The organism is Alcanivorax sp., assembly GCF_002733835.1.
Lineage (GTDB): Bacteria > Pseudomonadota > Gammaproteobacteria > Pseudomonadales > Alcanivoracaceae > Alcanivorax.
The window spans coordinates 1-99381 of record NZ_NVWY01000030.1 but is presented as its reverse complement, the minus strand read 5'-3'; the positions used below and the strand labels follow the sequence as shown (position 1 = coordinate 99381).

The 99381-nt window shown below is 59.0% G+C and carries 101 protein-coding genes and 1 riboswitch; of the genes, 34 read left to right on the top strand and 67 right to left on the bottom strand.

Annotated elements, in window-relative coordinates; all coding sequences use genetic code 11:
• Nucleotides 1–217: 217 nt before the first annotated feature.
• From lipA to COA55_RS11565, 14 genes are all read right to left on the bottom strand, one after another.
• Entirely contained in the window at nt 218–1195 is a 978-nt protein-coding gene (gene lipA / locus COA55_RS11630) for a lipoyl synthase (protein WP_290502317.1), read from the bottom strand.
• Between the two features lie 60 nt (nt 1196–1255).
• Complete coding sequence (gene lipB, locus COA55_RS11625) at nt 1256–1969, bottom strand: lipoyl(octanoyl) transferase LipB (RefSeq protein WP_290502316.1); 714 nt, start codon at nt 1967–1969, stop codon at nt 1256–1258.
• Between the two features lie 363 nt (nt 1970–2332).
• Nucleotides 2333–2644 (bottom strand): hypothetical protein, encoded by a 312-nt coding sequence (locus COA55_RS11620; RefSeq protein ID WP_290502315.1) that lies wholly within the window; start codon nt 2642–2644, stop codon nt 2333–2335.
• A 194-nt stretch (nt 2645–2838) separates the two neighbouring features.
• A complete protein-coding gene (locus COA55_RS11615; protein WP_063519111.1) occupies nt 2839–3108 on the bottom strand; it encodes a DUF493 domain-containing protein in 270 nt (89 codons plus the stop codon).
• Nucleotides 3109–3120: 12 nt separating this feature from the next.
• Complete coding sequence (gene dat / locus COA55_RS11610) at nt 3121–4005, bottom strand: D-amino-acid transaminase (RefSeq protein ID WP_063519112.1); 885 nt, start codon at nt 4003–4005, stop codon at nt 3121–3123.
• A 152-nt stretch (nt 4006–4157) separates the two neighbouring features.
• Nucleotides 4158–5318, bottom strand: a complete 1161-nt coding sequence (locus COA55_RS11605) for a D-alanyl-D-alanine carboxypeptidase family protein (protein WP_063519113.1) — start codon at nt 5316–5318, stop codon at nt 4158–4160.
• Nucleotides 5319–5554: 236 nt separating this feature from the next.
• The gene (locus COA55_RS11600; protein ID WP_290502314.1) at nt 5555–6484 is read right to left on the bottom strand and encodes a septal ring lytic transglycosylase RlpA family protein; all 930 of its coding nucleotides are present in this window, start codon (nt 6482–6484) and stop codon (nt 5555–5557) included.
• A complete protein-coding gene (mltB, locus tag COA55_RS11595) occupies nt 6481–7566 on the bottom strand; it encodes a lytic murein transglycosylase B (protein ID WP_231880515.1) in 1086 nt (361 codons plus the stop codon). The genes COA55_RS11600 and mltB overlap by 4 nt, the downstream gene beginning before the upstream one ends.
• 85 nt (nt 7567–7651) lie before the next feature.
• Nucleotides 7652–8797 carry a rod shape-determining protein RodA gene (rodA, locus tag COA55_RS11590; RefSeq protein WP_063519116.1) on the bottom strand — a complete coding sequence of 382 codons (1146 nt, stop codon included), beginning with the start codon at nt 8795–8797 and terminating at the stop codon, nt 7652–7654.
• Nucleotides 8794–10710, bottom strand: coding sequence for a penicillin-binding protein 2 (gene mrdA, locus COA55_RS11585; protein WP_290502313.1), 1917 nt, complete (start codon nt 10708–10710; stop codon nt 8794–8796). The genes rodA and mrdA overlap by 4 nt, the downstream gene beginning before the upstream one ends.
• 27 nt (nt 10711–10737) lie before the next feature.
• A complete protein-coding gene (rlmH, locus tag COA55_RS11580) occupies nt 10738–11208 on the bottom strand; it encodes a 23S rRNA (pseudouridine(1915)-N(3))-methyltransferase RlmH (protein WP_063519019.1) in 471 nt (156 codons plus the stop codon).
• A gap of 3 nt (nt 11209–11211) precedes the next feature.
• Nucleotides 11212–11574 carry a ribosome silencing factor gene (gene rsfS, locus COA55_RS11575; protein WP_063519020.1) on the bottom strand — a complete coding sequence of 121 codons (363 nt, stop codon included), beginning with the start codon at nt 11572–11574 and terminating at the stop codon, nt 11212–11214.
• A 6-nt stretch (nt 11575–11580) separates the two neighbouring features.
• On the bottom strand, nt 11581–12258 hold the full coding sequence (gene nadD, locus COA55_RS11570; protein WP_290502312.1) for a nicotinate-nucleotide adenylyltransferase: 678 nt from the start codon (nt 12256–12258) through the stop codon (nt 11581–11583).
• Between the two features lie 50 nt (nt 12259–12308).
• Nucleotides 12309–13580: a glutamate-5-semialdehyde dehydrogenase gene (locus tag COA55_RS11565; RefSeq protein WP_290502311.1), complete on the bottom strand. Its 1272-nt coding sequence runs from the start codon at nt 13578–13580 to the stop codon at nt 12309–12311.
• A gap of 398 nt (nt 13581–13978) precedes the next feature.
• Between COA55_RS11565 and COA55_RS11560 the strand changes: the two genes are divergently transcribed.
• Nucleotides 13979–15283 carry an alpha/beta hydrolase gene (locus COA55_RS11560; protein WP_290502310.1) on the top strand — a complete coding sequence of 435 codons (1305 nt, stop codon included), beginning with the start codon at nt 13979–13981 and terminating at the stop codon, nt 15281–15283.
• A gap of 81 nt (nt 15284–15364) precedes the next feature.
• Here COA55_RS11560 and COA55_RS11555 read toward each other — a convergent pair whose 3' ends face one another.
• The 4 genes from COA55_RS11555 to leuS form a co-directional block, all read right to left on the bottom strand.
• On the bottom strand, nt 15365–16216 hold the full coding sequence (locus COA55_RS11555; protein WP_290502309.1) for a class I SAM-dependent methyltransferase: 852 nt from the start codon (nt 16214–16216) through the stop codon (nt 15365–15367).
• A 412-nt stretch (nt 16217–16628) separates the two neighbouring features.
• Entirely contained in the window at nt 16629–17642 is a 1014-nt protein-coding gene (gene holA, locus COA55_RS11550) for a DNA polymerase III subunit delta (protein WP_290502308.1), read from the bottom strand.
• On the bottom strand, nt 17642–18139 hold the full coding sequence (lptE, locus tag COA55_RS11545; RefSeq protein WP_290502307.1) for an LPS assembly lipoprotein LptE: 498 nt from the start codon (nt 18137–18139) through the stop codon (nt 17642–17644). The genes holA and lptE overlap by 1 nt, the downstream gene beginning before the upstream one ends.
• 90 nt (nt 18140–18229) lie before the next feature.
• Nucleotides 18230–20677 carry a leucine--tRNA ligase gene (gene leuS, locus COA55_RS11540; protein WP_290502306.1) on the bottom strand — a complete coding sequence of 816 codons (2448 nt, stop codon included), beginning with the start codon at nt 20675–20677 and terminating at the stop codon, nt 18230–18232.
• Nucleotides 20678–20871: 194 nt separating this feature from the next.
• Here leuS and COA55_RS11535 point away from each other — a divergent pair, with 194 nt between their 5' ends.
• The gene (locus tag COA55_RS11535) at nt 20872–21486 is read left to right on the top strand and encodes a YdcF family protein (RefSeq protein WP_290502305.1); all 615 of its coding nucleotides are present in this window, start codon (nt 20872–20874) and stop codon (nt 21484–21486) included.
• A 102-nt stretch (nt 21487–21588) separates the two neighbouring features.
• On the opposite strand, the gene sulP is transcribed toward COA55_RS11535, so the two are convergent.
• From sulP to lnt, 4 genes are all read right to left on the bottom strand, one after another.
• A complete protein-coding gene (gene sulP, locus COA55_RS11530; RefSeq protein WP_290502304.1) occupies nt 21589–23325 on the bottom strand; it encodes a sulfate permease in 1737 nt (578 codons plus the stop codon).
• A gap of 1 nt (nt 23326) precedes the next feature.
• Complete coding sequence (locus COA55_RS11525; RefSeq protein WP_290502303.1) at nt 23327–23755, bottom strand: TIGR01244 family sulfur transferase; 429 nt, start codon at nt 23753–23755, stop codon at nt 23327–23329.
• Nucleotides 23756–23798: 43 nt separating this feature from the next.
• The gene (locus COA55_RS11520; protein WP_290502302.1) at nt 23799–24707 is read right to left on the bottom strand and encodes an MBL fold metallo-hydrolase; all 909 of its coding nucleotides are present in this window, start codon (nt 24705–24707) and stop codon (nt 23799–23801) included.
• A 101-nt stretch (nt 24708–24808) separates the two neighbouring features.
• Complete coding sequence (lnt, locus tag COA55_RS11515; protein WP_290502301.1) at nt 24809–26278, bottom strand: apolipoprotein N-acyltransferase; 1470 nt, start codon at nt 26276–26278, stop codon at nt 24809–24811.
• Nucleotides 26279–26406: 128 nt separating this feature from the next.
• On the opposite strand from lnt, the gene COA55_RS11510 reads away from it, so the two are divergent.
• Nucleotides 26407–27783: a B-box zinc finger protein gene (locus COA55_RS11510; protein WP_290502300.1), complete on the top strand. Its 1377-nt coding sequence runs from the start codon at nt 26407–26409 to the stop codon at nt 27781–27783.
• A 28-nt stretch (nt 27784–27811) separates the two neighbouring features.
• Here the strand turns inward: COA55_RS11510 and COA55_RS11505 are convergent, their stop codons facing one another.
• Genes COA55_RS11505 through COA55_RS11490 form a run of 4 tightly spaced genes read right to left on the bottom strand, consistent with a single transcriptional unit; the run spans nt 27812 to nt 31556 of the window.
• Nucleotides 27812–29200 (bottom strand): rhomboid family intramembrane serine protease, encoded by a 1389-nt coding sequence (locus COA55_RS11505; protein ID WP_290502299.1) that lies wholly within the window; start codon nt 29198–29200, stop codon nt 27812–27814.
• On the bottom strand, nt 29166–30053 hold the full coding sequence (locus COA55_RS11500) for a transporter associated domain-containing protein (protein ID WP_063518994.1): 888 nt from the start codon (nt 30051–30053) through the stop codon (nt 29166–29168). The genes COA55_RS11505 and COA55_RS11500 overlap by 35 nt, the downstream gene beginning before the upstream one ends.
• Nucleotides 30053–30580, bottom strand: coding sequence for an rRNA maturation RNase YbeY (gene ybeY, locus COA55_RS11495; protein ID WP_290502298.1), 528 nt, complete (start codon nt 30578–30580; stop codon nt 30053–30055). The genes COA55_RS11500 and ybeY overlap by 1 nt, the downstream gene beginning before the upstream one ends.
• A complete protein-coding gene (locus tag COA55_RS11490) occupies nt 30552–31556 on the bottom strand; it encodes a PhoH family protein (RefSeq protein ID WP_290502297.1) in 1005 nt (334 codons plus the stop codon). Before COA55_RS11490 ends, ybeY begins: the two co-directional genes overlap by 29 nt.
• A 298-nt stretch (nt 31557–31854) precedes the next feature.
• Between COA55_RS11490 and COA55_RS11485 the strand changes: the two genes are divergently transcribed.
• The 3 genes from COA55_RS11485 to COA55_RS11475 all read left to right on the top strand — a co-directional run bounded on the left by COA55_RS11485 (nt 31855) and on the right by COA55_RS11475 (nt 35165).
• Nucleotides 31855–33855 carry a hypothetical protein gene (locus COA55_RS11485; RefSeq protein WP_290502296.1) on the top strand — a complete coding sequence of 667 codons (2001 nt, stop codon included), beginning with the start codon at nt 31855–31857 and terminating at the stop codon, nt 33853–33855.
• A gap of 81 nt (nt 33856–33936) precedes the next feature.
• Nucleotides 33937–34491, top strand: a complete 555-nt coding sequence (locus COA55_RS11480) for a sigma-70 family RNA polymerase sigma factor (protein ID WP_063518999.1) — start codon at nt 33937–33939, stop codon at nt 34489–34491.
• Entirely contained in the window at nt 34488–35165 is a 678-nt protein-coding gene (locus tag COA55_RS11475) for an anti-sigma factor (RefSeq protein WP_290502295.1), read from the top strand. The genes COA55_RS11480 and COA55_RS11475 overlap by 4 nt, the downstream gene beginning before the upstream one ends.
• Before the next feature lie 14 nt (nt 35166–35179).
• Here the strand turns inward: COA55_RS11475 and COA55_RS11470 are convergent, their stop codons facing one another.
• The 5 genes from COA55_RS11470 to miaB all read right to left on the bottom strand — a co-directional run bounded on the left by COA55_RS11470 (nt 35180) and on the right by miaB (nt 40460).
• Nucleotides 35180–36274, bottom strand: a complete 1095-nt coding sequence (locus tag COA55_RS11470) for a TOBE-like domain-containing protein (protein ID WP_290502294.1) — start codon at nt 36272–36274, stop codon at nt 35180–35182.
• Nucleotides 36271–37125 carry a sulfate ABC transporter permease subunit CysW gene (cysW, locus tag COA55_RS11465; protein ID WP_290502293.1) on the bottom strand — a complete coding sequence of 285 codons (855 nt, stop codon included), beginning with the start codon at nt 37123–37125 and terminating at the stop codon, nt 36271–36273. Before cysW ends, COA55_RS11470 begins: the two co-directional genes overlap by 4 nt.
• Before the next feature lie 2 nt (nt 37126–37127).
• Nucleotides 37128–37955: a sulfate ABC transporter permease subunit CysT gene (gene cysT / locus COA55_RS11460; RefSeq protein ID WP_290502318.1), complete on the bottom strand. Its 828-nt coding sequence runs from the start codon at nt 37953–37955 to the stop codon at nt 37128–37130.
• A gap of 25 nt (nt 37956–37980) precedes the next feature.
• A complete protein-coding gene (gene cysP, locus COA55_RS11455; RefSeq protein WP_290502292.1) occupies nt 37981–38982 on the bottom strand; it encodes a thiosulfate ABC transporter substrate-binding protein CysP in 1002 nt (333 codons plus the stop codon).
• Nucleotides 38983–39122: 140 nt separating this feature from the next.
• A complete protein-coding gene (miaB, locus tag COA55_RS11450) occupies nt 39123–40460 on the bottom strand; it encodes a tRNA (N6-isopentenyl adenosine(37)-C2)-methylthiotransferase MiaB (RefSeq protein WP_063519282.1) in 1338 nt (445 codons plus the stop codon).
• A gap of 80 nt (nt 40461–40540) precedes the next feature.
• Between miaB and COA55_RS11445 the strand changes: the two genes are divergently transcribed.
• The 5 genes from COA55_RS11445 (at nt 40541) to COA55_RS11425 (ending at nt 44456) form a co-directional block, all read left to right on the top strand.
• Complete coding sequence (locus COA55_RS11445; protein ID WP_290502290.1) at nt 40541–41113, top strand: SCO family protein; 573 nt, start codon at nt 40541–40543, stop codon at nt 41111–41113.
• The gene (locus tag COA55_RS11440) at nt 41094–41549 is read left to right on the top strand and encodes a copper chaperone PCu(A)C (RefSeq protein ID WP_290502288.1); all 456 of its coding nucleotides are present in this window, start codon (nt 41094–41096) and stop codon (nt 41547–41549) included. The genes COA55_RS11445 and COA55_RS11440 overlap by 20 nt, the downstream gene beginning before the upstream one ends.
• 83 nt (nt 41550–41632) lie before the next feature.
• Nucleotides 41633–42868 (top strand): hypothetical protein, encoded by a 1236-nt coding sequence (locus tag COA55_RS11435; RefSeq protein ID WP_290502287.1) that lies wholly within the window; start codon nt 41633–41635, stop codon nt 42866–42868.
• A 12-nt stretch (nt 42869–42880) separates the two neighbouring features.
• Nucleotides 42881–43288 carry a hypothetical protein gene (locus COA55_RS11430; RefSeq protein WP_063519285.1) on the top strand — a complete coding sequence of 136 codons (408 nt, stop codon included), beginning with the start codon at nt 42881–42883 and terminating at the stop codon, nt 43286–43288.
• 235 nt (nt 43289–43523) lie between these two features.
• Complete coding sequence (locus COA55_RS11425; protein WP_290502285.1) at nt 43524–44456, top strand: endonuclease/exonuclease/phosphatase family protein; 933 nt, start codon at nt 43524–43526, stop codon at nt 44454–44456.
• Between the two features lie 203 nt (nt 44457–44659).
• Here the strand turns inward: COA55_RS11425 and COA55_RS11420 are convergent, their stop codons facing one another.
• The 3 genes from COA55_RS11420 to COA55_RS11410 form a co-directional block, all read right to left on the bottom strand.
• Nucleotides 44660–45373, bottom strand: a complete 714-nt coding sequence (locus COA55_RS11420) for a TorF family putative porin (protein WP_290502283.1) — start codon at nt 45371–45373, stop codon at nt 44660–44662.
• 214 nt (nt 45374–45587) lie between these two features.
• Entirely contained in the window at nt 45588–46070 is a 483-nt protein-coding gene (locus COA55_RS11415; RefSeq protein WP_290502281.1) for a hypothetical protein, read from the bottom strand.
• 104 nt (nt 46071–46174) lie between these two features.
• On the bottom strand, nt 46175–47221 hold the full coding sequence (locus tag COA55_RS11410) for a M14 family zinc carboxypeptidase (RefSeq protein ID WP_290502280.1): 1047 nt from the start codon (nt 47219–47221) through the stop codon (nt 46175–46177).
• Between the two features lie 226 nt (nt 47222–47447).
• Here COA55_RS11410 and COA55_RS11405 point away from each other — a divergent pair, with 226 nt between their 5' ends.
• Nucleotides 47448–48188 carry a YiiX/YebB-like N1pC/P60 family cysteine hydrolase gene (locus COA55_RS11405; RefSeq protein ID WP_290502278.1) on the top strand — a complete coding sequence of 247 codons (741 nt, stop codon included), beginning with the start codon at nt 47448–47450 and terminating at the stop codon, nt 48186–48188.
• Here the strand turns inward: COA55_RS11405 and COA55_RS11400 are convergent.
• Nucleotides 48088–48549, bottom strand: a complete 462-nt coding sequence (locus tag COA55_RS11400; RefSeq protein ID WP_231880549.1) for an isoprenylcysteine carboxylmethyltransferase family protein — start codon at nt 48547–48549, stop codon at nt 48088–48090. The genes COA55_RS11405 and COA55_RS11400 overlap by 101 nt on opposite strands.
• Before the next feature lie 390 nt (nt 48550–48939).
• Between COA55_RS11400 and COA55_RS11395 the strand changes: the two genes are divergently transcribed.
• Nucleotides 48940–50406, top strand: a complete 1467-nt coding sequence (locus COA55_RS11395; RefSeq protein ID WP_290502275.1) for a PhoH family protein — start codon at nt 48940–48942, stop codon at nt 50404–50406.
• Nucleotides 50407–50548: 142 nt separating this feature from the next.
• Here the strand turns inward: COA55_RS11395 and COA55_RS11390 are convergent, their stop codons facing one another.
• Nucleotides 50549–51553 carry a hypothetical protein gene (locus COA55_RS11390; RefSeq protein ID WP_290502273.1) on the bottom strand — a complete coding sequence of 335 codons (1005 nt, stop codon included), beginning with the start codon at nt 51551–51553 and terminating at the stop codon, nt 50549–50551.
• 602 nt (nt 51554–52155) lie between these two features.
• Here COA55_RS11390 and COA55_RS11385 point away from each other — a divergent pair.
• Complete coding sequence (locus COA55_RS11385) at nt 52156–52839, top strand: OmpW family outer membrane protein (RefSeq protein WP_063519153.1); 684 nt, start codon at nt 52156–52158, stop codon at nt 52837–52839.
• Between the two features lie 166 nt (nt 52840–53005).
• On the opposite strand, the gene glpE is transcribed toward COA55_RS11385, so the two are convergent.
• Both glpE and rhlB read right to left on the bottom strand, forming a co-directional pair.
• Nucleotides 53006–53326, bottom strand: a complete 321-nt coding sequence (glpE, locus tag COA55_RS11380) for a thiosulfate sulfurtransferase GlpE (protein WP_290502270.1) — start codon at nt 53324–53326, stop codon at nt 53006–53008.
• Nucleotides 53301–54644, bottom strand: coding sequence for an ATP-dependent RNA helicase RhlB (gene rhlB, locus COA55_RS11375; protein WP_231883998.1), 1344 nt, complete (start codon nt 54642–54644; stop codon nt 53301–53303). Before rhlB ends, glpE begins: the two co-directional genes overlap by 26 nt.
• A gap of 133 nt (nt 54645–54777) precedes the next feature.
• Here rhlB and COA55_RS11370 point away from each other — a divergent pair, with 133 nt between their 5' ends.
• Nucleotides 54778–55041 carry a DUF1145 domain-containing protein gene (locus tag COA55_RS11370; protein ID WP_039926305.1) on the top strand — a complete coding sequence of 88 codons (264 nt, stop codon included), beginning with the start codon at nt 54778–54780 and terminating at the stop codon, nt 55039–55041.
• Nucleotides 55042–55053: 12 nt separating this feature from the next.
• Here the strand turns inward: COA55_RS11370 and COA55_RS11365 are convergent, their stop codons facing one another.
• The 4 genes from COA55_RS11365 to COA55_RS11350 all read right to left on the bottom strand — a co-directional run bounded on the left by COA55_RS11365 (nt 55054) and on the right by COA55_RS11350 (nt 58447).
• Nucleotides 55054–55644 (bottom strand): DUF938 domain-containing protein, encoded by a 591-nt coding sequence (locus COA55_RS11365; protein WP_290502268.1) that lies wholly within the window; start codon nt 55642–55644, stop codon nt 55054–55056.
• Between the two features lie 77 nt (nt 55645–55721).
• Nucleotides 55722–56561, bottom strand: coding sequence for an SDR family NAD(P)-dependent oxidoreductase (locus COA55_RS11360; RefSeq protein WP_063519981.1), 840 nt, complete (start codon nt 56559–56561; stop codon nt 55722–55724).
• A 325-nt stretch (nt 56562–56886) separates the two neighbouring features.
• The gene (locus tag COA55_RS11355) at nt 56887–57633 is read right to left on the bottom strand and encodes a lysophospholipid acyltransferase family protein (protein ID WP_290502266.1); all 747 of its coding nucleotides are present in this window, start codon (nt 57631–57633) and stop codon (nt 56887–56889) included.
• Between the two features lie 106 nt (nt 57634–57739).
• Nucleotides 57740–58447: an START domain-containing protein gene (locus COA55_RS11350; RefSeq protein WP_290502264.1), complete on the bottom strand. Its 708-nt coding sequence runs from the start codon at nt 58445–58447 to the stop codon at nt 57740–57742.
• A gap of 319 nt (nt 58448–58766) precedes the next feature.
• Here COA55_RS11350 and COA55_RS11345 point away from each other — a divergent pair, with 319 nt between their 5' ends.
• Both COA55_RS11345 and COA55_RS11340 read left to right on the top strand, forming a co-directional pair.
• Nucleotides 58767–60068, top strand: coding sequence for a sialidase family protein (locus COA55_RS11345; protein WP_290502262.1), 1302 nt, complete (start codon nt 58767–58769; stop codon nt 60066–60068).
• Nucleotides 60068–60730 (top strand): hypothetical protein, encoded by a 663-nt coding sequence (locus COA55_RS11340; protein ID WP_063519984.1) that lies wholly within the window; start codon nt 60068–60070, stop codon nt 60728–60730. Before COA55_RS11345 ends, COA55_RS11340 begins: the two co-directional genes overlap by 1 nt.
• Here the strand turns inward: COA55_RS11340 and COA55_RS11335 are convergent.
• Nucleotides 60658–62211 carry a sodium:solute symporter gene (locus tag COA55_RS11335; protein ID WP_290502260.1) on the bottom strand — a complete coding sequence of 518 codons (1554 nt, stop codon included), beginning with the start codon at nt 62209–62211 and terminating at the stop codon, nt 60658–60660. The two genes, COA55_RS11340 and COA55_RS11335, sit on opposite strands and share 73 nt — an antisense overlap.
• Before the next feature lie 90 nt (nt 62212–62301).
• Complete coding sequence (locus COA55_RS11330; protein ID WP_290502258.1) at nt 62302–62910, bottom strand: cold shock domain-containing protein; 609 nt, start codon at nt 62908–62910, stop codon at nt 62302–62304.
• A 213-nt stretch (nt 62911–63123) separates the two neighbouring features.
• Here COA55_RS11330 and COA55_RS11325 point away from each other — a divergent pair, with 213 nt between their 5' ends.
• Entirely contained in the window at nt 63124–64173 is a 1050-nt protein-coding gene (locus COA55_RS11325; RefSeq protein WP_290502256.1) for a GNAT family N-acetyltransferase, read from the top strand.
• Between the two features lie 22 nt (nt 64174–64195).
• Here the strand turns inward: COA55_RS11325 and COA55_RS11320 are convergent, their stop codons facing one another.
• The 8 genes from COA55_RS11320 to COA55_RS11285 form a co-directional block, all read right to left on the bottom strand.
• The gene (locus COA55_RS11320; protein ID WP_063519987.1) at nt 64196–64561 is read right to left on the bottom strand and encodes a hypothetical protein; all 366 of its coding nucleotides are present in this window, start codon (nt 64559–64561) and stop codon (nt 64196–64198) included.
• Between the two features lie 284 nt (nt 64562–64845).
• On the bottom strand, nt 64846–66795 hold the full coding sequence (locus tag COA55_RS11315) for a M48 family metallopeptidase (RefSeq protein WP_290502253.1): 1950 nt from the start codon (nt 66793–66795) through the stop codon (nt 64846–64848).
• Between the two features lie 12 nt (nt 66796–66807).
• Nucleotides 66808–67395, bottom strand: a complete 588-nt coding sequence (locus COA55_RS11310) for a LemA family protein (protein ID WP_290502251.1) — start codon at nt 67393–67395, stop codon at nt 66808–66810.
• A gap of 258 nt (nt 67396–67653) precedes the next feature.
• Nucleotides 67654–68109 carry an Mpo1-like protein gene (locus COA55_RS11305; RefSeq protein ID WP_290502249.1) on the bottom strand — a complete coding sequence of 152 codons (456 nt, stop codon included), beginning with the start codon at nt 68107–68109 and terminating at the stop codon, nt 67654–67656.
• A gap of 104 nt (nt 68110–68213) precedes the next feature.
• Complete coding sequence (cyoE, locus tag COA55_RS11300) at nt 68214–69125, bottom strand: heme o synthase (protein ID WP_290502247.1); 912 nt, start codon at nt 69123–69125, stop codon at nt 68214–68216.
• Nucleotides 69122–70183 (bottom strand): COX15/CtaA family protein, encoded by a 1062-nt coding sequence (locus COA55_RS11295; RefSeq protein WP_063520106.1) that lies wholly within the window; start codon nt 70181–70183, stop codon nt 69122–69124. The genes cyoE and COA55_RS11295 overlap by 4 nt, the downstream gene beginning before the upstream one ends.
• 15 nt (nt 70184–70198) lie before the next feature.
• Nucleotides 70199–70813 (bottom strand): hypothetical protein, encoded by a 615-nt coding sequence (locus tag COA55_RS11290; RefSeq protein WP_290502245.1) that lies wholly within the window; start codon nt 70811–70813, stop codon nt 70199–70201.
• A complete protein-coding gene (locus COA55_RS11285) occupies nt 70813–71565 on the bottom strand; it encodes an SURF1 family protein (protein WP_290502243.1) in 753 nt (250 codons plus the stop codon). The genes COA55_RS11290 and COA55_RS11285 overlap by 1 nt, the downstream gene beginning before the upstream one ends.
• A gap of 235 nt (nt 71566–71800) precedes the next feature.
• Here COA55_RS11285 and COA55_RS11280 point away from each other — a divergent pair, with 235 nt between their 5' ends.
• Both COA55_RS11280 and COA55_RS11275 read left to right on the top strand, forming a co-directional pair.
• The gene (locus tag COA55_RS11280; protein WP_290502241.1) at nt 71801–72076 is read left to right on the top strand and encodes a twin transmembrane helix small protein; all 276 of its coding nucleotides are present in this window, start codon (nt 71801–71803) and stop codon (nt 72074–72076) included.
• A gap of 240 nt (nt 72077–72316) precedes the next feature.
• Nucleotides 72317–72469 carry a hypothetical protein gene (locus tag COA55_RS11275; protein ID WP_156496988.1) on the top strand — a complete coding sequence of 51 codons (153 nt, stop codon included), beginning with the start codon at nt 72317–72319 and terminating at the stop codon, nt 72467–72469.
• A 172-nt stretch (nt 72470–72641) separates the two neighbouring features.
• Here the strand turns inward: COA55_RS11275 and COA55_RS11270 are convergent, their stop codons facing one another.
• Nucleotides 72642–72977 carry a DUF1820 family protein gene (locus tag COA55_RS11270; protein ID WP_290502238.1) on the bottom strand — a complete coding sequence of 112 codons (336 nt, stop codon included), beginning with the start codon at nt 72975–72977 and terminating at the stop codon, nt 72642–72644.
• 397 nt (nt 72978–73374) lie between these two features.
• On the opposite strand from COA55_RS11270, the gene coxB reads away from it, so the two are divergent.
• From coxB to COA55_RS11250, 4 genes are read left to right on the top strand one after another with little or no spacing between them, the layout of a single operon-like run.
• On the top strand, nt 73375–74583 hold the full coding sequence (coxB, locus tag COA55_RS11265; RefSeq protein WP_290502236.1) for a cytochrome c oxidase subunit II: 1209 nt from the start codon (nt 73375–73377) through the stop codon (nt 74581–74583).
• 14 nt (nt 74584–74597) lie between these two features.
• Entirely contained in the window at nt 74598–76205 is a 1608-nt protein-coding gene (ctaD, locus tag COA55_RS11260; protein WP_290502235.1) for a cytochrome c oxidase subunit I, read from the top strand.
• 21 nt (nt 76206–76226) lie between these two features.
• Nucleotides 76227–76802: a cytochrome c oxidase assembly protein gene (locus COA55_RS11255; RefSeq protein ID WP_290502233.1), complete on the top strand. Its 576-nt coding sequence runs from the start codon at nt 76227–76229 to the stop codon at nt 76800–76802.
• Nucleotides 76803–76830: 28 nt separating this feature from the next.
• On the top strand, nt 76831–77712 hold the full coding sequence (locus tag COA55_RS11250) for a cytochrome c oxidase subunit 3 (RefSeq protein WP_063520100.1): 882 nt from the start codon (nt 76831–76833) through the stop codon (nt 77710–77712).
• A gap of 276 nt (nt 77713–77988) precedes the next feature.
• Here COA55_RS11250 and COA55_RS11245 read toward each other — a convergent pair whose 3' ends face one another.
• The 3 genes from COA55_RS11245 to COA55_RS11235 form a co-directional block, all read right to left on the bottom strand.
• The gene (locus tag COA55_RS11245; protein ID WP_290502230.1) at nt 77989–78654 is read right to left on the bottom strand and encodes a dienelactone hydrolase family protein; all 666 of its coding nucleotides are present in this window, start codon (nt 78652–78654) and stop codon (nt 77989–77991) included.
• 2 nt (nt 78655–78656) lie between these two features.
• On the bottom strand, nt 78657–81566 hold the full coding sequence (gene rapA / locus COA55_RS11240; protein ID WP_290502229.1) for an RNA polymerase-associated protein RapA: 2910 nt from the start codon (nt 81564–81566) through the stop codon (nt 78657–78659).
• A gap of 69 nt (nt 81567–81635) precedes the next feature.
• Nucleotides 81636–82460 carry a helix-turn-helix transcriptional regulator gene (locus tag COA55_RS11235; protein ID WP_290502228.1) on the bottom strand — a complete coding sequence of 275 codons (825 nt, stop codon included), beginning with the start codon at nt 82458–82460 and terminating at the stop codon, nt 81636–81638.
• A 127-nt stretch (nt 82461–82587) separates the two neighbouring features.
• Here COA55_RS11235 and COA55_RS11230 point away from each other — a divergent pair, with 127 nt between their 5' ends.
• The 6 genes from COA55_RS11230 (at nt 82588) to COA55_RS11205 (ending at nt 85607) form a co-directional block, all read left to right on the top strand.
• Nucleotides 82588–82998, top strand: coding sequence for a hypothetical protein (locus COA55_RS11230; RefSeq protein ID WP_290502226.1), 411 nt, complete (start codon nt 82588–82590; stop codon nt 82996–82998).
• Nucleotides 82991–83338 (top strand): DUF4345 domain-containing protein, encoded by a 348-nt coding sequence (locus tag COA55_RS11225; RefSeq protein ID WP_290502224.1) that lies wholly within the window; start codon nt 82991–82993, stop codon nt 83336–83338. The genes COA55_RS11230 and COA55_RS11225 overlap by 8 nt, the downstream gene beginning before the upstream one ends.
• A 152-nt stretch (nt 83339–83490) precedes the next feature.
• Nucleotides 83491–83745, top strand: a complete 255-nt coding sequence (locus COA55_RS11220; protein ID WP_290502223.1) for a hypothetical protein — start codon at nt 83491–83493, stop codon at nt 83743–83745.
• Nucleotides 83746–83758: 13 nt separating this feature from the next.
• Nucleotides 83759–83950, top strand: coding sequence for a DUF1272 domain-containing protein (locus COA55_RS11215; protein WP_039926291.1), 192 nt, complete (start codon nt 83759–83761; stop codon nt 83948–83950).
• The gene (locus COA55_RS11210) at nt 83937–84818 is read left to right on the top strand and encodes an alpha/beta fold hydrolase (RefSeq protein ID WP_290502220.1); all 882 of its coding nucleotides are present in this window, start codon (nt 83937–83939) and stop codon (nt 84816–84818) included. The genes COA55_RS11215 and COA55_RS11210 overlap by 14 nt, the downstream gene beginning before the upstream one ends.
• Nucleotides 84819–84875: 57 nt before the next feature.
• Complete coding sequence (locus tag COA55_RS11205) at nt 84876–85607, top strand: glutathione S-transferase family protein (RefSeq protein WP_290502218.1); 732 nt, start codon at nt 84876–84878, stop codon at nt 85605–85607.
• 60 nt (nt 85608–85667) lie between these two features.
• Here COA55_RS11205 and uca read toward each other — a convergent pair whose 3' ends face one another.
• The 11 genes from uca to COA55_RS11150 form a co-directional block, all read right to left on the bottom strand.
• Nucleotides 85668–89258 carry an urea carboxylase gene (gene uca / locus COA55_RS11200; protein WP_290502216.1) on the bottom strand — a complete coding sequence of 1197 codons (3591 nt, stop codon included), beginning with the start codon at nt 89256–89258 and terminating at the stop codon, nt 85668–85670.
• A gap of 77 nt (nt 89259–89335) precedes the next feature.
• The gene (locus COA55_RS11195; protein ID WP_063518973.1) at nt 89336–89977 is read right to left on the bottom strand and encodes an urea amidolyase associated protein UAAP2; all 642 of its coding nucleotides are present in this window, start codon (nt 89975–89977) and stop codon (nt 89336–89338) included.
• Between the two features lie 43 nt (nt 89978–90020).
• Nucleotides 90021–90755, bottom strand: coding sequence for an urea amidolyase associated protein UAAP1 (locus COA55_RS11190; protein WP_290502215.1), 735 nt, complete (start codon nt 90753–90755; stop codon nt 90021–90023).
• Nucleotides 90756–90765: 10 nt separating this feature from the next.
• Complete coding sequence (locus COA55_RS11185; RefSeq protein WP_063518975.1) at nt 90766–91554, bottom strand: ABC transporter ATP-binding protein; 789 nt, start codon at nt 91552–91554, stop codon at nt 90766–90768.
• The gene (locus tag COA55_RS11180) at nt 91554–92387 is read right to left on the bottom strand and encodes an ABC transporter permease subunit (RefSeq protein ID WP_290502213.1); all 834 of its coding nucleotides are present in this window, start codon (nt 92385–92387) and stop codon (nt 91554–91556) included. Before COA55_RS11180 ends, COA55_RS11185 begins: the two co-directional genes overlap by 1 nt.
• Before the next feature lie 92 nt (nt 92388–92479).
• On the bottom strand, nt 92480–93544 hold the full coding sequence (locus tag COA55_RS11175; RefSeq protein ID WP_290502212.1) for a putative urea ABC transporter substrate-binding protein: 1065 nt from the start codon (nt 93542–93544) through the stop codon (nt 92480–92482).
• A gap of 56 nt (nt 93545–93600) precedes the next feature.
• A riboswitch (guanidine-I (ykkC/yxkD leader) is annotated at nt 93601–93741 on the bottom strand.
• A 296-nt stretch (nt 93742–94037) separates the two neighbouring features.
• Nucleotides 94038–94814 (bottom strand): dienelactone hydrolase family protein, encoded by a 777-nt coding sequence (locus COA55_RS11170; RefSeq protein WP_290502210.1) that lies wholly within the window; start codon nt 94812–94814, stop codon nt 94038–94040.
• A 42-nt stretch (nt 94815–94856) separates the two neighbouring features.
• Entirely contained in the window at nt 94857–95183 is a 327-nt protein-coding gene (locus COA55_RS11165) for a hypothetical protein (protein WP_231880494.1), read from the bottom strand.
• Nucleotides 95184–95244: 61 nt separating this feature from the next.
• Nucleotides 95245–95826: a glutathione peroxidase gene (locus COA55_RS11160; RefSeq protein WP_063518980.1), complete on the bottom strand. Its 582-nt coding sequence runs from the start codon at nt 95824–95826 to the stop codon at nt 95245–95247.
• Between the two features lie 167 nt (nt 95827–95993).
• Nucleotides 95994–96356 carry a HopJ type III effector protein gene (locus COA55_RS11155; protein ID WP_063521480.1) on the bottom strand — a complete coding sequence of 121 codons (363 nt, stop codon included), beginning with the start codon at nt 96354–96356 and terminating at the stop codon, nt 95994–95996.
• Nucleotides 96357–96436: 80 nt separating this feature from the next.
• Nucleotides 96437–96832, bottom strand: coding sequence for a hypothetical protein (locus COA55_RS11150; protein ID WP_063521471.1), 396 nt, complete (start codon nt 96830–96832; stop codon nt 96437–96439).
• Between the two features lie 98 nt (nt 96833–96930).
• Between COA55_RS11150 and COA55_RS11145 the strand changes: the two genes are divergently transcribed.
• From COA55_RS11145 to COA55_RS11130, 4 genes are read left to right on the top strand one after another with little or no spacing between them, the layout of a single operon-like run.
• Complete coding sequence (locus COA55_RS11145) at nt 96931–97239, top strand: GIY-YIG nuclease family protein (protein WP_290502208.1); 309 nt, start codon at nt 96931–96933, stop codon at nt 97237–97239.
• A 40-nt stretch (nt 97240–97279) separates the two neighbouring features.
• Nucleotides 97280–97909: a LemA family protein gene (locus COA55_RS11140; protein WP_290502207.1), complete on the top strand. Its 630-nt coding sequence runs from the start codon at nt 97280–97282 to the stop codon at nt 97907–97909.
• An 11-nt stretch (nt 97910–97920) separates the two neighbouring features.
• Nucleotides 97921–98640, top strand: coding sequence for a TPM domain-containing protein (locus COA55_RS11135; RefSeq protein ID WP_290502205.1), 720 nt, complete (start codon nt 97921–97923; stop codon nt 98638–98640).
• A complete protein-coding gene (locus tag COA55_RS11130; protein ID WP_063538149.1) occupies nt 98640–99251 on the top strand; it encodes a TPM domain-containing protein in 612 nt (203 codons plus the stop codon). Before COA55_RS11135 ends, COA55_RS11130 begins: the two co-directional genes overlap by 1 nt.
• Nucleotides 99252–99381: the final 130 nt, after the last annotated feature.

The following is a 99381-nucleotide window of genomic DNA, read 5'->3' as shown; positions in this document are numbered from 1 at the left end:
GGATGGACATATCTCGATCCCAGTTAGGGGACACCTTCAAAAGCGCGCCCTCTGTGCCCCGAATGGGGTATAGATTGCGAACCAGCCTGAAAGACTGAGTACGCAAAGAGTTATTTAGAGGTTCCCTAGCGTAATGCAAAGCCGGGGCCGGGTCAGTGGGCCGCAAGTGTGGGAAATGTAAATTTAAGCGGCCGCCCCGGTGGGGACGGCCGGGGGATCAGGGCTTGTGCAGGCCCACATCGATGCCTTTGTGTTGTAAATCAGCATGATAGGAGCTGCGCACCATGGGGCCGGAGGCTACTGAGGTAAAACCCAGCTCGTTGGCGACGCGGGCGTACTCGCGGAACTCGTCCGGGTGCACGAAGCGTTCCACCGGGGCGTGATGCTTGCTCGGCTGCAGGTACTGGCCAATGGTGATCATGTTCACGTCGTGGGCGCGCAGATCCTTGATGGTATTGATGACCTGTTCGAAGGTCTCGCCCAGCCCCACCATGATGCCACTTTTGGTGCTCACATCCGGGCGCAGCGCCTTGTAGCGCTTGAGCAGATCCAGAGAGTGCTGGTACCGGGCACCCGGACGGATGTGCTTGTACAGTTCCGGGACGGTTTCAATATTGTGGTTGAACACGTCCGGTGCGGTCTCGCCGAGAATCTCCACGGCGGTATCCAGGCAGGGGCGGAAGTCCGGGGTGAGAATTTCGATGCGGGTATCTGGGGTGCGTGCGCGTACCTGGCGGATGCATTCGGCAAAATGCTCCGCGCCACCGTCAGCCAGATCGTCCCGGTCCACGGAGGTAATCACCACATAGTTCAGGCCCAGGTTTTCCACCGACTCTGCCAGGTGCAGGGGTTCTTCGCCATCCAGGGCGTTGGGCCGGCCAAACCCCACATCGCAAAATGCGCAGCGACGGGTGCAGATGTCCCCCATGATCATGAAGGTGGCGGTGCCGCCGCCGAAGCATTCGGGCAAATTGGGGCAGGCGGCTTCTTCGCAAACGGTGTGCAGTTTCTGTTTGCGCAGCAGCGACTTGATGCGCTGGATTTCTCCGTTGGCGGGAACCCGCACACGAATCCAGTCCGGCTTGCGTTGATAGCCGCTTTCTTCGTTGACCATGGGGATGGTGCGGACCTTGTCGGCGCCGCGCAGTTTGTCGCCGATTTGCACTTTGCGTTTGGCTTGGGCCTGTTCGCTCATGGGGTTTCCATTGCCGTCGGGTGCTGCCGAAAGGGTGGGGCAGGCATCTGTGTCTGTGGGTTACCGTCGTGGGGACGGTGCTGCCAGGGCACTGTCAGGATCGCTGTCAGTGATGGCGTTCTCCTGAAGTGCATTGTACCAGTCTGGTGGGGGCGCTGTCCGGGGCGTCAGGCCCAGACGTTTGGCTAATAATGTCACCAGTTGTTGTTCCATGGTGTGGCGGCCCAGATTGACGCCCTGCGCTTGCAGGGTGGTCATGGGCTGGCCCACGTGCCCGCAGGGGTTGATCCGCTGCCAGGGCGCCAGGTCCATGTCCCGGTTGATGGCGAGCCCGTGATAGGTTGCGCCACGGCGTATGCGCAGCCCCAGGGACGCGATCTTGGCCCCGTTCACATAGACCCCGGGGGCGTCATCCCGGTTCACGGCCTCAATACCCAGGCTGGCAAGAAAATCGATGATGCCTTCCTCGATAGCAGTCACCAGCCCGCGGCTTCCCAGCCCCAGCCGTTTGATATCCAGCATCAGGTAAATCACCGTCTGGCCGGGGCCGTGATAGGTGACCTGTCCGCCGCGATCGGTGTTCACCACCGGAATCTCTCCGGCATTGAGTACGTGCTCGGGCTTGCCCGCCTGGCCCAGGGTGAAGACCGGGGGGTGTTCCAGCACCCACAACTCGTCGTTCTGCTGCGCGTCGCGATGATCAGTGAGGTCACGCATGGCTTGCCAGCAGGGGGGGTAGTCAACCCGGGGGAAGTAGCGAATCAGTGCGTCCATGGGGAAAGTATAAGGCTTGCTACATGCCGCACACCAGAAGCGACGAGCTACGTTTGATGGAATTAAGACATCGACCGGTCTACGAAGACGCTGTAGGGGTTCCCTTCCAGGGGACGAACCGAACGAAGCGAGGATACGCACGTAGCCCCGTAGAGGCTGAAGTATGAGCGGAGCGATTAATGATCACCGGTTAAAAGGCGAATCGAGCGTTTTGCCGCTTTGCAGGGTGGTTCGTCCCCTGGAAGGAGACTCCTACTGCATTTGTGTTGCGGCCGCAAAGCGCCATAAAAAAGCCCGGCAAAGCGCCGGGCTGAAGGCAGACCCCTCACGGGGTAACAACAAATGAACCAGAAGTGTCCTTACTTAGATCAGACGATTACCTGTCCGCTGGTTAACAAGATGCAGATTCAGTTCCTGGACGCTGATGCCGAATTCGATGTCGTCATCATCGTTGAGATTGATGGTCTGGAAGGCGTCAAAATGTACCGGGGTGCCATGAACACTCTGCAGAATATCCGGGCTGCGTGGCATGGCAGGAATGATGTTTTCCGAGGCAGATATGGCGCTGGTCGCGGGGGAGCGGGCGCTGACGTGATCCGGGGAGGGGGACTGCACTTCAACAGCAGTGAGTACCAGCAGGCAGCTGCACAGACAAAGCAGTGACAGTATTTTCATGGTGGTGATCCCCGTGTTGTTGTTATGCGGTCAACATTACGGGGACGTTCGTTCCAAACCTATGGTGGCTTGGTGGGGCTTCGGTGTCGGGCTGTGACGGCGAGTAACGCAGTGTAATGCCAATATGCGAACCGGTGCACAGTGGTTGTGTGCACTGATGGCTTGCGGTTGTGGCGTTTAGCGAAAAGTCGACGCTACAGGGTTATTTTCACGTGGGGTGATTCGTCGAGTGCCTTGTAAATGGCTTCCACCTGCTCCCGGTTGCGCATGGTGACCTGCGCGGTAAAGGAGATGAAAGTGCCCTTGCTGCTGGGTTTGCTGCTCAGGTGTTTGTCAGCGTCAAAATCATCCAAATGAGTGGTCAGAATCTCGATCAGGGCGTCCTCGAGGGGGGCGTCAACGGCGCCCATGACCTTTAACTGCATGTCATGGGGAAATTCCCACAGGTGTTCCTGGATAGCCATGGGCTGCTCCTGTCAGTCTCGTGTTTCGGGGGTATCAAGCCCGCAAAGCCGGCGTTTATGCTGAACGTAGTGCCGGGCCAGGGTCTTCCATTGGGGGCCTGGCTGGCCGTTACCTATTATAGCGTCGTTAAGGTGGGTCACGGGTACCACTTCCCTGGTGGAGCTGGTGATCCAGATTTCATCCGCCTTGCGTAGCTGCATTTCGGTCACTTCCCGCTCTTGCAGCGCTAGCCCGTGTTGATGGCACAGCTCTACCACCAGGTCCCGGGTGATGCCGCCGAGAATGGCGTGGCTTTTCGGCGGGGTGGCAATGCTGCCGTCTTTGACCACAAAGACATTGCTGGCCGAGCCTTCGGTGACAAAGCCATCGCGCAGCAAAATGGCCTCGGCCGCGCCAGCGGCTACCGCTTGTTGGCGGAGCAGGCTGTTGGGTAACAGGGAGACGGATTTGATGTCGCACCGGGCCCAGCGAATATCGTCCAGTGTGATCGCTTTGGCGCCGATGGCGGTGTCCGGGCTGTTGGCGGCGGGCACGGCGATCGGGCTGGTCATCATGAAGACGGTGGGGGTGACGGCAGGAGAGGGAAACGCATGGTCGCGCTTTTCGGCGGCGCCGCGGGTGATTTGCAGGTAAACCGAGAGGTTGCCGTCGCCATTATGGCGCAGTAATTCCTCGCACAGGGCGCGCCATTGTGCGCGGCTATGGGGGTTGTGGATTTCCACTTCGGCCAGGGACCGCTCCAGACGAGCCAGGTGTTCTTCGAAGCGAAACAACACGCCGTTATAAGCAGGGATAACCTCGTAAATCCCGTCGGCAAACAGAAAGCCCCGGTCCATCGGGGAGATCTGAGCGTCTTCGGGGGCCATAAAGCGGCCGTTGAGATAAACCTGGGGCATGGTGAAAGGGCTCGACGTGAGAGTGACGGTACCAGTCTAGCGCACCTGCCTGGCCTGGATGCAAAACCGGCGCAGTGCCGGCTCGATAGGACGAGACGGACTGCGACGGTTTTCTATTGCATCAGGCGCCTGGCATCAAGCGTTCTGTGTTATCAGAACAGACCTTTGAAGAACAGCAGAATATGGTGCCAGAGCTTGGTGAAAATACCCGCTTCTTCGACCGGTTCCAGTGCGACCAGGGGCTTCTTGACCAGCACCTCGTTGTTCATGTTCACGGTCAGGGTGCCGTACTGCTGGCCTTCCAGGATAGGGGCTTTTAGTTGCGGGGTGACACTGATTTCCGCTTTCAGGTTTTCATGGCTTTCGCGGGGAATGGTCAGTACCAGGTCTTCCGCCAGGCCCAGACGCAGCTGATCCTGTTTACCCATCCACACATCCACGGTGTCTAGCACGTCACCGGCGCTATATGCCTTGTAGGTTTCGAAGAAGCGGAAACCGTAAGTCAGCAGTTTCTGGGATTCGCGGGCACGGGCGCTTTCGGAGGCGGTGCCCATGACCACAGCGATGAGTCGCATGTTGTCTTTCTTGGCGGAAGACACCAGGCAGTAACCGGCTTCGTCGGTGTGGCCGGTTTTCAGTCCGTCTACGGTGGGGTCACGCCATAGCAGCAGGTTACGGTTCTGCTGGGTGATACCGTTGTAGGTGAATTCCTTTTTGGCGTACAAGTCATAGTGGTCGGGGAAATCGCGCACGATAGCCCGGGCCAGAATCGCCATGTCCTTGGCGGTGGTGAAATGGTTTTCCGCCGGCCAGCCGGTGGCATTCATGAAGTGGCTGCTGTCCATGCCCAGACGGTTGGCGTGCTGATTCATGAGGTCGGCGAAGGCATCCTCGGAGCCGGCAATGTATTCGGCCATGGCCACACTGGCATCGTTACCGGACTGGATGATGATGCCGCGCAGCAGGTCCCCCACCGAGACACGGGTACCTTCGCGGACAAACATGCGCGAGCCGCCCATTTGCCAGGCTTGAACGCTGATCGGCGCCATGTCCTTTTCGGCGATGTTGCCTTTTTGCAGCTCTTCTTCGGCAATGTAGGCGGTCATCATTTTGGTCAAACTGGCGGGCGGCAGACGCTGCTCTGCATTATGTTCGACGATGATCTGGCCGCTGGCGGCATCCATCAGCAGGTAACCCTTGGCTTCGATCTGCGGCGCACGGGGGACCATTTGTGCCTGGGCTTGCAAGGAAAGGGCGGTGCCGAGCAAGGCACAGAGAGCAAAAACGGTAAAGCGGAAAAACTGGGGACGCATGGGTATCCTGCCTGTTGGTTGTCCTTGGATGGTCTCTCTTGGATGGTTCAGGGAATCAGTAATGCGCCGGTCGTGTCATGGCGCCGCCCGGGAAAGAGCCCGAAGGGGTAGTTGGACACGAAAAAGGCAAAAAATTCCATAAAGCCATCAAATTGCGTTATGCCATCACTTGATGGCTGCATTCTAGAGGACTGGGGATGGCCTGTTAACCGGGGAAACGGCTGATATGGGCGTTTTCAGGGGTTGACGGGCATGGGGCGGTCAAAACCGGCGTTGGCTACTGTCTCTCGCACTTGCTGGCGCTGCTGGTTGCTCTCGTAGGGGCCGATCCAGACCCGGAACAGGTCGCCGTCAGAGTGCTGTATCCGGGCGTCTACCCCCAGCTGGTTGACAAGTTCCTGTTGCAGTCGCTGTGCGCTGGTTCGGTCTGAGAAGGCGCCTGCTTGCAGGAACAGGCTACCGCCTTTGCTGGCGCCATTGTCGGCGGTGTCCGTTTTGGCGCTGGCGTTGTCGTTCGCTGCTGAAGGAGGTGGACTGTCCAGCGCAGCACGCACGGCCGTGGGCACGGTACTACTGGGGCCATCGGGTTGTTGCTGACTGCTGATTGCTTCGACCCGTACCCGCCCGGTGCCGGATTGCTCTATACCCAGGCGTACCGCAGCGGCCCAGGACAAATCGATGATGCGATCCTCGTGGAAGGGGCCGCGATCGTTGACGCGCACCACCAGGCTTTTGCCGTTATCCAGGTTGGTGACCCGGGCATAGGTGGGCAAGGGCAGGCTGCGATGGGCGGCCGTGAACTGGTACATATCGAACGGTTCACCACTGGAGGTGCGATGGCCATGGAATTTCTGGCCATACCAGGAGGCTTTGCCTTCTGCCACGTAGCCGTCCGCCTGGGGAAGCACCTGATAGGTCTTGCCCCACACACTGTAGGATTGCGGGTTGCCGTAGCGACTGCGGGGTTCCTTTTTGGGCACCGGTTCCGGCAGCCGGGAAACATCCCGGGGCTCTTCCGGCGCGGTGTCCTGCTGCAGGCTGTAGCGGTCCGAGCCTGGCGCATCGTTGTTGACGGCGGGTGGGGCACTGTCGCCAGCGGGCCCCGGAGCGGTGGCGCAGGCCCCGAGGAACGCGGAGGTGATCACGGCACAAGCCAGACGCTTCATTGACTATCCTCCAGTGCGGCCGCCAGTTGTCGTGATAGTTGTAGCACGGCCATGGCGTACAGGCGACTGTGATTGTAGCGGGTAATCACATAAAAATTGTCGGTGGCCAGCCAGAACTCCGCACCGTCGGTGCCTTCCAGATCAAGCAGGGCGACCCGGGTGCTGGCGGGCAGGTCGAAGCAGTATTCGCTGACCAGTCGATCATCGTTGCAGCTGAGCGCAGAGACGCCGGCGTTGTTGGCCTGTGCCAGGGTAAAGGATGGCTTGTACCCTTTTTTGGCCAGCGGCACGTAACCGGCGCCATCCAGGTGTGCTCTGGCGGCTACGGGCAACCCGGGTTTCCAGTTGTGCTCGCTGAAATAGTTGGCAACGGAACCGATGGCATCCACCGGGTTGTTGACCAGATCGGTGACACCGTCATTGTCGAAATCCACCGCATAAGCCTGGTAACTGGTGGGGATGAACTGGCCGTAGCCCATGGCGCCGGCGTAGGAGCCGGTGATGGTTTTGGCATCGATGTGGGCGTTATGCTCCAGTTCGAACAAGGCTTTGAGCTGCTTGCGGAAGAAGCTGCCCCGAGGCGGGTAGTCGTAGCCCAGGGTGGTCAGGGCATCGACCGCTCGGTAGGTGCCCATGTAGTCCCCGTAGCGGGTTTCCACTCCGATGATGGCGAGGATGATTTCCCGGGGGATGCCGTAGGTTTGTTCTGCACGGGTCAGGGTGTCGGCGTGGGTGTGAGCGAATTCCACGCCTTTCTGTACCCGGCTCTCCTGCAGGAAAATTTTCTGGTAGGTCGCCCAGGTATGGGTGTGTTCTGCCGGCCGCGCTATGGATTCGAGGATCTTGGGCTGGCATTGCGCACTGCCCAGGACGTCGCGCACCCGGTCTTCGTCCTGCCCCTGGGAAACCAGCTCGGCAATCAGGGTCTTGGCCTGTTCACGCTGCAGGTAGTCGTTGTTTTCCGGGCAGGTATGTTCGGCCTGGGCCGGCAGGGCCGTGAAGGTCAGGGCGGCGGCCACAAGTGTCGAGTAAAGAGTGCCGGAGCAAACAATGCCTGGCATGCATGAATAGAAACGACGCAAAGGGGAATCTCCTGTTTTCATTATTTCCATGGGCTGTGCTGTCGAGGTGAGACGCCCGAAAAACCGGGCGGTCCACTCCCCGCGTTCAGTAACTCATCAGCCGCCGGTGGGTGTGAATCGACATCAACATGCCGAAACTGGCCAGCAGTGTCACAACCGAGGTGCCGCCATAGCTGATCAGGGGCAAGGGAACACCTACGACAGGTAGGAGTCCTGACACCATCCCAATGTTCACGAAAACATAAATAAAAAATGTCATCACCAGGCTGGCGGCAAGAAGCCGGGCAAAGGTGTCCTGGGCCTGCCAGCTGATAAAGAAGCCGCGACCGACAATCACCAGGTACATCATCAACAGGATACTGACGCCAACCAGGCCAAATTCTTCACTGAGTACCGCGAGAATGAAGTCAGTGGACGATTCCGGCAGGAAGTCCAGCCGCGACTGGGTGCCGTCGAGCCAGCCCTTGCCATTGACGCCGCCGGAGCCGATGGCGGTTTTCGACTGGATGATATTCCAGCCGGTGCCACGGGGGTCGGCTTCCGGGTTGAGGAAGGTATCGACCCGGTTACGCTGGTAATCGTGCATCACGAAGAAATACATCAGCGGCGCGGCAGTGACCACAATGATGATCGCCACGGCGATCAGCCGCCAGGAGAGCCCGGCCATGAACAGCACCACCAGCCCGCTGGCCGCGATGAGAATGGCGGTGCCCAGGTCCGGTTGCAGCCCGATCAGCATGGCGGGCACCCCGAGCAACAGCAGGGCGGCAATGACGTCAGTGAGTTTGGGGGGCAGGGTGCGTTCCGTGAAATACCACGCGACCATGGCGGGCACGGCCAGTTTCATGACCTCCGCCGGCTGAAAGCGGCCCGCGCCGGGAATGGAAAGCCAGCGCTGGGCGCCCTTCGCCTCGGTGCCGATGACTAGCACCAGTATCAGCAGCACCAGGCCGATGGAGTAAATCACCGGGGCCCAGAACCGGTAACTGCGGGGTGGAATCTGGGCCAACAGGAATAGCACGGTAAGGCCGGCACCAAAACGAATGCACTGGCGCACCACCAGGTCCATGCTTTCGCCGCCGGCGCTGTAAAGAACGGTGAGCCCGCCGAACATGAGCAGCAACAGGCCGACCAGTAGCGGCGGGTCCAGGTGCAGGCGGACCGCCAGCCCCGGAGACAGGGTGGCCCCGGTCTGGCCGGGCATCTGGCGGATAAATTCGCGCTGGCTCATGGGCGATTCTCTTGATCCGAATCGTCGTCGGCAGTATTGGAGGGTGGGGTGGCCGGGGTGTTGGCGAATACCGGCGGCACCTTCAGTTCTCCCTCTTTATCGAGCAGCCAGGCGTCCATGACCTGGCGAGCCACTGGCCCGGCGGTAGAGCCGCCGTGGCGCCCATTTTCCACCAGCACGGCCACGGCAATGGCCGGCTTTTCCGCGGGTGCAAACGATACCAGCAAGGCGTGGTCCAGCAGGCGCTCTGCCAGCTCGTCCTCGTTATAGGTTTCGTCCTGACCTACCGAGAAGACCTGGGCGGTGCCGGATTTTGCCGCAATGTCGTATTTCGCCCCTGAGGCCATGGCACGTGCGGTGCCGCCGAGCTCGGTGACACCGACCATGGCTTCGGTCATTTTTTCCCAGTTGTCCTGATCATTCAGAACGATGTCGGTTCGTTCCACTGGCTGGTGGTCGCCTGCCAGGGTAGGAATGACCTGCTTGCCGTGGCTGGCCATGATCGCCGTGGCGTTGGCCAGTTGCAGCGGCGTCGCCAGGACAAACCCCTGACCGATACTGGCGTTGATGGTGTCGCCGTGGAACCAGGGACGGCCGCGGGCTGCCTTTTTCCATTGTTTGGAGGGCATGATGCCACTGGATTCGTTGTAGAGATCGATACCGGTGGGTTGGCCCAGGGAAAACTGGTTCATGTAACGGTGCATGCGCTCGATGCCCAGTTTGAACCCCATGTCGTAGAAGTAGGTATCACAGGATTGCACCACCGCCAGGCGCAGATCCACCCGGCCGTGGCCCCAGCGTTTCCAGTCACGGTAGCGGTGAGGATCGTTTTCCAGCTGATAGTAGCCGGGATCAAAAATAGTGCGTTCCCAGTTGGTCACCCCGGCATCCAACCCGGCGAGCCCGTACATGGGCTTGATGGTGGAGCCGGGGGGATAGCGCCCCTGCAAGGCCCGGTTGAACAGCGGGTTGTCATGGTCGTTGCGGTAGGCGGAGTAATCCTTGTAGGAAATCCCGGTGACGAACAGGTTGGGATTAAAGCCCGGGCGGCTGACGAACGCCAGCACGCTGCCGTCGCGGGGGTCAATGGCGACCACGGCGCCGCGACGCTCGCCGAGGGCATCGTAGGCGGCCTGCTGTACCCGCATGGAGAGGCGCAAGCGCAAAGGTTTGCCCGGCACCGGTGCCTGTTCTTCCAGCACGCGCAAAATTCGGCCACGGGCATTGGTTTCCACCTGCCGATAGCCCACCTCACCGTGCAGGGTGTCTTCGTAGAAGCGTTCGATGCCGCTGCGCCCGTAGAAATGCGTGCCGGCATAGTTACGTTGCTGGTCCAGCGTCATGGCGTCCAGGTCCTGGACGTTGATTCGGTTCACGTAGCCCAGCACGTGGGAAAACAGAATGCCGTGGGGATAGTGGCGAATCGGGTCAGCGGAGATGCGGATGCCCGCCAGCCGGTGCTGGTTGACCACCAGACGGGCAATTTCCTCTTCCGTGAGCCGGCCACGCAGCGGCACCGGTTCCCAGGGGCGGCGGGCGGTGCGGCGGCGCTTCTCGAAACGCTCCCGGTCGCCTTCATCCAGCTCAATCAGGTTGCCCAGCTCGATCAGCAGCTGATCCAGGTCTCCGGCCTGCTCAATGATGATTTCCAGGGAAAAGTCGGGACGGTTATCGGCAAGGATTTCCCCGTGGCGGTCGGTAATCAGCCCGCGGGGCGGGGCCACGGCCTGGGTTTGAACCCGGTTATTGTCACTGAGGGTGGTATAGCGGTTATGTTCGATGACCTGTAACCAGATCATGCGCCCAATCAGTATGCCAGTAAGCAGCAGCACCAGAAAAACGCCCACGACAAGGCGCACGCTGAAAATGCGCTGTTCGTGGTGATGGTCTTTCAGCGTTAATGGTCGGCGCATGTTGGCGTCTGTGTGAGGCGATAGCGATCAGCGATGATAGGGGTGCCCGGTCAGTAGCGTCCAGCCCCGGTACAGCTGTTCTGCCAGCAGCACGCGGACCAGAGGGTGTGGCAATGTCAGGTTCGAGAGGCTCCAGCACTCATGTGCGCTGGCTGACAGTTGCGGGCACAGGCCATCGGGGCCGCCTACCAGCAATACCAGATCCTGGCCCACGTCTTTCAACTCGCCCAGTTTACGGCTGAGTGCAGGGGTGTCCAGGGCTCGACCGTTGACTTCCAGTGCCACGATTTTTGCGCCGGGGTATTTCTCTACACGTTTACGCAGAACATCCGCTTCCGCGCGAATCTGGCTGCCGGCATCGCCTTTGCCGCGTTTGGGCATGGGGATCTCTTCCAGCGTCAGGCGCATGTCCGGGGGCATGCGCTTCTGGTATTCGTTGTAGCCTTCGGTCACCCAGGCAGGCATGCGGGTGCCGATGGCCAGCAGAACAATGCGCATGGATTACGAGTCTTGCTGTTGGTCGCGGTCCGGGTGGTGCTGGGGGTTCTTCCACAGCCGTTCCAGGTCATAGAACTCGCGGGTGGCGGGCAGCATCAGATGAACAATCACATCGCCCAGGTCCACCAGAATCCACTCGCCGGTGTTTTCCCCTTCGGTTCCAATGGGCGGGAAGCCGGCGTTCTTGGCCGCATCGGTCACGCTGTCGGCCAGGGCTTTCACATGGCGGTTGGAGGTGCCGCTGGCGATAACCATGTTGTCCGCGACACTGGTGATTTCACGCACATCCAGTGGAGTGATGTTTTGGGCTTTGACTTCTTCCAGGGCGTCGATGACCAGTTGCAGTAGCGGGGTGTCAGCGCTCATGGGGCCTCATGATTGATTAAAGGGAGTAAGTTTCGCCACATTATACAGGTCGTGGCGGTGAATATGCGTAATCACGGCGTCATCCAGTGCCGGGCAGCGCCCTTTTTCTGCCAGGGCCTGACGAATGGCGGTGGCAGAGACGTCCAGAAAGGGCCGTTTGAGCATGAGGCGCAGGCCGCAGGGCTGCTGTGCCAGGCCTTGGGCATCGGTTTCTGGAAACGCTTCCAGAACGGCATCGTCCGCCAGCGGGCTGTCCGGACGGGGGACCACGGCCAGGTGGCACAGGGCGGTGTAGTCGCGCCACTGGTGCCACTGGTGCAGGCTGGCAAAACTGTCGGCACCAATCATGAACACCAGTGGCCGGTTTGGGTGCTGATCCCGAAAATGCTGCAGGGTGGCCAAGCTGTAGCTGGGGCCCTGTTGAGCCAGCTCCCAGCCATCCGGATAAAGGTGCGGGTGGTCGGCACAGGCCAGCTCCACCATACGCAGACGCTGCTCGCCGCTGGCCAGGGGTTGCGGCCGGTGCGGCGGCACGGCATTGGGGAGCAGGTGCACAGGGGCACCATCAAGCACTCTGGAGACGGCTCGGGCGGCACTGATATGCGCCCGGTGAACCGGATCAAAGGTGCCGCCGAAGAGAACCAGAGGCCGGACGCCAGATGCCGGATGCCCGACGTTATGCAAAACACGCCTCCGTGTTTGATGTTAGGCGTCCGGCATCCGGCGTCTGGCGTTTACAACCGTATATGACCATCACCCAGCACCACCCATTTCTGGCTGGTCAGCCCTTCCAGGCCCACTGGGCCGCGGGCATGGATTTTGTCGGTGGAAATACCGATTTCCGCACCCAGGCCGTATTCGAAACCGTCGGCGAAGCGGGTGGACGCGTTCACCATCACCGAGCTGGAGTCCACCTCGGTGAGGAAGCGGCGGGCCAGGGTGTAGTTCTCGGTGATGATGGCTTCGGTATGGCCCGAGCTGTAGCGGTTGATGTGCTCGATGGCTTCATCAATGTCCTTGACGATTTTCACCGCCAGCACTGGTGCCAGGTATTCCTCTTCCCAGTCGGCTTCCGTGGCCACCTGGATATCGGTCACGCCCACGCTTTCCAGAAGATCACGGGTCTGCTCGCAACCACGGAGCTCCACGCCTGCCTGCCGGTATTGGGCGGCCAGCTCAGGGAGAACCTGCTGGGCGATGGCATTGGCCACCAGCAGGGTTTCGGTGGTGTTGCAGGTGCCGTAACGCTGGGTTTTGGCATTGAAGGCCACGCTGATCGCCTTGGCGATATCCGCCTGCTCATCAATGTAGGTGTGGCAGTTGCCATCCAGGTGCTTGATGACCGGCACGCGGGCGTCGTTGCTGATGCGCTCAATCAGGCCCTTGCCACCCCGGGGCACAATGACGTCCACATATTCGGGGTGGGTGATCAGCTCGCCAACGGCGGCGCGGTCGGTGGTCTCTACCACCTGAACCGCGGCTTCCGGCAGGCCGGCGGCGCGCAGGCCTTCGCGGATGCATTCAGCGATGGCCTGGTTGGCATTGATGGCTTCGGAGCCGCCACGCAGGATGGCTGCATTGCCGGATTTCAGGCACAGGGCGGCGGCATCGATGGTCACATTCGGGCGAGACTCGTAAATGATGCCGATGACACCCAGAGGTACACGCATTTTGCCGACTTGAATACCTGACGGGCGGTAGGCCAGGTCGGTGATCACACCGATCGGGTCAGCCAGGCCGATAATTTGTTCCAGGCCTTCCACCATGCCGTCAAAACGGTCTGCTGTCAGAGCCAGGCGGTCCAGCAGGGCGGCGTCCAGGCCGTTGCTGCGGCCGGCGTCCAGGTCTTTTTCGTTGGCGCGCAAAATGGCGTCGCGATGGTCGCGCAGCGCGTTGGCAATGGCGGCTAGCGCCTTGTCTTTGTCGCCGGAGCTGGCGCGGGCCATGGCACGGGAGGCCTGGCGGGCCTGCTCGCCCAGGCGTTGCATGTATTGCTGGATATCCATAATTTTCTGCGGTCAGTTCTCTGCGTTCGATCTGTTGGTGTCTTGCGAGCGGTGAAGCGCTACCTCGCCATTGTGCGGCATAACACCGCTCGGCAGGTAGGGGAAACCGGGTGTTCAGTGGGCCGCTGGCCTCATAGGTTGGATCAGCGGCCAGCCGAGACTGATTTTCGCGCCCGCCAAAGGCGGCATTATAGCGATAACCGGTGCTTTACGCTTGCTCACAAATGGTGAAGAATTGAAATCCTTTGCTACACCAGTGCGATAAGTTGCTGATTTTATTGGTACGTTTGTGCCATTTTTGTGCCGCAGTCGATGACACAAATAATTATTGTCACAAGTAAGAAGAAAGATCGGCGCCGGGTGCGGACGCTACATAAAACAAGAACAATGTGGGCCAAATGGAGCCAATTACTATGGGCTTTCAGTATCAGGAGTACACCCGTTCCGGGATCAAGGCCGATGCGATTCAACTGTGGGTCGGCAAGTGGCGCATCGATTACCTGGCATTCTCCAGTCCTGCCAACGCACACAAGCCGCCATTGTTGGTGGTAGGCGGGGCTTTCCAGAACTTCACCTCCTACAAGTATTGCGTAGAACGCATCTACGAGGACTTCCCCGTTATCCTGGTGGACTTGCCGTCGCTGGGTAACAACACCCAGATCGCCCCGGATTTGAGCATGGAAGACCTGGCCGATCTGCTCTATGAGTTCAGCTTGCAATCCGGCCTGAGAAAGGTCCATCTGATGGGGTTGTCGCTGGGCTCGGCGATTGCCAGTACCTTTGCCTACAAATACCCGCAAGCCACTGACAAGCTGATTGTGGCGGGGATCGTGACGCGCCCGCGCAAGAGCTGGCGCATGCTGGTGGAAGAGTCCGTGCGGGTGCTGGAGCAGGGGCGCATGGATGAGTTCAGCCAGGCAGTGGTGCTGTATCTGGTCAACTACGACCGCATGGACGACACTGGCATCAGCCCCACGGCCCGCAAGCTGTTCTACCGCCAGATGAAACGTTTGTCGGATAACGAGTGCGAACGTTACAAGATTAACGGTCGGCGTTTGTTATCTGTGGAAGGGCTGCTCGGTTACCCGGAATGCGACACCCTGGTTACCACCGGTGAGTTCGACAGCTTTACCTTGCCCTGGGAGAACGCCTCCTTTGCGGAAAATTGTCCCAATGCCCAATTTACCTTGATCAAGGGGGCCGACCACCTGCCGCAGCTGGAAAAGCGTGAAGTGTCCCTCGACCTGTTTTCGACCTTCCTGCGCGGAGAAACCCTGGAAAACGTGGAGGGCATTCGCCGCTTCAGCAAAGGGGAATACAGCCAGATCGAGCGCCGTCGAGCTGATCGCCTGGTGCCGTGTAATAACCATGGGCATGTCACCAGCGAATCCCGGGTGGGAGACCGGTTTCGTTTCAACAAGCCAGTCACTGTCGTGGATATCAATTTCTTCGGTTGTCTGTTGAAACTGGATGAGCCGGGTTTTTCCCTGGCGGATCACGCGCGCGACTGTACCTTGTATATGGATAGCCCGGAGCTGAAGCTGGAGTTGCTGGTGTTCGATTATGACGGTGCGGGTTATCTGCGCTGTTTGTTCAAGCACGGCAATATTCAGGCTGCGGAGCGGTTTACCCAGTTACTGAAGCAGGGTGAATATTTTTTGCGTCGTGACCAGGATGAAAAAGTGCGGCGAATCTACGGGTAGTCTGAAAACGTTTTCTTTTCTGCCTCCATAAAAAAAACCGGCATTTAATGCCGGTTTTTTTTATGGAGAGAGCGGTGCATCTCAAGCCGATACCACGCCTTCCAGAATTCGCACCATGGGATTGCCCCGGGTTTGAGGAATGGGGAGTTGGTCGTAATAGTTGGCCGGGTTGTGAATTTTCAGGTCGTCGAAACCCAGTGTTTTAAAGTGGCCGATGGCTTCGTCGTCGGCGTGAAAGTGGAAGCCGACCTGGCTGCGCGACACCGCGCCCAGCATGTTGCCGAGCACTTTCAGGGTGCGGTAGAAGGGCATGCCGCGATAGAGGGGGTAGTTGTCGGTGAGGTATGTGCCCTGAGGAAAGGCTTGCAGGGCGACGGCCAGTTTTTTCCAGAATTCTGAAATGACGTCCAGCGGGAAGTAATTCACCAGCCCTTCGGTAATCACCACCACGGGTTTGCTGTGGTCCAACTGATCGAGCACATGTGCCAGGCTCAGTTCGCCGTCTTCGGCGAAAATATTGATAGGCAACACCCGGTGACGTTCACTGAGCACATCATGTTCCTGCAGCAACTGTTTCTTGCGATGCGCCATATCGGGAAGGTCGGTTTCCAGATAAGTCAGCTGCGGATACTGCTGGCAGAAACGATGTCCCCGTGGCGACAGGCCGCAGGCAATCTCGACGACTTGAGTCACGCCTGCTTCGATAAGCTGGTGTAGGCGGTGATCAATCAAGTGGTGCCGCTGCAGCAGAAATGTGCGGATGTTGCCGCCGACAATACGCCGCCCGACAAACTCGAAGGGTGCCAGCGCCCCATACAGGAAGGCTCCACCGCGGGTGTGGAAAAACGGGGCGGAAATGCCGTCACGGGTCCAGACATGGCCGGTGTACAGGGCAGTAAAACTGATGGAGGAAGTATCGCGTGGTTCGCTCATTGTTGTTCTGGCCTGACAAAAAAGAAGACGAACAGGCTAGCAGAATGTTGCCATTGGTGGGTGGCATATTGTGCCAATCCTACGAGCTACGCTCGTTGGGTAGAGAAAGGTTAGAAAGTTCCCAAGACCTCGGCATTTCTACGAAGCCGCTGTAGGAGTACCTCTTGAGGTGCGAACCGCGCTTGCGCGGAAATCGCCCGTAGGGCGATCAGGAATCTCAGAACTCGACAGGTTTCAGAAAGAACGGCGGATAGATTTTGGCCTTTCTTGCCTCGCTACGCTCTGTTCGTCCCTCAAGAGGAACGCCTGCAGATAGGCTCCAGCCTGGCAGCGCGGCGTCCTGTAGGGCTTCATGAGGCACAGGGCCTTCTCCGTGTTGCTGCTTGAAGCTTGTCGCTTGCAGCTGTCTTTTTTACCGTTCCATGCTACGAGGTAGCGGGTGTCCAGCCAGGCGCAGGGCCAGGGAGGTGATGTGTTTCCAGGGATCGCCCTTGGCCATTCCCTTGACGCACTGGTCGGCACGGATGGCGCTGGCCTGGGCGATGCGCAATTGTTGCGGGTTAAGGCGCTGGGCCTGGTTTTGCATGGCGCGTACCCGCTGTGGAGGCAAGCGCGGGGGCGGCCCGCCGCCGAGCATGCCGTCGAGCAGGCGGATGTCGCGGCTCAGGGCCCACAGCAGCACCGGGGGCTCCACGCCTTCGGCGCGCAGGGTCTGGATAATGTGCATGACGCGCTGGCTGTCACCCTGCGCGGTAGCCTCGGTGAGGTCGAAGGGCGAGTAGCGACTGGAGTCGCCCACCGCTTGCTGAACGTCTTCCGGGCCGACCTGGCCGTCTTCTACCAGTAAAGCCAGCTTGTCCACTTCCTGGGCGGCGGCCAGCAGGTTCCCTTCACTGCGCTCAATCAGCAGGGCCAGGGCATCTTCGTTGGCGCGCAGGCCACGGCTGGTGAGGCGTTCCTGCAGCCAGTTGCGCAAGCCTTTCCCTTCAACTGGCCAGACTTCGATCACGGCACCCATTTCATCCACGGCTTTGACCCAGGCGCTGTTCCAGTCCTTGCGGCGGTCCAGCCGTGAGCAGCGGATCAATAACAGGGTGTCACTACTGGCTCCGCCTTTCAGGCCGGCGAGAACATCGCGAAGAATTTGGCTGCCGGTCTTGTCCGGGCGTTTGTCGTTGAGTACCAGTTCGAGAATGCGGCGGCCGCCGAACAGGCTCATGCTCTGCGATTCGTTGAGCAGGGCGTTCCAGTCGATACCGGTATCACTGGAAAAACGCTGGCGTTCGTCAAAACCCTGGTCGCGGGCTGCCCGGCGCAGGTCGTCGAGCAGCTCACCCTGTTGCAGTGGCTCATCGCCGGCCACCAGATAGACGGGCAGCAATGTCGCGGACAGATGCTTGCCAAGCTGCTCAGGACGCAGGCGCATCAGTAGGTCTCCCACCCCTTGGACGCCACGGCGATCTGGTTGATCAGCCGGAAAGTCATGTCTTCATACAGATCTTCACGGACCAGTTGCTCTTCGTCGGAAGAGGCGGTGGCATTTTCCGGATACCAGGGCAGGCTGCGCAGGGCCATCATGCGTTTGGGGGTGGTCAGCAGAGCGCCGGTTTTTACATCGCGCAAGTGCCAGTAGAGGGTGTAGCGCAATTCGATTTCCGCCTGGCGGCCCTGATCATCCACCGCAGAGGTGCGGCGCATCCACTCTTCATCATCAATGATCAACTCGTAGGGGGATTCGTTGTGCACCAGTACGCCCTGATTTTCCAGTTCGTCTTCCAGGCTGTAGTTCAGCTCCGTGCTGGCGCCAACAAGGGTCAGGCTTTCCATGGTGGGCACGCTGGTGGCGCCGCGTAGCTGCCAGCCGCAGGCCGTGATCAGCAAGGTGAGAAGCAGGGTGGTAATGGCGTTAACGGTAACCCTCATGGTACGCGTGCTCTCTCGGTTGTCTGGCGGGCTGGCGGAGATGGCCTGTGGCCATTTCCGCCCTACGGTATCCGCTGCATTGCAGTGCGCTCAGTTGGCGACGATGTTAACCAGTTTACCCGGCACCACGATCACTTTGCGCACTGTTTTACCTTCGGTGAATTTCTGCACATTGGGCTCGTCCATCGCCAGGGCTTCCACTGATTCCTTGTCGGCGTTGGCGGGCACATGCAGCTTGGCGCGGACCTTGCCATTCACCTGTACCACCAGTTCAATGCTGTCTTTCACCAGCGCGCTTTCATCCACGCCGGGCCAGCGGGCATCAATCACTGCCTCTTCATGACCCAGGGCCTGCCACAGGCTGTGGCCCGCATGGGGGATGATGGGAGCCAGCAGCAGCACGGCCGCTTCCAGGGCTTCGTGTTTTACCGCGGCGTGGTTATCACTGTTAGCGTCGAACTTGCTAACCTCATTGATCAATTCCATCACTGCGGCAATGGCGGTGTTGAAGGTGCTGCGGCGACCATAGTCGTCGCTGACTTTCTGGATGGTTTCGTGGGTCTTGCGGCGCAAGGCCTTGCCTGCGTCGTCCAGTGCGTTTACGTCCAGTGTGCCGGCATTACCGGCTTCCACATGTTCGGCCACCAGACGCCACAGGCGCTTGATAAAGCGGAAGGCGCCTTCCACGCCAGCGTCGTTCCATTCCAGCGATTGCTCCGGCGGCGCGGCAAACATCATGAACAGGCGCACGGTGTCGGCGCCGTATTCTTCGATCATTTGCTGCGGGTCCACGGTGTTGCCCTTGGACTTGGACATCTTGGCGCCGTCTTTGAGCACCATGCCCTGACACAGCAGTTGCTTGAAGGGCTCGTCGCAATTCACCAGCCCGGTATCGCGTAGCAACTTGTGGAAGAAGCGCGAGTAGAGCAGGTGCAGGATGGCGTGCTCGATGCCGCCGATGTACTGGTCCACGGGCAGCCAGTAATCGGTGGCGGCCGGGTCCAGCATGGCGGTGTCGCTCTGGGGTGAGCAGTAGCGTGCGTAATACCAGCTGGACTCCATGAAGGTGTCGAAGGTGTCGGTTTCACGCAGGGCGGGCTGCCCGTTGAAGGTGGTCTTGGCCCACTCCGGGTCGGCCTTGATGGGGCTGTTGACGCCGTCCATTTCCACATCGGTGGGCAGCACCACGGGCAGCTGATCGTCCGGGGTGGGGTGCAGGGTGCCGTCTTCGGTTTCCACCATGGGAATGGGCGCGCCCCAGTAACGCTGACGGGAGACACCCCAGTCGCGCAGCCGGTAGTTCACTTTCTTTTCGCCCAGGTTGCGCTCGTTCAGCCAGGAGGCGATGGCGTCGAAGGCCTCGGCGGAGGTCTTGCCGGTGAATTCCCCGGAGTTCACCAGTCTGCCTTTTTCGGTGAAGGCTTGCTGGGCCAGATCGATCTGCTCACCGTTGGCGGGTTCAATTACCTGGGTGATGGGCAGGCCGTATTTCTGTGCAAACTCAAAGTCACGCTGATCGTGGGCGGGCACCGCCATGACCGCGCCGGTGCCGTAGCCCATCAGGACGAAGTTGGCGACCCATACCGGCACCGCTTCACCGCTGATCGGGTGGGTGGCGGTGAGGCCCGTGTAGATGCCTTTCTTTTCCATGGTCGCCATGTCGGCTTCGGCGGTCTTGGTGTTCTGGCATTCTTTGACGAAGTCGGCGACTTCGTGGTTGGCCGCCGCCGCTTTTTGCGCCAGCGGGTGGCCGGCGGCCACCGCCACATAGCTCACGCCCATGAGCGTGTCCGGGCGGGTGGTATAAACGCGCAGGGATTCTTCTCCTTCAATGGCGAAGTCCAGCTCCACCCCTTCAGAGCGGCCGATCCAGTTGCGCTGCATGGTCTTGACCTGTTCCGGCCAGCCATCCAGCTGGTCCAGATCATTGAGCAGCTCATCGGCGTAGTCGGTGATCTTGATAAACCACTGGGGGATTTCCTTTTGTTCCACCAATGCGCCGGAGCGCCAGCCACGGCCATCAATGACCTGCTCGTTGGCCAATACGGTTTGGTCTACCGGGTCCCAGTTCACTGTGGACATTTTCCGGTACACCAGCCCTTTCTCGTACAATTTGGTGAAGAACCACTGTTCCCAGCGGTAATACTCCGGGGTGCAGGTGGCCAGTTCCCGGTCCCAGTCGTAACCGAAACCCAGACGTTGCAGTTGCCCGCGCATGTAGTCGATGTTCTCGAAAGTCCACTTGGCCGGGGCCACCCTGTTCTTGATCGCCGCGTTTTCCGCCGGCAGGCCGAAGGCATCCCAACCCATGGGCTGCAGGACGTTTTTGCCCTGCATGCGCTGGTAACGGCTGACCACATCGCCGATGCTGTAGTTGCGCACGTGGCCCATGTGCAGGCGGCCAGACGGATAGGGGAACATGCTCAGGCAATAGAACTTTTCCTTGCCGGCATCCTCGGTGACCTTGAAGCTCTGATTGTCATCCCAGTACTGCTGGGCTTGGGCTTCGATCTGATCGGGGCGATACTGTGCGTCCATCGGCTCTCTTTTCTTGATCATAAAAACAAACGGGAACAGGGCGACCTTGGGGAACATCCCGGTCGTGAAGGGGACATAGGATACATGAGCTTAGCCCGGATTTCTCAGTGCGCGGGTGTCCATATGCGCAATCTTAACGATAAATACCGCAGGCGTGGGCGCTTGCCGGGTGTGGATGTGGTGAGGTCCCGCCCATGGTGCTGACCTACCTGATGCTGCTGGTGCTGGTGGGGGCCAGCCTGCCGGCGGTGGTGCGCAGTTTCCTGCCGCCCTTGCCGCGCCGGATTACCGGCATTACCCCCCAGGCGGTGGTGGTGTTGGGCGCCGGTCGGCGCCAGCGCAATGGCCGGTTTTCCCTGACTACCCGTGGGCTGCGGCGGTTGAAGCTGGCGGCGGAACTGGCCCAAGAGCACGGCTTGCCGCTACTGGTCAGTGGCGGTATCAGCCAGACCCCCATGCACGACAACGAGCCCAGTGAAGCGGACCTGATGGCCGAACAGGCCCTGCGCCGCTGGCCGACGCTCAATGTGATCAAGGAAACTCGCAGTCGCACTACCTGGGAAAACGCTTGCTATAGCAGTGAGTTGTTGGCCGAGCGAGGCATGGATGAGGTGATGCTGGTCAGCGACCGTGCTCACTTGCCCCGGGCGCTGTTGTGTTTCCAGAGTCAGGGCGTGCTGGCCCAGGCGGCGTGGAGCAAGCGATTGCCGAAGCAGGAGTGGTTGCCTTCGGCGGGAGCCTTATCCATGGTGCCAGAGATCTGGTACGAGTGGCTGGCGCTGGTCTGGTATCACGTTCGCTATTTGTGAGGGATGGATGCCTAACGCCAAATGCCGGATGCCAAACGCCCAAGAGAAAACCTGAAACCCCGGGGAATGTTACAAGACGTCTGACCTGTCAGGCGTCAGGCGTCAGGCGTCAGGTGTCGTGCGTACTCCTCCCAGTGCCTCCACCGCCTGATACTGGCTGAGAAATACCTGGCCGCTGAGCACGCTCAGCAGGTCGGTTTTTTTCAGGCGGTCCATCACCGGGCCTTTCACTTCCGATAAATGCAGGCTGACGCCGGCATCTTTCAATCGTTGATTCAGGCTTTCCAGGCTTTCCACTGCACTGGCGTCCAGGTGGTTGATGGCGGAGCACATCAGCACCACATGGTCGACGCCCGGGCGGGCCATGGCGCGGTCGTAGAGCAGATCTTCCAGGGGCCGGGCATTGCCGAAATAGAGTGACTCATCCACCCGAATGGACAGTATCTGATCGCTGACAATGGCGTCGTGGCGATCGACATTGCGGAAATGCTGGGTGCCGGGTACCTGTCCCACCTCGGCCACATGGGGCTGGCTGGTGCGCCACAGAAACAGGGCAACGGATAGCCCCACGCCGATGAGCAGGCCGGTTTGTACATTGATCAGTAACACGCCGAGCAAGGTGGCCAGCATGGCGACGCTGTCAGGGCGGCTGTATTGCCAAAGGTGACGAATTTCGCCCAATTCGATCAGTGGAATAATGCCAACCACGATGATCGCAGCCAGGGTCGCCAGGGGCAGGGCGTGAAACAGCCCGGTAAAAAACAGGGCCACCAGCGCAATGCCGATACCGGTAAGCAAGCTGGTCATGGGGGTGCGGGCGCCGGCGTCGAAGCTCACCGTGGTGCGGGAAAAACTGCCGGTCACTGCGAAGGAGCCGGACAGGCCGCTGGCCAGGTTGGCCAGCCCCAGGCCCATCAGCTCCCGGTTGGGGGAAATACGTTCACGGCGGCGCGCGGCCAGTGCCTGGGCCAGGGAGATGGATTCCACAAAGCCGATCAGTGCGAGCAACAGTGCGGGAGTGATCAGGGTTTTCCAGTGGGCCCAATCCATTTGCGGAGCGGACAGATGAGGCAGGCCACTGGGGATACCGCCGACAATGGCGAGCCCGCGCTGTTCAAGATGGAAGAAAAACGCCAGTACGGTGGTGATCAGCACGGCCAGGATGGGGCCGGACTTGCCCAGAAAGGCGCTGAGCCAGCCGGGCAGGGGGCTGCGTTTGAGCGGGCCGGCCAGTTGTTTGGGTATCAGCAGGGAGAAGATGGCAATGGCGCTGATGCCCACGGTGAGCCAGTGGCTGTGGTTGAGCTGGGCAAGCAAGCTGCGTCCCAGTTGCAGCACGTTTTCGCCGTCGGCCTCAATGCCCAGCAGGTGCTTGAGTTGGCTGCCGGCGATCAAAATGGCGCAACCGCTGACAAAGCCGATGATGACCGGGTGACTGAGCAAATTGGTGAGCCAGCCGAGGCGCAGTACCGCCATGGCTATCAGGAAAACCCCGGAGAGCAGGCCCATACCGATGGCGGCCTGGATGAACAGTTGTGGATCGCCCTGGGCCAGGGCGCCGGCGGCGGAAGCGGTGATCAGTGAGGTCAGTGCTGCAGGCCCAACGGACAGGCTGCTGCTGGTGCCGAACAGGCCATAAAGGATCAGTGGCAGCATGCTGGCATAAAGCCCGGTTTCCGGGGGCATGCCGGCGAGCAGGGCGTAGGCCAGTCCCTGGGGCACCAATAAAATGGTGACGATGACAGCGGCCAGACCGTCTCCGGCCGCGTCGGCGCGGGTGTAGCGAGCCAGCCATTCGCTGGCGGGCAGCCAGCGCAACAGGTGCAGGGCTCGCGGCATATTACTGGCCCCGGCGCTGGTCGAGCCGCTCCGCCAGGGCGCTCAGGTCGTACCCGGCCTGTTCGGCGGTGGCGAGAATGCTGGCATTGTCCTGTTCGCTGGCCTGGGTCAGCGCCCACAGGGTGGTGCTGCGCGTGCCGGTGCGGCAGAAGGCCAGTACGGGGGTTTCTGCCAGGGATACGATGGCGTCGAAGCCGTCGATATCGGTTTCGGCAATGTTGGTGCCCACCACCGGTTGATGGGCGTAGGCAAGCCCGGCAGCTTCCGCGGCGACGGCCATTTCGTTGCTGCTGGGTTGGTCGGCGGCTTCCCCGTCGGGGCGGTTGTTGAGCACCATCTTGAAACCGGCAGCGGCAACGGCGGGCATGTCTTCTGGCAGCAATTGCGCAGATACGGACAGGTCGTCATTGAGTTTGTTGAAATCGGTCATGGTTCAGCCTTTTCTGGGAAATGGTTGTCGATGACGCGCTAGCTTACGCATTTGTGGCCCTGTCCTCATCCGTTGTCTGTTCGGCGCCGAGCGTGTTGAGCGGAATTTTCAGGTATTGGACGCCATTGTCTTCTGCTGCCGGGAGGTGGCCGGCGCGCATGTTGACCTGTACCGAGGGCAGAATCAGACGGGGCATATCCAGGGTGGCGTCGCGGGTTTCGCGCATGCTGACAAAGTCGTCTTCGCTGGTGCCTTCGTGGACATGGATGTTGTGCTTGCGTTGTTCGCCGACGGTGGTTTCCCAGATGAGTGACTGACGACTGTCCGGCAGATAGTCATGGCAGAGGAACATGCGGGTCTGGTCTGGCAGCACCAGCAACTTCTGGATCGAGCGATACAGGGTCCGGGCATCGCCACCGGGGAAGTCGCAACGGGCGGTGCCGTAGTCGGGCATGAACAGGGTGTCGCCCACGAAAACCGCATCGCCAATCACATGGCTCATGCAGGCCGGCGTGTGGCCGGGGGTGTGGATGGCGCGGGCGTCGATGCTGCCTACCTTGTAGTGCTCGCCGTCCTTGAAAAGGTGGTCGAACTGGCTGCCATCCCGGGCGAACTCTGTCCCGGCATTAAAAACCTTGCCGAAGGTGTCCTGCACCGTGCAGATATGCTCACCAATGGCCAGCTGGCCACCCACCTGCTGCTGGATCCACGGTGCCGCAGAAAGGTGGTCTGCATGGACATGGGTTTCCAGTAACCAGTCCACCGTCAGGTTGTTTTGCTCGATGTGGTCAACCATGCGTTGCGCGCTGGAGTGCGAGGTGCGCCCGGCATTGGCATTGTAATCCAGCACCGAGTCCACGATGGCGCAGTGACGGGTTGCCGGGTCGGTAACCACATAGCTGACTGTGTTGGTGTCCTGGTCAAAAAAAGCAGTGACGTCGGGGCGCAGCATTGCTACCTCCAATAACGGGATTTCATCATCCTTTTATAGGAGGTGCATTGCTGGATGTCAAATTGGATATAAGCTTATATCAAAATGAAATATAGTGGTTGTTACTTGTTCCTCAGCATGAATCCCAGCCCGATCAGTAGTCCCGAGAGCAGCAGCCAGGGCCACACGCCGGTGGTCATGAAGGGCGTGATGCCGGTGCGTGGGTGGTATTCGCTGTAGAGCACGTCACGGGTGAACTGAGGCAGGGCATCGATGACCTGGCCGTGGTGATCAATCACGGCGGTGACGCCGTTGTTGGTCCCCCGCAGCAGCCAGCGCCCGGTTTCTGCGGCGCGCATGCGGGCCATCTGGAAATGTTGCAGGGGGCCGGCGGAGGTGCCGAACCAGGCATCGTTGCTGATGGTCAGCAGCACATCGGCATCGTGGCTGCGGCTGGCCACCTGTTCCGGGTAGAGAATTTCATAGCAAATAAACGGCGCCACGGTGTGGCCCAGGGCGGTCAGATTCGGTTGCTGCGGGCTGCCGGGCGTAAAGCCGGACATGGGCAAATCAAAGAACGGAATCAGCCCGCGGATCAGCGACTGCATGGGTACATATTCGCCAAACGGGACCAGCTTCTGTTTGTGATAGACGCGCGGGTTGCCGTCACCGGGATCAAGCGGGATGGAGGCGATGCTGTTGTGGTAGGTCACGCCGCTATCGCTGGCCGCCCGCCAGGGAACGCCGGTGATGAAGCCGCCGTGGCGCTCGGCAATCTGTTGACCTTCCTGCTCCAGGAATCCGGATACGTTCTGGTAGAAATTGGTGAGCGCGGATTCCGGCCAGATCACCAGGGTGTCGGCGGGAATAGCCTGGGTCAGCTCCTGATAGATTTGCTGGGTCCGCTCACGCATGGACAGCTGCCACTTGATGTCCTGGGGGATATTGCCCTGCACCAGCGCGACTTTTTGTGCCGGGCCACTGGTTTGGGTGAACGTGAGCGTGTGAGAGACGGCGGTGAGCACCAGCAGGGCGCAGGCCGCGGCCAGGCTGGTGTGCCATGCTCGCCGGCCGTTTGCCGGGCGAACCAGGCTGGCGCTGACCAGCACGGTGGTGAGCGTGAGCAGCCATACCCCACCGATGGGGGCCAGCGGAGCAAAGGGCGTATCGATCAGGGCATAACCTGCATACAGCCAGGGGAAACCGGTGAGGAAGACGCCGCGTACCCAGTCCAGCAACAGCCAGCTACCGGCAAACACCAGTGCCGAACGCCCCAGTCGCCAGCTGGCATAAAAGGTGATCCCGTAAAACAGGGCCAGAAAGGCGGCAAAGATGCCGGTGAACGGGATGGCCATCCATAGCGGCATGAAGCCGTAGTCATGCATGGACACATGCACCCAGGAAATACCGAAAGCGAACATGCCGAGCCCGTAGAGCCAGCCTCGCAACAGCGCTTCGCGGGCAGAACCGGCCCGCTGCTGGCACCAGTAACCGGTGCCGATGCTGACAAACAGCAGGGGCCAGAGATCATAGGGAGCGAAGGCAAGGGGAAAAAGCAGGCCGGCAATCAGGGCCAGCAGACGATCTCGCATGGGGTTCCTCGTTTCATGCTGGCGAGCAGGCCGCCTGGCGGTTTGGACTAGAGTCGATGCAATAATACGAATAAAGTAGCAGGCAAAATAACCGGTTAAACCGGAATGACAAGTCTGGGGGCATCATAGTGAAACACCCATGCAAGTACCATCCGGGAACCCAGGCGCTGTGGTATTGCGCCCATGATGGACTGCATCTGTGTCAGCAATGTGTGGAGGGTGACGAGGACCACCGTATGGAAGCCCGTTGCTTGCTGTGCAATCACGAACTGGCGCCGGCGGGGCAGAGTCAGGTAGGGCCGCTGTGGCAACGCCTGGACAGCTATCTGCGGCTGCCCTTCGCGTTACCGCTGTTGCCCCTGATGGCGATCTGGGCGGTGTTGGCGGCGCTATTGACGCCGCTATGGGCGATGGTGCCGGTGGCATTGTTGGCGGGATTTCCCACCTTCGCCTTTGCGGCGGCATTGATGACGTTGCGGGCCGGCCCCCGCAAAACCCGCAAGGCGGCGTTTCCTGGCTGGGACTGCCTGGGAGAAAGCGGTGTCTGGAAAAGTGCACTGTGGCAAGCCTTGCCGGCGGTAGTGGTCATCGCCCTGGCGGGTGGCCTGATGGTGACAGTATCGGTGCCGGGTGGCCTGCTGATGGCGATGATCGGGATGCTGCTGGTGCCGGCGCTGTGGCTTGCAGTGCTGGTGCAGGGCGCAGCACCTGGCGCTTATGCGGCGGCGGCCACCTATATCGCCTCTGCTCCCCGTGATTATGGCGTGGCGGCCGGGTTTGCGTCGTTGGGGAGTGTACTGGTGGTGGCGCTGGTCGTGGTGGCCATGGACGTCTTGCCCGTGCCGCTGGTGCACGCTGTGGCCGGGTTGCTGGCTGCCTGGTGGTGGCTGGTGCTGGCGGGGCTGTGTGGTGATATTGCCGTCCGTCATGGCCGGCAGTGGGGGCTGAATCAGGGTGGGCGGCGTGTCACCCAGCCGTTGGCCGAGCGTCGGCAACGCACCCAGCTGTGCGCCGGGCGGTTCGACAAGGTGTTGCTGACAACCACAAAGATCATCAAGACCAAGAAAGCCACGGTAGCGGACTGGCACCACCATGACCGGTTACTGGCGGTGCTGGGTAAAGAGCAAGAACGGACTGCCCTGGCGGAGCCTTACCTGGATTGGCTGATTGGTGCGCAGGCCTGGGATGATGCCATGGCACTGGTTGCTCGCCAGCGCCTGCGCGACCCGCAGTGGTTGCCGGCGGCGCCAGCATTACGGTTGGCATTGGCTGACGGTGTTTATGCCCGTGATCCGAAACTGGCGGTTGCCTTGCTCAAGGATCTCCACCAGAAACACCCGGATTTTACCGATCTTGGGGAAGCCTACCTGTTGTTGGCGAAAGTGCTGGCCGAACATTTCGGGCTGGCGGGCAAGGCCGAGCAGTACCTGCGTTTTGTGGAAAGTCATTGCCGCGATGCCCGCTTGCGCCAGAAAGTGTCGGAGTGCCGGGCTGCCTGGGAGTGAGTGGTAAAGAATTAGCCCCCGGCGTTAATCACGCCAGCGCCTTTGCCCGGTGTGCCAGTCCTTCCTGAAGCAAGGTGTCACGCAGCTGGGCGATGGCGTCTGCCTTGAGTGCATGATCATCCAGTTCCCGCGCCAGCTTTTCTGCCTTCTGAAACTCACCCGCCCGCGTTAATGTTTGCAGGAGTGGCCAGCCAATGGCGGCGGGCAGCGCGTTGCCGCCGCGTTGCCGGTACTGCTGCCAGCACTGCGCCACCTGAATGGCCTGGCCTTCTTCTGTTGCCGGGTGAACGAACAGTTGCTGGGCGACGGTGGTCCAGGCCGCGTTATCGCTGAGTAATTGTTGCGCGGTGAATTGCCCGGTGAGGGCGTCGAAATGATCCGGTTCGGTGGCAAGAATTTGCGCGAAGGCCGTGCTGGCCACGTCGCCGTTCAATTGTCCCAGGGCGTCCCAGCCCCGGGTCAGTGAGGAAAGTTGCTGAGGGTCCGTGGGGGGATTGTCTTGCTGCGCGGCTTCGACCGGTTGCGGGCGCATGATCTGCACCAGCAACAAGCCGCCGATAAAGGCGGCGATGCCCGCACTGAGATTGGCGAGCAACGGGGTGCTGAACAATGCCAACGCTGCCATGACCGCCACGGGCAGGGGCAGCAAGGTGTAGGGCGATACCGGCAGGCGTTGCCACTGCCTGTGTTTGGGGTGCCAGAGGGGCAGTTGCAGGGTGCTGCGTTGCAGGCCAAAGAAAGCGCCGAACCAGACCAGCAGTGGTGCCGTGGCACCGTGGAACGGAATCTGCCCCGGGCTCGCCAGCAACAGGTAGCCAAAGCCACTGAGCAGGCAGCCGAGTATCCACAGGGCGAATACCCGGCCATGGCCAAGGCGGCGCTCCAGAGTGGGGGCCAGCGGTGCCAGCAGCAATAGGGTCGCCAGGCTCAACCAGAGCGAACCGCCGGTGAACGGTGCGGTAAAGAAACGGGCCGGGCGCGGCGAGCTGTCCGGCAGGCCCCAGCGGTACAGATTGCTGGCAGCCACTTGTGCGGGAATCTGCTCGCGCAGGCGGTTCCATTGTTCGATCTCGGCGGACGACCAGAAATCCCGGGCGCGGCGTTTGCTGTCGGTCACGAAGTCGTCGGCGAACAGGGCGGCGCCGTAGACGTGGGCGTCCATGCCTGCGTTTTGTTCCAGCCGTTGTGACAGGTCGCTTTGATTGTTGAAGCGAAGCCAGGAGAGGTAGTTGTCCCATTCCAGGGTTTTCAGGCCGCCGTTCTGGTACCAGCCAAGAACGGGCTGGACGGCGTTGCCGTTATTGAAGAACTGGCCGGCGAGCAGGGTAATGGCCAGCACAGCCATTACCCAGGGGGCGTTGCGCCAGGCAGGTGCCGCCTGGTCAGTCGCTGTCTGCGCCGTGGTCGGTTTCGTCATTGTTGTTATCCCCCGGCGGTGTCACCCGTAACAGTCGTATTGTACGGCCGTCAGCACTGAGCACGGTGACACGGAAGCCTTCCAGGGTGATGCTTTCATCACGGCCCGGCAGGCGTCCAAACTTCTGCATCACCAGTCCCCCGATGGTGTCGAACTCTTCATCGCTGAGGTGGCAATGGAAGTGTTCGTTGAAGTCGTCGATGGGTGTCAGCGCCTTGACGGTGTATTCGTTGTTATCCAGATCCTTGATCAGGTAGTCGTCTTCTTCGATATCGTGTTCGTCTTCGATTTCGCCGACGATTTGTTCCAGCACATCTTCAATGGTGACCAGCCCGGCCACGCCGCCGTATTCGTTGACCACGATGGCCATGTGGTTGCGGCTGATACGAAATTCACGCAGCAACGAATCCAGACGTTTTGATTCTGGCACTACCATAGCGGAACGGATGTGATCTTTGATCGCAAAACGCTCCATACGGGCGGGATCAAGGATTAACGGTAGCAGGTCCTTGGCCAGCAGGATGCCGATGACTTCATCCGGGTCGTCGCCCAGTACCGGGAAGCGGGAATGGGCGCAGTCGATAATGGTGGGCAAAAAATCCCGTGGGTCGGAGCTGGCCTTGATGCTGACCATTTGCGAGCGGGGAATCATGATTTCACGTACCTGCATGTCTGCCACGCAGATGGCGCCTTCGATGATGCCCAGGGTGTCGCCGTCGATGATGTGGGTGTCGCGCATGGAGCGCATCAGTTCCAGTAATTCGCTCCGGTCGCCCGGAGTGGGTGAGAAAAACTGGCCGACACGCTCCAACCAACTTCGGCTGGTACCGTTATCCGAAAAATCGTCCGACATCAGGGATTAAACTCCGTGTTTTCAGGTTGCGCCTGGCTGTCTTCCTGCACAGGGCTGTAAGGATCAGGAAAGCCTTGCTCACCGAGGGCGCGGATTTCCAGGGTTTCCATGACGAGCGCATCGTCATCGTCAATATGATCATAACCCAGCAGGTGCAGCACACCGTGGGTGACCATGTGCGCCCAGTGGGCGTCGAGGGGTTTGTGCTGTTCGCTGGCTTCGCGCTGTACCACCGCGTCGCAGATAACGATGTCTCCCAATAGCGGTTCTACCGCGCCTTCCGGCAGCCCCTCGGGCATGTCAAAAGGAAAGGACAGCACATTGGTGGGGGCGTCCTTGTCGCGGTAGTCACGGTTGAGGGTGCGAATCTCGTCTTCATCCACGATGCGCAGGGTAATGTCGCCCACCACGCCTCCTGCGGCAATGGCCGCATGGCGCACCCATTCACATAAATGGGGTTCGTCGGGGGCGTCCGGGGCGTCGCTGGCCCACTGGATATCAACGGTCGGTGTCGGTATCCCGCTCATGACGGTCGTAGGCCTCTACAATGCGTTGAACCAGCGGGTGGCGAACCACGTCGCGGCTATCGAACCGGGTCACCCCGATGCCGTTGACCCCATCCAGTACTTCCAGCGTGTTGACCAGGCCGGAACGTTGATGGCGGGGCAAATCCACCTGGGTTACGTCGCCGGTAATGACCGCGCGCGTGCCAAAGCCGATCCGGGTAAGGAACATTTTCATTTGTTCCGGGGTGGTGTTCTGGGCTTCATCCAGAATCACGAAACTGTTGTTCAGGGTGCGCCCGCGCATGTACGCCAGCGGCGCCACTTCGATGACCATTCTGTCCATCAGCTTGGCCACTTTTTCAAAGCCGATCATCTCGTAGAGCGCATCGTAAAGCGGGCGCAGATAGGGATCGATTTTTTCCGCCAGGTCGCCGGGCAGAAAGCCCAGTTTTTCACCGGCTTCCACCGCCGGGCGCACCAGCAGAATGCGTTGCACCTCGGCTTTTTCCAGGGCATCCACGGCGCAGGCTACGGCCAGCCAGGTCTTGCCGGTACCCGCCGGGCCCACGCCGAAATTGATGTCGTGTTTGCGGATCTGTTTGACGTACTCGCGCTGGTGCGCGCCGCGGGGCTTGATGCGCACCCGCTTGGTGCGGATCAGCACCTCCTCGCCGGGAAACGGCACGGTGTTGTCTGCGCGGGCGTTACCGGCCTGGTCAGCCACGTTGGACTGTTGCAGATGCAGGTGCACCATTTCCGGTGTCAGCTCGGTGCCGTCGCGGGTCTGTTCGTAGAGTTCGCTGAGAATGGCCCCGGCCGCATCCACGGCGTCGGCGTCCCCGGCCAGGTGAAACTGGTTGCCGCGATTGAGGATTTCCACGTGCAGGCGCTGCGCGATCTGCTTGACGTGCTCATCCAGGCGGCCACAGAGGTTGGCCAGTCGACGGGAATCGTTGGGTTCGAGGCTGATGTGCTGTGAAACGAGTGGTGTGTCCAAGATGGAAAAGGTGGCCCTTCGGGCTGTTATGGTGACCTTCAGAATACCCCGAAGCCAGGCTCCGGGGAAGCGAAATTACCGTTGCAGGCTAGCGATTCCGGGGCCTGCCAGCAAGGCAGGATTTGTCCCTGTCGGACAACCGGTGGTTTGTGGTTCCCACAAGCGCCTTACCTATATCACGCAAAACATTACCTCCTGTTACATCCGCCGGTTTCTTCTGCGGGTAATGGAAGCAGGACTCAGGGTCCTGCCCACCCGGCCTGCTGGCCGGAATGGATATCCATCAAGGAGAGAAGGCATGAATGCGAATGGCAAAGGTTTCATTTGGCTTTCACCGCTGGCCATGGCGGTGGCGCTGGCTGGTTGTGGGGGAGACGATGATCGTCGTTCCCTGGTCCCCGGGCCGGGCCTGGGCGAGGGAAACCAGCTGCTGGTGATGCATAACGGTAGCGGTAACGCCGGGGAGGTTGACCTGCTGGATGCTCGTCTGAACGTGCAGCAAACCTTCAGTGCAGATGCCAACGAAGGCATTGCCCTGGATCTGCTGGGGAATCTGTACGCGGCAAATGACAGTGGTGGCAGCCCGAGCAGCCTGCAAACCCTGCACAGGATCGTGGAGCGGAATAATAACGCCTCTGCAGTACCGACCCTGGATCGGGATTTTCCGGCCAATGGGTCCATGACACTGAAAGGGATCGCCATTGCCCATCAGGCCGGGCTGGTAATGGCTGCCAATGTGGGCGGCAACAGCGTGGAAGTGTTTGGCTCTGCTGCTGGTGACAATGCCGTGCCACTGGCCAGCACGGCTCTGCCCGGCAACGCCTGGGATCTGGCCTATGATGAAGCGTCTGACCGACTCTTCCTGGCGATGACCAATGGCACCGTGTTGGTGGTGGACGATTATGTTGATGGCGGCTTCATGGCGACGCCTTCCCGTACCATTACCCCGGATTCTGCTGGCCCGGTATCGAATATTCACGGTATCGCTTACCAGTCGGATAGCGACACTCTGGTGATCACCGATGTGGGTGATGCTGCCGTGGCTGATGATGGGCGTCTGTATGTGATCGGTAATGCGTCTACGGCGAATGGCAGTGTGACGCCGTCCCGTTCTCTGGCCGGGCCTGCGACCCTGATGGGTAACCCGGTGGACTTGGTGCTGGATGGCAACAAGGCTTACATCGCAGAAAAGTCCAATGATGCTGTGCTGGTCTACAACGATGTGCTGTCGGGCAGTTCCGGTGATGTGGCCCCGGATGAAGTGGTCGACAGCCTCAAACCGGAATCCCTGGCGCTGGTGGTTGAGCAGGAGCCGGTGGTAGACCTTTCAGACATTGATGAGACCGGCACCGACTTCACCGGGGTGGCGGTGACCAGTAATGCCCCGGCGCTGCCCGGCGATCCGGATGTGGTGGTGCTGGATCTGGATCTGGGCGCCATGCAGCGCGGTTTTGCCACGGGACTGGACCGGGAAAGTCTGGCTTTCAATCAGATGGGTGATGCCTATATTTCCTATGACACAGGGCTTGCCGTGATCAACCGCCTGGCCACCGGTCGTGATGGAGAGATGTTCAGTGCCAGTCGGGATCGAGTGATCGAAGGCGCAAGCACCGGGTTGTCTTCACCCAAGGGCTTTGATGTGGCCGATCAGCTTGGCTGGGTTCTGGTGACGGATAATGGCAGCCCGGCGGTGCGGGTGTTCGGCGCCCAGGCCGGTGGCGATGTGCCACCGTTGTTCAGCACCATGCTGAGTGTGGCGCCCTGGGATCTTGACTATGACCCGGAGGAAGATCGTCTCTTTGTGGCGCTTACCGATGGCACCGTGGCGGTATTTGATGACTACAGTACCGAGCGTGGCGGTGGCGGTGCGGACCGGGTGATTACCCCGGCTGAGGGTGGGGTGGCATTTAGCGCGCCGACCAACCTGCACGGCATCGTCCATGTGGCCGAAACCGATCAGCTGATTCTCTCGGATGTGGGCAGCGGCGCCAACCCCACTGATGGCAAGCTGTATGTGCTGGATGACGCATCTACGGCAGACGGGGTAACCGATGTGTCGGTACGCATTGATGACGAGGACAACAATGCGGTCGGGGCCACCCAGTTGGGTAACCCGGTGGACATCGCTTTCGATGGCGAGCACCTGTATGTGGCGGAAAAGTCACAAGGTATGGTGCTGCGTTTCGATAACATTCTGGACTCCGCAGGTGGCGATGTGGCTCCGTCGCTGAGCTGGATGCAGTCGGCGCCGGAATCTGTGTCACTGATCAGTGAAGATCTGGCGCGCTCACCGGAGTAAGTCAGCACTGCCGTCTTGACACAGTCTTCTCGTAGGGTGGTGGAGGATCAAGCTTCCACCACCCTTTCGGGAAACGTGTTCATGGATGATACCCCTCCAGATCTTGAGGTTGGCAATGCCCTGATGCTGGCTTGTGCCAGTGGCGATCGACAGGCATTCCACCAGCTTTACCTGAACGAGGCGCCACGCATGTTGGCGTTCGCCCGGCGCTTTACCGGTGAGTCAGCATCAGCGGAGGATGCGTTGCAGGATACTTTTGTCCAGGTTTGGAAGAACGCCAATCGTTTTCGCCGTGAACGGGGGAGTGCCCGTTCCTGGCTTTACGCGGTGCTTCGTTATCGTTTGCTGAATCAGCATCGGCGAGACTCCCGTTATCCGGCGGGTGATTTTCCGGACCAGGATTGGCCGGACCCGGGCTTGTCCCCGGAGCAATGTTACCTGGCGGGAAGTGATCGAAAAATCATGATTGAGTGCCTAAAAACATTAAGGGTGGAGCGTCGCCGTCCCATTCTCATGGCGTATTATATGGGGCTTTCCTATGAGCAGATCGCCGACTCTCTGTCGGTGCCACTTGGCACCATCAAGAGCCGGATTCGTTCCGGTCTGAAAACCTTGCAGGCGTGTTTGCAGCTATGATCCCTGATGACCGGCAGGAACAGCATTTGCTGATAGCCGAGTACGTGCTGGGTTTACATGATGCGCAGCGCCAGCAGGAAATTGCTGCCTGGCTGGATCGGGATGCTGAAGCCTCGCGAATGGCCAGCCAATGGCAGGAGCACTGGTTGGGGGCAACGGAACTGCTGGAGCCGGCACCGTTGCCGCCACGGCTATGGCGCAGGGTGGCTCGCCGGGCAGGGCTGGCCCGGCCATGGTGGCAGCTGGCATGGCAGAGTCCCGGCTTGTGGCGGACCATGACCGCCTCGTTACTGGTGGTGGTGGCCTTGTTACTTGGTCCACTGCGCCAGGACGCCCCGGCGTACACGGTGGTGCTGCAGGCTCCCGGCGAGGCGTCGTCGCCGGGGTGGCAGATCACCGTCTCCAACGCGGGTGATTTGCAGTTGACCCCACTGGTGGAAAGCCGTTACTCGGCCCAGCACAGTGTGCAGTTCTGGACCCTGAAGGACCCGGGCAAAGGGCCCCGGTCGCTGGGGTTGGTGGAGCCGAGTCAGCCGATGGTGATTCCCGCTTCGCAGGTTGGCGGGGTACAAAGTGGACAGCTGTTTGAGCTGACCCTTGAGCCGCCGGGTGGCTCCCCTGGCGCCCGGCCAACGGGCCCGGTGCTGTATATTGGGCGGGCCGTGGCCCTGTAGTCGTCGGCGGCGGATCAGGCAGGTGTGACCCGTGGCCCCAGATTGCCGTCACAGGTGACGGTCTGTAGTTGGCGCGGGTGCACAAACAGGGTATCTCCCGGTTGTGCATCCAGCGCTTGCCAGGCGTCCCGACTCAGCTCCACTTCCATCACCTCCGCTGGCCAGCCCAGCGCTTCCAGTTCCAGTGTTACCGTGCCGCCAAACACGCTGCGTGCGCCCAGTTTGACGGGTAGGTTGGCGCTGTCACTGGGGGTTTTGCTCAGGTCCGCCTCGTGGGGGCGCAGGTAAAGGGTGAGTTCGCCATTCGGGCAGGCCCCTTCAGTGGTAAGGCGCAGTTGCGCGTTGCCTGCTTGCCAGCGGCGCCCGTCGTAGTGCCCCTTCAGCGCATTGATGTGCCCCAGGAAATCGAACACGAAGCGGCTGGCCGGTTGCTCGTAGATGGTGAGCGGTGAGGCCATTTGTTCGATGCGGCCCTGGCTCATCACCACCACCTGGTCCGATACTTCCATGGCTTCTTCCTGGTCGTGGGTCACGAAGATACTGGTGACAGAAATTTGTTCGTGCAGATGACGCAGCCAGCGGCGCAGCTCCTTGCGCACTTTCGCATCCAGCGCCCCAAAGGGTTCGTCCAGCAACAACACGTCCGGCTTCAGGGCCAGTGCCCGGGCCAGGGCCACGCGCTGTTTCTGCCCGCCGGATAATTGGGCCGGGTAGCGACCGGCCAGGTGGCCAAGCTGGACCAGATCCAGCAGTTCATGGACCCGCTGGCGGATCGCCGAGCGGGCGGGGCGTTCCTTGCGTGGCAGCATACGCAGGCCAAAGGCCACGTTGTCGGCCACGGTCAGGTGGCGGAACAGGGCGTATTGCTGAAACACAAAGCCGACTTTGCGCTTGCGAACGTCCAGGTCGGTGACGTCCTTGCCGTGGAAAAGGACTTTACCCTGATCGGCTTTTTCCAGCCCGGCGATGATGCGCAGCAGGGTGGTCTTGCCGGAACCGGAAGGGCCGAGCAGGCCCACCAGCTGGCCTTCCTGAACATCCAGATTGATGTCGTCCAGCGCGGTGAAATCGCCGAAACGCTTTTGAATCTGTTCGACACGAATGCTCATGGGGTGTCCTGTTCGGTTTTCTGTTCAGTGGCATTATCTGAGCTGTGCTGTGTGGCCCATTCCAGCACGGTTTTCAGCAGCAGGGTGACCAGCGCCATGGCGGCCAGCAGGCCGGCCGCGGTAAAGGCGCCCACGGTGTTGTAGTCCTGATTCCACATCTGTACCAGCAAAGGCAGGGTGAGCGTCTGCCCGCGAATCAGCCCGGAGACCACGCTCACCGCGCCGAATTCACCCACCGCCCGGGCGTTGGTGAGTACCACCCCGTACAGCAGCGCCCAGCGGATTTTCGGCAGGGTGACATACAAGAAGGCCTGCCAGCCGGAGGCGCCAAGAATGATGGCCGCTTCTTCTTCGTGCTGGCCCTGGGATTCCATCAGGGGGATCAGTACCCGTGCCACATAGGGGCAGGTAACAAAGACGGTGACCATGACCATGCCGGGCAGGGCGAACATGAGTTGCACGCCCATGCCGCTGAACCAGTTACCCACCACGCTCTGGGCCCCGTACACCACCAGATAGCACAGCCCGGCGACCACCGGGCTCATGGCGAAGGGGATGTCGATAAGGGTGCTGAGCAGCTTGCGGCCGCGGAACTCGTAACGGGTAACGCACCAGGCTAGAAGAATGCCGAACAGCAGGTTTACCGGCACGGTGATTAGCGTGACGATCAGGGTCAGTTTGATGGCACCGAGCATGTCCGGGTTGGTCAGATTCTGCTGAACCATGGCCCAGCCCTGGCTGAAGGCTTCGGTGAAAATCAGCGCCAGGGGCATGACCAACAGAATGGCGATCGCAGCAAAGGCCGCCATGATGAGAAACCACTGGTGCCAGTGACGGGGGCGTTCATGCATGGTCAGTGCCCCTTCCAGCGACGAGTCAGACGGGATTGCACCAGCTGGATGCCGAAGAGCAGCACCAATGATGCAATCAGGATCACCGAGGCCAGTGCGCTGGCGGCGGCGTAGTCGAATTCATCCAGGCGGATGTTGACCAGCAGCGACAGGATTTCGGTTTCGAAGGGCATGTTGCCGGCGATAAAAATCACCGCACCGTATTCCCCCAGGCTGCGGGTAAAGGCCAGGGCGGTGCCGGTGAGCAGCGCCGGCATCAGCTGCGCCAGAATCACCCGGGTAAAGGTGGCCATGGGCGTGGCGCCCAGGGTGGCGGCGGCTTCTTCCACGTCGGGCGTCAGGTCTTCGAGCACCGGCTGCACGGCCCGCACCACGAAGGGTAGGCTGGTGAAACTCATGGCGATCATGATGCCCAGAGGCGTGTAGGCGACACTGATTCCCACCGCTTCAAACCATTGCCCCAGCCAGCCGTTGGCGGCAAACAGGGCCGACAGCGTCAGCCCGGCCACGGCGGTGGGCAGGGCGAACGGCAGGTCCACCAGCGCATCCATCAGGCGCCGGCCGGGGAAGCGGTAGCGGGTAATCACCCAGGCCAACAGCAGGCCGACCACGGCGTTGATACCGCTGGCGCCGGCGGCGGCCAGCAGGGTCACGCGGAAGCTGGCCAGTGAGCGGGGGTCGGTAATCACACCCCAGTACTGGGCCCAGCTCATCTGTGAAACATGGATGGCAAGTCCGGACAGAGGCACCAGAATCACCAGACAGATAAACAACACGCTCAGCGCGAAGCTGAGCGTGAAGCCGGGTAAAACGGAATGTTGGGTTCGCAGTAGGGGCACTGTCTGTTGGCGCGGTTTAGCGCAGGCTCCGGGCCTTGGCTTGCAAGCGATCCAGCTCGCCACCAGACGCAAAGTGGGTCTTCTGGGCCTCCGCCCAGGAGCCGAAATAGTCTGCCACTTCCAGCAGTTTCACCGGGGGGAACTGGTCGGCGGTTTCCTTTACCACGGTGTCGTTATGCACCCGGTAGTTGAAGCCGGCCAGCAGCCGCTGAATGTCTTCACTGTAGAGGAAGTTCAAGTATTCAGTGGCGACTTTACGGGTGCCTTTCTGGTCCACCACCTTGTCCACCACGGTAACCGGGAATTCGGCCAGCACGGAGGTTTTCGGGACTACCACGTCGTAGTCGTCGCTGCCGTACTGCTTGCGGATGTTGTTCACCTCCGACTCGAAGCTGATCAGCACGTCGCCGATTTCACGCTCGGCAAAGGTGACGGTGGCCGCGCGCCCACCGGAATCGAATACCGCCACGTTGGCGAGAAACTGGGCCATGTAATCGCGGATCTTTTCTTCATCCCCGTCCAGGCGATCACTGGTGGCCATCCAGGCAGCCAGGTAGGTGTAGCGGCCGTTGCCGGAGGTCTTCGGGTTGGGGAACACCACACTGACGTCGTCTTTCGCCAGGTCGGCCCAGCCCTGAATGTTTTTCGGGTTGCCCTTGCGCACCAGGAATGCGGTGGTGGAGTAGTAGGGGCTGGAGTTGTTGGGCAGGCGGGTGTTCCAGTTCGCCGGGATCAGTTTGCCCTTGTCGTGCAGCACGTTGACGTCGGTGACCTGGTTAAAGGTCACCACATCGGCTTTCAGGCCCTGCAGGATGGCGCGGGCCTGTTTGGAGGAACCGGAGTGGGACTGCTGAATGGTGACGTCTTCGCCGGTCATTTCCTGCCAGTGGGCCTGGAATTTCGGGTTCACGGCGGCAAACAGTTCACGGGCGATATCGTAGGAGCTGTTCAGCAGGGTCTGCTGGGCACTGGCGGCGCCGGCGATGGCCAGCAGCAGAGCGGAAATCCACACACGCATGGTTTGTCCTCACAAATAGATCGGCGTTGGTCAACACGAATGAGGTTCAAGTCTATATAACCAGACGCTAATTAAAAGCTGTTCGGGTGGAACGAATTGCTATAACGATATGAGCCCGGCAAGGCCCGGCAAGGCCCGGGCTAGCCCGGGTTGCGCGGATCGCTGCCCAGCAGGGAATTGCTGTACGCCTGGGCAATGGTCACATCCACGAACTTGCCGATCAGGTCGGTGTCGTCGCACTGGAAGTTCACCACCCGGTTGTTTTCCGTGCGGCCCTTGAGCTGGCCCGGGTCCTTCTTGGAGAAACCATCCACCAGAATGCGCTGGGTGCTGCCCACCATTTTGCGGGAGATGTCCTGGGCGTTCTGGTTGATGCGCTGCTGGAGAATCGCCAGGCGCTGCTTCTTCACGTCCACGTCCACATCGTCGGGCAGGTCCGCCGCCGGGGTGCCGGGGCGGGCGCTGTAGATGAAGCTGAAGGACATGTCGAAGCCGATATCATGGATCAGGTCCATGGTGTCTTCGAAGTCCCGGTCGGTTTCGCCGGGGAAGCCGATGATGAAATCCGAGCTGAAGGAAATGTCCGGACGAATGCGCTTGAGCTTGCGCAGCTTGCTCTTGTATTCCAGCACCATGTGGTTGCGCTTCATCATGGCGAGAATGCGGTCGGAGCCGGATTGCACCGGCAGGTGCAGGTGGCTGACCAGTTCCGGCACGTCTTCGTACACCTGAATCAGCGCATCGGAAAACTCCACCGGATGGCTGGTGGTGTAGCGAATGCGATCGATGCCGTCGATGTCACGGATCAGGCGGATCAGGTCGGCCAGATCCAGGGTATCGCCATCGGCGCCCACGCCCTGGTAGGCGTTCACGTTCTGGCCCAGCAGGTTAACCTCGCGCACACCCATGTCCGCCAGGTGCTGGATTTCACTGAGCACGGGCTGAACCGGACGGCTGACTTCTTCGCCGCGGGTGTAGGGCACCACGCAGAACGTACAGTACTTGGAGCAGCCCTCCATGATGGAAACGAAAGCGGAGGGGCCGTCTACGCTGGGTTCCGGAAGGTTGTCGAATTTTTCGATTTCCGGGAAGGTCACATCAATGGCCAGCTCGCGGGTGCTGGCGGCCTGGGTAATCAGGCCGGGCAGGCGGTGCAGGGTTTGAGGACCAAATACCACGTCCACATAGGGTGCACGGTCGCGGATGGCATCGCCTTCCTGGCTGGCCACACAGCCGCCCACGCCGATAATCATGTCGGGTTTGGCGTCTTTCAGCTTTTTCCAGCGGCCCAGCTGGTGGAAGACCTTTTCCTGGGCTTTTTCCCGGATAGAACAGGTGTTGAGAAGCAGCACATCCGCTTCTTCCGGGTTGTCGGTGGGCTCCAGGCCGTGGCTGGATTCGAGCAGGTCCACCATGCGAGTGGAGTCGTACTCGTTCATCTGGCAGCCGTGGGTCTGGATAAACAGCTTACGTGCCATGGGTTGCCTAACCGTCAAATAGAGTGAAAATGGGCGCGGATTATACCGCTGACTGCTGCAAACTGCGAACCGGAGAATTCATGCGAAAACTGCTGTATGTGCTGCCATTGCTGGCAGCGTTGGTGCTGGCCGGCTGTGGCAAGCAGGAAAGCGACCTGCCAGTGAATACGAGGCTGGGGGGGGATTTCACCCTGACAGACCAGAATGGCGAGCCTTTTCAGGCGGAAAAATTGAAGGGCCAGGTGTCGATCCTGTTCTTTGGTTACACCCATTGCCCGGATATCTGCCCGGCGGTGCTGGCCCAGGTGGCTCAGGTTTACCGTCATCTGGAAGAAGAAGGGGTGGCCGATCAGGTGCAACCGGTGTTCATTACGTTCGATCCCGAGCGCGATACGGCGGCCCACCTGAAGGAATACCTGCCCTGGTTCAAGGCGGACATGATTGGCCTGACTGGTAGCCTGGAACAAATTCGCGAGGTCGCCAAGCAGTACGGTGTGGTCTTTATCAAGGATAAGGAGGCTGACGAGCAGGGGTACCTGTTTACCCATAGTGATTACATTTACCTGCTGGATGACCAGGCGCGGGTGCGCAAGCTGTATCCGGCGGATTTCAAAGTTGATGAGGTGGTAGCGGATGTTGAATCGCTTTTGTAAAACGGCATGTCAGGTGGCGGCCCTGGCGGCGGCTCTGGGTGCGGGCGTCGCTAACGCCGACGTGAGTATTTCCGGTGGCTGGCTGCGAGCGGTGCCGCCGGTATCGCCGACCATGGCCGGGTACCTCACCGTAACCAACAACGGGGAAACCAGCGTAAAAATTACCGGGGCCCGCAGTGATATTGCGGGCCATACCATGCTGCACAGCATGAAAACCCTGGATGACGGGACGCGCAAGATGGGGCACTTGCACCACATCATGCTGGCGCCGGGGGACTCTTTCTCCCTGACACCTGGAGGGGATCATTTGATGCTGATGAAGCTGCAACGCGTCCCGCAGCTCGGGGAGTCGGTCACGGTTTGCTTGTTGCAGGCCGAAGGGGACGCACTGTGTTCGGCGTTGCCGGTGCGCCGCGAGGCGCCAGAGGAGTCTTGAATCCCCACCGTAATTACGGATAATGCCATTCTTTCGTCGTAGTAAAACTTTAATGAAAAAGACGAAGTGTCTGTGGGGAGACTATGAGAAAGGTATTGTCCGTCTTGCTCAGCGCGTCGCTGGGTGCTGTCCCGTTATGGGCTGGTGCTGCTGATAGCGATGTAGAGCAGACGCTGCGTGAGTATCAGCAGCGCCTTGAAAAGCTGGAACAGCAACAGGTTGAAAGCAGCCTGACACAGCCCGAGCGGCTGCGTATCAATGGATTCCTCTCCGCCGGCATGAGCCGTGCCGAGGCGGACACCACCTTGGGTGAGGACGGCAGCTACATCGATGGCTCCGGTGATAAGTGGAGTCATGATTCCCTTACCCGTGCCGGCGTGCAGTTTAACGCCCAGCTCACCGACAAGGCCGAGGCGGTGGTTCAGCTGTTTGCCTCCGGGGCCGATGATTTCAATGCGGAAGTGCAATGGGCCTACCTGGACTACGACGTTACCGAGAGCGTCAGCGTCAAGGCGGGGCGTATTGTGGCGCCGTTCTATCTGCACTCACAGTATGTGGATGTGGGTTATGCCTATCCCTGGGTGTCGTTGCCTTCCGAGGTGTATCAGCTGGCGCCCATCAAAACCATGGAAGCACTGGAAGCGACCTGGGGGTTCAATACCGGCCCGGTCAGCCATCGGCTTAGTGGCTTCTGGGGCTCCAGCACTGTGGATGGCGGGCCGCGTACCAACAATGCGCAATACCAGGCTGACGATCTTGCCGGTATGAATCTGACCAGCCGCTGGCGTGACTGGACCGTGCGGGCGGCATACACCGCAGCGGATGTGTCCGTGGGCCAGGATGATCTGGATGCGCTGATTCCTGCCACCGCGTTGGGGTTGTCCTTTGACGAGGTGTACACCTACTTCGCCGGTCTGGGCCTGCAATATGATGACGGCAGCTGGTTCATGTCTGCTGAGGTAGCGCGGCTGGACTTTGGTAACTGGTACCCCAGCAGTCAAAGCGGCTATGTGAGTGTGGGCAAGTACCTGGGCAAATGGATGCCGCTGCTGACTTGGGCAGAAGTGGACCCCCGTGATCTGGATTCCTCTTTGCCTGGCCCGATCAATGATGGCCTGGCCGAGCAGCAGAAAAGCTGGACGGCGGGATTACGTTACTCGCTCACCGATTCTATCGCCCTGAAAGGGGAGTTCAGTTACTACTACGACTTCTCCGATGATGAGGTTTCCACCACGGGGTTCTTTGTCACCGACCCGGGGGCAGAGATGGAAGATGATCATGCCACCATTGTGCGTCTCAGCGCCGATCTGGTCTTTTAAGGGAGAATGATAATGAAGAAATGGATAATTTCATTGCTCCTGACGCTGTCGGCCACGCTGCACGCCGAGCCGGTTGTAGTGGTTTCCGCCAGCAGCGAATTGACCGTGCTGACCCAGGACGAAGTGCGCCAGTTGTTTAATGGTTTGACTCGCCGCGCGTCCGGGGTCGCCTTGAAACCTCTGGATCTGCCAGCCAAAAGCACTGAGCGCACCAGCTTTTATCAGCAAGTGTTGGGCAAAAGCGCAGAGCAGATGAAAAGTTATTGGGCCAGGATGATTTTCACCGGCCGTGGCATGCCGCCCCGGGAAGTGTCCAGCAATCGCGAGATGGTAATGCTGATTGGCAGTAATCGAAATTTCATCGGGTACGTGGACGAAACAGAGGTCACGCCACAATTAAAAGTGGTATATCGACCCTGACTGTGTTGTTTAACCCGCCTCTCCGGCGGGTTTTTTTTGAGCGCGAATTAGACGGGCACTCCTGTTTTTCCAGTGCGTGCTGTCTTGGTTACGCATCGTGTCACCATAAATAAGGTCGGATTACGCCTTTCTGGCGAATACAACCTGCAAAACTGTGCCCCTGGGTTAAAGCCACCTACAAATACTTGCGTTTATGCCTCTATTGCGCGGCTGGTGGTGTACATACACTGCCTGCATGCGCTTATTCATTCTGATTGCCCTTATTCTTTTCCCGCTGTTGGCCCCGGCAGATTGTGCCCGGCTTGAGCCTGCCCGTGGCGTGCCCGCAGCGCCTGAGCAGACATGGGCGCTGGCAACCCTGAATCTGTGGCGCTTGCGCGATGACTACAAGAACAGCGAGCGGGATGATCCTGTGTCGTCGGTGTTGCTGAAAGCACGGGTGACTGCCGTTGCGGAATTTATTGTTGAGGGGCTGAAGGCGCCGCACATTCTGGCGCTCCAGGAAGTGGAAAACCAGGCAGTGCTGGATCGGCTGGTGGATCGGTTGGCGCAGCGGGGCTACCGGTATCGTTCGGTGTTGCGCGAAGGCAATGACCCTTCGGGTATGGATGTGGCGGTGATGTATCGCCTTCCGGTAAAAATCGGTGCGGTGAGTACGCTGTTTACGGATCAGCGCTTTCATGGCCAGGCGTTGTATTCACGGCCACCGTTGCTACTTGCGCTTGAGGCCCCACTTGCGGGGAAGTTGGTGGTCGTGCATTGGCGCAGTGCTCGGGATTTAAAGAAAGCCTGGGTCCATGAAAAACGGCAAACTCAAGCGGCGTTGCTGGCCAATTGGGTAACGGCGCAGGCCTCGCCGGTGATCATCGCGGGGGACTTCAACACCACCTGGGGAGCTGGCAGATTTTCTGCCAGCTATGAACGCTTTGAGCAATCGGGCTTGCTCAATCTCTGGTCGTTCTTGCCTGAAAAGGAACGCTACAGTTTCCGCCACCGTTGTCGCCCGCAAGCGCTGGACCATATCTGGGTGTCACCCGGTTTGAAGCCTTCTGTTAGCAAGGTCGCGGTGAGTCGTGGTAATGCGGGGCGTTATGGCAGTTTGTATGGCAGCCAGGGTGTGGCGCCAATTTCAGATCATGATGCACTGGTGGTGTATTTTGGGCACTAGAAGAAAAAATGCGGGAAGTTTTATGCTGTGGGTCACGCCGCTCATTCTTTGCTTTTAGGCGTCAGGCATCGGGCGTTGAGCATCAAGGGTAAAATAAAAAGCGCCGCAGGGTTGCTTGCGTGCTTGCGAGGACCAGGGAGAGCCCTGCGGCGTAAACAGTGGGCGACCGGAGTCGCCCGAAGGAGTGTTATGAATCGTGTTACTTAGAGTGGGAAGCTGTAGCCCACGACGAACAGTGGATCTTGGTCATCGGTGACGCCAGCAAACTCATCACTATCAACAACTTTTGACACGGTAAAGGTCAGGTTTTCGATAGGGGAATAGCTCAGGTCTACGTGGGTGTAGTCACTGTCGTCAGCTTCATACATCCAGGTCCCTACCAGGATACCAAAATCTTCGTAGTCGTAGCCCAGGGTGACGTAGTTGTCATCACCAAAGCTCATATCGGTAGAGCCATCACCCCCATCAGAAATGTTTTGCTCCCAGCCCGCATAGCTGTATAGGGTTGCACTGAAGCCACCCATTCCCAGGCCGAGAATCACTTCACCAAGCTCCCCGGCGCCCACATCGAATTCCGGGTAAACGTAGGTGATGTAGGACAGGTCATAGCTCAAGCCGCCTGCTTCACCGCCGAAACCTACGTAGAAATCGGTTTCAGTAGAAGTGGTGTCCCCATCTACGGCTGTACCAGCAGAAGAAATCCAGGTGCCAGCGTAAAAACCCGCATCGGTGGAATAGTCCAGGCTGCCGGAAACGTTGGCGGTACCTGCGGACACGTCCTGACCACGCCACAAGTACATGCTGGCGATACCCAGGCTACCGCTGATTTCTGCAGCTGCCATAGACGGAGCCACCACGCTTGCTGCCGCAATAGTGGAAGCAATAAGCGTTTTCTTCAGACCAAATACGTTTTTCATGTGCAACCCTCTTAACAAGTCTAATTTGTTCAAGTGTGCGCAGGTGGCGCACCGCCTATCAGGCTCGAAAGAGATAATGCAGAGAGTGTGCCAGTTTTGTTTTTTCTTTATTTAACAGTAGGTTAAGGTTATCGGGAGGGAAGGAGAGGGGGGTGACAGAGCTGCAATGTAAAAGGGGGTGCACCGCAACAGTGCAGTGCACCAAAAAGGAATTTTATTGCGGGCATTTCCAGTCGATTTGCACGGCGTCAGCTGAGTGGCCGTTGCTATCGGTCAATGACAGGCCACATTGCGTCTGGGTGTAGTTAAATTTTGCCTGGTAGTGCTCGCCCGCAAGCGCTTCAAATTGAAGGGCTACCTTGCAGCGATTCCGCTTGATGCTATTGGTGCTTTTCTGGTTGTAGATAATGCCAATCCGGGCTTGCGGGGATGCCTGCAGGGCGGTCGTGACTTCCGGGCTTTTTTTCATGGCTTCCATCAGCTCATTCATGCTGTCGCCGCCAATTGGCCGTTGGGCAATCGAGTAATCGGTGGACTGGAAGCCCTCGCCGGGGACGCAGATCACGGGCTGGGCGGCTGTATCGTTGCTGGTAAAGGTGATCTTGGCGGTGTCATCGCCGTAGGGTTGCTGGTAGCTGCTGAAGTGATGACAGCCGCTGAATAGCAGGGCGAGAGCCGGAACAAGCAGAGGTTTCATACCGGGTTTCCTGAAAGTCGAGTTTGGGCAAGTGTAAGGCAGAGGGCGTTGTGACCCAACCTTGTGCACCAGTAATGCAATTGCAGGGCCAGTTCCCGGTTAACTCAGTGATTGTCCAGAAACCAGTGCTGGATTGCTTGTTGGGTGAGGTGGTTACGCTCAGTGGTAGAGGGCAGCCAGTTGCCGGCGTTGCTGGCCATGGCGGTGAGGAACTCGAAGAAGGGCAAATGCTGACGCAGCACCCGGTGGTGGCGGTGGCTGATCATCGGGTTGAAGTAACCGAAGAAATCCAGCATCTGGCGCGGGTTCTTGCGCACCCAGAGCCAGGACCCCATTTCCAGGGTGAAGGGCAGAAAGGTGTGATCCGGCTGTTGCTCCTGGGCGTCGTCGTACAGGTAATCCCAGAGATCCCCGTGGGTAGTGTAGTTAATCGACTGGGGTTCGATCAGATAGGGATGGTGATTCGGGTAGGTTTGCTCGAATACCTGTTTAAGCCGGTATACCTCGGCGATATGTGGAATGGGCCGGTGGCTTCGAGCGTAGCAGCACCAGACCCGGTCACGGCGGCCAAAGCCGCTGTGGCAATCCAGGCTCATGGAGAACGGTGAGCAAAACAGCTTCTCTCGCACGGTGCGGATCACCGCCTGGGCCTCGGGCTCCATGGGCTCGCCGCTTTTTCCCCGATACCAGGGTAAATGCCTGCTGATGCGATGACCGCCTACCAGAAAAGGGACTTTGCCCATGGCGTCCACCGGAGCGTTGCGCATCAGGTCCACGCCATTGGGGTTACTGCGGGTGCGGCGCCAGATTCCGCCAGGGTTGATCATGGGCATGAACACCAGGCGGACTTTTTCCAGACGCCGGTGAAGCTGGTCATCCCATTGCAGTCGATGTATCAGGCTGTGCAGCCAGGACATCAGTACCTGGCTGCCAATCCGTTCCACGCCGTGGACTCCGCCGAAGAAACCCACCACCGGTGCGTTGGGGGACCGGCTTCCCAGCTCGATGACATGAACGGGCAGGGTCAATTCCCCCATGGGTACCTGGTGCACGGTGGTGACACGCAAATGCCGTTCCCCGTGACGGATTAATGCATCCAGTTCCAGCAGTTCCGGCAGGTGGCGTTGCAGCAGGTAGAGCTTTTCTTCCATAGGTCACTTTCATCCACAGTGACGCTTACCTTAACGGCACTGGGTAACAGAAATGTGACGACAGAAGCCACAAGACGGAAGCCTGGGCTCTCTTTTTCCTTTCACCAAAGTGTGATCGTGCTGTCAGCAGACTGTCATGGCGGGTTTCTAGCGTGAAGGACAGGATGTTTCATCACCTGGCGGGCGGAATGCTTCGCCCGGATGTCATCACAACGGAAGGGCGACTGTGGCCAAGCCAGACATTCAGCCTCACGATTCTGTTGATACCTTGCGCACCGGTGACCTGCTGCTGTTCTCCGGTCGGGGTTTTACCAGTGATGTAATCCGGGTGTTTACCCGCAGCCCCTGGAGTCACATTGGCATGGTGCTCCACCTGCCCGGCCAGCCGGAACCGCTGGTGCTGGAGTCCACTACGCTTAGTGAGTCTCCGGATGTGACCCTGGGGCACCCGGTTGCCGGTGTTGCGCTTGTTCCATTGGACAGAAAAATCCGGGATTACCCGGGGGCCGTAGCAGTGCGTCGCCGGCACGGCCCGGACCTCTCCGAGCGTCAGCGCCGGATGGTGGCGCGCATGGCGCGTCGACTTCTGCATCGGCCCTACAAAAATTATGTGCTTTGTAATGCGCTGGACGTGCTCACCGGGTTTACCCGTCGGCCGGACCAGAGAGGCTGGTTTTGTTCCGAGCTGGTGGCTGAACTCTATCGCCGCCTTGGCTGGCTACCGCTGGATATACGGCCAAGCACCCTGGTGCCTGGTCATTTTGGTTCGCGGCATATGCGCCTTCAGCATGGCAAGCTGGGGCCTGTGGAGTGGTTAAAGTCGGCACTGCCCTTGGACGAACTGAGCCATGAGGATGGCGGTAACTTTACAGCCAGCGCCGAACTTTTTTCCGATATGCCTGCCATTGCTCACCGAACTGCTGGGCATGAAACGTTTCTTCCGCCGCAATCACATGTTGCTGGATAACCCAGATGACAGGCACCCACATCACCAGCATGCCGGTACTGTGCTGAGCCAGGGCCATGGCCAGGTGCAGGCAGGCAAAGCCCAGGTAGATCGGGTTGCGGCTGAGCGAAAACACGCCGCCGGTGAGCAGAGTGTTGGCTGCCCGGTGGGGCATCAGTGTGGTGCTGGCCCGGCGCAGCTGAATCACTGCGCTGGCGGCAAGCCCGATACCCACAAGCACAAGCACCAGTGTGACCCACTGCTGGCCCGGGAAGTGTACCGCCGGAAGGGACAGCGCACGGTCCAGCCCATACCCCATCAGCAGTCCACCCAGGAACAGGGCGGGTGGCGGCATCATGACCTGGGGATGTTCAAGCGACATGGAGTCTCCTTTTTGCGTTGGCCGGCGTTGATTCAGGTTTCAATTGTATCCGGGTCAGCCCGCTTTTATCACAGAAAATATCCGGCTGAAACGAAGGTCTGGCCGGCAACACCCACGACAGCGTTACCCACGATGAACGCAAGGAGACAAAAAGATTGCGCAATGGACTATTGATCGTTTGTGAAAAGCTGGGTTATGGTAATTCCAATCCCGCCTTTGTGGGAGTGATCGCGATCAAAAGCTGAAACAGCTTAATGCAACTGAACCGCCAAAGGGCTTAAACCGTGGCGGCAAGGCGCAGGCGTCACTCTCGCAGTCCAGATCTGACGTCCAAGCTACAGCCGCCAAAACGAATCAACCGTACCGTAATAACCTGCACAGGGGATACGCATGGAAGAGCGCGCGGCCAGACTCCACACCCTTTCCATTAACCACGCAAGCGCCAGCCAGAACGACAGCTCAACCCTCGAAGAAGACCAGAAAAAAACCTACGTTATTGATACCAATGTGTTGATCCACGATCCCAATTCGTTGCTCAATTTCGAGGAACACCGGGTAGTGATCCCGATGACGGTGCTGGAAGAACTGGACAAGCTCAAGAGCGGGAAATCGCATACGGCGGCGGATTGCCGAGCCGCGATTCGGCAGATCGACAAGGTGTTGGGCAGTGCGACTCCGCAGCAGGTGGAAGAAGGGATCCCGATTCCCCGCGGTGGCGACAACGCGCCCCAGGGCACGCTGACAGTCCTGATGGCAGAGCAGAACAAAGACGCTGCGCCGCTGCCCAATGACCTGAATGACAACCGCATTATCAATGATGTGGTTGCCATGAAGAGCCAGTTTCCGGATCGCCGCTATATTCTGGTAACCAAGGATATCAACATGCGCCTCAAGGCGCGGGCCTGTGGTATCGAGTCGGAGGATTATCACAACGACCAACTGGTGTCGGACATCAAGCAGCTGACCCGGGGCTATTTTGAAGTGCCTGGCTCGTTCTGGGATCAGGTCACCCAGGTGGAAACCGAGCAGGTGGGCGTGGACACCCTGCATCATCTGTCACACGGGCTGTTGGTCAGTGAAATTCTGGGTGAAGAGGTCTACCCCAATCAGTACATCATCGATGAACAAGGCTTTGTTGGCCGGGTGATGACGGTGGATAACGGTGTGGTGACACTCCGCCATTACAAGGCGGATAGCCTGATGGAGCAAGAGGCCTGGGGCCTGAAACCGATGAACATTCAGCAGGCCCTTGCCCTGCAGATGTTGTTGGACCCGGATGTGCACATCGTCACCCTGACCGGGGCGGCCGGGTCAGGGAAAACCATTCTGGCCCTGGCGGCGGCCATTGAAATGACTGTGGAGCAAAAAAGCTTCAACAAGATTATTGCCACCCGCTCCACACCACCATTGGCAGAGGATCATGGTTTTCTGCCCGGCACGGAAGAGGAAAAAATGGACCCGTGGCTGGGGGCGATCAATGACAACATTGAGGCACTGCACCTGAACGATGAAAACCCGTCCGGGAGCATTCAATATGTGAAAGAGCGGGCCAACATTCAGTTCAAAGCCATGAACTACATCCGTGGGCGTAGTTTCCAGAAATCCCTGATCCTGATCGATGAAAGCCAGAACCTGACACCTCACCAGATGAAGGCGATCATTACCCGGGCCGGGGAAGGTTCCAAGGTGGTATGCCTGGGCAACCTGGCGCAAATCGATACGCCCTACCTGTCGCCAACCAGTTCCGGGTTGACCTACATGACCGAACGATTCAAACGGTTCGAGCATGGTGGCTCGGTGCAGCTGAACGGGGTGCCCAGGTCCAAGTTGGCGGAGTATGCGGAGTCGTTCCTCTGAATTAATAATGAATAGTTAACAGTTAATAACTTCGCGAGCCACTTCAGCTTTAGCCTGAAATGTAAGAGGCCGCGCCCTGTTTGGGTGCGGCCTCTTTTTTTAAAACCAGATGACCTGGTTGGGGTCAGTTATTAATTGTTAACTATTCATTATTAATTATGTTCCTGCACGCCTCGGACTGATAGAAATCGTCCAATACCCACTCGATGAAGGGTTCCAGTACGCCTTGTTCAACCAGAACAGTGGCGCCCTGTGCCAGGGCCGGCGTGGCGAACTCGCGGATCCGCTCTTCGCTGATCTGCATGCCCTCAAGGACGGTTTTCAGCGGTTTATCCATCAGCGATGTCACGGCCGCATGGATACCTACGCTAACCAGGCGGCGTGTGTAGGCCAGGCGGGCACTTTCATCGGTGATCGCGCAGCTTTGCGCCACCACTTCCGCCACGGCGCCTTCAGGTACCATCTTCATGTAATTCGCGGGTTTAAGCGGGGCAACGCGGCGGTAGCCATCACGCGCCAGTTGTTGAATTCGCTCGTTGGTTAATTGCTTGTTCAGCCATTGCTCACCGGTTTTCAGGGTGACGCGAATATTCTTCTGCAGGTAGGTGCGAATGGATTCCTCCATGCCGCCCATGGCTTTGCCGACCATGCTTTTGCGGCCCATCTTCATCATGCTGCTAACACCGGGCAGTTTCGCCAGTGCATTTTCTTCCAGCAGGAAATTCTTGATGCCGGTATAAAGCATTTCGCTGACCATTTCGCTGACCAGTGGATGGTTCATGGCCGCGTGAATGGCTTTTTCCCGCAGGCTTTGCAGTTTCAGTACCTGCTCAAGAATGGCCTCGAAGTGTTCTTCACGAAGTAGCTCACCAATGGTGGCGTCATCCTGTTCTGCGGCTTCCCACACGGCAAGACTCACGTCGCGTATGACGTCCTGCAATCCGCGGGCACTGAGCGCTTCCTGCAGCCACTGATCGACGACCTGTACAAGGCTGTCCTGGTCTACCAGGTTGCCGAGCGGAATGTCGGTAAGCAGGTCGCCCGCCTGGGCCATGAGGCCCTGCCAGTGTTCCGGGGCCTGCAGCTGTTGGGTCAGATGAGCCTTGTGGGCATCGCGCAGTGCGCTAATCAGTGCGTCGGAGGGCATGGTGATACAACCTCATTGTTATTCGGTTCTGGATATTGGGAATGATCCTGGGCCTGGTGTATATCACGCAGGTTCCTGTTTCGCGGCGGAGCCCACCGCTCTGACAACCATATTGCGGCATTCGTACGACACTGTATGTAACCGGGAAGACTGTTGCCAGGGGCGCTAGTGCAAACGTTACGGGTGGGGGCGGGGCGGTTTTGTATGCCATATACCGGCTACCCGGGAAACGTCAGCACTTCAGATATGGATGGCGTGCAGGTCAGGGATTTGCCAGGGGAAAATCAGGAAAGAGTGGGGACACTTTGTACCGCTGGTCAAAATTTATGCTGTTTTTGTCGGTATGCATAAGGTTGCACTTTGAGAGGCGTCTATTCTGAATCGAGCGGGACCGGCAATGTGCCTGGCCATTCAGTCTGGCAGTCACTGGCGGGGGGGGGCGGGCCCGTGAAGTATTGCGACAGCATTTGGCAGGCAGCTGGGCGGGAGCCTGATGCTTTATTGATGCAGCGCAATGCTTGGCACCCGAGTGTGGCGTTCAATGGTGCCGTGATGGCCTGTGAGGGGACTCACTCCGGGTTTTGTTAACAGAGGGGAAGAGTATGAAACTGCGCGGACAGGGAAAAAGTGTGCTGATGTTGTCATCAGTATTGTTGGCCGGGCCTGCGATGGCACATGAATCCGGTGATTTCATTGTACGCATGGGGGGCATCAAGGTTGTCCCTGATGTTAGCAGTGATGCGTTCGATCCGGCATTGCCAGCGGTTGGCGGGCTAGAGGTCGATGTGGACGATGATACCCAGCTGGGGCTGACGTTCGCTTACATGGTGACAGACAACATTGGTGTTGAACTGGTCGGGGCGACGCCGTTTACCCATGACATTGTTCTGGATACCGGTGGCGACGGGGTTGTGATTGGCGAAACCAGCCATTTGCCACCGACGCTGCTGGCCCAGTTTTATGCTCCCCAACTGGGACCTATGCGCGCGTATCTCGGGGCAGGGGTGAACTACACCCTGTTCTTTGATGAGAGCATCGATGATGCGGTAGTCAGCCCACTGGTGGGCGGGGCCGATGTGGATGTGAAGTTGAGCAATTCCATGGGCTTCGCTTGGGAAGTGGGGGCGGATTTCCTCATCAATGAAAACTGGCTGCTCAATGCCAGCGTCTGGAATATCGATATTGATACCGAAGCGCGGCTGTATGTGAATGACGCTCGGGTGGATAAAATCGATGTGGAAATTGACCCTTGGGTCTACATGGTCGGCGTGGGCTATCGTTTTTAGGGAGTGTTACGTTACACGCTTCATGCAACACGTTGAGTGTTATAGAGAGTCACGCTGAAGTGGGGGATGGGCGGAGAGTATAGTCAACCATCTCCGCCCTTTGTCTTCTGGCTTGGCGTGTAGCGTGCGGCGCGTTGCGTCCAGCGGATTTAACCATGAACAGGCCCTAAGCCATTTCTTCCAGGCATTCCGGAAATTGTTGCCGGAACACATCGTAGCCACCATCCAGGCTAACCACGTTGCTGAAACCTTGCTCGCCCAGCCAGTCTGCTGCGTTTTGGCTGCTGTTGCCGTGGTAGCAATACACCACCAGCGAATGATCTGGGGCCGTGTTGGCCAGAAACAGATCCACGTTGGCCTGACTTAAATGCACGGCGCCGCGCAAATGCCCGGCCGCAAAGCTGGCCGGATCACGGATATCGATGAACAGGGTGTCACCCTGTTCAAACAGGGCCTTGCCGTCAGTGGGGCTGATTCGCGTTGCCATTGTCGATCCTTGCTTTGTCATCTTTCGGGGCGGGTGTTTCCTGCCGGGCAGCGGCGGCCTGTTGGTTTGCTGCTTGGGCGGTAGCGTTGGCCGCTTCTTTCTCGGCCAGCAAATCAGCAGGTGGATACTCGCACTCCAGCTTCATGCCGATGGCGTTTTCCAGTTCCGGCAGCAGGAAGGCGTCGTCTTCACAGGCGAAACTGATGGACATGCCGCTGGCACCGGCGCGGCCGGTTCGGCCAATGCGATGCACGTAGTCTTCCGGGTCTTCCGGCAGGTTGTAGTTCACCACATGGGAGACACCATCGATGTGGATACCCCGGCCTGCCACGTCGGTGGCGATCAGCACCTGCAGATCGCCAGCACGGAAGCGCTCCAGAGTCTTGCTGCGCTGGGTCTGGGGTACGTCTCCGGAAATCAGGGAGACTTTCAGCCCTTTCTTGTGCAGCCGGTCGCTGACCCGGCGGGTAATGTCCCGGCGGTTGGCAAATACGATGACCTTGTCCATGTCCATGCCGGTGATCAGGTTATAAAGCAGCGTGAACTTGTCGTCGGTGTTGGTGATGTAGACCTTCTGTTCCACGGTGTCTGTGGTGACTTGGGTGGGTTCGATCTCCACCACTGCCGCGTCCTGGGTCCAGCGGCGGGACAGGTTCATCACATCGTCGTTGAAGGTGGCGGAGAACAGCTGGGTTTGGCGGTACTGGCTTTTTGGGGTCATGCCGACAATGCGCTTCACATCGGGAATGAAGCCCATGTCCAGCATGCGGTCGGCTTCGTCCAGCACCAGGAATTCCACCCGGTCGAGCCACAGGTCGCGGCGTTTGGCGAAGTCCAGTAGCCGCCCCGGGGTTGCCACCAGAATATCGATCAGCTTGTTTTGCAGGCGTTCCTGCTGGCGATTGAAATTCATGCCGCCGACGACACTCATCACCTGCAGGTCAGTGTGTTTGGCCAGTACCCTGGCGTCTTTTTCGATCTGCATGGCCAGTTCCCGGGTGGGGGCCACGATCAGTGCACGGGGTTCACCGGCAAAGCGCTGCACGTCGATGGGGTGCTTGAGCAGGTCGTTGATCACGGTGATCAGAAAGGCGGCGGTTTTCCCGGTACCGGTCTGGGCCCGCCCAATGGCGTCGGCGCCAGCAAGTGTGTGGGTCAGTACTTCGGCCTGGATCGGGGTGCAGTACTGGAAACCGGAATCAGCGATACCGTGCATCAGGTCCAGGTGCAGGTCGAAATCGTGAAAGCGGCTCTCGCCTTCCTTTTCCGGTACCTGAAATTGCTCCAGGCTCCAGGAGCTTGCCTTGTCTTTTTGCATGTATTCGCTCAGTCTGAATGCGAGAGATTTTGTGAGTGCAGTCGCCTTGCGTTCCTGTCTGGCAGGGCCTTGGAGGCGTCTCCAAACATCACAGTGTAGAAAAAATAGCCAGCGCTGTCAGAGGATGTTTGTTATGGGCTTGCTTCGCGGCGTTATTGTAGTGTTTTGGGTGGGGGTACTGTTAGCCATTTTCATGGATTTACCCGCTCCCTTTGACCGCCTGCTCATTATCGCCGGCTCGGTGGTGGCGATTCTGCATGCGCTGGAATGCCTGGGCTTTGCCCTGTGGTTGCGGGGCAAAGGCCTGTTTCACTGGCGTGATGCCTTGATGACCATGATATTCGGTGTGATTTACCTGAAGCCGAGAATGCGCGGGGTTCGCCGCGCTCGGGCCTGAAACCGTCGTTTCTTACCCAAACACCAGCACCCGGTTATTGGCGGGCATGGCATGGTCGGCCAGGCATTGTCGGCCGTGGCGGGCAAATTCCTTTTCTACCCACTCCTTGTCGCGGATGCCCCGCTGTGGATCGGCAGCTTTTAGCCAGTCTTCAAACTGCCGGTTTGAATCACTGGTGAACTGCCCGTCGTAGTTGAAGGGGCCGTAGACCAAGAATAATCCTGTTGTGCTGAGTCGTTGGCAGCCTTCAGCAATGCAGTGAGCGACCAGCGATTGAGCCATGATGTGGAACGTATTGGCGGTGAACAGATAATCAAATGGTCCAGTGGGCCACTCGCCGGTGACATCCAGCGCCAGGGGCGGCTTGGCCGGGTTTGGTGTTTGGCTCAACCAATGGTGAATAGCGGGCAGGTTGTCGGGTATGTCAGAGGGTTGCCATTGCAGATGGGGCAGCTGTGCGGACAGCCAGGCGGCGTGTTGCCCGGTGCCGGCGCCGATTTCCAGCAAGGTGCCGGGGGCCTGACAGTGTTGTTGCAAAACCTGAAGGATGGGGCCTTTGTTGTTTTCGGCCGCCTGGGAGAAAGGAACCTCTGAGGGTGTCATGGCTACTCCTGTGAGTGAGTGGCCATGGCACCATCAAAGGCTTTTTCTGGCAAGGGAAAAGCGTGACTCCCTGGCTGTTACTTCTTGCTCATGTACTTCTGGCCCATAGCGACCAGCTTCTGGTAGCTGGTGGGCAACAGGCGTTGCATGGTGTCGACGGCAACCGCATCTGAGCCAATCAGAACACGACGCTTGTTGGCGCGGACACCCTTGAGGATGGTGCTGGCGGCTTCTTCCGGCGTCGTGCGGAACATTTTCTCGAAATCCTGGATGGATTGCTCCTTGCTGGCACCGGTGATGCGCTCAACGCCATCGCTCATGCGCGCGGCCTTGGCAATGTTGGTCTTGATGCCGCCCGGGTGAATGGAGGTGCAAGATACCGGGCTGCCTTCCATTTCCAGCTCGATGCGCAGGGATTCCGTGAAACCGCGCACCGCGAACTTGGCCGCGTTGTAGGCTGACTGGGTGGGGATGCCAACCAGGCCAAAGATGGAGGAGATGTTGATGATATGCCCTTCACCGGCCTGCTTCAGGTAGGGCAGAAACGCTTTGGTGCCGTAAACCACGCCCCAGAAGTTGATGTTCATCAACCACTCGAAGTCGTCGTAGTTCATGTCTTCCACGGTAGCGCCCAGCGCTACACCGGCGTTGTTGAAGATCATGTTGGCCTGGCCAAAATGGTTGACCACATCATCGGCGAAATCGTAGAACGCCTGGCGGTCGGCCACGTCGAGAATCTTGGTCATCAGGCGGTCTTCGCCGAGGTTCAGGTTGTTGGCGGTTTCTTTCAGGCCGGCTTCGTTAATGTCCGAGATAGCCAATTTTGCGCCAGAGGCGGCCAGTTCCATGGCCAGGGCACGGCCGATGCCGGAGCCGGCACCGGTGATGACGGCAACTTTATCTTTGAAATTCTTCATGATGGCTCCTGTATCCGCTCCCGCAGGAGAGGGCATGTATAAGCGTGTGGCAAGTTGAAAGTTCAAAGTTTAAACGCGCGAGAGAGGTTGTCAGGGCCCGCGTCGCCATGTCAGGTAGCAGGCCGTCGCGGCTTTTCGCGGCCGTCGATCCGTTCGGTTGGTACTGACCTGCCCGCACGTTCAACTTTGAACTTTTAACTTTCAACTTAAGTTGGCGACCGAGTGTAGACACTTTGTCACTGCAGAATGGGCCAATCTTGTCAGACAAGGTGCTGGTGTCGTGGCATTGGCGACGCGGTGGGCTGTCGCTGCGGTCTAGCCTTGGTTACAGCGATGGTTGGGGGCAGCTGTCACTCAGCGGGGTTGCGATCGCTTCCCGGCTTTGGCGGACCAGGTTTTGTAGTTCAGCGTCACTGTTGCCAGTCACGCTGAGTGGTGGGTGCAGAATAAGGCGGGCGCTGGCACCGGGGTGAAGCCGCAGGGTGCCGGCGGGCAAAATGTCGAAGGTCCCTGACAGGGTGACCGGCAATACCGGCATGCCCAGTTCCTGGGCCATTTTGAACGCGCCTTTCTTGAAGGGTTTTAATTGCCCGTCGCGACTGCGGGTGCCTTCAGGAAAGAACAGCACGCTGGCGCCGTTGGCCAGCCGTGCCCGGGCCGCATTGAGCGATGCAATGGCAGCTTCGGTGTTGTCGCGGTTGATGAAAACATGGCCGAGTTTTTCACAGCAGATGCCAATAACCGGGATTTTGCGCAGCTCGTGTTTCATCACCCAGCGAAAATCCACGCCCAGGTAGCCATACAGGACAAAAATATCGAACTGGCTAAGATGGTTGGCGACGATCACGTAGCTTTGCCCGGGCAATAGATGATGGCGCCCCTGCACATCGACGCGCACGCCGCTATAAAGCAGGCAGAGCTTTGCCCAGGGAATGGCGCTGAGTTTGGCGACCTTGTCGGCTGGTAGAAAGGGAATCAGCAGTAGGCAGGTCAGCCCCGCAAGCACAGTGGTGGTCACCATCAGGGGTACAAAAATCAGCCAGCTATAGAGAAAGAAAAACAGCCTTGTCATCAGATGCCGCTCTCCGGATTGTGCGCAGATGAAAGCCTATAGTAGCGGAGGGCTGGCCGAAAATGACAGGTAGATAAGCACTTTGTTACGTTTTGATGGTGCCCCTTTACGGGGCGGGAGCAGGTGATGGAGCGGCTTGCGGGCTGGCATCTTGCGGGCGGCCGGGGCCATGCAGATCAATGTAGTCGTAATAATGGTTCTGGTACTCCGGCTTGTTGACGATGCGGCGAAGGCGCTCAAGTGTGAAATAAGGCGCATCGCGAAGCAGAATATTGGCAATCCAGGCGGGGATGTAGCCGCCTGGATCCAGGATCAGTTCATAGGTCATTTCCACTTCGTGGTTGCCCAGCCGGGTGAAGCCCAGCAGCCCGGTCATTTCCGGGAAGCGGATGTAATTATTGTTGGGGGGCAAGGCATCGGGCTGGTTAATCAGCGTGATCATCACCGATTCCGGCTCGGTATTCAGGGTCTGTGTCACTTTGGCACGCAGCACCGCTTCCCGGTCGGCCAGTGGCCAGGGCAATTGGGTGGTAAAGCGCAGCTGCCGGTCCAGGGGGCTGGTGCGACCGAATTCTTCTGCGCTATCGACAAAGTGAAGCCACTTGGGGATCGAAGGATAATCGTTCAGCAGGGCGACCAGAGAATATTCGTCGTTCAGGGTAAAGCGGGTGATGCCACGAAACGTTTTCAAACGGGATTCGTCCCGGTGTTTCATGTACACCTGGATGTCATTGCGGTCACTGACCAGTGTCCAATCGGGGTCAATATCACTGGATACCGGTGCAGACCATGCCGGGGAAAAGGCAGAGAACAATGCAGAAAGTGCAAGCAGAAGCCAACTGAGACAAAAAGGTCGAAGCCTGTCCATAGGGGGCGAAGAGTCCTTGTACGCTATTCTTGGAATTGATTTGGGCCTATAACGCGACGTCATTATGACATTATCATTATAGGCCTGAACACATTTTGACCGCTTTGCCCTGTGGTTTCTCCGCGCTAACTGACAGTCGGTGCGGCAAATACGCATTAACGGCAGGCAATTTTGTGAACGGCTGCTAGACTGTCGCCCGGCGTGTTTTGTGCCAATCAATCACCCAATAACAAGCATTTGCATATTCCTGTTGTGACGATTCCCTATGCTTAAGCGAGCGTTTCATCTTTTGGTCGGCGCAGCCCTGGTGGCTGGCTATTTTGCGGCAACCCCTGCACGGCTCTGGCAACCGGTCCCACAGTTACTGGCGGAGGCACCTGCCCCGGTGCCTTCGGATTCCCAGTGGCAAACCCGGTTTGCGTCCGATGCGGATACCCGCATGGTGCATGCGGCCTCCATGCTGGAACTGCCCGACGGCCGTTTACGTGCCTTCTGGTTCGCCGGCACCCGTGAGGGGGCGGCAGATGTGTCGATTAATTCCGCGATCTTTGATCCCGCAACCGGGAACTGGTCTGACGAAACGGTGTCCGTGACCCGCGAGCAGATTTCCCGGGGCTGGGGGCGGCATATTCGCAAACTGGGTAATGCGGTTCCGGTACTGGACGATGACGGTCACATGCGACTGTTTGTGGTGGCGGTGAGCTTTGGTGGTTGGGCGGCCAGCCGTTTGGTGGTGATGGAATCGTCAGACCTGGGCGCCAGCTGGGACTTCGATACGGCATTGGTGGCGACCCCGTTCCTGAATATCAGCACGCTGGTCAAAACCCCGCCAATCCATTACAGCGATGGTTCTATCGGGTTGCCGGTCTACCACGAGATGATTGGCAAGTTTGGTGAAATCCTGCGCCTGGACCGGGATAACCGTATCCTCGGCAAGGCCCGCATCGGCCATGGACGCAAGGCCATTCAGCCGCTGGTGCTGGTGGACGACAGCAACCACGCGGTCTCTTTCCTGCGCAATGAGAATGAACCGAACAACGGGTATTTGTATCAGTCTTCCAGCAGCGATGGCGGCTGGCGCTGGTCACCGTTGGAATATGCGCCGGTGGATAACCCCAGCTCAGCCGTGGGGGGTGTCGCCATGGGGCCGGGGCACTGGCTGGTGGCGACCAACTGTAATCGTGAAGAGCGCGATGACCTGTGTATTCGTGAAACCCGTGATGCCGGGCAGCATTGGGAAGATCGCTGGTTTTTCCATAATCGCGAGCAATGGCGGGGCAGTGCATTGAAACCGGATGCGTTTGCTGACCTGATCGATGATGAATTTGTTGGTGAAGCGATCCCTGAGGACCAGCGCCTGTTCCTGGAGCGGGTAAAAGCCAACAAGTGCGAGCCCGACCGAGGGTGTGAGTTTCAGTACGATTACCCCTACATGGTGCGTACCCGTAACGGGGACCTGCATTTGCTATACACCTGGAACAAGACGGCGATCCGCCATGCCTGGCTGAAAGCGGATGCCTCTGAGGGCGGCGCGTCGCAACAACAACCAGAACAGGGAGCTCGATAATGTCACTTGATCTGGTGATTTGCGCACTGGTGCTGGTGGCGGTGCAGTTGCGTATCAGTGCCAACCTGTTGTCCTTGCGTGGGCGTGGGGTTCTGGCCGGCCTGGTTTTTGTCTGGTCCCTGTTGCCCTACCCGTGGGGTCCAGGGGCCTGGGTGCTGAGTTATCTGGCCGGTTTCAGTATTTCTTCCGGCCTGCTGGCGGTGTTGGCGATTCAGCATCGTGTTGCCGGGCATTACTGGCTGCCGGTGCGAGAACTGCGCACGGCGTGCCTGATGCTGGTATTGATGGCGTTGTGGTTCTACCCGATGAGCATGGGCTCCAGCTATGCGGATCCCTACGCGCTGGGCTTTGGCCATTTCGGGTTCAGCACGGCCCTGTTGCTGGTCGGTTTGCTGGCGTGGGTCATGCGAGCCTATGCGTCCTGCCTGATTCTGGTGGCGGCCCAGTGCGCCTTTGGCGCCGGTTTGCTGACCAGTGACAATTTGTGGGATTACCTGATCGACCCTTGGCTGGTGTGTTGGGCGGCAGGTTGGTTATTGCGGGACCGGCTGCTACGGGCACGGGCCATGCCCGCGCCACAGCCATCGGTTCAGCCTTCGGAGGCGGGCAAGGACGCAGGCGGTGCCACCGAGGCGGCGGGCCAGAGCAGCGCCACCAGGTAGCCGACCAGGAACATCAACACGTTGCCGATCAGGCCGGTGTAATACAGATCGAAGGGGGCGCTGAGCGCCTCCGGCAGAAGCTGGTTATTGGTCAGAATCGTCCAGCCGGTGAATACCAGCGTGCAGCCGATGCCGCACCAGGCTGCTCGCGCATTTCCCTTCTTGCTAAAGAACCCCAGCAGATACAAACCCAACATGCCGCCGCCCAGCAGAGACACCAGAATGGTGGAGGTATCCTGCAGTGTTTTTGTCTCCGCCTGGTTCAGCCACAGCGCGCCGAGAATCATTAACCCGGTGACGGCGATGGCGATAGCCCAGGCCACCTTCAAATAGTGGCGGTCATCGCGGCCGGGGCGCAGGTGGCGTCGATAGAGGTCCACCACGCTGACCGTGGTGATCGAATTGATGCTGGAATCCAGCGAACTCATTGCCGCCGCCAGGGCTGCGGCGATCACCAGCCCGGCCACGCCGGCGGGCAGGTAACCGGTAATGAAATGGGGCATCAGGGTTTCCGCCCGGGCATCGCCGGCCAGAATGGCGCTGGCATGCGGGTCCGGGTATGCCTGAAAGAACACCCAGAGTGCGGTGCCCAACAACATATAAAACGCCCAGATTGGCAGTGCCGTGAACAGGTAGACCCAGAGTCCGCGCCGTGCTTCTTGGGTCGATTGAGAGGCGCAATAACGCTGCACGGTGTTCTGATTGCTGGAGTATTCGGTGAGCCAGTTGGTCAGCCCGATCAGCAACATCATGGTGGCGGTTTTTTCGCTCAGGGAGAACGACCAGGAGGTGTCACCCGGGGCGCCGTTTTCCCACGGTGCCAGCGCAAATTTGCCGGCATTGCCGGCCTGCTCGAAGACCTGATTCAGGCCGCCGGGCAGTGCATCCAGTATCACCCACAGGCAGATGATGCCGCCGAGCAGCAGAATCACGGTTTGCAGCACATCGGTCCAGATCACCGCATCGATGCCGCCGATCACGGTGTACAACCCCACAAAGAGGCCACCCAGCACAATGGCGGTGGCGGGGGACAGGTCGGTGACCTGCTGGATCAGCAGCGACAGTAGCCACAGAATCATGGCCAGACGCACCAGTTGTGCCACCAGAAAGGCCACGGCGCCATACACACGAATGGACGGGCCGTAGCGTTGTTCGAGAAATTCATAGGCGCTGGTCATATTGCCGCGCCGGAAAAACGGCAGAAACACGAAAGCGGCCACCAGCATGGCCGGCAGCAAGGCCAGGTTGGGGAGATAACGAAGCCAGTCGGTCTTGAAGGCGTCGGCGGGGTAGGCCAGGAAGGTAATGGAGCTGATGGACGTACCCACCAGAGACAGGCCGATCACCCAGCCACGGAAGCGGCGACCGCCAACAAAATATTCTTCGGTGTTGGTGTTACGGCGGGAAAAGTAGAGGCCGATACCCAGCACCACACACAGGTAGCCGGCGAGGACCACCCAATCAGCCGTTGCTAGTGTCATTATTGTTATTCCGCTGCAGGCAATCAGGTGGCACGCAACACGCCGCCGCGTGCAGCCTGTCGCGTGCCGCGTGATGCGACTTATGTTGCTTTATTGCTCGATATAAACGTTATCGGCCTGTTCCCCGCGGTCGGACATGCGGGTATCGAAACGTACCTTGGTGCCGGTGCGCAGGCTGCGGCGGCCGCCGTTCTGTACCGCTTTGAAGTGCACGAACAGCTCTTCGCCGCTGTCGGTAAGAATGAAGCCGAAGCCCTTGTTGGGGTTGAACCACTTCACTTCACCGCGCTGCTGGTCATTGCTACCGGGCAAAGAAGGCAGGGGCAGGTTGGCTGGCACCAGCTTGCTGAAGGGAATCAGCGGCAGCAGGTAGGCGAGGACCGGGATCCACAGCCACGCCTGGTGGGTGAAAACGGTATTACCATGGCTGGCTACCAGGCCGGCCAGGTAGAAGAACACCGCCACATGCAGCGGCAGCCGCTGGCGCCCGCCAAGCAGGCAGACCAGATTCACGGCAGCGGCCAGCAACAGGCCCAGGCCGGTTTGTTGACTGTGGATGTTGGAAACCTGAATCATGGCCAGGTTTTCGTGGATGGTCACCAGGGCCATTTCCGGCGCAAACAGAAGCCAGGCGCCAGGGATGGCCAGCAACAGGGTGACGATGACGTAAAAAATAGTCAGCGATTTAGAGACATTCATGGAATTGACGTTACCTTGTTTAAGCAATGAGTGATAAAAGTAAGGATAAAAACCGCCAGATGACGAGGCGGTATTGCGCGGTTAAGGTGCCCGGGTAAAACCCCCGTTACCGTTGCCCTTTTTGTTGGCAGGGCTTGCCGGTAATGACTGTCAGGCGCCGCACAATCCGGGCATTGTACCCAAGCTGGCGGTGAAACTCATGTTGGAGTCATTTTGACGTCATATCCATTCCTGAACCCGGCTTTTTTTCAGGCGTTGCAGCAGTGCGGCGCCACCACCCCCGAGACCGGCTGGTCGCCCTGCCATGTGGAGCGTGAAGGTGCCTGGTTGCCCTTGTACGGGCGCAATCATTCCCGTGGCGAGTACGTATTCGATTTCAGCTGGGCGGACGCCTATCAACGCCATGGGCTGGCTTATTACCCCAAACTGGTGACCTCGGTACCGTTCACGCCGGTGGTGGGGCCTCGCTGGCTGGGCGACTGGAGCCCGGACGCGCTTTGGCAGGCGGTAAGCGAGCAAATGACAGCGCAACAGGCCAGTGGCTGGCACTTGTTGTTTCCAGACCAGCTAAGCCGCGAGGCGCTGGTGGAGCTGCCCCTGGTGTCCCGTCAGGCCTGTCACTTTCGCTGGTTCAATCGTGACTATGCCGATTTCGAAGGGTTTCTGGCCCGGTTTCAGTCCCGCAAGCGCAAGAATTTACGCAAGGAGCGGCGGCGAATTCAGGAGCAGGGTATCCAGGTGGAACGGCGTCGAGGGGCTGAGATCCAGCCGGATGACTGGGCCTTTTTCTACCGTTGCTATGCCAGCACGTACCTCAAGCGCGGGCAGATGCCGTACCTGAACGAGGCCTTTTTCGCGACGGTGGCTGAGCAGCAAGGGGACCAGCTGATGATGGTGCTGGCCCGGGATGGCAACACCCAGGCGCCCATCGCGGCGGCCCTGTATTTCTTCGACGATACCCAGCTTTACGGCCGTTACTGGGGCTGCCTGCAGGAGCGCGATTGTCTGCATTTCGAAATGTGCTACTACCAGGGCATCGAGTTTGCCATTGAGCAGCAGTTGCAGGAATTTGATCCGGGCGTGCAGGGCGAGCACAAGATTCTGCGCGGCTTCGAGCCGGTGATTACCTGGTCAATGCACCATTTGCGCGAGCCTGCGTTTCAGCGGGCGATCGGGGATTTCTGTGAGGAAGAGGCGTTGCATGTGCAGCGCTATCAGGACGAAGCGCGGACGTTGCTGCCTTTTCGGCGCGACGGCGTATAGCGCCGGGAATCGGCAGTCTGATTCAGGCGGCCAGCTGCTTTTCACGCTGGTACAGCAACGCCATGGTGACCTTGTCACACAGATCTGCCTGGGGATGATCCGGGGATTTCGGGCCCAGGGTGTCTGTCACGTCTTCCAGGTCGCAGTTTTGCGGATCGTTCAGGTCGGCAAAGAATTCCCAGGCATGGCCGCGGTGGTCCACCAGGGTGCCGGTGTAGATGCCCTCATCGAAACGGCATACAGAGGAAAAGACCGTTTCATCCAGCGCAAAGCCTTGCGCATTAACCCAGGCGGACAGGGCCGGGTCCAGGCTGCCGTTACGAACCTGTTCGGTGGCGTGAGCCACAGATTCCCAAGTATTGCGGGTGCTTGCTTTACTGAATTTCATTGTCTCGTCCTCGTCCCATGAGGTTGATCGTCCGTTAAAACGTGATGCCAATCACAAATATGCCGATCAACGGCAGTGTTTCGGAGATGTTCGTATTCTGCCCATACTTTCCCGTCAATGCATAGGGAAGTTGCTCCGATAGCTGTAAGTTAAAACTGACAATTTGAAGCAAATTCAGTGTTTTGCATAACCGAGGGTGCCCATCAGTAAAACTGACGGAATCTTGTCGGTGGGCGATCAGGGCAATGGTGGCACGGCCCGGTCTGCCGTAGACCTGAAAGGGTTCAGCTGGCGAACAGCGGGGGTAGCGGGCACTCGAGCAGTGCTGCGATGGTTCGCAGTAGTTCGGCTTCCTGCACTTGCACCTTGCCGTCGGCCAGCACCAGGTCGGCGGCGGCATCAATGACCGGCCCCTTGAGCAGGGGAGACAGGTCGGCCAGCCGGTCTACGGCATGGCCGAGCTTGTGGCTGCCGCAATGGGTCAGGGGCAGCAAGGTGCGGCCGGCGGGCAGCAGTCCATGGGTACTGCGTTGGAACAGTGTTCGGGCCTCTCCATCTTCAGCGCCACTGGCCCAGGTCAGCACGGAAAACAGCAGTTGCAGCTCGGCGGCCAGGGCGCCATAGCGGCGGAAGCGGGTGCGGCGGTTCTTGCCGGATTGCTCGCCCAGTTGCTGGTGGGCCAGTCCCACCAGCGCCCATTCGAAAAAGGTGTAGCGGTTATCGACCTCGATCAGTGCTGTCAGGTGCGCAAGGATGCGGGCACGGTTATCGGCGGGCAACGGTTTGAGGACGGGCAAGGCCAGATCAATGAGCGGCAGACGCAGGCGCGAGCCCAGAGCCCTGATTGTCTCGCTTAATGTCACCAGGGCCTGGCGTTCGCCGCTGACGTTCAGTGCATCCAGCAGTGATTCGGTGTCGCTGGTCGAGGTGCTGAGGATCAAGGCGTAGAGCACGCTTTCTGCCGATTGGGGCGAGCGTATCTGGCGCCGAAGATCCTCGGGAATGGCCTCCAGCAGGCTGCGGGCATAGCCCATATCCGGTTCGCTGACGGTGCCTACCCTTTGTGAGGGAGGAAGAGACGTAGAGTGTGCCGGAGCAGCGGCGGGCGGCGTGCTGGAATCCTCTATTGAACTACTGCCACCGGCGAAGGCAGAAGCCCCCTGTGGAGCGACAGGGCCAGCCGCTGCTGGGCTTTGTGGGCCATGAGTGCTCGTGTCCCGGGCACGGCTGCGGGCGCGGGCCACCCAGTCACTGCCTATGGCGGACAGGCGCTCGTCCAGTGGCGGGTGGGTGCCCAGCAGGTTGCGCAGGCGAAAGTGAAGGGTTTCCCCGAAGCACATGTGGCTCATGTCTTCCGCGTGGGGCGTGGCCAGGTGGGAGCCGTCGCCGTTGCGTATTTTGATTAGCGCGCCGCCGAGCCCGGCCGGGTTGCGGGTGAACTGCACGGCGGAGGCGTCGGCCAGCAGTTCCCGTTGCCGGGAAATGGCGGCCTTGATCAGACGACCGAAGAACAGGCCCACATAGCCGATCACCATCAGGGCCAGGCCGGCAAACACCAGCCCGCCACCGCCCTTGCGGTTGGATGATGAACGGCTGAAGGAGGAGCGGCGTTGCCCGCGAATCAGGTACTCACCTACCTTGCCCAGCGCGAGAATGCCCGCCAATACCGCCAGCAAGCGCAGATTAAGGCGCATGTCGGCGTTGAATATATGGCTGAATTCGTGGGCGATGACGCCCTGCAATTCATCCCGATTCAGTTCATTGAGCGTGCCCTGGGTGACCACCAGTACGGTTTCCGAGGGTCGAAACCCGGCCACGAAGGCGTTAATGGCGGTTTCCTTGTCCAGCACATAGAGCTGGGGAGCAGGAATGCCCGAGGCGATGCTCATTTCCTCGACCACATTGATCAGCTGCTTTTCCCCAGTAGCAGTGCTGTCCATGGTGATATGGCGCGCGCCGAGCATCTCGGCCAGCCCCTGGCCACCGTTGCGCAGTTGCCAGAGTTTTAGCAGGCAGCCAAACAACATCACGGCGAGCGTGAGGCCGGTAATCCAGTGGATGAAAGGGTGGGTAAACCACTGGCTTGGCGACACGGTCTGAAAATCGCCCCAGAAGAGCGCCAGCAACACCGCCAGATTCACGCACACCACAATGGCGATGACCGCGAGGATGAAATACAGAACCAGAAGCCCGGTTTTGCGCCGGGCCCGTTCCTGGTGTTGGAAAAAATCCATGGTAAGGCCGGGTTAGAAGCTGACGTTCACGGCCTTGCGTGCCTGTTCGTTTTCAATTTGCAGCAACTTGGCTTCGCTAAAGCTACCGAATAACCCACCAATGAAGTTCTGCGGGAATTGTTCGCGGTAGGTGTTGTAGTTCATTACGGCGTCATTGAATGCCTGACGGGCAAAACCGATGCGATTTTCGGTGCTGCTCAGCTCTTCCATCAGCTGGGCCATGGTGTCGTTGGCTTTCAGGTCCGGGTAGTTTTCACTCAGCGCAAAGAAGTTGGCCAGTGAGCCGGACAACAGGGATTCCGCCTTGCCAAGTTGCGTCACGGCGCTGGCGTCGTCCGGGTGGGCTGCGGCGGCCTGTTTGGCGCTAACCGCCTGGTTGCGGGCCTCGATGACCTGGGTAAGCGTCTCTTTCTCGTGGCTCATATAGCCTTTGGCAGTTTCCACCAGGTTGGGGATCAGGTCGTGGCGGCGCTGTAGCTGCACATCAATTTGTGCAAAGCCGTTCTTGAAGCGATTCTTCAGGGCGATAAGCCGGTTGTAGACGGCAATGATGTAAATGATGACGGCAATGATGATGCCGAAAAAAATCAGAGTGCCCATGCAGGTAATCCTTCCCCAAACGGTGTTGTTGTAGGCCTATAAACTACTGCAAAAGTACGAATGGGGAAAGGCGGTACGGAGACGTTACTGTAGGAGCACTTCTCGAGGTGCGAACCTGAGCTTGGGCGAAGGAATGGCAAAAATGCCTGCTCCAAAGCGTTATCAGATAAAACTGTCGGCACAGGCCTGGAATTCATCCTCGCTGTCGCTCGGTTCGCACCTCGAGAGGTGCTCCTATAGCGGCCCTGCAAGAATGCCTCAGTATTTAATTCCCCATTTGCGATACAGAAAACCCATGATCCAGGCGGGCCCGATCATCAGGTACTGTATGTCTTCGAAGAAGGAGGGTTTCTTGCCCTCCACCTTGTGACCCCAGAACTGGCCAATCCAGGCGAGAATGAAGACCACCAGCGAAAACAGCCAGACACTGATGCCGGCGGAGGCGATCAGATTGAGGCCGGCCAGGCAGAGCAGGCTGAAAACCAACATGCCCGCGGCGATGGGCAGGGACAGGCGGGCGTAGTAGAGGGTCACGAAGACCAGCGCCAGGCAGGCCCAGAAACTGGTGAAAAAGGGTGCCGGGATGGCCCAGAGAAAGCCGATGATGGTGAAGAAAATCACCGGCACACAGACAAAATGCACTTTCTTGTTGGTGGGGTTCTGGTGACTCTCGCCGTAGGCGTCGAGCCAGTCATCCATGCTGCGGGTTGCCATGCTGTTCTCCCCTTGTTGGTGCTTTAAGTATAACGCCACAGGGAGGGTGGGACGCCAGTGCCCCGTTCGGCATCAGGCATCAGGCGTCCAGCGCCATGCGTTCTTCAGGCTCCCAGCCAGGTGGCCACGTTGGCCGGGCTCACTGGCAGATAGTGATCCACCAGCAGGGCGGTAAACAGGGCGAACAGATAGGTGATCGAATAGCCGAAGGTTTTCATTGGCAGTTTCGGGTCTTCGGAAAAGCGCAGCCGTACCGCATGGTAAAGAAACACCAGGCCGAGAATCAGGGCGCTGAGCAAGTAGATCAGGCCGCTCATGCCGGTGAGATACGGCAGCAGGGTGCAGATAAACAGCAGGATGGTGTAGTACAGCACCGATTCACGGGTAAACGGAATACCGTGGGTCACCGGCAGCATGGGAATGTCGGCCTTGGCGTACTCGTCGCGACGGTGAATGGCCAGCGCCCAGAAGTGCGGCGGCGTCCAGACGAAGATGATCAGCACCAGCAACCAGGCGTAGGGGTGGGCTTCGCCGGTGACGGCGGTCCAGCCCAATAGGGGCGGAATGGCGCCGGCAATACCGCCAATCACGATATTCTGTGGCGTGGCACGTTTCAGGTAGAGCGTATAAATAAAGGCGTAGCCGACAAAGCCGAACAGGGTCAGCCAGGCGGTGATCGGGTTCACCAGGAAGTACAGCATGACCATGGAGGCCGCCGCCAGCAGTACGGCGAAGGTGATGGCCGCTTTCGGGGTCAGCTTGCCGGCCACCAGAGGGCGCTTTTCGGTGCGCTTCATGATGGCATCGATTTTCTGATCCATGATCTGGTTAATGGCGGCGGAGGCCATCATGGCCAGAGACAGCCCCACAAACGCAGGGATGAAGGTGCCCAGCGGCACCATGCCCGCCGGCTCGGTGGCCAGGAACATGCCGGCCACGGCGGTGACCATGAGCAGCATCACCACGCCGGGTTTGGTGAGGGCGAGATAGTCGCGCCAGTGGGCAGACTCACTCATGACGGGGCTCCTTGCTGTTTGGGGGGCTGGCGCTTGCCGCATTTCACGTTAATGGCGCGAATAAACAGTACCAGGCTGGCCAACAGTATCACTGCGACGAAGTTATGGGCCACGGCCACATCCAGCGGTACCGCGAACATCACATTACTCAGGCCCAGGCCGATCTGCAGGCTGAGGATGCCGAGAATAACCAGCGCAAAATTGCGGAAGAACACGCTGCGGGCACGCAGCAGGATCTTGCCCACCAGCAGCAGTACCAGCAGGGTGACCATCAGGGCGCCGAAGCGGTGCATCACGTGTATGGTGGTGCGCGCGTCGTTGTCGAGTACGCCGTACTCGTAGTCGGGCTTGTCGTGTTCGTGGCCCCAGAAAATGAAGGCTTCCTTGAAGTCCAGTCGATCCTGCCAGCCTTCTTCGCACACTGGCAGGTCGGTGCAGGCCACGGCGGCATAGTTGCTGGCGGTCCAGCCACCCAGGGCGATCTGCAAGATAATGGCGGCCAATGTTATTGATGCCAGGGGCTTGAGTGTCAGCACATCACAATCATTGAGGAAGCTGGGCCAGCGGAACACCCGTGCGGTGAGAAGAACCAGCAGGGTGAAGGTGGTGAAACCGCCAAGTAGATGCAGCATCACGATGGTGGGCTGCAGCCCCATTGTCACCGTCCACATGCCGAGAATGCCCTGGAAGATAACCAGTGCCACCAGGAATAAAGGCAGCTTCAGTGGCTGCTTTTCCCGCTTGCGGTTAACAAAGGACAGGGCCGCGATGATGATGATCACCAGGCCCAGGGTGGAGGCGAAATAGCGGTGCACCATTTCCGGCACGGTTTTGTGCGCTTCGCGCAATGCGCCCGGGGTGGTTTCGTTGGTGGTGGCAACGTGCGCGATGGCTTTGCGTACGTCCAGGTGGCCGTAGCAACCGGGCCAGTCCGGGCAGCCAAGGCCGGCATCGGACAGTCGGGTCCAGGCGCCCAAAATGATTACGCCGGCGGCCATCAGCACAGCCAGAATACAGAAACGGCGCAGCCAGCGCTGCGATGCGGTGGGGGTTTGCATAATCAAGAGCCTGCCTTAACCGATCAGTGACCCTTTCAGGGTCCGTTTGAGATCGACGCGGATGTTCTCCGCCTCTTCGAGGGTGGCATCCATGTTTTCGTGCGTGGGGTAACGCATGAATATCTGGCCGTCCGGGCTGACCAGAAAAATATCGCCAATGGGCTGGCTGGTCTCGGGGGCATACACCGGGGCCAGGGCTTGGGTGACATCGGCGGGAGCCGCATGGATAGAAATCATGCCATCCACCTTGTCGGTGAGGAACGTCTGCAACTCGGCGCCGGCCGGGGCGGTATGCAAAATGACCCGGCGCACTCGTTGAATGTCTTCGCCCAGGGTCAGGCGCACTTGTTGTACTTGATAATAGAGGCCGTTCTTGCAGCGGGTGTCGCAGTCTTCCCCGGCCACATAGAGCAGTGTCCACTGAGTGCTCATGTCATTGCCGTCGTAGGGTTGCTGGTTGCTGTCAGTGGCGTTGAGGGCTGCCATGTCGATGTGTGGAACCAGCAATTGGCCCTTGTTGACCTTGGGTAGCTCCTCGACATCAATCAGGAAGCGCCCGGCCAGGAAAAACAGGACAAAGGGAGCAATGATGGCTAACAAAATGAACCTGTTTTTGGTCCGTGGAGTCATTACTGTTCCTCTCGCGTCTTGCGTGCTTTGCGCCAGTTTCGGAGTGCGGCGGCAACATATATCAGCAGGGCGGCCAGTGCCAGTGCGAACCACTGCAATGCGTAAGCCTTGTGCCGTTCCGGGCCCATCACCGTCACGTCCTGCCAGTGCCGGGGTAGCGGTGTGTTGCTGCCCAGCGCCAGTTCCGGAGTGACCCGGATTTCAAAGGGCGCCAATTCTACCCCAAGTTGTTCACCAATAGCGTCAAAATCCACTTTCTGAACCCGTAATGGCCACTGATTGTCGGGCAATGGCATGTCTTTCAGGACAAAAGCGTCGCGAGAAGGCCGATATACGGTTCCGGTGACGGTCTGGTTTCCAGTGATGGGGGCAATCTCCGGTAGCCTGCTGCGATCATTTCCCCGCGGGAGCCAGCCCCGGTTTACCAGCACCCAGCGTCCTTTGCGGGTTTCAAATGGGGTTAGCAAATGGTAGCCAGCCACCCCGTTCAGGGTACGGTTATCGAGCAACAGGTTGTGGGCGTTATCGAATTGACCAGAAAGGGAGGCGCGACGGTGCATGGGGGCATCGGCGGCTTGCAGGCTGGGCAAGTCTGCGGGCGGTAGAGTCGCTCGTTCGCTCTGCTCCGTGAGCCATTGGCGCTTTTCTTCTGCCCGTTCCAGCTGCCAGAAGGCCAGGCGTAGGCAGATTCCGGCAACAATTAGCGTTGCCAGCAGAGCGATCCAGGGCGCGCGACGTAGAGAGTGAGGCATGGTTATCTGCCCTCGTGACAGCAGTGTCATGGTCAAAACAGGGGGAGCCCGATCCATTGCCGCCAGTGCGCTGTCGATAGTACGTGCACTGGCAGTGTCGGCCATTACAATGCCTACATAAAATGGCCGCATAACAATGGCGGCACATTGTACATAGCTGGCCGGGCTTTTCATCCAGGGAATCCGGGCGCTGTTTCTGATACGCCGTAATAACGGGTGCAAGGAGATAACGAGTATGTGGTGGGTAAAGCTGATTGTGGTGATTTTACTGCTGGCGGCAGTGATTTCTCTGGGGCGCGCGCTCATATCTCTGGTGAAGGACCAGGGCAAGGAAGGCAAGACCATGCGAGCGCTGGCCTGGCGTGTGGGCTTTTCCGTGGCGGTGTTCCTGTTCATCCTGCTCAGCATGTATCTGGGTTGGGTGCAGCCGCATGATGTGAACCCGACACTGCGTTACGGCGAGCCGATCCAGTCCAGCGAGCAGGCTCCCTCCCGGAATCAGGGGGAATAGGTAAAGAAAGTGCCTGTGTGCTCCCGGTCTTGTAAAAGGCCGGTAAAAAGCCTGCTGTTCAGTGAACGAAGATGCGGAAGGGCTCTCTGATACAGTGAACTCGCGTTGAGCGAGGCAGGCGGAGAAGGGCCAGCAGGGATGGCCAGGGAGCATGGATGCACTCCCCGCTCTATCATTCTGTATCGATTACCCCGGCCGGCCCAATGAGGCGGCAGTGGTGAGCAACGCGAGGAGACCACAATGGAGTGGATGACACGGTTTGCGCTGGTTCTGTTTGTTCGCATGATTGCGCGAGCGGAACAGGCGATGTTGCTGGCGGGAAGCGCCCGCAAAGAGTTATCGGCAGTACGCTCCCCGGTGCTAACCCAGGCCTCCCGGGATGCCACGCGCTAGCGGGACGATCTTTTTTTAGTCCGTCGGGAACCTTTGCATCCTCCCACGGACTAATTCAGTAGGCAAAATACGTTTTCTCCTCTTAGTAACATCAGGCAACCCTCTGGGCGCTCGGTCTAACCGGCGCCCTTCTTTTTTTGGGGGTGCAGGTTTTTTGCAGAGGCAGGTGCGGCTATTTGCCCGGACCTGGCGGCATGGGGAAAGGGGAAATGTTGCTGTTGCGGGGCTCTGGGCGTGATTCCGTGATTTTTCCGACCCCTTCCTTTTCTACCTCATCAATACGAATGACCGAATGCATGGGGATGTACGACCGCAGAACCCCTGAAAACTCGCTCTTCAGTTTTTCTTCCGATGGATCCACCAGCACACCGCTGCGCTCATCAAACAGGAATTCCTCTACTTCGATAAAGCCGTGCAGGTCGCTTTGATATATCTCTGAGGCATAAACTTCGTAGGTTTGCCCCTGGTTCTGGAATATGACGCGGTAAATAGGGCGGCGTTTTGACATGGCAGAAAGAGACGCTGGGTAGGGAAATAGAGACGGAGTGTAGCATAGCGTTTGGCTTTCGTATCTGCCTGAAAGGCTTGATAAACCCTACGTTTCGGCTGGACTTTAGCCATGCGAATGACTAGAGTTGGCGCCCATAAATGCAGTGGGACAATTTGCCACACCTCCGGCAATTCAGTGAAATCAGCATGGCGGTAAATAGCTATTTGATTTTATTGGGTTTTGCCTCCCATGTGACACGTTAAGCGGCCGCCCCCTTGGTCGTCGATGTCAGTGGGGAAGGTCTGGTGACCGTTTCGCCGCATCAATCCTGAAACTCGCTTTCCAGGCGCCGGTAACGGCAAAGAACAAGCGTGCCTGTAACGGGGTAGCGCTGGGGAAAACAGGGAGCAAACGCATGCAGTCAACTCTGTTCCACCGCGCGGCGGCGGGTCTGACGTCACTGATGATCAGTGGCATGACCTTCGCTAGCGACTGGACCGAACGTTCCGATCTCGATCTGCGACCGGGGGTAACCCAGGTCAGTCAGGAAGTTCAAAATCTTCACACCACCGTTCTCTGGATCGTGACCGTCATCGGTCTTCTGGTCTGTGGCCTGATTCTGTTCTCGATGATCCGCCACCGCCGTTCCAAGAATCCGAATCCTTCCACCTTCCACGAAAACGTGTTTTTCGAGGTGCTGTGGACAGTGATCCCCTTCGTTATCCTGATCGCCATGGCCGTACCGGCCACCCGCGTACTGGTTCAGCTGGACGATACCGCTGAATCAGAGCTGACGGTGAAGGTGACCGGCTATCGCTGGAAGTGGAGCTACGAGTACCTGACGTACGAAGACGACAACGATATTGGTGTCTCTTTCTTCTCCAACCTGGCCACGCCGCCGGAACAGTACAACAACCCGGTTCTGTCCGGCGGTCTGTTCCCCTATGGCACCGCGAAAGATCTGGTCGGCAAGGACGCTCCCGAGAAAGACCACAACTACAACCTGGAAGTGGATAACAAACTGATCATTCCGTCGGGCCAGAAAGTACGCTTCCTGGTGACCTCTGACGACGTGATCCACTCTTTCTGGGTGCCGGATTTCGGCGGCAAGAAAGATGCAATCCCCGGGTTCGTCAATGAAACCTGGGCACTGGTACCGGAAGGTAAGGAAGGCACTTACTACGGCCAGTGTGCGGAACTGTGTGGCAAGAACCACGCCTTCATGCCGATTGCTGTAGAAGTGGTGACCCAGGACGAGTTCAAGACCTGGATTGCCGAAGAGAAAGAAAAAGCTGCCTCAGGCCCGGATCTGACACCGTTTGCCGGTATCGATCAGGCGCTGGAAGAAGGCAAGCAGGTTTACGACAGCGCTTGTGCCCTGTGTCACGGTGCCAATGGTGAAGGCGGTATCGGCCTGGCGTTTGCCGGTACGGAATTTGCCACCAATAAAGAGCACCTGAACGAGCATATCGATGTGCTGGTGCACGGCCGTGGTGCCATGCCCAACTTCAAGGCTCAGCTGACACCTCGCCAGATTGCGGCGGTGATCACCTACGAGCGTAATGCTTTCGGCAACGACACCGGCGATCTGATTCAGCCCGCCGACGTTAACGACCACGAATAAGGGAGGGGATAGCAATGTCTACTGCAGCTGCAACCCATGATGATCATCACGATCATCACCACGCCCCGACCGGCCTGAAACGTTGGCTGTTCAGCACCAACCACAAAGATATCGGTACCTTGTACCTGTGGTTCAGCTTCGCCATGTTCCTGTCCGGCGGTTTCCTTGCCATGGTAATTCGTGCCGAGCTGCTCGAGCCCGGCATGCAGTTCGTGGATCCGGAATTCTTCAACCAGATGACCACCGTACACGGTCTGGTCATGGTATTTGGTGCGGTGATGCCCGCCACGGTTGGCCTGGCCAACTGGATGATTCCCTTGATGATCGGTGCGCCGGATATGGCGCTGCCGCGGATGAATAACTGGTCCTTCTGGATCCTGCCTTTCGCTTTCGCCATCCTGATTGGTTCGGTGGTGATGAGCGCGTTCGGTGCCGGTAACCCCAGCGCCCCGAACTTTGGCTGGACCTTCTATGCGCCGCTGTCGACCAAGTACGGTCCGGCGTCCACTGACCTGTTTATTCTGTCGGTTCACATGATGGGTATTTCTTCCATCATGGGTGCGATCAACGTGGTCGTTACTGTCTTCAACATGCGTGCCCCGGGCATGACCCTGATGAAGATGCCGCTGTTCGTGTGGACCTGGCTGATCACCGCCTTCCTGCTGATCGCGGTTATCCCGGTTTTGGCCGGTGCAGTGACCATGATGTTGACCGATCGTCACTTCGGCACCAGCTTCTTCGATGCCGCCGGTGGTGGTGACCCGGTACTGTTCCAGCACGTGTTCTGGTTCTTCGGGCACCCTGAGGTGTACATCATGATCCTGCCGAGCTTCGGTATCGTGTCAGCGATCATTCCGGCCTTTGCCCGCAAGCCGCTGTTCGGTTACGCCTCCATGGTGTACGCGACTGCCTCCATTGCGCTGCTGTCCTTTGTCGTGTGGGCTCACCACATGTTCACCGTGGGCATGCCGCTGGCCGGTACCCTGTTCTTCATGTACATGACCATGCTGATCTCCGTGCCTACCGGCGTGAAGGTGTTCAACTGGGTCGCAACCATGTGGCGCGGGTCCATGACCTTTGAGCTGCCGATGAAGTGGGCGATCGCTTTTGTGGTGCTGTTCACTTGTGGTGGTCTGTCCGGCCTGATGCTGGCGATCACCCCGGTAGACTTCCAGTACCATGACACCTACTTCGTGGTGGCGCATTTCCACTACGTGCTGGTGACCGGTGCGATCTTCTCCATCTTCGCTGCGGCCTACTACTGGCTGCCGAAGTGGTCCGGCATCATGCCCAACAAGACCCTGGGTGAGCTGCACTTCTGGAACTCCCTGATTTCCGCCAACTTGCTGTTCTTCCCCATGCACTTCGTGGGTCTGGCTGGAATGCCGCGTCGTTACGCTGACTACGCGCTGCAGTTTGCGGATTACAACTTCTGGATTTCCATTGGCGGCTTCTGGTTCGGCCTCTCGCAGTTGTTGTTCCTGGCTGTGGCCGTGCTGTGCGCCCTTAAGAAAGGTGAAAAAGCCCCGGCCAAGCCGTGGGAAGGTGCCGAAGGCCTGGAATGGGAAGTGCCGTCACCGGCGCCGTTCCACACCTATGACACCCCGCCGGTAGTCAAGTAACAGAGAGTGACGGAGGACACCATGAGTGGCGAACAGCTCAGTGTTGAACAGCGCAACAAGCGCACGCTGAAAAAGCTGTTGGTCTGGGCGGTGGCCATGTTTGGCTTCGCCTTCCTCATGGTGCCCTTTTATAACGTTATCTGTGATGTCACCGGACTGAATGGAAAAACATCGAGTACGGCCGCCACCCAGGTGCCTGAAAATGTGGTGGCAGACCGTACCGTGACTGTGGAATTCATTACCCAGAAGGGCGACGGAATCAGTGGTGAATTCACTTCTGAGACCAAGCGGGTCAAGGTGCATCCGGGGGAAATTACGCTGGTGCACTTTTTCGCAAGCAACCCGACGTCATCGGACATGATTACCCAGAGCATCCCGTCGGTAACACCGGGGGAAGCGGCTCGATACCTGCACAAGACGCAGTGTTTCTGCTTCGATCAGCAGACCTTGCTGGCAGGTGAGCGCAAGAACATGCCGATGATTTTCTATCTGGATCCGGAAATTCCCAGTCACATTAATCAATTCACTCTGTCGTATACGATCTTCGATGTGACAGAGCGGGTCGCCGGTAAAAACAACAGCGTGGCTGCTAACTAGAACAGCCGGTTGTAGAGGAGATTTTTTAATGGCTACTGAAAAGTATTACGTTCCCGAGAGCAGCCCCTGGCCGTTGACCGCGTCCATCGGTTTGTTCATGACCGCCATTGGCGGTGCGCACTTCATTCAGCAGAGCACCATGGCAGACATGGAGCCCAGTTTCTTCGGCAAGCCCCTGTTCTTCCTGGGTCTGACCTGGTTACTGATAGTGATCGCCCTGTGGTGGCGTGACACGATCAAGGAATCTGTGGGTGGCTTGCACAGTAATCAGCTGGGCGGTTCCTACCGTCAGGGCATGCTGTGGTTCATCTTCTCCGAAGTGATGTTCTTCGCGGCCTTCTTTGGCGCCATGTTCTACACTCGCTGGTTGATTCTGCCGTGGTTGTCCGGGGAAGGCAGCAACGCCATGACCCACGAACTGCTGTGGCCGAACTTCCAGGCCATGTGGCCGCTAACCGTGACCCCGGCGGGTGATACCACCCAGGCCATGGGCGCATGGGGGCTGCCGGCTATCAACACGGCTATCCTGCTGGTGTCGTCCATCACGCTGACCATTGCTCACCACGCCTTGCTGGAAGGCAAGCGCGGTACCCTGATCGCTTTCCAGGCGGCCACGGTGGTGTTGGGGATCATCTTCCTGTTCCTGCAGGTGGAAGAATACATCCACGCTTACACCGAGCTGGGTCTGACCTTGGATGCGGGTATCTACGGTAGCCTGTTCTTCCTGCTCACCGGTTTCCACGGTGCACACGTGACCATCGGTACCATCTTCCTGTTTGTGACCCTGCTGCGTGTGATCAAGGGGCACTTCGATGAAGAGAATAACTTCGCCTGGGAAGCGGGTGCCTGGTACTGGCACTTTGTGGACGTGGTGTGGCTGTTCCTGTTTATCACGGTGTACTGGTTGTAAGAGACGCTGCACGCGTCACGCGACAGGCAACACGAAAAAGCCGCGCCCCGAGAGGGACGCGGCTTTTTTTGTGGCTGGTGTTTGATGCCAGATGCATGACGGAAAAAAGCAGAGAGGAAGGGGGTGTTCTGTGGGAGCTTGCCCACACACAGTAAGGGGTCAGGAGTAGGTCTGATTAGGCGTAGCCGTAATCAGACATTCAGCGTGAATGGGGCCTGCCGCCGAATTGCAGGCTCCCACAACTGAGCAAGGGAGCCAGCCCAGCCTTGTCAGGCGTTAGGCATTCGGCATCAGGCGTTGCGTAATCCACTTCCCAATATCCCGAATCTGCTCCAGGCAGACCATGTGTTCCATGGGGTAGCTGCGGTATTGCGGGGTATAGCCCAGTTCAGTCAGGGTGGCTGCGGCCCGTTGGCCCAGCTGTTCCGGCACCATCGGGTCCATGCTGCCGTGGCAGATCATCACGGGAAGCTTGGCATTGGCCTCGCTGGGTGTGACGGGCATGGCCATGTAGGTGGAGAGAGCAAGCAGGCCGGCCAGAGGCTTGGGCTGACGCAGGGCGGCCTGGTAGGCAACGGCACCACCTTGTGAGAAACCCGCAATAATGATGCGTTCGCTGGGAATGCCGCGGGCGATTTCCCTCTCGATGAGTGCATCTACCGCGTCCGCTGAGGCCAGAACGCCGGCTTCGTCCACTTTGCGGTCGATATCCATGGCGAGAATGTCGTACCAGGCGGGCATGACCATGCCCCCGTTCACCGTAACGGGAATCTGCGGGGCATGGGGAAAGACAAACCGCACGGGCAGGTCCGCAGGCAGCTGAAGCTCGGGGACAATGGGCTCAAAATCGTGACCGCTGGCGCCCAGGCCGTGTAGCCAGATCACACTGGCGGTGGCTTGGGCTGATGGTTCGATTTCAACGCAACGCAATAGATCACTCATGGTCAGTCTCCTCCCGAGACAATAATTCGCACGGCTTCAAGTTGGCACTGAGCTTCGCTGAGGCATTTTTCCAGAGCCTGTGTTTGCGCTTCCAGGGCTTCTACTTCTTCGTGACGGACCGCCGGGTTTTTGGCTTGCAGGGCTTTCAGGCGAGCCAGCTCGTGGGCCTGTTCGGCGCGCATTTTTTCCTGGGCAGCGGCAATAATGCTTTCCGCTTCCTGACTGGCGCTGGTTTCGTCGGCTTTCAGCAATTTTTCCAGCAGGGGTTTCTGACTGCCAACGATCTTGCGGCTGAGAGGCTTGTCCATCTTGTGGCATTGCTGGCTCAGGCCGTCGTGGCTGATGGCCTGGCTGATATTTTTGCCATTGGCATCCAGCAGGTGACGAATCACCGTGGTGGGAAGGAAGCGGTCTGCCTGCAACTGTTTGGGAGCAATGGCATCAACGGTATAGATGGCTTCGATCAGCAGGGTGCCAGCCTTGATTTTGGGATTCTTGAGCAGGCTGACGGCGGCTTTGCCACGGTGTTCGGTGAGCATCATCTCCAGGCTGCCGGTGACCATGGGATGCTCCCAGGTCAGGAATTGCATGTCGTCGCGGGCCAGTGCAGTGGCCCGGTTGTCGGTCATGGTGACGCCTTCTTCCGGCAGGGCGGGGAACGCATCGCGCATGTGCGGGCCGGGTTTGAGGATGATGGCCGTGTCGGAATGATCTTCCTGTTCCACGCCGTAACGATCAAAGATGCGCTGCATGAAAGGCAGAGGGCTGTCGTCATCGGCAGCGATCAGGTCGGTGATCAAGGTTTCAGCTCGCTCACTGTCGAAGGAGCTCAGTTCCAGCAGGCGGTCGCGGCCGGTCTCCAGTAGCGTATGCAGTTCGTTGGTGATGGTGCGGGTATCGTCGACCAGCGCTTCGATGGCGGTGTATTCCGGGTCGCCGGTCAGCAGTGGCTCCAGCGCGTCGCGGCTGCGCAGGTAGATGTCGTGGCCGGCCGGGTTGGTGTGCTCGAAGGCGTTCATGCCGTCGTGATACCAGCGGAACAACACCTCCTGGGCGTGCTGCTCGAAGTAGGGCACGTGAATCTGGATATCTTCGCTCTGGCCGATACGGTCCAGCCGGCCGATACGTTGTTCCAGCAGGTCCGGGTTCAAGGGCAGATCCAGCAGCACCAGATGATGGGCAAACTGGAAGTTACGGCCTTCGGAGCCGATTTCCGAGCAAATCAGCGCCTGGGCACCGTCGAAGTCATCGGCGAAAAAGGCGGCGGCCCGGTCCCGTTCGATCAGGTCCATGTCTTCATGGAACATGGCCACGTTCATGCCCAGCTTGTAGTTACAGTGGGCATGCAGGTCGGTGGCGGTGTGCTTGCTGGCACAGATCACCAGCACCTTGTCGTGACGATGCTGTTTGAAAAAGTTTTCCAGCCAGTTCACTCGGGGGTCCAGGCTGCACCAGCGATCATCGTGGAACAGGGTTTCCGGGTGCAGGTGGCCGTCAATTTCTTCGTCGCTGTCGTATTTGTATTCGTCCGGCAGCGTCAGCGGGATGCCGTGCGCGTGGCGGGCCGGGAAGCCGGCGATGTTGTGGCGGGTATTACGGAACATGACGCGGCCGGGGCCGGAGCGGTCCAGCAGTTCCGTGAGGATTGCATCGCGGTCCGCTTCGTCAATATTCATGTCCGGCAGCAGGGCAACGGCTTCTTTCTTCAGTGCTGCATCCCAGCTGGGTTCGTCATGCAAACGGCCAGCCAGCGCCGCCACATCCTGATAGTGCGCTTGCTCGTCCTTGAAGGCCTCCAGGCTGGGGTAGCGTTCCGGGTCGAGCAGACGCAAGCGAGCGTAATGGCTTTCCAGGCCCAATTGTTCGGGTGTTGCGGTGAGCAGCAACAGCCCACGGGCCTTTTGGGCAATGGTTTCCACTCGCTGGTAATCCTCACTGGCCTGGCCAGCGGACCACTCCAGGTGATGGGCTTCATCCACCACCAGTAGATCCCAGTCGGCGGCGGCTAGCTGCTCGATATCGCACTCACTGAGAAAGTCGGTGCTGCACAGAATCAGCTGCTCGCTGAGGAACGGGTTGTCGTCACCGGAGGCTGCGCGGACGGAATCTGAGTCGTCGGCAGTGTCTTCGTCCGGTGTGTTTTCCTCTTCAATGATTTGCGCGAGCATGTCCTTGATGCTGGTTTCCGGCTGCAGGGCGTTAAGGCGCTCGGCATCAAAGATAGAGAAGTGCAGGTTGAAGCGGCGCACCATTTCCACAAACCACTGGTGCACCAGTGGGGAAGGCACCACCACCAGTACCCGCTTGGCACGGCCGGTGAGTAGTTGCTGATGCAGAATCAGGCCGGCTTCGATGGTTTTCCCCAGGCCCACTTCATCGGCTAGCAATACCCGTGGGGCAAAACGGTTGGCCACCTGGTCGGCGATATACAACTGGTGGCCAATCAGGTCGATGCGCGGGCCACGCAACCCCTTGATGGTGGATTGCTGCTGGCGGCAGTGCGCATTGAGGGCGTCGATACGCAGTTCAAACCAGCGATTGGAAGACAGTTGATTGGACAGCAGGCGGTCCAGTGCCGCCGTCAGGCGCAGGGTGTGACCCAGGTTGGTTTCCGGCACCGGCTGAATATCGTCCGGGCTGCCATCTTTCGGGTGCGCCATGTAGACCTTGAGGCCGTTGAGCTCGTTGACTTCGGTGACCACCAGCTCCATTTCATCGGCGGTGCGGATGGTGTCGCCGCTGTCGAAGGTGACCCGGGACAGGGGGGCATTGTTCTTGGCGTAGGTGCGCTCTTCCTCTACCGCCGGGTATTCAACGGTGACCAGTCGGTAATCCAATTCCTTGATGATGCCGAGGCCCAGCTCGGTTTCGGATTCGCTCAGCCAGCGTTGGCCGGGGATAAAGTCAGTCATTGTTGCTGCCGGTGATTGCTTGGGGGGCGAATTATACGGGTTTGTACGCCCCCCTTCGATGGGTGAGGCCTATTGAATCTGATTTCGGAACCAGCGGCGGGTGGCCTCATCGGCGGGGAAGTAATGTTCGATGCGCAGTTCTTCCATGACCACATCCAGCGCGGTGCCAAAGCTGGCCAGGGTGGAGAAGCTGCGTAGCCGCTGGCCGGCCAGCTCAATGTCCAGGGCCATCATGGGCGCGCTGTGATCATTACCGGGTGGTTGATGCAGCAGGGCGTCCAGATCGGCCAATTCCGCCAGCCGATCAAGCAATGTGGCCAGTGCCGGGTCAGGGCGAGCTTGCTGGTCACGGTGCAGGCGGCGCAGCAGGAAGGCGGCCACCTCATCCCAGTTGCGCAGAAACGGCCGATAACCCTGGGGATGGAACACCAGTTCGACCACATTGGCGGTCTGTGGAAAAGGCCCGCGCTCCTCAATCATCAGGCCCATCAGCCGCTGCTGAGCCTCGTTGGCCATTAATACATTCCAGTGGGCATCGAGGACGACGGCAGGCAGCGGGTTGTGGTTTGTGAGCATGACGCTCAGCGCTTCGCGCACCGGTGCCATGCTGTTACTGCTCAGGTCCGTTTCGGTGAAGGCAGGTGCGTAACCCGCCGCCAGCAGTAGTCGATTCGTGTCCCGGCAGCTTAACTCCATTTCCAGTGCCAGACGTTTGAGCATGGCAGGGCTTGGCTGGCTGCGTCCGGTTTCGATAAAGCTCAGGTGCCGGCTGGATACGTCGGCCCGTAACGCCAGTTCCAGTTGGCTGAGGCGGCGGGCTTTACGCAGTTCCGCGAGTATCTGGCCAGTCTGCATCGGGGCTCTCACTTTTCTGTGGCGGATCAGCATGGTCATGGCCGCCAGGCTTCGCCATTACCTCTGGGGTAATTGTTTCACTTCCTTGTTCAGCAGAGGCTGAATCTAACACTAACCGGCCCGTTGCGGTAATTCGCGACCAAAGCCAGAAAACTGGAGGTGCATCATGCCCTGGACTTCACTCAAACATGCTTTGTTATTCAATGCTGTCTGCTCAACGTTATTGGGAGCGGCGCTCTTGCTGGCCCCGGGCAGGCTGGCGTCACTGATGGGGGCGTTCAGCCCGCAGATACTGATGATTCTCGGGGGCGCCTTGCTGGTTTTTGCAGCGGATGTGGCTTTTGTGGCCACGCGCAAACCCATATCGTCCGGGCCGGCTAAGATGGTGACACTGGCGGATCTGGCCTGGGTGCTGGCAACGCCGGTGGTCATGCTGCTGGGGGCTTCGTGGTTGTCATTCTGGGGGCATGTTCTGCTGCTGGATGTGGCGTTGCTGGTAGCGTTCTGCGCCCTGTGTCAGTGGCGGGGACTGCAGCGGCAAGGGTCACAACCCGAGCAGGGCACTGCTCATGATTGAAATGACTGCGTTGGCGTTTCTGTTGATGGGCTCGGTGGCGCTGGTGTCGCCCCATTCGATAACGCGGTGGGTGGCGATAACCGCGCTGCCCGTGCCGGCCCGCAGCGAAGTCCGCGCTGTGTATGGCGGCTATGGTGTGGCAATGGCTGTGTTGTTAATGGTGTGTCGTGATCAGCCGCAATGGCGTGACGGGGTGGTGGTGAGCTTGTCGATGGCCTTGCTGGGCATGGCGGCTGGCCGGTTACTATCCTGGCTGGTGGATCGCCGCCTGGATCGTTACCCCGCATTGTTCATGGTAATAGAAATCGTTCTGGGGCTGGGGTTGCTGAACTCGCTTTAGGGCTCATTTACGGTTCTTCACGGGTTAGAGTAAATAGCATGCTTCTCGATGCCGGATGCCTGACGTAAAGCCCCTTGGCCTGAGCGACTGTCGTCGGGCATCCGGCGTCCAGCGGTTGCCGGGCGGGCTAATGAGACAAGTTCTGAAGCCGGTTGATCACTCAATTCCGCGATGAACCTAATTTACGGTATGCTCCGGTAACCAGTTGTAGTCACGGTGCTGAGCTAATGGGCGATATTCTGCCGTTCAAAAAACCGCAAAAGAAGATGCCAAAAAAAGGCATGTGTCAGCACGACTTTCACAAGTGGGTGATCTGCAAGGAAAAGCAGTTTGATGTGAAGCAGGGAAAGCTGGTGACGGTATACCGCTGTGATCGCTGCGGCAAAGAGAAAGTCAAAGCGCACTAATCGGATGATCCAGATGCTTGAAATGCGATCCAGTTGTGAAAGTTGCCAGTGTTCCCTGGCGGCCGATGCAGAAGCCTATATCTGCTCCTATGAATGCACCTTCTGTGTGGACTGCTGCACCATCCATGCAAGCCGTTGCCCCAATTGTCAGGGTGAACTGGTGAAACGCCCCCGCCGTCAGGAGGCCAGTAATGAAAGCGGCTGAGCCAATGTCTCTGCCTGGCGGCGCAGGCTATACCTTGCCGGTCAACTGGTACTCGGCAGAAAGTGCCAGCGGATCGGTGATTTTAATGGCGGCACTAGGCATGGGGGCGCGTTTCTATCAGCCATTGGCGCAGGCATTACAGGCGGCCGGGTTGAACGTGGCCTTACTGGAACAACGGGGCCATGGCGACAGCCCCTGGCGCCCGTCGCATCACTGCGACTGGGGCTTTCGTGAGGCTTTGGTCAATGAAATACCTGTGGCGCTGGACTGGGTGAAAAGCCGTTCTTCGTCCTTGCCGGTTTATCTCATGGGACACTCTCTGGGCGGCCATTATTCTGCCATGGCGGCTGGTGTTTACGGTGAGCAAATAGACGGCATTATTCTGGCTGCCTGTGGCAGCCCCTGGCTGGGTGGCTTTACCGGTAAGACCCGCCGCAAGCTGAAAGTTCTTTGCGCCATGATCCCGCCTGCATCGGCGTTGTTGGGTTATTACCCTGGCGACAAATTGGGGTTTGGCGGTCGTGAAGCCAGAACCCTGATGCAAGACTGGCTGGCCCTGGCGAAAACCAACCGGTATCAGGCCAATGGCTTCAGCGACGACCTGGATTGTGGTATCGCGCAGTATAGTGGGCCGGTGTTGAGTCTGCGCATGGCGGATGATGCCTTTGCGCCGTCCGCGTCGGTGGAGGCGGTAAACGAAAAATTCATCGCAGCGACCGTGAGCAATGTGTTGCTGGATAAGCAGGCATTGAATGACCGTGCAGATCATTTTCGCTGGGCACGTTCTCCGGCGGCGGCGGTGAAAGAAATTGTCCGCTGGCATGAAAAAAACGGCGCAGAAAATAATAACGGCGGTCATAACATTTGACCCACACTATTTATTTTTTCATGTGATCCGCAATTAACTCACTAAAAGGATGCCCGTATGGCCATCGTCCTGCACCAATTCCCGATTTCCCACTATTGCGAAAAAGTGCGCTGGGCACTGGACTACAAAGGCGTGGATTACCGGGTGAAGAACCACCTGCCAGGCCTGCATTTGAAGAAGATGAAGGCGGTGGCGCCGTTCAGCAGTGTGCCGGTGCTGGAGCACGACGGGCACTACGTGCAAGATTCAGCGGCCATTATCAGCTATCTGGATACGCAGTTCCCGGCCCGCTCATTGACCCCGCAGAGCCAGGAGGAACGAGAAGAGGCGCTGCGCTGGGAAACGTTCTGCGACGACAATATTGGGCCGCACGTTCGCCGTTACTGTTATCACACCTTGCTGGACCACCCGAATTTGGTGATTCCCTTTTTTGCCAAGGGTGGGCCGTTCTGGGGGAAGGCATTTTTGCGGGCGATTTTCCCGAAATTACAGGGGCTGATGCGCAAGGGAATGCAAATCCGCGAGCCCCATGTCAGCGACAGCCGTGTGGCTCTGGAGCAGTCTATCCAGACCTTGTCACAGGCTTACCAGGGGCGCACCTACCTGGTGGGCGAGCAATTCTCGCGGGCAGACCTGGCGGCAGCCAGCTTGCTGGCGCCGCTATTTATGCCATCGGCGTACGGCCTGGACTGGCCTTCATCCATGCCTGAGCCCTTGCAAACCTGGGTGAACGGCCAGGCGGAACATCTTGCTCCTTATCGACGTTTTTATCAGGAGGAAAGGGGTTGATGCCCAACGCCTCCTATTCTGCATGAACCGCGCCGAGGGTAACCATGATGTGGACTGGTCCTAATCCAGCACCATGATGGCCTGGCCGGCATTGATTTGCTGGCCTTCCTGCCGAGTGAGGGCAGCAACCTTGCCTGTGGCGGGGGCGTAAATTTCTATTTCCATTTTCATGGATTCCAGTACCGCCACCACATCGCCTTCGTTCACGTTGTCGCCTTCCTGCACCTTCAGTTTCCAGATGCTGCCCGCCACCGGGGATTCCACGGGTGTGCCTTGCACATCGTCAGCGCCGTTGTCCGCGTCCAGATCCTGTTCTGACTGGAAGTTGATCTGGCCACTTTCCACCCAGCGTTGCAGTTCTTGATCAAATGCCTGATTGCGGGCATCGGTGAAGGTGGCGATATCCTGCTGGTTGTCATCGAGAAATTGCTGGTAGGCGTTCAGGCTGAACGTGGTCTCTTCCACCTGAATCGGGTACTGCCCCTTGGGAAAATCCCGGCGTATTTGCTTGAGTTCCTCGTGGCTGACTTCGTAGAAACGAATCTGGTCGAAGAAGCGAAGCAGCCAGGGCTGGTCAAACGCCTCTGTCTGGCGGTAGCGATTCCACATCTGCAGGGTGCGCCCGACAAACTGGTAGCCGCCGGGACCTTCCATGCCGTAGACGCACAGGTAGGCGCCGCCGATGCCCACGGAGTTTTCTGCCGTCCAGGTGCGGGCCGGGTTGTACTTGGTGGTGACCAGACGGTGTCGTGGCTCGTAGGGGGTTGCCACCGGGGCACCCAGATACACATCGCCAAGGCCCATCACTACATAGCTGGCGCTGAACAGGATCTTTTTGACCTCGTCCACGTTATCCAGCCCGTTGATGCGGCGAATAAATTCCAGGTTGGAGGGGCACCAGGGGGCATCCTTGCGTACGGACTGCATGTATTTTTCGATGGCCTGATGACAGGCCTCGTCATCCCAACTTAGTGGAATATGGACAATGCGTGAGGGCACTTCCAGGTCGTCCTGCTGCTGCAGGGCGTGCTCGGTATCGGCGAGTGTTTTCAGTAATGCGTGGCGCGGCAGGCGCAATGGATCGAAATGAATCTGCAGGGAGCGAATACCCGGTGTCAGTTCGATAACGCCATCCAGTTTTTGTTCTTCCAACCACAACATCAGGGCGTGGGCACGAAAGCGCAGGCGCAGGTCCAGTACCAGCGATCCATATTCCACCAGCAGATAACGATCCCCTGCGGCGCGGTAGACCACCTCCACACCGGCCTCGTCCGCCGACAGGGTATTGAGAACCGGTGTGGTGATGGCGGTGCTTTCCACCTGTTTCACCGGGGCAGTCATGGTGGCGACGCAGGCGTCCTGTTCTTCCGCCAGTGCATCCGCGTCTGCCAGACTGATGGCGTCGAACCGTAAGGTGTCCCCGGCTTTCAGCTGACCGAGTTTCCAGCGATCTGCCAGGACTACGGTGGCCGGGCAGACAAAGCCGCCGAGTGAGGGGCCGTCGGGGCCGAGGATCACCGGCATGTCTCCGGTGAAGTCCACCGTGCCCACCGCGTAGGCATTGTCGTGAATGTTGGACGGATGCATGCCGGCTTCGCCGCCGTCACTGCGCGCCCAGGTGGGCTTGGGACCTACCAGGCGAATACCGGTGCGGCTGGAGTTGTAATGCACCTGCCAGTCGGTGGAGAAGAACATGGCCATGTCGTCGTTGGTAAAAAAGTCCGGGGCGCCATGGGGGCCGTAAATAACGCGCAGGGTCCAGTGGTTGCCGAGCGCTGGCTTGAGGGAGTCTGGCACGGTTACTGAGGCCGGTGTCGGCGCTGCTTCCTGAAAATGCAGAACATCGCCGGTGCGCAGGGCGCGGCCACCATGGCCGCCAAACTGTCCCAGGGTGAAGGTACTGCGCGAGCCCAGATAGGGCGTGCACTGCAGGCCGCCGGCCACGGCCAGATAGGCGCGTGCCCCTTCGCCGCTGACTTTGCCAAGCTTTAAGGTCTGGCCGGCCAGGACCTCAATAGAGCGATAACCGGGAACCGGTTGATCATCCAGTGTGGCTTGCATGTCCGCACCGGTGAGGGCGATGCGGGTGGCCTGGTTGAATTTCAGCGTGGGGCCATTGAGGGTGAATTCGAGTCCGGCGGCGTTTTCTTCGTTTCCAAGCAGGCGGTTGCCCAGGCGGAAACTGAGATTGTCGAACGGCCCGGACGGCGGCACGCCCACGGGCCAGTAGCCGCTGCGGCCAGGGTAGTCCTGCACGGTGGTGAGTGTGCCGCCGGCCAGCACGTCCATGGTGAACGGCTGATAGCGGAAATCGTTCAGGTAGCGGGTGGTCATTTTACCCTGGGAAAAAATCGGGTCGGCCAGAATGGCACGGATGTAATCCCGGTTGGTTTCAATGCCTTCGATGCCGGTTTCTGCGAGGGTGTTGTTCAATGCCGCCAGAGCAGCATCGCGGCTGGCTTCGTGAACGATCACTTTGGCCAGCATGGGATCGAACAGGGGGGACACCGTCAGTCCGGCTTCCACCCAGTGATCAATGCGGCGCGATTGCCCGTCTGCATCAGGGAACTGCACGGCGGTAAGCAATCCAGCGCTGGGCTGGAAATCCTTGTTCGGATCCTCCGCGTAAATCCGCGCCTGGATAGCGTGGCCACAGGCGGTCAGGTCCGGGCCGAGTCGATCCAGCGCGGGCAGTTCCCGGGCGGCCAGTTGCACCATCCATTCCACCAGGTCAACGCCATATACCTGTTCGGTGACACCGTGCTCTACCTGCAGGCGGGTATTCACTTCCAGAAAATAAAAGGCGTTGCTGTCCTGGTCGAGAATAAATTCCACGGTGCCGGCGTTACGATAATGAACGGCTTCCATGAGGGTTTTTGCGGTGGCATGCAAGTCTGCGCGCACCGCATCTGGCAGGTTGGGCGCGGGGGTTTCTTCGAGCACCTTCTGGTGGCGACGCTGGGCAGAGCAATCCCGTTCGCCCAGGGTGATAGCGTTGCCTTGGCCATCGCCGAAAACCTGCACTTCGATATGGCGAGCACGGGCGATATATTTTTCGATGAAGACGCCGTCGTTGGAAAAATTATTGGCACTTAGGCGCCGAACCGTATCCCAGGCTTTGTCCAGGCTGGCCGCGTTTTCGCAGACCTGCATGCCGATGCCGCCACCGCCGGCGGTACTCTTCAACATGATCGGGTAGCCGATGCTGTCGGCGGCGTTTAGCGCGGCGTCTTTATCGGTGAGCAGTGGGGTGCCAGAAAGTAACGGGACACCGGTATCTGCCGCCAGGGCGCGGGCGGTATGTTTCAGCCCGAAGGTGTTCATCTGTTCCGGTGTGGGCCCGATAAAGGCAATGCCCCGTGCTTCGCAACCTTTGACAAAATCCGGGTTTTCACTAAGAAAACCGTAGCCGGGGTGCACCGCATCCACGTTGTGCTCTTCCATCAAGGCGAACAGGGCATCCTGATTCAGGTAGGTATCCCGGGCGCTGCCGTCGCCAAGACAGTAGCTTTCATCGGCCTGGGTGACGTGCAGGGAGTCCCGGTCGGCTTCGGCGAAAACGGCCACGGCGGTGATGCCCATTTTCTTCAGGGTACGGATAACACGGGTGGCAATGGCTCCGCGGTTGGCAATCAGCACTTTGTTGAACATGAGAGTGTCTCTTGGCGGTAGCGGGCCGTCCCGCTATGAATTCTTGCGCTGTATCCGGGTCGTCCCGGCAGGCGCGATCAATCGTTCCAGATCAGTACTTCAATTGGTGTCGGGTTGTAGCCGTTGCAGGGGTTGTTCAGTTGCGGGCAGTTGGAAATCAGGATGACCACATCCATGCAGGCGGTCAGCTCCACATATTTTCCTGGTGCGGAAATGCCGTCCTCGAAGGTGAGGCCGCCGTCGGCGGTGACCGGCACATTCATGAAGAAGTTGATGTTATGGGTGATGTCACGTTTGCCCAGAGAAAATTCCGGATGCTGGTTAACGGCGAGCATCCAGCTGTCACGGCAGGCATGCATGCAGCGCTTTTCCAGATCGTAACGCACGGTATTGCTTTCCGTAGCACAGGCGCCCCCCAGGGTGTCGTGACGACCGCAGGTGTCGGCCACGATTTTCAGCAGCGGGTTTATCCGGTTGGACATCAGCGTGGTGCCGGCGGTGAGGTAGACATTGCCCTGTTCGCGGATGGTGTCCATGGCACTGTAGCGTTCTCCCGGGTCAGCGGCGCTGTAGAACAGGGTGTCGGCGGCCTGGTTGCCTTGCAGATCCAGCAAACGCACGGTCTGGCCCTGCTTCACGGTATGAATGAAGTAATCACCTGCCGCCACCACTTCGCGAAAACTGGCCTGGTTCGGTTCACGTTGGCTTTCTTTGATCATGTGTTTTCCCTTGTTGCGTGATGCTTGTTACGTGCGGCGGGCCTTACATGCCCAGGTGATAAAGTCGGTTGTTCTCGAAGGCGCGGGTATTTTCCGGACGAAAATTCTTGCAGTAATCATCGTCGGACACCGGTGGTGCTTTGAACATTTCGATACCTACCGGCTTCATCGGGTAATCCTTCGCAGGATTGAGCGGATGGGGGCAGCTGTTCAGGATGACCAGGGTGTCCATTTCAAAACGCAGGGTGAGACTGGCCCCGGCTTTGGCCGCAGATGAATCGAATATCAGGTTGCCGTCTTTATCGGTGGCGACTTTGGAAAAAAGATTCAGATTGGCGGCCATGTCCCGTTCGGTGAGGCCGTATTTCGCCAGCTCCGTAAGGAAGCTTTGTTCGCCGCTCAGGGTCCACTGGTTGTGATGGTCCTGATAGGTTCTTACCGGATATTTTTCCTGTAGTTTTTTTTCGCTGAGTGTTCCGCACACGGACTCATGCCAGCCGAAGTCGTCTTCCACAATGGACGCAAATACCCGGCCCATGTCGGAATACAGGCAGTTGCCCCGGGTCAGTTTGAAGGTGTGTTGGCCTTTCAGGGTGTCGGGGGCGTTGTAGCGTTCCAGCAGGTCTTCCGGGTTGTACATCAACAGGCCCAGGTTGGCGCCGCCTTCCAAATCTGTAAAACGCAGTTGCATGCCCCGGCGTACCCGCAGCGACCAGTGGGCACTGCCGGGCAAGGTGGTTTGGTAGAGAGGCTCGTCATGGAGAGAATTCGTCGTCATGGTGATCACCTTAAAAGCTGTCGATGGCGCGGCTGGTGTTGTCCACGCTTTCGTTAATGGAGGTGAGGGTGCCGGTCTGGCAGTCGCCCACAGGCAGGTCATAGGTCACGCGGGCGCCATAGGCTCCGGGGGCTTGCGGGTCCAGGCGGGGTTTGTCGAATACCCACAGGCGGGTGCCCAGATAGAAGCCTTCGTTGATGTCATGGGTGATCATGAACACGGTGAGCTTTTGTTCTTTCCACAGGGACAGCACCAGCTTGTGCATGTCGGCACGGATGCCCGGGTCCAGAGCGCCGAAAGGCTCGTCCAATAGCAGGATGCGGGGTTTTTTGATCAGTGCCTGGGCGATGGCCAGGCGTTGTTGCATGCCGCCGGACAGTTCGTGGGGGTACTTGTCAGCGGCGTGGCTGAGGCCGACGCTGTCGAGCATTTCCAGTGCCTGCTTTTTCAGTTGCCTGTGGCGCTTTCCAAAACTGAAACCCAGCCAGCGGTTATGTTGCAGTTCGCCGCCGAGCATGACGTTTTCCACCGCAGTGAGGTGGCTGAGTACGGAGTAACGCTGGAACACGACGCCACGGCTTTCATCCGGCTCGGCTGGCAGCGGTTTGCCATCCAGCAATAGCGAACCACGGGTGGTTTGTTCGGTGCCCAACAGCAACTTCAGAAAAGTGGTCTTGCCGCAGCCGGAGGCGCCGACGATGGTGATAAATTCGCCTTCTTCCACCGTGGTGTTGAGCCGTTCCAGCACAACCTGGTCGCCGTACTCTTTCCACAGGTTTTTCATTTCGATAATCGCCATTATCCCTGCCCTCCCTGAAAACCCTGCTGGTGGAACCAGGGGTAGCGCCAGTGGGAATAGCGGTTGAGCAGAAAATCGATAGCGAACGCCAGCAGGGTGATCCACACCACGTAGGGAAGAATCACATCCATGGCCAGGTAGCGGCGTACCAGGAAGATCCGGTAGCCCAGCCCTTCCGTGGCGGCGATGGCTTCGGCGGCAATCAGAAACAGCCAGGCTGGGCCCAGTGACAGACGCACGGCGCTGATCAGCCGTGGCATCAGTTGTGGCCACACCAGGCGAGTAATGATTTGCCAGGTGTTGGCGCCCAGCGTCTGCATCTTGATGATTTGTTCGCTGGGAATTTCCAGTGCCCGTTGTTGCAGGTCGCGGATTAAAAACGGCGTGATGCCGATGATGATCAGCATCACTTTGGCCAGTTCGCCCAATCCGAAAATAATGAACAGCACGGGCAGAATCGCCATGGGAGGAACCAGGGATAACCCGGTGACCAGTGGCGACAGGGTGGAACGAATATAGGGAATGGTGCCGTTGCCGATGCCGACAACCAAAGCTGCCAGGGCACTAATGGCTACGCCGATGCCAAGCCGTTGCAAGCTGGCCAGGGTGTCGGCCCAGAGCAGGTAGTCGCCAGTGCGTTTGCTGGGTTCAAACCCCATGCGCTGGATGGCGTCCACAAAGCTGTTGAGCGGGGGCAGCAATTTGTCGTTGGGGTTGTCTGCCAGCCGTGCATCAGAGGCAAGCATGTAGAGCACCAGTAGCAAGGCGAAGGGCAGCAGCCCCAGTGCCCAGCGGCCCACATTTCCCGGCTGGCGATTAATCAGTTTCTTCATGGCAGTTCCCGGTGATTGATGTCGCGCTCAGGCCTCACGCAACACGCGGCATTTATGATGCGTGCCGCGTGAGGCGTGCTGCGGGCAGGGGGCTACAATTTCCCTTCAGCCGCCATGGCCATGTAATCCGGGATGAAGCGCAGCTGCACATTGCTGTCGCTGCCATAGATGCCGGCCGGGGTTTCGATACCGACAAAGCCGGCATCCGGTGCGCCCTCACCGAGCAAGCCGTGCTGGAAAGAAAACTCCGCCACTTTCTGCATGGTGTCTTTCAGCTCAGCACTGTTAACGAAAGCAACGGCTTCGCTGGGCTGGTAGAACATGCGGGTGGACGCCAATTGCGCTTCGTAGCCGGCCAGGTCGGTGCCGGAGGCTTTGCCCATGAAGGTGCGGGCCGCTTTGCCGGCATCATTGTCGGCAGACATGGTGGCCATGATTTCGTACCAGGCACCGGTGAGGGCTTTGCCGAAATCCGGGTTGGCGTTGAGGGTCTCCGTGTTAACGACCATCAGGTCGATGATCTCGCCAGGAATTTCCGAGGAGTCGAACACCTTGTGGCTGTTCGGCATGCGGGTGATTTCGCTGAGCAACGGATTCCAGGTGGCCACGGCAGTGACGTCATCACTGGTGTAGGCAGACACCAGGTCGGCGTCGGAGGTGTTCACCACGGTCAGGTCTCTTTCGCTCAGCCCCACGGTTTCCAGTGCCCGGGCCAGCATGTAGTGAGAAACAGACAATTCCACCAGGTTCACGTCCTGGCCCTTGATGTCAGCCAGCGTGTCAGCGCCTTTCAGCACAACGCCGTCATTGCCGTTGGAAAAATCGCCGACGATAAGGGCTGTGGAATCCACGCCGCCGGCGGCGGGAATGGTCAGGGCGTCCATGTTGGTCATGGCACAACCGTCGTAGGCGCCGGCGGTGTACTGGTTGATGGATTCCACGTAGTCGTTGATCTGCACCACGTCGATGTCGATGTCGTACTTGTCGGCCCATTTATCCACGATTTTCTGCTGGGCGCCGTAATCCCACGGCATCCAGCCCACATAGATGGACCAGCATATGCTGAAGGAATCTTTAGCCAGCGCGGTGACCGGCGTGAGTGAGGTGAACAGGGCAAGCGCTGCAACGGCAGCGGTCTTTCGTACGGAACGGGTCATGGTGGAGCTCCTTGGCTACGGACGATGAGGAATCCAATGACAAGGTTGTCATCGTGTCCTCCCGGGCTTTTGTCCCGCCGTGTAACCCCCCTGCCGATAGACGTTGTTGCGGGTCTATCGGCGCCAAGAAGGTCGACTGCTCTCGGACCAGGCATCGGCTGCTGACGCAGTCGACCGGAACCCTAGCGGTCTATTGGTGCACATTGTGTTGAGTCGGGAGCCTCTGAAAGACCTTGCATGCAAGGTGTCATTTAGAGGCTCCCTAATGGCAACAAGGCCATTCGATTCCTCTTGCGTAACAAAGCAAAGGGAGTGCCAAGATGGGCCTGGCGAGGAGGGGAAAAGGCGTGCGTCCGCGCGAGCCGTGGGCTGAGGCGAAAGCGGGAGAAAGAAAAGGGGGGTAGTGTGTGTGAGGAGGATGACCATGCCGGTACCTGAATGGGTGCCGGCATGGTGCGTGGTGCGCGGTGATGCGCAATTCTGGTGCGGGTGATTATTCCTCGTGTTCCAGGAAGTCGACCAGTGCTTGCCAGCTTATCTGGTCCGCATGGGCGCTGTAGGCCAGCGGCATTTCAAAGCGTTTGCCGGCGGCATCTGCCCCCGGGTTGGTGAAGCTGTGTTTCACACCGGGAAAGCTGAGTAGCTGGAAATCTGCGCCAGCGGTGGTCATCTCGCTGACAAAACCGCTGACCTGTTCTGCGGGTACCATGGGGTCCGCCTGGCCGGTGGCGACCAGCACGCGGGCCTTGATGTCGCCGGCCTTGGCCGGGTTCTCTGTGCCCAGGCTACCGTGGAAGCTGGCTACCCCGGCCAGGTCGGTCCCCCGACGGGCCTGTTCCAGCACCACCGCCCCGCCAAAACAGTAGCCAATGGCAAACAGGCGGCCCGGCGCTACCTGCTGCTGTTTGAGCATCATGGTGCGGGCGGCCTGGAAGCGGGCGTTCATGGCTTGCGGGTCGGCCAGGGCGGTTTCCATGAAGCTTTTGGCGTCTTTGGGGTGGGTGGCGACTTCGCCGGTGCCGTACATGTCCACGGCCAGTGCGGTGTAACCCGCTTCAGCCAGCATGCGGGCGCGGTTACGGGCATAGTCGTTCAGGCCCCACCACTCGTGCACCACGATCACCCCGGGGCCAGGGTCTTTCTGGTCATCGTTGAGGTACATGATGCCTTTGCCCAGGCCGTCCGGCAGGGTGACTTCGGTTTCAATAATATCGGCGGAGCTGGTCTGGCCAGCGACAATCAGGGATACCAGCAGGAAAAACCGTTTCATAGACCTGTCCTTGGATGTGCCATAAGGGTGCCATAAGGCGGGTTATTTATTCTGCCAGACCCAGCGTAGTGGTTCGCCGAAGTCGTCATAAACCAGTTTGCGCTGCGGTCGGGCATTCAAGCGTTGCCGGCGGGGCTTGTGCTTGCGTGCATCAATAGTGGCTGCTACCTGGCTCAGGTCAGTGCGTTGCGCCTGACGTGGGCCATTGAACAGCACCGTCTGGTGGCCTTTGCCGGAGACTGCATCGGCGCCACTCACCCCGTTTGGCACTTCACTAATGGACCCGCCTTCGGAGAGAAAGCGTTCCATGTCGCGTTCCAGGCGATACCGTTGTTGTTCCTTGCTGTTACGAACTTTCACGGGACTCATCGGGGCTGATGGGTTGATCGATCACAATAGCAGGCTCATATGAACGCTGCCACCACGGTGGCTAGTCCGTCTGGCCTTGAGAGCCGGGCAGCGCTTGCCGGATGGCCGCTTCCAGCTTGCCGCCCAGAGGCTTTTCCGCCGCGGGGAAATGGATGATGCCGTCGCCGCTGGCGGGTACCAGGTATTTGTTGAAGTTCCACCCGGGCTCGCCGGCCGCCTGGTTCAACGCCTGGAACACCGGGTTGGCGGCATCGCCCTTGACCTGACTGGTGGCAGCCATGGGGAAGCTGACGCCGTAGTTCACATAGCAGACGCTGGCGGTATCGGCCTCATCGTCCAGTTCCTGGCGGAAGTCGTCGGAGGGGAAGCCGATGATGACCAGGCCTTGTTCACGGTAAGTCTGGTATAGCGCTTCCAGGCCCTTGAACTGTGGGGTGTAGCCGCACTGGCTGGCCGTATTGACGACCAGTGTCAGTTTGCCCGCTGTAAGGGCGCACAAATCCAGCTCGCTGCTGGCGTGCAGCTTGCGCACGGAGGCATCCAGCGCCGGGGCGCAGGCTGAGTCGGCGCCTGCCAGCGGGGGTGTAAGCAAGGGAGCCAGCAGGGCAAGCGTGGTAAGGGCATGGCGCAGGGGGCAGGGCATGCAGGGTGTCCTTTGTTTACGTCAGCGGGATTGCCGGAACGTTCGATATTGAGAGTATCGCGAAGACCGGTCAAGGCAACGCGAAGGGTCGCTCCCGGCCTTGATGGGGTTTCCTGTTCACCGCATCAGGCGCCCGCCAGCGCTATCCACCGCTATCCACAAGCCCGCTATTTGGCCGCCAGTGCGGGAGTGTCGAACACCACCTGGCTCAGGCCGTGGCGCATGAAGGTGCGAATGTTGGCGTGGTCGCTGCCGTCCGGGTTGCCCAGTACATGCTCGCGGTAAAAATGGCCGAAGCAGGCCAGGGTCTGCGCATCGGAAAGCGTCTGGAGTTTGGCGAAGGCAAAAATCTTGCACGAGCCTTCATTGGTGCCGGCTTCGTTACGCACACTGTCATCGCCCTCACCATTGATGAAGGTGGCCGGGGTGTAGTGGTAGTGCTCGGCAATGACGGCTTGTACCGCGTCGAAAGTGACGCTTTCGGGGGCGCTGTTCAGGGTGTCCAGCAAGGTGCTTAGGGAGGTGCTCATGGGGGAGTCCTGTGCGATGTAAAGCGCTGCAGGATAGCGCCAACCCTGCACAGAGTCACGGTTGGCGCGGGGGGTTATGTTTACTGCACAGCGGAATCTTTAGGCAGAACCATGCCGGTGCTTTGCAGCGGGCTACAGTTCTTGATGACCACTTTCCCTTCCAGCATGTTGCCACGGGAATATTCCCGGAAAATGCACTCGTTGGTTTCCGGGTTGTAGTTTTCGATCCACAGGTTGTCATCTTTCCAGGTGGCGCTGATGTGGTACTGCTCTTCAGGCACGGTGATATGCATGGTGCCGCCAAAGCGTTTTACGAAGACCTGCTGAAGCCAGAAGTAGTAGGCGATGGTGGCGGCCAGCCAGATGATCACAGCAATAATCAGCGCGGGCTTCCATTTTCCCAGCCGTACGCCCAGACCGAACAGCGTACCAATGACCAATGCTGCCACCAGGAACCAATAAAGATAGGTCACCATAATTGCATCCTTGTCGCTTGAGGTTTGTTGTAATGGCGCTTAAGTGCGCGCAGTGTCTCTGGCATCATACCAGCCATCGCAGGGGTGGGTGTAAAACCATGCAACAGTGGTGGGTGTATATGGTGGAGTGTGCGGACCGGTCATTGTATACCGGGATCAGCACCGAACCGGCACGCCGGTTTCACGAGCACAACACCAGCCCGAAAGGGGCGCGCTATACCCGGGCCCGCCGTCCGGTGCGACCGGTGTTGCTACTGCCGGGGGGCGACAGGGCCTCCGCCAGTCAGCTGGAGGCACGGATAAAACGGTTAAGCCGCCGCGACAAACAACGGTTGCTGGCGGCCCTGCAAGCAGAAAAACGGCAGCGGCCGCTGTCGGTCTGGATCGAGACGCTCAGAGAGCCGTGACGATTCTGACAACACAAACACCATCAAGGAGACCGGATCGATGACAAAGACACTGACCGCGCGGACGATGCCGCGCATGGCCACGGTGTGGCGCAGCGCCATGCTGGTATTGCTGGCAGGCTGGTTGAGCGGCTGTGGCATCAACAACATTCCTACCTATGACGAGCAGGTCAAAGCGGCCTGGTCCCAGGTGGAAAACCAGTACCAGCGCCGTGCCGACCTGATTCCCAACCTGGTCAACACGGTCAAGGGCTATGCCAGCCACGAGCAGGAAGTATTGGTGGACGTGACCCAGGCCCGGGCCAAGGTGGGTTCCATCCAGGTGGATGGCAACATGCTCAATAATCCAGAAAAACTGAAGCAGTTCGAGCAGGCCCAGCGTCAGCTTGGCTCCGCCCTGCAGCGTTTGATGGTGGTGGCAGAACGCTACCCGGATTTGAAGGCCAACCAGAACTTCCTGGCCCTGCAATCGCAGCTGGAAGGCACGGAAAACCGCATCAGTGTGGCGCGCCGGGATTACATCGCTGCGGTGCAGCAATACAACACGGAAATCCGCACCTTCCCCGGTCGCCTGTGGCACAGCTTCCTGTACAGCGACATGGAACCGCGTGACACCTATGAAGCCACCGCCGAAGACGCGGACCAGGCTCCCTCCGTGAACTTTAACTAGGGCAGGGTTTAATGCGCTATTTCGCACTGATTGTTCTGCTGCTCAGCACCTCGCTGTGGGCGGCGCCGGAGTTTCCGGCGCTGTCCGGCCGGGTGGTCGATGAAGCGGGGTTGCTGACCCCCGCCCAGACCCGGAGCCTCACCCAGGCCCTGGCCGCCGCAGAACAGAACACGTCCAATCAGCTGGTGGTGGTTACCCTGCCCGATCTGCAGGGCTACGACATTGCCGATTATGGCTATCAACTGGGCCGTGAATGGGGCATCGGCAGCAAAGAGAACGACAATGGCGTGCTACTGATCGTCGCGCCCAATGATCGCAAGGTGCGCATTGAAGTGGGCTACGGTCTGGAAGGTGTCCTCACGGATGCGCTTTCCAGTGTTATCGTCCAGCAGGAAATCCTGCCGGCTTTCCGTCAAGGCCAGTTCTATGGCGGCATTCAGGCGGGGGTAACCAGCATCCAGGCAGCGATCAAGGGCGAGTACCAGGGTGAACAGCAACCCCGGCAGAAAGTGTCCAGCGGCAAGGCATTGCTGATTCTCTGCGTCATGATCGTGCTCACCTTCCTGCTCTCCTTTGGGGGCGGCGGTGGCCGTGGCGGTCGTCGTGGTGGCCTGATGTTCCTGCCCATGGGAATGGGCGCCGGAGGTTTCGGCGGTGGCGGTTTTGGTGGCGGCGGCTTCGGCGGCGGCGGTGGTGGTTTTGGAGGCGGTGGCGCCTCGGGAGGTTGGTAATGTTGTTGGATAACACTGCACAGGATGCACTGGCCCGCGCCATCAGCGAACAGGAGGCCCGCACCGATGCGGAAATGGTAACCGTGCTGGCCCGGCAGGCCGACGATTACCGTTACGTAACGGTCATGTGGGCGGCGCTGTTATCGTTGCTGGTGCCGGCGGTACTGTTGTTCCTGCCCGTGTGGCTGACTCCGTTTGAAGCCTTGCTGCTGCAGTGGGGCGTGTTGCTGGTGCTGGCGGTGCTGTTCCGGGTGAAACCAATCCAGTTCCGGCTGGTGCCCCGGCGTTTGCAGCAAGCCCGCGCCGCCAGTCTGGCGCGCCAGGCGTTTCTGCAGCAGGGGCTGCATCGCACCAAGGGAGCCACCGGCGTGCTGATCTTTGTCAGCGAGGCTGAGCATTATGTGGAGATCCTTGCGGATCAGGGGATTGCCCAGCATGTGCCGGACAGCGAGTGGCAAAGCATGGTGGATGCCTTTATCGCGCACCTGAAACGCGGTGACGTGGCGAAGGGGTTCCAGGAGTGCGTGGCCGCTTGTGGCGATAAACTGGCTGCTCATGTGCCCGCCACTGAGCAGAAAAACGAATTGCCCAATCATCTGGTTATTCTCTGATTTCGGGTAATGTTCAAGAAGGGGCCATGTGGCCCACTGCTGTCCCACAGTTGAGGGACAAATGAAAAAGCCTGAACCGAACTGGTTACAATGATTCTGCGAGGAAAACATTGTGATCAGGGAGGTTCAG

Coding starts and splice junctions, on each gene's coding strand:
- lipA (WP_290502317.1), bottom strand. CDS start 1,195: ATGAGCGAACAGGCCCAAGCCAAACGCAAAGTGCAAATCGGCGACAAA.
- lipB (WP_290502316.1), bottom strand. CDS start 1,969: ATGGACGCACTGATTCGCTACTTCCCCCGGGTTGACTACCCCCCCTGC.
- COA55_RS11620 (WP_290502315.1), bottom strand. CDS start 2,644: ATGAAAATACTGTCACTGCTTTGTCTGTGCAGCTGCCTGCTGGTACTC.
- COA55_RS11615 (WP_063519111.1), bottom strand. CDS start 3,108: ATGGCTATCCAGGAACACCTGTGGGAATTTCCCCATGACATGCAGTTA.
- dat (WP_063519112.1), bottom strand. CDS start 4,005: ATGCCCCAGGTTTATCTCAACGGCCGCTTTATGGCCCCCGAAGACGCT.
- COA55_RS11605 (WP_063519113.1), bottom strand. CDS start 5,318: ATGCGTCCCCAGTTTTTCCGCTTTACCGTTTTTGCTCTCTGTGCCTTG.
- COA55_RS11600 (WP_290502314.1), bottom strand. CDS start 6,484: ATGAAGCGTCTGGCTTGTGCCGTGATCACCTCCGCGTTCCTCGGGGCC.
- rodA (WP_063519116.1), bottom strand. CDS start 8,797: ATGAGCCAGCGCGAATTTATCCGCCAGATGCCCGGCCAGACCGGGGCC.
- mrdA (WP_290502313.1), bottom strand. CDS start 10,710: ATGCGCCGACCATTAACGCTGAAAGACCATCACCACGAACAGCGCATT.
- rlmH (WP_063519019.1), bottom strand. CDS start 11,208: ATGCGCATTGTTCTGCTGGCCATCGGCACCCGCATGCCTGCCTGGGTG.
- rsfS (WP_063519020.1), bottom strand. CDS start 11,574: ATGAGCGCTGACACCCCGCTACTGCAACTGGTCATCGACGCCCTGGAA.
- COA55_RS11565 (WP_290502311.1), bottom strand. CDS start 13,580: ATGGATATCCAGCAATACATGCAACGCCTGGGCGAGCAGGCCCGCCAG.
- COA55_RS11560 (WP_290502310.1), top strand. CDS start 13,979: ATGGAGCCAATTACTATGGGCTTTCAGTATCAGGAGTACACCCGTTCC.
- COA55_RS11555 (WP_290502309.1), bottom strand. CDS start 16,216: ATGAGCGAACCACGCGATACTTCCTCCATCAGTTTTACTGCCCTGTAC.
- holA (WP_290502308.1), bottom strand. CDS start 17,642: ATGCGCCTGCGTCCTGAGCAGCTTGGCAAGCATCTGTCCGCGACATTG.
- lptE (WP_290502307.1), bottom strand. CDS start 18,139: ATGAGGGTTACCGTTAACGCCATTACCACCCTGCTTCTCACCTTGCTG.
- leuS (WP_290502306.1), bottom strand. CDS start 20,677: ATGGACGCACAGTATCGCCCCGATCAGATCGAAGCCCAAGCCCAGCAG.
- COA55_RS11535 (WP_290502305.1), top strand. CDS start 20,872: ATGGTGCTGACCTACCTGATGCTGCTGGTGCTGGTGGGGGCCAGCCTG.
- sulP (WP_290502304.1), bottom strand. CDS start 23,325: ATGCCGCGAGCCCTGCACCTGTTGCGCTGGCTGCCCGCCAGCGAATGG.
- COA55_RS11525 (WP_290502303.1), bottom strand. CDS start 23,755: ATGACCGATTTCAACAAACTCAATGACGACCTGTCCGTATCTGCGCAA.
- COA55_RS11520 (WP_290502302.1), bottom strand. CDS start 24,707: ATGCTGCGCCCCGACGTCACTGCTTTTTTTGACCAGGACACCAACACA.
- lnt (WP_290502301.1), bottom strand. CDS start 26,278: ATGCGAGATCGTCTGCTGGCCCTGATTGCCGGCCTGCTTTTTCCCCTT.
- COA55_RS11505 (WP_290502299.1), bottom strand. CDS start 29,200: ATGACGAAACCGACCACGGCGCAGACAGCGACTGACCAGGCGGCACCT.
- COA55_RS11500 (WP_063518994.1), bottom strand. CDS start 30,053: ATGTCGGACGATTTTTCGGATAACGGTACCAGCCGAAGTTGGTTGGAG.
- ybeY (WP_290502298.1), bottom strand. CDS start 30,580: ATGAGCGGGATACCGACACCGACCGTTGATATCCAGTGGGCCAGCGAC.
- COA55_RS11485 (WP_290502296.1), top strand. CDS start 31,855: ATGAATGCGAATGGCAAAGGTTTCATTTGGCTTTCACCGCTGGCCATG.
- COA55_RS11480 (WP_063518999.1), top strand. CDS start 33,937: ATGGATGATACCCCTCCAGATCTTGAGGTTGGCAATGCCCTGATGCTG.
- COA55_RS11475 (WP_290502295.1), top strand. CDS start 34,488: ATGATCCCTGATGACCGGCAGGAACAGCATTTGCTGATAGCCGAGTAC.
- COA55_RS11470 (WP_290502294.1), bottom strand. CDS start 36,274: ATGAGCATTCGTGTCGAACAGATTCAAAAGCGTTTCGGCGATTTCACC.
- cysW (WP_290502293.1), bottom strand. CDS start 37,125: ATGCATGAACGCCCCCGTCACTGGCACCAGTGGTTTCTCATCATGGCG.
- cysP (WP_290502292.1), bottom strand. CDS start 38,982: ATGCGTGTGTGGATTTCCGCTCTGCTGCTGGCCATCGCCGGCGCCGCC.
- miaB (WP_063519282.1), bottom strand. CDS start 40,460: ATGGCACGTAAGCTGTTTATCCAGACCCACGGCTGCCAGATGAACGAG.
- COA55_RS11445 (WP_290502290.1), top strand. CDS start 40,541: ATGCGAAAACTGCTGTATGTGCTGCCATTGCTGGCAGCGTTGGTGCTG.
- COA55_RS11440 (WP_290502288.1), top strand. CDS start 41,094: ATGTTGAATCGCTTTTGTAAAACGGCATGTCAGGTGGCGGCCCTGGCG.
- COA55_RS11435 (WP_290502287.1), top strand. CDS start 41,633: ATGAGAAAGGTATTGTCCGTCTTGCTCAGCGCGTCGCTGGGTGCTGTC.
- COA55_RS11430 (WP_063519285.1), top strand. CDS start 42,881: ATGAAGAAATGGATAATTTCATTGCTCCTGACGCTGTCGGCCACGCTG.
- COA55_RS11425 (WP_290502285.1), top strand. CDS start 43,524: ATGCGCTTATTCATTCTGATTGCCCTTATTCTTTTCCCGCTGTTGGCC.
- COA55_RS11420 (WP_290502283.1), bottom strand. CDS start 45,373: ATGAAAAACGTATTTGGTCTGAAGAAAACGCTTATTGCTTCCACTATT.
- COA55_RS11415 (WP_290502281.1), bottom strand. CDS start 46,070: ATGAAACCTCTGCTTGTTCCGGCTCTCGCCCTGCTATTCAGCGGCTGT.
- COA55_RS11410 (WP_290502280.1), bottom strand. CDS start 47,221: ATGGAAGAAAAGCTCTACCTGCTGCAACGCCACCTGCCGGAACTGCTG.
- COA55_RS11400 (WP_231880549.1), bottom strand. CDS start 48,549: ATGTCGCTTGAACATCCCCAGGTCATGATGCCGCCACCCGCCCTGTTC.
- COA55_RS11395 (WP_290502275.1), top strand. CDS start 48,940: ATGGAAGAGCGCGCGGCCAGACTCCACACCCTTTCCATTAACCACGCA.
- COA55_RS11390 (WP_290502273.1), bottom strand. CDS start 51,553: ATGCCCTCCGACGCACTGATTAGCGCACTGCGCGATGCCCACAAGGCT.
- COA55_RS11385 (WP_063519153.1), top strand. CDS start 52,156: ATGAAACTGCGCGGACAGGGAAAAAGTGTGCTGATGTTGTCATCAGTA.
- glpE (WP_290502270.1), bottom strand. CDS start 53,326: ATGGCAACGCGAATCAGCCCCACTGACGGCAAGGCCCTGTTTGAACAG.
- rhlB (WP_231883998.1), bottom strand. CDS start 54,644: ATGCAAAAAGACAAGGCAAGCTCCTGGAGCCTGGAGCAATTTCAGGTA.
- COA55_RS11370 (WP_039926305.1), top strand. CDS start 54,778: ATGGGCTTGCTTCGCGGCGTTATTGTAGTGTTTTGGGTGGGGGTACTG.
- COA55_RS11365 (WP_290502268.1), bottom strand. CDS start 55,644: ATGACACCCTCAGAGGTTCCTTTCTCCCAGGCGGCCGAAAACAACAAA.
- COA55_RS11360 (WP_063519981.1), bottom strand. CDS start 56,561: ATGAAGAATTTCAAAGATAAAGTTGCCGTCATCACCGGTGCCGGCTCC.
- COA55_RS11355 (WP_290502266.1), bottom strand. CDS start 57,633: ATGACAAGGCTGTTTTTCTTTCTCTATAGCTGGCTGATTTTTGTACCC.
- COA55_RS11345 (WP_290502262.1), top strand. CDS start 58,767: ATGCTTAAGCGAGCGTTTCATCTTTTGGTCGGCGCAGCCCTGGTGGCT.
- COA55_RS11340 (WP_063519984.1), top strand. CDS start 60,068: ATGTCACTTGATCTGGTGATTTGCGCACTGGTGCTGGTGGCGGTGCAG.
- COA55_RS11335 (WP_290502260.1), bottom strand. CDS start 62,211: ATGACACTAGCAACGGCTGATTGGGTGGTCCTCGCCGGCTACCTGTGT.
- COA55_RS11330 (WP_290502258.1), bottom strand. CDS start 62,910: ATGAATGTCTCTAAATCGCTGACTATTTTTTACGTCATCGTCACCCTG.
- COA55_RS11320 (WP_063519987.1), bottom strand. CDS start 64,561: ATGAAATTCAGTAAAGCAAGCACCCGCAATACTTGGGAATCTGTGGCT.
- COA55_RS11315 (WP_290502253.1), bottom strand. CDS start 66,795: ATGGATTTTTTCCAACACCAGGAACGGGCCCGGCGCAAAACCGGGCTT.
- COA55_RS11310 (WP_290502251.1), bottom strand. CDS start 67,395: ATGGGCACTCTGATTTTTTTCGGCATCATCATTGCCGTCATCATTTAC.
- COA55_RS11305 (WP_290502249.1), bottom strand. CDS start 68,109: ATGGCAACCCGCAGCATGGATGACTGGCTCGACGCCTACGGCGAGAGT.
- cyoE (WP_290502247.1), bottom strand. CDS start 69,125: ATGAGTGAGTCTGCCCACTGGCGCGACTATCTCGCCCTCACCAAACCC.
- COA55_RS11295 (WP_063520106.1), bottom strand. CDS start 70,183: ATGCAAACCCCCACCGCATCGCAGCGCTGGCTGCGCCGTTTCTGTATT.
- COA55_RS11290 (WP_290502245.1), bottom strand. CDS start 70,813: ATGACTCCACGGACCAAAAACAGGTTCATTTTGTTAGCCATCATTGCT.
- COA55_RS11285 (WP_290502243.1), bottom strand. CDS start 71,565: ATGCCTCACTCTCTACGTCGCGCGCCCTGGATCGCTCTGCTGGCAACG.
- COA55_RS11280 (WP_290502241.1), top strand. CDS start 71,801: ATGTGGTGGGTAAAGCTGATTGTGGTGATTTTACTGCTGGCGGCAGTG.
- COA55_RS11275 (WP_156496988.1), top strand. CDS start 72,317: ATGGAGTGGATGACACGGTTTGCGCTGGTTCTGTTTGTTCGCATGATT.
- COA55_RS11270 (WP_290502238.1), bottom strand. CDS start 72,977: ATGTCAAAACGCCGCCCTATTTACCGCGTCATATTCCAGAACCAGGGG.
- coxB (WP_290502236.1), top strand. CDS start 73,375: ATGCAGTCAACTCTGTTCCACCGCGCGGCGGCGGGTCTGACGTCACTG.
- ctaD (WP_290502235.1), top strand. CDS start 74,598: ATGTCTACTGCAGCTGCAACCCATGATGATCATCACGATCATCACCAC.
- COA55_RS11255 (WP_290502233.1), top strand. CDS start 76,227: ATGAGTGGCGAACAGCTCAGTGTTGAACAGCGCAACAAGCGCACGCTG.
- COA55_RS11250 (WP_063520100.1), top strand. CDS start 76,831: ATGGCTACTGAAAAGTATTACGTTCCCGAGAGCAGCCCCTGGCCGTTG.
- COA55_RS11245 (WP_290502230.1), bottom strand. CDS start 78,654: ATGAGTGATCTATTGCGTTGCGTTGAAATCGAACCATCAGCCCAAGCC.
- rapA (WP_290502229.1), bottom strand. CDS start 81,566: ATGACTGACTTTATCCCCGGCCAACGCTGGCTGAGCGAATCCGAAACC.
- COA55_RS11235 (WP_290502228.1), bottom strand. CDS start 82,460: ATGACCATGCTGATCCGCCACAGAAAAGTGAGAGCCCCGATGCAGACT.
- COA55_RS11230 (WP_290502226.1), top strand. CDS start 82,588: ATGCCCTGGACTTCACTCAAACATGCTTTGTTATTCAATGCTGTCTGC.
- COA55_RS11225 (WP_290502224.1), top strand. CDS start 82,991: ATGATTGAAATGACTGCGTTGGCGTTTCTGTTGATGGGCTCGGTGGCG.
- COA55_RS11215 (WP_039926291.1), top strand. CDS start 83,759: ATGCTTGAAATGCGATCCAGTTGTGAAAGTTGCCAGTGTTCCCTGGCG.
- COA55_RS11210 (WP_290502220.1), top strand. CDS start 83,937: ATGAAAGCGGCTGAGCCAATGTCTCTGCCTGGCGGCGCAGGCTATACC.
- COA55_RS11205 (WP_290502218.1), top strand. CDS start 84,876: ATGGCCATCGTCCTGCACCAATTCCCGATTTCCCACTATTGCGAAAAA.
- uca (WP_290502216.1), bottom strand. CDS start 89,258: ATGTTCAACAAAGTGCTGATTGCCAACCGCGGAGCCATTGCCACCCGT.
- COA55_RS11195 (WP_063518973.1), bottom strand. CDS start 89,977: ATGATCAAAGAAAGCCAACGTGAACCGAACCAGGCCAGTTTTCGCGAA.
- COA55_RS11190 (WP_290502215.1), bottom strand. CDS start 90,755: ATGACGACGAATTCTCTCCATGACGAGCCTCTCTACCAAACCACCTTG.
- COA55_RS11185 (WP_063518975.1), bottom strand. CDS start 91,554: ATGGCGATTATCGAAATGAAAAACCTGTGGAAAGAGTACGGCGACCAG.
- COA55_RS11180 (WP_290502213.1), bottom strand. CDS start 92,387: ATGAAGAAACTGATTAATCGCCAGCCGGGAAATGTGGGCCGCTGGGCA.
- COA55_RS11175 (WP_290502212.1), bottom strand. CDS start 93,544: ATGACCCGTTCCGTACGAAAGACCGCTGCCGTTGCAGCGCTTGCCCTG.
- COA55_RS11170 (WP_290502210.1), bottom strand. CDS start 94,814: ATGAAACGGTTTTTCCTGCTGGTATCCCTGATTGTCGCTGGCCAGACC.
- COA55_RS11165 (WP_231880494.1), bottom strand. CDS start 95,183: ATGAGTCCCGTGAAAGTTCGTAACAGCAAGGAACAACAACGGTATCGC.
- COA55_RS11160 (WP_063518980.1), bottom strand. CDS start 95,826: ATGCCCTGCCCCCTGCGCCATGCCCTTACCACGCTTGCCCTGCTGGCT.
- COA55_RS11155 (WP_063521480.1), bottom strand. CDS start 96,356: ATGAGCACCTCCCTAAGCACCTTGCTGGACACCCTGAACAGCGCCCCC.
- COA55_RS11150 (WP_063521471.1), bottom strand. CDS start 96,832: ATGGTGACCTATCTTTATTGGTTCCTGGTGGCAGCATTGGTCATTGGT.
- COA55_RS11145 (WP_290502208.1), top strand. CDS start 96,931: ATGCAACAGTGGTGGGTGTATATGGTGGAGTGTGCGGACCGGTCATTG.
- COA55_RS11140 (WP_290502207.1), top strand. CDS start 97,280: ATGACAAAGACACTGACCGCGCGGACGATGCCGCGCATGGCCACGGTG.
- COA55_RS11135 (WP_290502205.1), top strand. CDS start 97,921: ATGCGCTATTTCGCACTGATTGTTCTGCTGCTCAGCACCTCGCTGTGG.
- COA55_RS11130 (WP_063538149.1), top strand. CDS start 98,640: ATGTTGTTGGATAACACTGCACAGGATGCACTGGCCCGCGCCATCAGC.